Raw genomic sequence first — 111457 nt, 5'->3', positions numbered from 1 at the left:
GACAGTTGGTGAGCGAGGGGATGTTGCGTATGAAAGGCCTTGTTCTGGCGCTGGCGGCCATGGCCGCGATTAGCGGCTGTCAGTCGCCACCCAAGCCTGAGGATATGGCCCGCACCAGCCTGCAGACGGCGCCGGCCGACCTGCAGTTGCTCTGCGCCCATGCCGCGGCCGGCGCAGCGATGGTCGACAGCGCCAAAGTGCTGCCGACCAGTTCGCGGGCACTCGACGCGACTTCCTATAGCGTCGATCTCGACGCCGGCGGCCGCAAGTATAGTTGCGTCGTCGATACCACCGGCAGCGTGAAATCGGTGACGCCGGTCTAACCGAGCCGGCTTCAGGGTGCGCCGTTCCCACTACAGGGTGACCTCGATCGCCAGCCCGCTATGCGGGCTGGTGTTGCTTCTTCGTGTCCGAGGCCTTGTGCTAGCGCTCAGCACCTGGAGGTTGCGGCACGCTTGAGAAGCGGGAGATTTATTGTTTGTGCGTCGCGGCAATAGATGCTGCATTGCAAGAATAACTTCCTAGAGCGACGTTGCTATCTGAAGTATATTTCGTGTCCGGCTTTCATTTCCAGCAAATCTGTGCTCTCATAGGTTTAGTTGGAAGGAGGAAATGCCATGCTCTCATTCTTTGAGCACTTCGCACTTTTCGACGCCTTGATCGTTGCTGCGATCTGCACGCTTCTGATCCTGAGTTACTTCAGCCGCGAGGCTTGAGGACGCGGGGAAGAAGAGCAAATCAAAGTATTGCAGCGACCTTTGCGCATATGATGAGACGCGCGGCGCTGCAGGGGCTGAGCCTTCTCAGGCTGCGCGCCTTGCCGAGACATGCAGCCAGCGGGTCGGTTCGCCGTCATACCCGCCGCCGTCGGCGTCGCTGATATCAACCTCGGGCCAGCCTGCGTGTTTGAAGCAAGCCCCCAGCCAATCGGCTGAGGGGTAGTTGAAGTAGCGGCCGAAGCGGTCGTGGCCTTCCGTCTCGCCTGCCTTGAAACTCGCCTGCAGAAAACCGCCCGGCTTCAGCGTCCGGCGAATGCGCGTGAGCACGTCGGCAAGCTCCGTGCGCGGCACATGCAAGAGCGAGGCCTCGGCCCAGATGCCGTCGAACCGTTCTTCCCAAACGATCTCCTGAAACCTTGTCACTTCGACCTTGCGGCCGATGCGCAGTTCGGCTTCCCGCGCGAGATCCGCCGAGCCGTCGCAGGCGGTGACGTCGAACCCGTGCTCCAGAAAAATGAGACTATCGTGGCCGCCGCCGCAGCCGAGGTCGAGTACGGCAGCGCCCGGCGACAGTCGACGCATGAAGGCCTCAAGGCGAGCGGTCGGCGGCTTGCGTTCGCGCGCCGCATAGGTGGCGGCATTGTCGCGGTAGAAGGCGAGGGTGTCGTTCGTTTCGGATTTTGTCATGGGTGCTTTTGGGATGTCGATGCTGCAGGAGACGGGGAGGAAAGGCTGGGGAAGGGTGGGCGTCCCGCCTTCCATTGCGGGATCTGCAGACGTCGAGGTTTTCCGCTCACCATTCCTTCCCGCCGAAGTCCTCTGCCGGCGACGTTTTCGCACAGACTAGACGAAGATGGCGGCAGGCGAAGAAAAAAGTCGGCCCGCCGTCACCGCGCGGCTGATCGACAGGCCGGAAGCTTCCGGCTAAGCGTGTGAATGCTGACCCGAACCGGAATCTCCGATGGCCGATCTTCCCATTCTCCTGACCTTCGTTGCCGCACTATTCGTTCTCGAAATCACGCCCGGTCCGGACATGATGCTGGTTCTCGCACGCGGGATCGGGCAGGGCCGCCGCGTGGCGCTGCTGACGGTCGTCGGCATGGTGTTCGTTGCGGGCGTGGTGCAGGTGAGCCTGCTGGTTCTGGGGGTCGCCTCGCTGCTGAAGGCCTATCCCGCCGGTCTCCTGTTGCTGCAATGGGTGGGCGCTGCCTACATGCTCTATCTCGGTGCACGGATGGTCTCGTCGAGTTTCGGCAAGGCTGCCACCAAGAAGCGGCTGGCAGCGGCCGACGTCTCCGATTGGCGCGCGGTTCGCGAGGGAACGATCAACAGCCTGACGAACCCGAAGTCGCTGCTCTTCATGTTCGCTTTCCTGCCGCAGTTCGTCGACCCGGCTGCCGGCCCGGTGTGGCTGCAGCTTGCCGTGCTCGGCACCGTGCAGAAGCTTGCCGGCATCCTTTCGCTCGGTTCGGTCGCGCTCGCTTCGGGTACGGTCGGGCAGGCGCTCTACCGTTTTCCGACGCTGCTCGTCTGGCAGCAGCGCTTCACCGGTGCGGTCATGCTCGGGCTCGGTTTCCGGCTTCTGTTCACAGGCAACGCCAGCGCACCTGCGGTCAGAACGTGACGCGGCGCCTGCCCCCGCTGATGGCGGGGACAGCGCATTGGGCGATCTGGCGGCAACAGGTCGAATGCCCGGCGGAATGCCGTGCTCTCAATCGTCGTGTTGGTCGTGGCCGGTTGCTGCGAGACCGATCCTTCCTACGGCCTCACTTGGCCGCCTGGGTGGTGCCGAGGACGTAGTCTCCGTCCCAGTGCCAGATCTGCTTGTCGTCGACCGTGACCTTGACGATCGCCTGGAAGCCCGCGAGCGTGCCGCTGCCGGCATGGAACGCGCAGGTGCCGAGCGGCGGCTTGGCCGTATCGTAGACGACGCAATATCCGAGCGCCGAGTCACCGTTTCCAACCGAGATGACGGCGGTGCTGCTGGAGAAGAGGGGATTGGCGACCACCGGTCCATAATAGAGGATCTTGGTGCCAGCCGGGATCGCTTCGAGGTTCGACTCCGTGATGGTGCAGAAGCTCGGGGTGTCGCCGGTGAACTGGCTGCACTCCTTGGCGATCTTGAGGGGGTGCGTTTCCGGTGCTGCGGGTGCGGCGGACGCCGCTTGCGCCAGCGCGAGGATCGCGCCAGCTGACAGGATAAACAGTCTGCTCATAGCCTAGTCCCTCCGGTCGAATTGAGGGCCGGAATTTTACTCCTCAGCTAAACTGCCGGCAATTTGCCCCTTTGGATCATAGGCTGGCGAACCGATCCGATGGGCCCCAGCAGGACGTCATCCGCAAGCGCCGTTCTGCGAGGTTGAAGGGGCAGGGGTATCGTGCGCTTGCTGCCGCCAAGCCGGTGTCCGTCCCGAAGGACGCACGGACATGAAGGACGATCACGGGGCACGTGATTGTGCGCCCAGCTTGGGGCGAGCGGCAGGGATCTCCCCTGTCAGGCTCTGCTTGCATTGCGGCGGAGTGCGTGGCATTCCGGTTGAACTGACGTAACGTCAGGTCCTGGACGCAACGTTCGAAGTGGCCAAAAGCCCGAAAAAAGCACGGAATTAGGTCAATAATATTGACATAAATTAACCGTCGTGGTCCTGTCGCATCACCGTCCAGAGCATCCTGCTTTCAAGGGGGATCGCTCGAAGCGGAAAGATGCTCTAACAAAAAACCAGAGCGTCCTTTGTGCGTTCACACGAACGCACGGCGCTCTAGAATGACGCGGGAGGAAGCGGAGAACCGCTTTCCGCACTATAATCTCTGAGGAAACGACCCATGCTGGATTGGGAACATATCTTCGCGACGCGCTCGAGCCGGATGCGCGCCTCGGAAATCCGCGAACTCTTGAAGCTGCTCGACCGCCCCGACATCATCTCGTTTGCCGGTGGCATTCCCGATCCGGCGCTGTTCCCGGATGCGGAATTCAAGGACGCCTATGCGGAAATCTTTGCCGGCCCGACCGTAGGCGCGGCGCTGCAGTACTCGGTCAGCGAAGGCTACAAGCCGCTGCGCGAATGGCTCGCCAAGCAGATGGCGGCGCTCGGTATTCCCGCTGGCGTCGACAACATCTTCATCACTTCGGGCTCGCAGCAGGGCCTAGACTATCTCGGCAAGCTGTTCCTGTCGCCGAACGACACGGCGCTCGTCACCTGGCCGACCTATCTCGGCGCGCTGCAGGCCTTCAATGCCTATGAGCCGACCTACGACCAGCTGAACCCGAACGGCAACCGCACGCCGGAGGCCTACCGCCAGGCGGCAGGCGAAGCCGGCGGCCGCGTCAAGTTTGCCTATCTTTCTGCCGATTTCGCCAACCCGACCGGCGAGACCGTGGACCGGGCTGGCCGCGAGCGCGTGCTGGCACTGGCCGAAGAGCTCGACATTGCCGTCATCGAAGATGCGGCCTACCAGTCGCTGCGCTACGACGGCGAGCCGATCCCGCCGATCCTGGCGCTCGAAATCGCCAAGAAGGGCGACATCAACAACACCCGCACGATCTATTGCGGCTCGTTCTCCAAGACGCTCGCTCCCGGCCTTCGCGTCGGCTGGGTCGTCGCCTCGGACAAGGTGATCCGCAAGCTCGTCTTGATGAAGCAGGCCGCCGATCTGCACTCGTCGACGATCAACCAGATGGCGATCTGCACCGTTGCCGAGCGCGGCTTCGACCAGCAGGTGGCCAAGATCCACCGGGTCTACAAGCAACGCCGCAACGCGATGCTCGCAGCGCTTGCAAAGTACATGCCCGAAGGCGTTTCCTGGACGAAGCCGGAAGGCGGCATGTTTGTCTGGGTCACGCTGCCGAAGGGCATGGATGGCGCAGCACTGCTGGCGAAATCGATCGAGACCGCCAAGGTCGCCTTCGTTCCCGGCCGCGCCTTCTTTGCCGACGGCTCGGGCGAGAACACGCTGCGCGTTTCCTTCTCCTGCGCCAACGAGCAGATGATCGACGAAGGCATCCGCCGTCTCGGTGACCTCGTGCGCGGCGAAGTCGCGGCTCTGGCCGCCTAAGGCCTCGAACGCTCCTGTTTTGAGAAACGCGTCCGCTCCGGCGGGCGCGTTTTCTTTTGTCTGGTAAAACCTTCCTGTTTTAGTCAAGATGACGCATTGATCGAAGCGGGGCCTTCCGATAGTTAGAACGTGACATGACCGGGCCACTCCCGGCCACGTAAGCGTTAACGTCACTCAACGCGTATGATCGAACGGCCAGAAGCGGCTTCGATCTGCGCGACTGTGTCCTGCGGATCGAGCTTTCAAGGCCCTCCAAAGGATGCAAATGGACAATTCTCCCACCTATTCCGATCTCCCTCAGCCGCGCATCGAGCGTGTTCGCCATGAGCTGAAGCGCCGCTCGCTCGTCGTTTCCGGCATTGAACGGGTGACGCCGGGCATGCTCCGGATCACGCTTTCCGGCGAGGATCTCGCCGACTTCGTCAGCCTCGGGGCGGATGACCACATCAAGGTCTTCGTGCCGGGCGCCGATGGCACCGAAGAACGCCGGGGCTATACGCCACGGCGCTACGACAACGACGCACGCATGCTGGCGCTTGATTTCGCGCTGCACGAGGCGGGCCCTGTGACCGCCTGGGCGATGGCGGCCTCCGTAGGGGACAAGCTCGAAATCGGCGGGCCGCGCGGTTCGGCGGTCGTGTCTGGAGATTTCAGGCGCTGGCTGCTGATCGGCGACGAGACGGCACTACCGGCGATCGGGCGGCGGATCGAGGAGACGCCGGCCGGCCATCAGGTCACCAGCATCGCGGCTGTCACCGGGCTGGACGAGCGGCAGAAATTCCGCACCGAGGCGGCGCTCACCACCCATTGGGCCTATCGCCCGCTCGTTGAAGCGCACGATCCCGGAGCGCTGCTTGCGGTCGTGCGTCAGGTTCCGCTCGAGCCCGGCACCTTCGTCTGGGTCGCGGCAGAAGCGACGGTGACGCGGGCGATCCGCGCCCATTTCGTCGAGGAGCGCGGCCTGCCGCTTTCCTGGCTCAAGGCCTCCGGCTACTGGGTGAAGGGCAAGGCGGACAGTACCGAGAAGTTCGAATAGCCGCTGGACGTGGGGTCGATCGCCGAGGACAGCCTGGCGATCGACCACGTTCGCTTGCCGGGCGCTCCGCTGTAGCAGGGCCGCAGCCGGCGTCGGGCTTACTCAGCCGCGGCGATTGATCAGCTGCGCAAGCAACGTCAGCACGGCGAGTGCGAGGATGACGACAACGCCGGGATAGAGCATTGCAAGCTCGGTGCCGGGCGTGATCGCAGCGGTGACGACGGCAAGGCCGCAGGCGCCGCCGACCTGCAGCGCGCTGTTGAGCAGACCGGCGGCAAGCCCCTGTTCCTCATCGGCGACGCCGTTGGTGCCGGTGACCATCAGCGCCGAGATGCTGAGTGCAAAGCCGATGCCCCAGAGGAGCGAAGCCGGCAGGAGCACGGTCCACAGATCGGGCGTCGGGCCGATGCGCAGCATCATGAGATAGCAGGGCACGAAGGCCACAAGGCCGACCATCAGCACGCGGTTGACGCCGAAGCGGTTCATCAGCGCGCCGAGCTTCGGCCCGAGGATGACGACCATGAGGCCGGCCGGCAGCAGCACCAGCGCCATGTGCAGCGGTTTCCAGCCGTGCAGGTTCTGCAGGTAGAGCGCCGTCAGGAACTGAAAGCCCATGGCACCGCCATAGAGCAGGGCGGCGCTGACATTGGCTGCAACCAGGCTTTTGTTGCGGAAGATCCCGAGCCGGATCAGTGGCTCGGCGACACGGCGCTCGATCAGCACGAAGGCGGGGAGGAGCAGGGCGGAGAGCGCAAGGCCACCGATCGTGCGCAGCGAGTTCCAGCCGGCATCGGCCGTCGCGGCGACGGTGAAGACGAAGAGCAGCATGCCGGCGACGAGGGTGACGGCGCCGGCGATATCGGGCCGCAGGCGTGCGGTGCGCGGCGGGTCCGGCGGAAGAAATCGCAGGGCGGCGATCATCAGGAGCACGGCGATCGGCGCCGGCAATACGAATATGTACCGCCAATCGAGCCCGGCGAGCAGGCCGCCGACGATAAGGCCGGAAGAGTAGCCCGAGGCTTCGAAAAGATTGAAGATGCCGAAGGCCTTGTTGCGGTGCGGACCTTCGGGGAAGGTCGTAGTCAGCAGCGACATGGCGGCCGGCCCGGTAAAGCCCGCCGTCATGCCCTTGATGAAGCGTGAAACGATCAACAGAAACGGATCGTTGGTGACCGTGCCGAACAGCGACACCACGGCAAAGACGCCGAGCCCGGCCACCAGCACGCGCCGGCGGCCGAAAAGGTCCGCGCAGCGCCCGCCGAGCAGCAGGAAGCCGCCAAAGGCGAGGATATAGGCGCTGACCAGCCATTGGGCGGTGGCGGCGCTGATGCCGAACTCCGCCTGGATTTCGGGGATTGCCACGGCAATCATCGAGATATCGAGCCCATCGAGCAGGATCACCCCGCTGAAGATGAAGAGCGCCACCCAAAGGCGGGGCGGCCACTTGAGCGCATCGCTCCGGCCGACCGGCGGGTCGCCGACGGCCCGCTCGTCGCTCGGGGTCAAGCCAACTGACATATATTCTCTCCACGGAAATGGGGCGTCGGCACGCGGACATACGCGGTCCCGATCACCCGGATCATCAATGCGTCAGATCTTCCCCGATTGATCAAACTATGAAAAACAAGTAGTTCTCGATTGATCGTTAAACTAGGCTTGAAGATCTCCATGAGCCGAATGCTGCCAGGGACGCGCGCGCTGAGGACATTCGAGGCGGCCGGCCGCCATCTGAACTTCACCCGCGCGGCCGACGAGGTGGGGCTGACGCCGGCGGCCGTCAGCTACCAGATCAAGGAAATCGAGGATCAGCTTGGCCTCGTGCTGTTCACGCGCACCAGCCGCAGCATCCAGTTGACACCGGCTGGCGCGGTCGTGTTCGAAGCGGCCGTCCAGGCGCTCGAGACCTTGCAGGGGGCAGTCGGCCGCGCCCGCAGGATGGCGCGTGGCGCCCGGCAGCTGCGCCTGTCGCTCAGCCCACGTTTTGCCACCAACTGGCTGCTGCCGCGGCTGTCGCAGTTCCGCGCCGCCCACCCGGCGATCGAGCTGACTTTCGACATCAACGACGAGGTGAGGGACCTTGAAACCGAAGATGTCGACATCGCCATCCGCTTCGGTTCCGGCCGCTATGCGCAGATGCGGGCGGAGCGGCTGTTCGAGGCGGTGATTGCGCCGGTTTGCAGCCCAAAGCTGATTTCCGCCGGCAGCGAACCGAAGAACCCGCGCGATCTCTTCGGCCATACGCTCTCGCACGTCGAGTGCTACACCGAAGGCATGCTCTGGCCGAACTGGCGCATGTGGATGGCGGCAGCCGGCATCGACGATTTCGACGACAGCCGATGCGTCGCCTTTTCCGACACGAGCCATGTGGTGGAGGCGGTGATCGACGGCGGTGCCGTCGGGCTCGTCGACCTGGCGATGATCAAGAACGAACTGGCGGAGGGCCGTCTGGTGCGGCTGTTCGACATCGGCGTCAGCCTTGGCGGGGACTATGCCTATCACCTGGTCTATCCCGAAAGCGCGAGCCAGGATCCGCGGATCATGGCCTTCAGCGACTGGCTGCTTTCGGAAGTGGGGCGGGCAAAGGCGGCGCCGGCCTCGGAAATGGCCGGCTGACGTTGCTGCCGCGGCTCGCGGCCGAAACAATCCGGGAAAAGTGGGGCACGGGCCCTCCCGCGCAATTGCCTTGCTTCAGGGAGTCAGGTCATTTCTCCCCTTCAATGCGACCTTCCTTGATTGGGCGAGGGACGAGACGGATTTGGACCTGGAAGACGAGACGGATCAATCGGATCAGCCGACGCCGCGCATGTATGCCTGGGCGCGCAATTCCGCTGCCTATCGCCTTCATCGCCAGATGCTGACGGAGAAGCAGCTGTTCGACGCGATCGCCCGCAAGGCGCGGGAGAAGTTCGAGGATATCAGCGTCACCCAGGTGGAGCTGCTCGCCGCTGCCGCCGTGACCTTCGGCTATGACAACGGAGCGCTCAACGATGCCGCCTATGCCGAGGTCAAGACCCGGTCGGGCATGCGGGGCGGAAAATCCAAGCGCGCGATCGCGCAGAAACTATCGCAGAAGGGCGTAGCCAAGGGCGATGTCGCCGCCGCGATCGCAGAGGCCGACGATCTCTACGCCGCCGTGGTGCTTGCAAGAAAGCGCGCCTTCGGTCCGTTCCGCAAGGTCGATCTCGACGAGAAGCGCTCGGCAAAGGAGCTCTCCGCCTTTGCGCGAGGCGGCTTCAGTTTCGAACTGGGCAAGCGGGTCTTTTCGATGTCGTTCGACGAGGCCGAGGAAATCCTGATCGAGGGCCGCTCGCTCTGAAGGCCCGCGGCCCTTACGCTGGCGCTTCACCCGCGTTTCAGCGCGGGGTCGTCGAGCGCGGGATTGTAGAAGAGGGACAGTGTCAGGCTGCGGGCGATGCGCTCGGCCGTGGCCATGAACCAGGCCTTTGCCTCCTGATTGGGGGCGATGTCGTCGAGCGTCGTTGAGAAAAGCGCCAGCCATTTCGGAAAGAGATCGGGCGTCATGTTGGCAACGCCGACATGAGCCTGAACCGGCTTGCCGCCATAGGCGCCGTTGCGGAAGGCGACGGCCGACCAGAAGCTCTTCATCTTTTCCATGTGCTCGGGCCAGCGCCCGGAAAGGCGCGCGTCGAAGACCGGGCCGAGCTCCGGATGGGCGAGCACCCGACCGTAGAACGTATCGACCAGATGGCTGATGAAGGCGTCATCGACGCCGATCGCCTTCATTTCGGCTTCCGCCCGATCGCGGATCGCCGCGACATGGGCGGCGCGGCCCTGCAATTCGTCGTTCATCTCTTTACCCCGGCATGGGTTCCTGGTTTGGGCCACTCGGCTTTGCCGGCCTCATATAAGCGCTGGTGCCGCCGCAGCCAAAGGCCGAGCCGCCGATTGCGGCAATCTGTCTTCAATGCGCATGGAGCAAGACGCGACACCGCGCCAGCACTCAGCGCGGCGTGAACTCGACCAGCAGCGATTTCAGCTCGATCTCGCGCACGCGACGCGCCGCCTCGTCGGGGCTGACCCAGGCGAGAATGCGCTCGCCGCGCTCCTTGAAGTCGTCGCTGATTTCGTTGACTTCGATCTGGAAGATATCGACCACGCAGGGCACCACGTCGCCATCGTCGAGCGCTTTCAGATAGGTGTAGCTGCCGACCGGCTTCTTCCTGACCTTGCCGCGTACGCCCGCTTCCTGCCAGGCCTCGATCGCTGCGGCCTCGAACGGTTTCTTTCGTTTCATCGGCCAGCCCTTGGGAATGACCCAGCGGCCGCTCTCGCGCGACGTGACTACCAGGATCTCAATGTCACGGCTCTCTTTGACGCGGCGGAAACACAGGGCTGCATATTGCTGGCGAAATGACCCCGAAAACAGCTTTTCGGGCGATCTAGCCAGTTGCTGCAAGATCGTTCCGGCCTTGGCGGGCTTGGGTGGGCTGTCTTTCTTGGTCGATTTCATGCGGCCCTTTTTTGTCGCTCCCCGTTTTCAAAGCGCTGGCAGTTCGCCGCGATACTAATGGCAACCGCCTGATACGTGGAAGCGATTGTGGATGGCAACCGCCTGATCGCTCCCGCTTCATCCACGGAATACTTGCGCCGGCGAAGCAGGCAGAGCCGCACGCCAGGCGTCCCGTTTCGTAACTGTTACGTACTTGCCCCGTCATCGTTGAGGCGCATCATCCCGTTCAACCGGAAATCGCAGTGCATTTCACCCCATCGACTTGAGCCAAGGAGAAAGCGATGAGCGCGCATGACGGTAAGGCCAGTTCCGCGACGGCCGACAATGGTTGCGGGGTAACGGATGTCAGTCGCCGAGACCTGCTCTTGAGCGGCACCATCTTCGCAGCCGCCTCGCTGGTTGCCTCCGGCGCTTCGGTCAGCCCGGCCAGGGCACAGCAATCTTCCTCCTCCAGCGGCAAGCCGCCGAACATCCTCGTCATCTTCGGCGACGATATCGGCATTCCCCAGATCAGCGCCTATACGATGGGGCTGATGGGCTACCGCACGCCCAATATCGACCGGATCGCCAAGGAAGGCGCGATCTTCACCGACAGCTACGGCCAGAACAGCTGCACGGCGGGGCGGGCGTCGTTCATCCTGGGCCAGGAGCCGTTCCGTACCGGCCTGCTCACCATCGGCATGCCGGGTGACCCGCATGGCATCCAGGACTGGATGCCGACGATTGCCGACGTGCTCAAGACCAAGGGCTATTCGACCGGCCAGTTCGGCAAGAACCACCTGGGCGACCGTGACGAGCACCTGCCGACCGCCCACGGCTTCGACGAGTTCTTCGGCAACCTCTACCACCTGAACGCCGAGGAAGAGCCGGAAGGCTACTTCTATCCGAAGGATCCGGAGTTCAAGAAGAAGTTCGGTCCGCGTGGTGTCATCAAGTCCAGCGCCGACGGCAAGATCGAGGATACCGGCGCGCTCAACACCAAGCGCATGGAAACGATCGACGAGGAGTTCCTGACAGCCGCCAAGGACTACATCGACCGGCAGGTGAAGGCCGACAAGCCGTTCTTCTGCTGGTTCAACTCGACCCGCATGCACGTCTTCACCCACTTGAAGCCGGACTCGCTTGGCAAGACCGGCAAGGGCATCCATGCCGACGGCATGGTGGAGCATGACGGCCATGTCGGCCAACTCCTGCAGCAGCTCGACGAACTCGGCATCGCCGACAACACCATCGTGCTCTACACCACCGACAACGGTGCCGAACTGGCGCTGTGGCCGGACGGCGCGCAGACGATGTTCCATGGCGAAAAGGGCACGACCTGGGAAGGCGGCTTCCGCATTCCGATGATGGTGCGCTGGCCGGGCGTGGTGAAGCCGGGCACGCAGATCAACGACCCTGTTACGCTGATGGACTGGCTGCCGACTTTCGCGACGGCTGCCGGTATCGGAGACGTCAAGGAAGAGATGAAGAAGGGCTTCAAGGGCACCTCGAAGACCTTCAAGGTGCATCTCGACGGCTACGACCTGACGGGGCTGTTGAAGGGCGAGGCGAAGGAGCCGCCGCGTGACTCGGTCTACTACTTCGACCAGGGCGGCAACCTCAACGCTATCCGCTGGAACGACTGGAAGCTGAGCTTTGCCCAGGCGAGCCACGGCAACATCGCCACCGCCACCCGTGAGGTGCCGAGCTGGGCCGTCATCGCCAACCTGCGCATGGACCCCTACGAGCGCGGCATGGAAGACGGCGGCGGGGCGATCGAGTTCCTCGCCCGCAACATGTGGCTGCTGGTGCCGATCCAGGGCAAGATCAAGGAGTTCTTCGCGGACTTCAACGACTATCCGTACCAGTCCGGCAGCACGCTGAATGCCAGCGGCATCAACTACGGCTGGCTGCAGCAACAGGCGGCGCTGAAGAAGCTCAACGAACTGGAGAGCCTGGCTCCGCGCTGATGAGAAAACCCCGCCGCCGGCTTGCGCTGGCGGCGGGGATTGACTGTACGCAGTGGTTGCACAGCGCCGCTTGCCGGACTAGTTTCCCGCGAAATTTGCGGGAGCTGACCATGCGCATTCGACCTGCGGTCAAGGACGACCATCCGGCGCTCTGCGCGATCGACACCGTTGCAGCGGGCGATCCGAGGCGATCGGCCGACATCGCCGGCTGGATCGGGCAGGGCTGCTGCCATCTGGTCGAGATCGATGGCGAAGTGGCGGCCTATGGCGTGCTGGCCCACCACTTTTTTGGTCATGCCTTCATCGAGATGCTGATGGTCGGTGCGTCCTGGCGCCGGCGTGGCCTCAGTGCGGCGCTGATCGCGCATTTCCAGGCGATGTCCTCGGGGGCGAAGCTCTTCAGCTCGACCAACATGTCGAACCGCCCGATGCAGGACCTCTTGGTCAAGGCCGGATTCCGGCCCAGCGGCTATATCGACAATCTTGACGAGAACGATCCGGAGATCGTGTTCTACAGCCCCCTCGAGCCGAACGCGACTTGAGGGGGCCGATTTGGCATTGGCGGCTCAAGCGGCTTCGCCGAGCTGCGTCAGGTGGCCGGCAAAGTCGGTGCCCTTGCCGCCGGCGTTGATGGTGTCGAAATATTCGTGCCAGCCGGATTGGGCGATGCCGGCGACGAGGGCTTCGAGCGCCGATGCATCCGGGCAGCGCCAGACGGCGAAGAAGGTCTGCGAGGCCGCATGCAGCTTCGATTGGTCGACCTTGCCGAAGGTGATGAGCTCGACGCCGAGTGCCGAGAGAGCCGGCATGGCGGAGCCGATCGCGGTCAGGAACTGCTGGCGTCCCTGGTGGGGAAGGGCGAGCCACGCCGGCTTGGCGCTGTAAAGTTCGGTCAGGTAGTGAGGCATGGTCTGCTTTCTTCTTGTCAGTCTGAGGGTATGCAATTCCGGGCGCCCTCAAGCGTTTCCGGAACTGGATTTCGTGGCGATGGATCGAAGCGCGCGGCGGCAGATGCGCGTCGTCGCCGGTCCCGAGCTTTCAGCGGACCAGCGCGCGCAGAGCGCTTGGACCCACTCGGGCCGATCCTTGGCCGCATCGTTCAGCCAGTTGCCGACCGAATCCTGCACATAAGGGGAGAGATCGGCGCGCAACGGCTCCAGTACGCAAAACGCGCGTTCGGGCTCCTTCCTGAGCGCTGCGATATGGGCGCACCAGACGCCGCGCGGGCGGATTGATTCCGAGGCGAAACGGCGGATGCGCTCGGATGGATCGGATGTCCAGCCGGCCGCCAGCAGGGCGATCGCTTGATCCAGATTTGCGGCGAGATGCGGGCGGACGGCGATCCAGGCCCATTCGCGCACACCGAAATGGCTGTCGTCGGCGAGAGGTCGGATCGCGGTCAGCCGCTCGGCGAGGGACATGTCATCCACGGCCGCGACCATGAAACAGGCCCAGCCCCGCGCCGTGTCCGAGGAATGATGCGCGAGCTCTTGCAGCGCAGAAGGACCGAGGCTTTCCGCGATCAGCTTTGCGGCGAGCGGCATGCGCCGGGAAATGCCGGTCGAGGCGGCCGCTCTCATCTCGGCAAGGGCATCGTCGCCGATGCCGGGCAGGATGCTGGCCATGAGTGCTGCAAAATCGACGGCGAGGCATTCGGTCAGGGTCGCAGCTTCAGCGCCGGCGTTCAGTTGCGCCAGGCGCTCGGCGCCAATGCTGGCGACGCCGCGTGCTTTGGTCTGGTTCTCGGTCACGGCTGCGTTTCCGATGTGGCCTGCGACGCCGTGGTCTCGAGATTATTCCAGATGCGCTGCAGCAGCCTGTGGAACGTCTGGTGCTCTTCGACGCTGAAGCCGGCGAAGAGCGAGGCGATCCAGGTGCTGTGTTCACCGAGCAGGTTGCCTGCGGTCTTGCGGCCGGTTTCGGTCAGTACGACCGCGATCTTGCGCCGGTCATCAAGGCCGGAGCGGCGCTCGACGAAGCCGTCGCGCTCCAGACCGTCGATGAGCCCGGTGATGGTGGCGCGCGTCACGCCGGCCCGGTCGGCAAGCTCGTGCGGAGACAGGCCCGCGGGTTGATCGTTGAGCAGGAAGAGGATAACGAACTTGCCTTCCGAAAGCCGGTGGGGTGCCAGTCTTGCGGCGCAGTCCCGATCGATCGCGCCGGTAAGCGCCAGCAGTTCGAAGCAGGCGCGCATGTTGCCGGTCTCGGCGACCGCCCGACGCTCGGCTTCCTGCAGCAGGGCCCGGTGTTTCTGTTCCAGCATTGTCATAAGGCGACAGATAATAAGGCGCCTAACTAGAGTCAAGCAATTGCGCGTTCCTGGCTGTGGATGGGGCGGTGTGCCGGTCTAACGTCCGATCATGCGCTCCTGCATCTCCTCGCCGATGAAGCAATTGTAGTCCTTGCCGTATTGGGCCGGCCGCACTGGCGCCGTATCCAGGCGGCTCACTTCCTGGCCGGAGATCTCCGTGACGAGTTTGCGCAGGATCGCCTTGGCGAACTCGCTGCTGTCCGTCACCTTCACGAGAAAGGCGCCGTCGCCGCCGATCACACATTCGCGGTAGTAGGCGTCGAGGTCCGGGATCGAGGCGCTATCGGGTTGCTGCGTCTTCAGCATGATCGGCAAGCCATCGATGGTGATGCCACGGGCGACGGTGGAATTGCGGGCGACGGGGGCGGGCACACCGGAATTGTTGGGGCCGTCGCCGGAGATATCGATGACCCGGCGGCTGCCTTCGAAGGGGCTGAGATCGAACAGCCGTCGGGTGAAGGCAAGCGTGTTGGAAATCGAGGTGAAGGCGATCCGCCGGATCGGTTGCCGGCTGAGAAGCTCGGAATATTGCGCTGCCGTGCCGCGACCATCGATCAGCGTCCAGGGCGTGACCTGTACCGCTGCGCCGCCCCATTCGACGTAGGTGACGGCGATGCGCCCGAGCGGGCCGTTCGCGACGGCCTCGATCAGCGCGGGCTCCAGAAAGGCGGCGACATAGCCCTGCCGCTGGATCCGCTGCTCCTCAAGCTCCATGGAGTAGGAGACGTCGACGGCGAGTACCAGTTCGAGGTCGACCCTGAGCGGCTCGGCGGAGGCTCTTCCGCAAAGAAAAAAGGCGCAGGCAATAAGGACCGATCTGAGTACCATCGCAGCCGTGACCCAAGCGCAAGCGGGAGGATCATGCTACGCCCAAACCGCCTTTGCGCAATGCGGCGCGGCTTTAGCGTCAGCGGCCAAGCTTCTTGAGAAGCGGTTCCAGCGCATCGATCAGCGGTTCGGGCGAAACCGGGTCACCGCCCTCGGACCAGGCGTTCTGGAACTCGGCGATCTCCAGCCCGACGACCTTGCTCCTGGCAAGGACACCGCAAGCCGCGCGTAGCTCATCGAGCGACAGTCCGTTTTCATGCTGGTAGTCGGTGGGGACGATGCCGGGGGTGAGCACGTCGCAGTCGAGGTGGATATAGACCGGCCGGCCGGCGACAGCCTGCGCCAGCCTTTGTGGAAGGTCGGCGCCGGGGCGGATATACGGAATGCGCTTCGTCTCGATGAGTTCGGCCTCGAAGGGATCGAGGTCGCGCTGGCCGACGAGCACGACATTTTCGAGGGGGAGCCCGTCACCGAGGCCGGACTGCCACAGGCCACAGGGCCCAGAGAGCGCCAGCCCGCCGAGATAGCCGGTGCTGCTGGCCTTGGGCGTATTGAGGTCGCCATGGGCGTCGAACCAGACGACGACCGCATCCGCGTGGTGCCTGGCGACGGCTGGCAGCGTTGCCAGCGAGACGGCGCAACGGCTGGTCGCGGCAAGCGAAAACGAGCCTTCGGCGTAAACCGTGTCGAAGCGATCTTGCATGCGCCTGAGCGCCGGCATCGCGGCTTCGAGCTCCACCGTCCAGTGGCCGTTCATCGCCGGTTCCGGTTCACCGATCGTGACGGCTTCGAGGCCGAGTTTTCGGGCGAGATGGGCGGCAACGGACTTCGCGCCGGGAATGCCGAGGTCATTGTGATCGCCGGCGCGACCCTGAAAGCAGGTAAGGGCAAGGGGCATCGATGCGGACTCCAAACTCAGGTTTGAAGCGAACGAAGCACGGGGGGCGCCGATTTGACAAGGCCGGGAGCCGAACGGCGCAAAGCGAGTGCGTCCGTTCGGTCTTCCTTTTTGTCTTCACAGGGGGCGCCCGCAATGCGGGTGCGCGTTTATCCGAACACCAGCGAGCGGTGCAGTTGCGCGCCCGCCCAGGCGCCGTCGCCGACCGCGAGCGAGACGGAGTGGGGAACGCGCCCGACGTCGCCGCAGGCATAGGCGCCGGGAATGGTGGTTTCCTTCGCGGCCGTAGCCCGGATCTGCAAGCCCATCGGCGTCTCCTCGATCTCGCAGCCGAAGCGTTCGGCAATGTCGCTTGCGGGCGCGGTGCGGGTGGCGACGAAGAGGCCTGCGAACGGCAGGCGGCGGCCGTCCGTGAGCACCACGTCGGCATGGCCCTCAAGGCGCGCGACCGGCGTCTCGTCGATGGTGACGCCACGCTTGACGAGATCGGCACGGCCTTCGGCATCGAGCGTAATCGCACCATTGGTGAAGAAGGTCACCTTGCCCCATTCGGGAATGAGCTGGGCCTGATGGATCGACATCGGGCTTGCGGCAATGACGGCGATCTCGCCCTGGTGCAGCTCGTAGCCGTGGCAATAGGGGCAATGGAAGGCGCTCTTGCCCCAGCGTTCCGCCAGCCCCTCGATCTCCGGCAGGCCGTCCTTGACGCCTGTTGCGAAGAGCAGGCGCCGGCCCTCGAAGGATGCGCCATCGGCTGTGGTGACGACGAAGGCATCCTGCTTGCCGCTCGCCGTCACGGCGCGACGGTCGATCCAGGTGAGCGTGGGGTAGGCGAGCAATTGTTTGCGGGCGCTCGCGGCGATCTCGCCGGGGGCGATGCCGTCCTGGCCGAGGAAGCCATGGGAATGGCTGGCGAAGCGGTTGCGGCGAATGCCCTCGTCGATGATCGTCACGCGCCGGCGGGCGCGCAAAAGCTGGAGGGCGGCGGCCATGCCGGCATAGCTGCCGCCGATGATGATGACGTCCTGTTGCATGGGTCTTCCTTTCGGTTGGGCGCAGGCCAGCCCACCGGTTTCTTGAACCAGTGTTTCTACCCGGGCTTTGGGCAATAGGGTTCCGGCCGGAAAACCGCGATCTAAGCGGTCCCGGGATAACCGGATGTGTCGGGATCGATCACGTCAGGACGGATCGATCGGCTGCTGTCAGTGCGATCGGAGCCGGTGCCGCCGGGCAAAGTCCTCGGCGAGGTCGGCAAGGGTCACGTGGGCGAAACGGTCGAGCAGCAGCGCCTCGGCCTCGGCAAAGGCGGTGTCGAGGGCGGCATTGACCGCCTGCTCGACGAGACATTCCGGCATTTCCTGCCGGTTGCCGATGGCAAAGATCGCGGGCTCGCCGAGTGTTTCGTGCAATTGCCGAAGCGTCACGGTCTTGAGATCGGCGGTGATCGCCCAGCCGCCCGCATGGCCGCGGGCGGAGGAAACGATGCCGGCATCGCGCAGGAAGCCCATGGTGCGACGAACGACGACCGGATTGGTGCGCATGCACATGGCAAGCTCGTCCGAGGTCAAGGGTTCGCCGCGCTCGGCCATGTGCAGGAGCGCGTGCAGGACGGAGGAAAGGCGACTGTCTTTCTTCATGTAACTTCAATTATTACGAATCGAGGTGCGATGCAAGGGGGCGTGACGGGCGGTGGGGCAGGCGGGTTTTGAAACCCGGCTTGTTGGCCTCGTGCCAAACCGCTGGGGAGGCGATGGATGATACAGACGCCAACAAGGCCTCCCTCATTCCTGTGCCTGTCACAGGAATCCAGCCAGCCCAAGCCCTTGGGCTCGATCTCGAAGCCCGGCGCGAAATCGTCTATCGCCGACTGGATCACCTCGCAAAGCTTGGAGAAGGGGCGTTCACCGCCGAGCAGGCAGAGCACGTGACGTGGTTTGATTTCGGAAAAGCTCATGACCGATGCCCCCAGTGGTTTCAGCGAAGCTGTCGCTGACACCACTGCAAGATGCAATCCGTAACTGGGTGGCTTTCCTAAGCGTGCGCCGGCTGTTTTTGTTCCCGGGCCGGTTCCCGTGCTCTCGCGACGAGGACGATGCCGACGAGCGAGACGGTGAGGCCGGCGGCCATGGCCCAGGAGAGGGGCTCGCCGAACATCACGAAAGCCCAGATCATCGTCACCGGCGGGCTGAGATACAGGATGGCGGTCACGCGGGCGGGCGAGGATTTCTTCAGCGCAAGGTAATAGAGGCTCCAGGCGCCGAAGGTGGCGACGAAGACCAGCCAGAGGATACCGCCGACAAAACCGGGATCGAGGACCGGCAGCACGCTGCCCTCGTGCCAGGCAAAGAGCGCGAAGATCGCTGCCGCCGAAAGGCACTGGATGCAGAGGCTCTGGTGCACAGGCATGGTACCCGCCGGGCTGCGCTTCTGCAGGAGCGTGGCCAGCGCCAGCGACAGGGTGCCGAGAACGGGCAGGCCATAGGCCCAGAGCGGCACGTCGCCGATATCGAGCGACCAGCCGGAGGCGATCAGGACACCGGTCAGCCCGATGAAGGAGCCGAGCCACTGGCGGGCGGTGAGCGCCTGGCCGAGGACCGGCCAGGAGAGAATGGCGACGGCAAGCGGCAGCATGTCGGTGATCAGCGCCACGAGGCCGGTGGGCACGCCATAGGAGATCGCCAGCGCGAAACCGGCGAGATAGCCGGACATGGCGAGCGCGCCGAAGAGCATCTGCGGCACGGCATCCTTCATGCGGATCTTCGGTCCGATCGTCAGCGCGAAAGGCAGTAGCACCAGGCCGGAGATGAGGCTGCGCCAGAGGAGGATCAGGAACAGCGGCGCGTGGTCGATGGCAAAGCGGATACCGACGAAACCGGCGCTCCAGGAGACCACCAGCGCTGCCTCGAGCAGGACCAGGATGAGGATTGCCCACACTCGGTTTGACCCGCGGGAAGGCAGCGCGGCAACGTCGCTCATATCAAGGGTTCCGGTGTCAGCGGGTGGGGAGGGCCGTGTCGATCACGGCGGCGGATGGCCGGGACCTGGTTCGGCGGCGGCCGCCCGGTATCGGCAGGGTGAGGATGAAGAGCGAGCCGACGATGAGCCCGATGCCCGCCCAGCCCTCGGCCGGCAGCCGCTCGCCGACGATGACGACGGCAAGCACGGCGGCAATGACAGGTTCGAGCAGCGACAGCGTTGTGGCCATGGTGGCCGACACGCGGGCGAGGCCATAGGCGAAGAGCACATAGGCGATAAGCACCGGCACCAGCGCCATGTAGATGCCGACGGCGACGTTGGTCCACGACGCTAAAAGCGGCGCGCCGGTGACGGCGAGCACCGGCAGGAGCAGGGTGCCGCCGACGCCGAAGATCGAGCCCATGGCGGCGCGTGGCGGGATGCCCGCCTGCATCAGCCGCCGCGCCACCCAGGAATAGAGCGCATAGAGCAGGCCGGAGACGAGGCCGAGCAGGATGCCGTAGAGCACGGTCGGCGCGTCGGCAGCACCTGCGCCGCCGTGGCCTTCCGACAGGACGAGAAGCACAGCGCCCGAGAGGCCAGCGGCAGCGCCGAGCAGCCAGCGGGTCGTCAGCTTGTGTCCGTCGAAGATCCGCTCGATCACGGAGGCTGCAAGCGGCGCCGAGCCGATGGAGATGACGGTGCCGATGGCGACACCGGCCAGGTGCATGGAGGAGTAGAAGGCGAGCGGATAGATCGCGACCGACAGCGAGCCGAGGACGAGCATCGGCCATTGCGCCGCAATCTTTGCCCGGCCTTTCACGATCGAGTGCAGCGCCGTCAGCGCCAAGAGCAGGCCGCCAAGGCCCATGGCGACGGCGCCGATGCCGAGCGGGCTGACACCTCTGGCAAAGGTGGCGGTGGTGCCGGTGGTGCCCCAAAGGGCGGAAGCGGTCAGCACGCAGGCGAAGCCGACGAAAGAAGCGGAAGTCCTGGAGGTCATAGCTGGTCCATGATCGAGATGGCGATCCTGCGCGCGGTCTTCAGCCGGGCGTCATGACCGTCGAGCCCGGCGCGCGACATGGCGCCTTCGAGCAAAAAGGAGAGATGCTCCGCAGTCTCGTCGATGGCGGTGCCCGCCTCGGGCCGTATTTCCCGGAGATATTGTTTGAACAGCATTTCCACCTCGTCCTTCTGCGAGGCGACGATCTCGCGGGCGGGATCGCCGACGGAAAGCTCGGCTGCGGCATTCAAGAGCCCGCAGCCGCGAAAGCCCCAGGAGTAGGCCATTTCGGCGTGGTCGACATAGCTGTCGAAGATCGCCAGAACCCGCTCGCGCGGCGTTGCCGCATGGGCCAGGCGCTCGCGGTAAAGGTCCTGCCATTCCCGGTGGCGTGCCTCGATATAGGCGTTCACCAGATCGGTCTTGGACGAGAAGTTGTTGTAGAGGCTCATCTTGGCGACGCCCGCATGGGCGGTGATCGCATCGATACCCGTCGCGCCGACCCCATCCCGATAGAACAGTTCGGCTGCGGCCTTCAGCAGACGCTCGCGTGCCGGCGCTTTCTCGCTCATCGCTTTCTCCAGTCTTCTAGGTAGACCGATCTACCTAATTTTTTCCGATGTCAAGCCCCGGGACTGAAAGGCGTGGACGTGATGGCGTTGCGGTGGCGGATTCGCCGCGGCGGTAACTGTTACGTACTTCCCCTCGCGCCGGAGGGCTCTACTTGGTGACAGCAGATCTTGTCGGAGCGGGGCCACGCGCTTCACGGCTTGGTGCCCAGGCTTTCAAACGTCGAAAGTGAGGATCCACATGCTTCGGGTTGCCTTTACAGCGCTTGCGCTCCTTGCCGGGACGGTCAGCGTATCGGCACAGGACCTATTACCTGAAGACCTCCAGCGCCGCGCCATCGAACGCCGGGCGACGGACGCCGTTATCTGGGGCATGCCGGCGGTCAACGCCGACCTGATGCTGCAGGAGATGCTTTCGAAGACGAAGGCCAAGGCCAACGAGATCATCTACTGGTCGCGCCCGGTGAACTGGAAGAACCAGACGCTGACCCCCAATCCGGATTCGATCTATTTCATGTCCTTCTGGAATGTGACGGACGGACCCATCATCATCGAGATCCCGCCGGCCGAAGGCGGATCGATCGCCGGCAACATCGTCAACGCCTGGCAGATGCCGCTGGAGGACGCCGGGCCGGAAGGGGCGGACAAGGGCAAGGGCGGCAAGTACCTGATCCTGCCGCCGGACTATATGGGCGAGGTGCCGGAAGGCTTCATCCCGCTCCGCTCGGACACCTTCACCGGCTTTGCGCTTTTGCGCTCCAATCTCAAGAGCCATGCCGACGCCGATATCGAAAAGTCGGTCGCCTATGGCAAGACGGTCAAGATCTACCGGATGTCCGAGGCTTCCAAGCCGCCGGCGACGACCTTCACCGACGCCTATGACGTGCTGTTCGACAGCACCATCCGCTTCGACGCAAGCTTCTTCGAAAACCTCGACCGCGTCGTTCAGACCGAGCCATGGCTCACCCGTGACCGGATCATGATCGATCATTTGAAGTCGCTCGGGATCGAGAAGGGCAAGCCCTACAAGCCAAGCGCCGAGACGAAGGGGCTGCTCGACGCCGCGGCGGCCGAAGCCAAGGCCGAGCTTTCCGCGCGCTATGACGCCGGCTTCCCCGTGATCAACGAGGGCATTCGCTGGTTTCCGGCCGGCCTGCCGGACATGGTCGCCGCCGCATCGGACGCCTATTCGGACCAGAACAGCTATCCGGTCGATGCCCGCGGCGTGACCTACACGCTCGGCTTCACCGGCATCAAACACATCGGCACGGCGCAATTCTATCTGATGACCAACAGGGACAAGGACGGCAACCCTTTCGATGGCGCCGCCAGCTACAAGCTCGTGGTGCCGAAGGATGCGCCGGTCAAGCAATATTGGTCGGTGACGGCCTATGACCGCGAGACGCATGCGCTGATCCGCAACATGGCGAAGGCCAGCGTCGCCTCGATCGGAAAGGGCGTAGAGAAGAACGCCGACGGCTCGGTGGATGTCTATTTCGGCGCCAAGGCGCCTGATGGCAAGGAGGCGAACTGGGTGCCGGTCGATCCCGCCCGCAAGTTCGAACTGCTCTTCCGGCTCTACGGGCCGGAAAAGCCGCTCTTTGAAAAGACCTGGAAACTGCCTGATGTCGTGAAGCTGCCGTGATCCCGAAGGGGGTGGCGACCGCCGCCGCCCCAACCTCTTTCCTGCCTGGAAGCATTCCCAAGCCGAAGTAATTCTTGGAGACAAGCCTGATGTATTGCAGACCCAAGAGCCTGTTGTTCCTTGCCGCTATGGCCTCGGTGAGCCTGACCCACACGCTGCCGGCGACGGCGAACGGCACCTCCGGCTACAGCTTCGTGCAGGGTTATCCGACGGCGGAAACCAGCGCCAAGGCCTATGACGACGCCGACCTGCAGCGCGCGATCACCGCCTATCGCTTCTGGTATCCCACCGTTTCGGTCGAGGGTATCTTCAACGGCAACCGCTCTGTCGGGATCAACGACAACGAGGCAATGGGGGCGGCGGCGGGCCCCGCCAGGTGGGCTTCACGCTGAATTCGGACACGCCCTACGGCTCGGCGACGATCGACGTTTCCAAGGGGCCAATGGTGATCGAGCTGCCGCCGGGCGCCTATATCGGCCTCGTCAACGACCATAACCAGGGCTGGGTGCAGGACATGGGCATTCCCGGCCCTGACGCCGGCAAAGGCGGCAAGCACCTGATCGTCGGGCCTGACTACAAGGATGTGATCCCCGAGGGCTATCTCGTCGGCCATACGCCGAGCTACAAGAACCTGCTTGCCGTGCGCGCCCTGCCCGTCGGGGGCGACCAGGCCAAGGCGCTCGACGCGCTGAAGGCGATCAAGATCTATCCGCTCGCGGAGGCAGCCAACCCGAAGCCGCTGAAGGTGGTCGACACGACCGAGATGGTGCTCGACAGCACCTCGCTCAAATGGGAGGACAACATCCAGTTCTGGCAGAAGCTGAACGAGATCGTCCAACAGGAACCGGTCGTCGAGAAATACCTGCCGATGTATGGGCTGTTGCAGTCGCTCGGCATCGAGAAGGGCAAGGAATTCAAGCCGGACGAACGCATGACGGCGATCCTCGAAAAGGCGGCCCGCGACGGGCGCGACCAGTTGCTCGTCTCCGCCTTCGACAGCGATCGGCCGGACCGGCTCGCATGGCCGGACCGCAAGTGGGAATGGGTGGGGCTGGTGCCCGGCAGCGCCCAGTTCGAAACGCCTGCCGGTGTCGATCTCGAAGCGCGCGACCGCTGGTTTGCCCAGGCGATCGTGACCTCGCCGGCAATGTTCCGCCGCACGGCCGGCGCCGGCTCGCTCTATTGGCTGGCGGCGCGCGACGGCACCGGCGCCTATCTCGACGGCGGCAATACGTACAAGCTCTCGATCCCGCAGCCGGTGCCGGGCAAGCTCTTCTGGTCGGTCACCGTCTATGACGCCCAGACCCGCTCGGAGGTGCAGACCGACCAGGACAAGGCGGCGCTGCGCTCGCTGTTCGAGCTGAAGGACGTGAAGGGGACCGAGCCGGTCGATCTCTATTTCGGTCCTCAGGCGCCCAAGGACGCCGAGAACCGCTGGGTCAAGACCGTGCCCGGTCGCGGCTGGTTTGCCTATATCCGAATCTATGGACCGGATGGCCCTGCCTTCGACGGCAGCTGGAAGCCGGCGGATTTCGAAGAGGTGAAGTAACGCCGAGAACAGAAGCCCGCTTCCTCCTGCGAGGCGGGCTCCCTATCTGTCGGAGCCACCGCGGGCGCTGGCCGATCCGGTGCCGCCGGGCCTTTCGTTGCCGCAACTTCTGCCCACATTTGTCCACGATCTGCAATCATGGATACCCTTGTTCTCCGTCATGTCGCGGGGGCGTTCAAGGGAGATTTCCGTGATTTCAATTCGTGCTGCGGTTCTCGTCGCCGCCCCGGTTTTCGTCATGCTGATGGCGCCTGAAGCGTCCGCCTGCACTTGCGGGCACAGAGAGCTTGGAAAGCCGGAAAAAACCGCTGCCGAAAAGTTCCAGCAGGCGGATCTGGTCATCAAGGGCCGAATGAGGACGGTGACCTACGGCGTCGAATTTGCAAATCCCGACGAGCCGGATCAGCCGTTTCGCATGACGCGTGGCGAGATCGATATCAAGGCGGTGCTGAAAGGCACGTTCGAGGGAAAGACCATTGCGGTCTATACCGGAGCCGGCAACGGCGATTGTGGCCGGCTGTCGGAGTTCATCGGACAGGCGGTTTACTACAACCACGAGAAATTCGGCGAGTTCGAGATTGGCCTCACCAAGGGGGAAGTCGACGGCCAGACGATCTACTCGACGTCGATCTGCGACTACGCCAAGGGGCCGGAGGAGGGCGAAGAGCAGCCGTAAGCCTCCCCCTTGGTTTCATATGATCGCGAGAATTGCGGCATGTTTACTCGCAAATCGGGTAGTATCTGCGAAAATCTGCATGTTGCGGGAGCGGCGATCATGTGCGGACGCGTCTATCTGAAGACCAATCTTGAGGGGCTGCTGCGCGCCTTTGGCTTTGCCGAGCGTGGCAGCGTCGAAGCGATTGCCAACCAGTTTCCGCGCTATAACGGTGCGCCGACGCTGATCTATCCGATCATCATCCGCGACGTGATCCGCGATCCCGATCTCTTCGGCCCGGTCTTCGTTTCGGCGCGCTGGGGGTTGATCCCGAGCTGGACCAAGGACCCGAAGGCGGGGCGGCCGCTCGTCAATGTGCGCTCCGACACGATCGCCAGCAAGTTCCGATCGAGCTATCAGCGTCGGCGCTGCCTGGTGCCGATCGACGGCTTCTTCGAGTGGAAGGACATTCACGGCACCGGCAAGGATAAGCAGCCCTACGCGATCGCCATGAAGACGGGCGAACCCTTCTGCCTGGCCGGCATCTGGGAGAGCTGGCGCAACCCCGATACCGACGAGGACATCCGCACCTTCGCGATCGTCACCACCGACGCCAACGCCATGATGGCCGATATCCACGACCGCATGCCCGTGATCCTCAATCCCGACGATTACGAGCGCTGGCTTTCGCCCGAGCCGGAAGCGCCTGACCTGATGAAGCCGTTTCCGCCCGAGCTGATGACCATGTGGAAGATCGGGAGCAAGGTCGGTTCGTCGAAGAACGATATGCCGGATATTTTGGATCCGGTGGATTGAGGGGGGAGCGTGTCGTTTCGTCCAATGAGAGACCAGAGCAATGGAGGTACGATCGCAAGCGCCGCGGCCATCTGGAAGGCAATGTACGCGATGAAGGCGATATCGTGAGCGATTGTCTTTGCAACTCGTACCATCGCCTTGCTGAAGCCGGCCTGTCTCAAATCGGTGCCTTGACGTCGTCGCCGTAGCTATAGCTCAGCTTGCGCTCGGAGAGGTCGTCCAGGGGCAACGTCCTGAAGTGGGATTTTAGCGGCAGCCCGGTTTCCTTGGAAACCCACATTTCGATGCGCGCCTTGTAGTCCTGTTCGATCTGCCTTTCGTATTGGTAGACCGTGGCAGCGATCCCCCCAACGTCTTCGTGGCGCAGAAGCGCGCAGTTCGTCGCCGATTCCGGCGGGGCTATCTTGCGCGGCACCACAGTCCACGAGCCGCTTTCGTGGCGACTGTATTGTTTAGAACCGATGACAATGATGTCCTGGATCCCCGACCACCCTTCGCCCGCGCTAGGTCCTGTGAACCGCACTTTGGGGACAGCATTGAATTTGGCGATCATTGAGTGAACAGGTGCACAGGTGTCCTCTTCAGCGGAGGCCGCCATGGGCACGGTGGAACTTAGGCCAAGCACGAGTATCGGCGCTACCGCCCACATGTATTTTTGCGACACCTGTGCCTCCCTTGATTGCAGGAATCTATTGAGCACAATCTTCTCTCAAGCGCGAGAGGGCGAGCGCGCGAGCCGAGAGCTCGACAATTTCGTGGTGGCCTGATAGTGGCGCCATCTGTCGGGCGGCATCACATGACCATCAGCCCAGCACAGGCGGACAACACCCATGATCTATCTCCTCCGTCACGGCGAAACCGTCTGGAACACACTCGGCCGCTTCCAGGGGCAGCAGGATTCGCCGCTGACGGCGCGTGGCGTCGAGCAGGCGGATTTCGTCGCCAATCTCCTTCGTGCGGAAATCGAAGGCGAGACTCAAACTTTCGAAATGCATGTCAGCCCGCTCGGACGGACCCGCGAAACTGCCGAAAGGGTGCGGCGGGTGTTGCCGCTTGCAAGCCGCGAGGATGCGCGGTTGATGGAGGTCTCGGTCGGCTGCTGGGACGGCATGACGGCGTTCGAGATCGGCATGGAGTATCCGGGCAAACTCGATGGCTCCGATATCTTCGACTGGTACTTCCGCTCGCCGGACGGAGAGAGTTTCGATGCCGCCTGCGCCCGCGCGAAAAGCTGGCTTGCGGATATCCGTCGGCCGACGGTCGCGATTTCCCACGGGCTGTTCGGTCGGCTGCTGCGCGGCGTCTATGCCGGCCTCTCCAGGCGGGAAATGCTGGAGCTGCCGGTTCCTCAGGATGGCTTCTATCAGCTTTGCGGCGGGGCGTTCAGCCTCGTCACCGGCGCATCGACCGGCCGGCAACTGGCATCCGCTTCCGAGTGAAGGGCCGGCACGCTAACTTCGTGCCGGCTCCCGGGCTCTTCCCCTTGGCTCCGGCCTGAGCGCCAAGCCCTGATGCGGCGGGGCGCCTGAATCTCGGCCGTGCCCGAGAATACACGGCGTTACGGTTACGTACTTCCGCCGCGCGATTTCCGGCTGCATTGTGGGTTCCATGGCCAAAGCCATGTTCGCTTTGCAGGCGAGGTGCGCGCATGTCGACAGCAATTGCCATTCTCGGCGGCGTCGGGTTGTTCCTGCTCGGCATGACCGTCATGACCGACGGCCTGAAGGCGCTGGCGGGATCGGCGCTGCGCACTGTGCTCGGCAAGGCAGCGGCGACGCCGCTTTCGGGTGCGCTCTGGGGCGCGGTGGTGACGCTGCTGGTGCAATCGTCGAGCGCGGTGACGATGACGACGATCGGGCTCGTCAGTGCCGGCCTGCTGACCTTTCCGCAGGGGCTCGGCCTCGTCTTTGGCGCCAATGTCGGCACGACCGGAACGGGCTGGCTGGTGGCGTTGATCGGAGTACGGGTTTCGCTGTCGAGCTATGCGCTGCCGCTGATTTTCCTCGGCGCGCTGATGAGGCTGCTCGGCGGCGGGCGGATTGCGGCGGCCGGCGGCGCGCTCGCCGGGTTCGCGCTGGTGCTCTACGGATTGACGACGCTGCAGCAGGGCATGGGCGGCCTTGCCGAAAGCCTCAACCCCTCCGATCTGCCCGCCGTGCTCGGCATGCCCGATGTCGGCTGGGCGGCAGGTTCATTCGGCCTGCTGACACTGATCGTCGTCGGCCTTGCGATGACCGCGGTCATGCAGTCCTCGACGGCTGCCATCGCCGTCACCATTTCGGCCTTCTACGCCGGTGCCGTCGGGCTGGAGCAGGGGGCCGCGCTGATCATCGGCCAGAACATCGGCACCGCGACGAGCTCGGCGCTGGCGGCGATCGGTGCCAGCACGACGGCCAAGCGCCTGGCGCTTGCCTATGTGCTCTTCAAGCTGATTGCGGCACTGATCGCGATCGCCGCCTTCCCGTTTACCGTAGCGCTGATGAAAACATTCTCGGCTTCTGTCGACGGCATGACGCTGCTTGCCGCCTATCATACGGCCTATAACGTTGTGGGCGTTGCCGTGCTGCTGCCGGCAACGCGATGGTTCACGCGGGCGGTCGAGTGGCTGCTGCCTTCCCGGCAGACGGCGCTCGAGCGCGCGCTCGATCCGAGCACGTTGGCAAACCCCGTGGTTGCGGTCGAGACCGCCCGGCGGGTCGTCGCCGCCGTTCTGAAGACGGTGGCCGGCGACGTCTCCGCGGCGGTTTCCGGGGGCGAGCGCTTGAAGCCCGAGAGCGCGCAGGCTGCCGCCGTAGCGCTCGAAAAGATCAGGGACTTTCTCTCGGAGCTAACGGAGCCGCCGGAGACGGAGGCCGAGCGTCACCGCCTGACGAGCACGCTGCACGCACTCGACCACGCTTCCCGCCTGGTGGAAACCCTGGCAGATCATGGGGCTGCGGCCGAGCCGAATGGCACGTCGGCGGACCGGAGCGTGGCCGAACTTTGCTTCAATGCCATGCGGGCGGCGGAGGCGATCGGCGGCTCGATCACCGCGGAATCGGCGCTGAGCGACCGGGCAGCCCCGATCGCCTGGACCGTTTCGCCCGATATCGCAGCCGCACTCGCCGAGGCGCAGCGTGCGGCGACGGCGCTCGACGCGTTGCAGCGGGAACACCGCGCCATGACACTCGCATCCGTCACGCCGGGAAATCTCACCGCTGCCGATGCCTTTACCGAGATCGATGCCGTGCGCCGGCTCGACCGGATGGCGCACCACGCCTGGCGCTCGGCAGCGCATCTGCTCGGGCGCGGCGAGGGCGGTGATCTGGCGGCATAAAAGCGGCCTGCTTCCGGCCTGCGCCTGCCTCACAGATCCCGTGCAAACGTCTGGCCGGTGAGGTCCTTGCCGAAGCTGTAATGCTGTTCTTCCTCGACCAGCGCGAAACCGGCCTTCTCGTAGATGTGGCGGGCGGCGTCGAGGCCGGCATTGGTCCAGAGAACCATGCGTGTATAGCCCAGAAGGCGGGCGTGGCGCATGCATTCCTCGACCAGGCGGCGGCCGATGCCGAGGCCGCGGGCGCTCGGCTCGACATAGAGAAGCCGGAGCTTTGCCGTTGTTTCGTCGTGCCGGACGAGAAACACCGAGCCGACGACCTTGCCGTCCTTTTCCGCGATCCAGCACCGGTCCGATGCCGGGTCGTATTCGCGCATGTATTTGACCACGATCTCGGCGACCAGCGCCTCGAACTCGGTGCTCCAGCCGTATTCCTCGGCATAGAGCGCACCCTGGCGGTGGATCACCCAGCCCATGTCGCCCGGCTGCGGATCACGCAGGACAAAGCCCGGTGTCCGCTCGTCGGCAAGCAGGCTCTCGATCTCGACCATCGCGCCGACCAATTGCCGCTGTTCCGGCACGGAAAGCTTTTCCAGCATGGCGATCACTTCGCGCTGCGACGCATCCTCCAGGGGCTGAAGCGTTTCGCGCCCCGCTTCCGTCAGTTCAAGCTGGACAACCCGGCCATCGGCCGGCGAGCGGGTCTTGGCGACCAGCCCTTTCTTCTCGAAGCCGGCGATGACGCGGCTGAGATAGCCGGCGTCAAGCCCGAGTTCACGGCAGAGATCTGTCGCCGTCAACGCCGGCCGGTGCGCCAGTTCATAGAGAATACGGACCTCCGTCAGCGAGAAGGCGCTGGCAAGCAGGTGCTCGTGAAGCAGGCCGATCTGGCGGGTATAGAAGCGGTTGAAGCGCCGCACCGTCAGGGCGCGGTCGTCGATTTGCTGCGGAGGCATGGTGACGCCTTTATGAATTTGCCTTTGGCACATAAATAGTTGCCTTAGGCAAATAATGTCAAGCGCGGGCTGACGAAATTCGAGGTCGTGATTCAAGTTTGCGCCGGCGGACGCATGACGTGCCGCAACAATTCCACGGTTTCAGGCACCGTTGGCCCTTCGGCGAGAGGCGGATCCGGCCGCTCGCAGAATTCGCGCCAGACAAACAGCGTCAGTTCGGCGCCATCCGTCGATGCTTCCCGGGTGTCGGCGAAATTCTGAAGCAAGCGATATCGGGAATCCCCCCAGAATAACGCCTCGACCCAATGATAGATGGGGATCACGTGAAAATGGATTGGATAGCCGCGCATGTGGCCATACCGGCCTATGTAGACGCGGTGAGCATGAAGTTTCTTCAGTGCGGTTTGGGCGGTTGCCAGCAACGGACCGAGTTCGCTTAGCGCGCTCGCCGGCAAGTCAGACAGGTCATTGGTGTCTGTCTTCGAACTGATCATGAGGTAGCCGGGCAAGGCCGAGTCGATACGGTGGTTCACGAGCCATCCGTCTGTTTCCGTAATGTGCAGGTGCCGCGGTATCTCCAATGCCGTACTCCCATGTCGTGCTTGCACGACCCCAGATCAGGTGAGGCTCACTGAGGGGCCCCGCACGACAAGAGATTAGGCACTTTCGCACTGGCTACAACGAAAGATTGCGGTGCCCGCTTGGTGCCAGCTTGCCATGGCCAAGGTGCGCTTGCGATCGGGCCTTCGATGCGCTGCGGAGCCGTGCCGATAGAGGGGCAGAACTCGCTAATTTAGATAGGCGAATGTCCGACCGTGCGATAGTATTGCATCGGGAACCTCCTTGGTCCGGAAGTCCGGAACGGGCCGCTTTTCAACGTTTTTGGCAAGCCCATGGAGCAAAGACTCGCCGCAGTGCTGGCGGCCGATATGGCCGGCTACTCCAGGCTGATGGAGGCCGACGAAGCGGGCACACTTGCGCGGCTTCGAACCCACCGCATCGAGCTCATCGATCCCGCGATCGCCAAGAACAAGGGCCGGCTGATCAAGACCACGGGCGACGGCCTGCTGGTGGAATTCCAGAGCGTGACCGACGCGGTCAAATGCGCCGTCGAGATCCAGCAGCGCATGAAGCGGCGAAACTCCGACGTGCCGGAGGACCGGCGGATCGAGTTCCGCATCGGCATCAATCTCGGCGACATCATCTTCGAGGACGACGACATCTTCGGTGACGGCGTCAACATCGCGGCGCGCGCCGAGCAACTGGCCGAGGTCGGCGGCATCTGCGTGACCGCGGCGGTAGCAACGCAGGTGGCCGACCGGCTGGAATTGCCGATCGAAGATCTCGGAGAAAAGACGCTGAAGAACATCAGCCGGTCGGTGCGCCTCTACCGCATCGCTCTCGAGGGCCTGGACCTTCCGGCCGCGACGGGGGCGAGCGACGCGAAAAAGGGCGTCTGCAAGCCGACTATCGTCGTGCTGCCCTTCGACAACATGAGCGGCGATCCGGACCAGGAGTTTTTCGCCGACGGCCTGACCGAAGACATCATCACCGAGCTTTCGCGCCGGCACGAGCTCTTCGTCATCTCGCGCAATTCCTCCTTCGTCTACAAGAACCAGTCGGTAAACGCGCGCGAGGTGGCGGCGAGCCTCGGGGCGCAATATCTGGTCGAAGGCAGCGTGCGCAAGATCGGCGAGCGGGTGCGGGTCACCGTGCAGCTGATCGATGCGGTCAATGACGCCCATATCTGGGCCGACAAGTACGACCGGCAGCTCGACGACATCTTTGCCATTCAGGACGAGGTGACGGCGGCGATCGCCGCAACCGTGCCCGGGCGCCTGGAGGCCGCGCAGCGCGACCAGCTCTCGCGCACCAAGCCGGCAAACATGGCGGCTTACGAATGTGCGCTGGCCGCCAAGGTGCTGCACCATCGCAGCACCGTTGCCGACAACGCCCGGGCGCAGTCGCTGATCGACCGGGCAGTTTCGCTCGACCCCGGCTACGCCCATGCCCATGCCTGGCGGGCCTGCATTCTCGGCCAGGCCTGGGTCTATGGCTGGTGCGAAGACAAGGAGGCGACGTGGCTCGAGGTCAATGCCGAGCTCGAGCAGGCGCTTTCACTCGACGACAACGATGCCGACGTGCACCGCATCCTTGCCGCCGTCAACGTCAACAACAATGCGCTGACCACGGCGCGCTATCACCAGGAGCGGGCGCTCTTCCTCAACCCCAATTACGATCTGGTGGTGGTGCAGCAGGGCGAGCTTCTGACCTGGCTCGGCCGGCCGGAGGAGGGGGTGGAGTGGATCCGCAAGGCCATGCGCCTCAATCCGCACCACCCGGAACGCTTCTGGAGCCACCTCGGCAAGGCCTATTTCGCTGCCCGTCAATATGGCGAGGCGATCGAGGCCTTCATGCACCTTTCGAGCATGGACGAAACCCAGCACGCCTTCATCGCCGCCTGCTACGGCTGGCTCGGCGACGCGATCGCCGCAGGCGCGCACATGGAGAAGGTGCGGGCGCTGGCGCCGGAGTTCGAGATAAAGAGGTTTCTGGGCACGCTGCATTATGCGCAGGAAAGCGATGCGCAGCATCTGCGCGAGGGGCTCACCAGGGCGGGGGCGGGGTGAAAAACCCCTTGGAGGCTGCGGAAAACCGCAGAATTGCGCAATCGAGCCGTTGCCAGTGTCTGTGCAACGATGCAACCGTAGACTGGTGAATTGCTCGCTACTCGGACTTGCATCGTGACCTATGTTCATCGGACACTTGTTGCGTCAAAGGGCGCAAGGGAAGAACGGTCGATAACCGAACTTGAAGTAATTTCCCTTTCGAAAGTGGTGGTGCTGCTGGGCGAACCAGGTATTGGCAAAACCGAGTTGACCAAATATCTCGAAGCTTCATTTGGGGCTACGAGAGTTGCCGCTGGGACGTTTTGGCGATCGGCGAATCCGGCAGCATTTCAGATTGGCGGAGGGGATACGCCACTTATTATTGATGGGCTGGACGAAATCTCAGCGCCCGGTGCCGAGTCCCCGATTGATCGCATTCTTCAGTCGCTAAGCAAACTCAATAATCCGAGCGTTATCATTTCATGCCGGTCCGCGGATTGGCTGGGTTCTGTTAGTCGGCACAAACTTTCGCAAGACTACGGCGTCGAGCCGATTCTTGTGCACATCATTCCTTTTAGTGATGAGCAAGTCAGAGATTTTCTTGGGGGATACAATCCGTCTATCGACTGCAGCGATTTTCTAGCTGCGATTAAATCACGCGGTCTCGACGACCTCGCCGGCAACCCACTCACTTTAAAACTGCTGGCGGAAGTTTGGATTCAGGATGCTGGGTTGCCTACCAGCAAAACCGACCTGCTAGAGCGTGCGACACATGTTTTGGTGGAAGAGGAGAACCAAGCGCACGATCAATCACCACACGCACAAATTTCAAGGGAGGCACTATTAGATGCGGCTGGCGCTATATTTGCACATTTGATCCTTTCGGGAAGTGTTGGTATCGCGACTGGGAGCCGTAAATCGTCCCCGGTTGGATTTGTTCCATTTGCCGAACTCGGTGGGATGGGGCATGGTGAGGAAGTCCAAGCCGTACTCAAAACAAGGCTTTTCAAATCGGAAGCTGAGGGACAACTGGTCCCAGTTCACAGGGTAATTGCGGAATATCATGCCGCACGCTGGCTGAGCAAAAGACTTGATACCAAGCTCTCACAGCGACGGCTCTTTCGATTGATCGAGTTTGCCGGTGGGGTGCCTTCGGCACTCCGCGGACTACACGCTTGGATCGGATACTTTTTCCCTCAGGTATTTTCTCGCTGCGCCGACGCCGACCCGTACGGATTTCTGCGGTATGGGGATATAAGCCGCCTTTCTGCGGCAAATGCACGCCACCTGCTAAGGGCGCTATCAAAGTTGGCGGAGGAGGATCCCTATTTCCGTAGCGAAGATTGGGGAGTTCGCGCCGTTGCTGGACTAGGGCGTTCGGAACTCAAGCAAGACATCGTCGAACTCATCACAAGCCCACAAAGGCACATGCAGCTATCAGCCCTCATTCTTGGGTCGCTAGCTGGTTCCGCTCTAACAAGTGAACTTGTGCCTGAATTGCTCGCGCTGATCGAAGATAAATCCGCGCCTTACGTAGAACGAATCCACGCTGCGGAAGCGCTCGCCAAATCTGGGGTTTCGGTTGATTGGCTCTGGATGATGGAGATGTTGCTTGGCCAAAGGCGCCTCGATAGCAATCGATTGGTTGTAGAGTTGATTGCGATAGTCGGGCCAAGCAACTTCGGCCCTGCAATCATCGCTGACGCTCTAGTAGCCTTGAACGGAATGAATGAATCCGAGCGGCGTGAGTCTCGTATCTTCGGCTCCGACTATCGTCTATTCGAGCTAACACCTCCCGACCTAGCCCGACAGGTTCTGGATTGTATTGCCAAACGAGTAATAGAAAAGCAGAGGCCCCGTCACTGGCATCCGGGCCGTTCAATGACTTCAGCGATCCAGCGACTGCTGTTGTCCGCTATCGATGGTGCTGAGATTGATCCTAGACGATTCTGGTCATGGGTCGAGTATCTCGAAGGGCGTACTGGCTACCATGAAGACGCGACCGCCACAATCAAGGTGTATCTGCAGGCGCGCGACGATTTTCGTCGAGGTGTTCAGCGGATCGTACTCTACGACACCACGATAGACGGCGCCCCTTGGATGGCAATCGTTCATGAACTGCCGCGCAGCGTGTCAGGGCTTATGCTTTCAACCGATGATGCTGCTTCCTTTCTTCTCGAAATTGCCGACGAAGCGACGCCAACGCCGTACCAAATCGAACTATGGGGGGACCTGGTCCGAGCGATGGGAAGGCCGGATAGACATGAGCAGAGCTTGAAGGACGCGATTTCGGTGGGCGTTCGTCGGCATCGATGTTTAGCTGCTATCTACGAAGAAATTGCGCGTCCGCCAGCCCGCGATTACGAGTCCGAACAGAGGCGACGTCAGGTCAGTTACAATAAGTCTCGGCTCGCAAAGTTCCGACGGCATCGAGAGTCTTTCTCTAAAGTTGTCGAGGCGATTGCGGCTGGCCAGAATATGGGCGCTCTGGTCTCGTTGGCCGACGGCTATCTTGGTCGATATTCTGACCTTGTCCATCCCACGGATCCTGTCGCGCGCCTGACCGAATGGGTTGGTGAAAATGTTGCGGCAGCCGCGACTAAGGGATTTATGGTTGCGCTTCACCGGGATGATTTGCCGAATTTTGAGAGCATTTGTTCGATACGCTTAGAAAACAAACGCTGGCGAGCCGAATCTGTGATGTTGGCTGGCGTTGCTGAAATTGTCCGGTCGGGCGGTTCACTCAGGGATGTCTCGCAAGACGTGATAACGGCGGTTCTGGCAATTTGGTGGGGTATGCCGGAGTTTAACTCTAGCAAGCTGGGCGAGGATATTGAGGTCAGCCTTGAAGGCATGACTTTCAGTGATGAGCAAAGGGCTGAGACGTTTATTTCGGTGATTATCGAAACTCAGCTTGCTGCAGGAAAGTCGCCCATCTCGGGCATTTACAGGTTTGTTCGCGAAAAACGATTTCTCAACTTTTCCCCTCGACTCGCTCTCAAATGGCTAGCTAACTATTTAGACGCTCCCTACGACACTCAAGAAGAATTGGTGCGGTTTGCCATCCATTCGGTCGAGTATTCAGAGCTTTTGCGGCTGGTCCACAACCGCTTAAGCACCTTAAACGATCGTGATAAAAGCGTTCAATTTCTCTGGGCGGCTGTCGCATTTTGCATCGGCCCGCCAGTTCTGCATCGTCAAGTCGCTGCGACTGTATCCAAAGAACTCATCTGGCCAATAATTGACTTGGTTTTACCGGACGCTGAAGGGGCCGAGCGTCTAGAGCTTCGGGTCGAACGGTACGAGGCGATCATTAATGCATTCGCCGTGGAATGGCCGCATGTGGCACATCCCACAGGCGGTTGGAGTGGCCGCCAGAATCCTTGGGACGCCAGCGATTTCATTAAATATTGCGTGCGGTCGATCGGCAACAACGCAACGAGCGACGCCACTGAGGCGCTTGATCGCCTTCAGGTGTTTTTAGGGGAGAGTAGCTACTCTGAGTATTTGCAACACATTGCATTCGTACAACTTCGAACTCGAAGAGATCAGAGCTATGTACCTCCCTCGTTCCGTGACCTGAAGGATATTCTTGGGAACGCGAAGCCGACGAGTGTACAGGATCTACAGGCGGTTATCCTCGATCACTTGGATGACCTTCAGCTGTACGTGAGGAACTCTGACACAGGCGGATGGGAAGCTTTCTGGGACCGCGAAATTCCGAAGGTTGAAAACACATGTCGCGATCGCCTCCTAGATCTGCTCCGGCCACGTCTTTCGAGTGCGGTTGAACTGTTCCCAGAGCTTCCAATGCCCGATCAAAACCGCGTCGACATCTATGCGACCATTCTTGGCCAAGGGCTGCCAATCGAGATCAAAGGCCAATGGCACCCACAAGTTTGGAACGCATCTAGCATTCAGTTGAGTGAAAAATACACGCGTGATTGGCGCACTGACGGGAGGGGAATCTACCTTGTGTTGTGGTTTGGTCAGGTCGCCGGGAAAAACCTGCCCGGCCGACAAGACGACATCCCACTTCCCTCAAATGCCGCTGAGCTACAAAAAATGTTGATCGACGGATTGGACCAGGATGAAAAGCTGAGGATTGACGTCTTTGTCCTCGACGTTTCGAAGTCGCCAACCGCGCATGCGCGGTTGGCGAGGAAGAGGGGAGGATCAAATAGATCGGCTTGAAGCCATTTTTTGCCTATCCAACCCTGTCGGCTTCAAGCTCGTGGTCGTGCCCGCCGATGATGCCGGTCGAAACGAGGGCTTCGAAAAACCCCACTTTCAGATCGAAGGATAGGAGAAGGTCTGCGCGCAGGGTTTGACGACGGCGTCATTTGCAGACGCCATGTCTTTCCAAGGGCTGATGATCACCAGCTCGTTCTGGTTTCCTTTTACCTTGCGCGCCGGCGTCGCGCCGAGGTGCCCCGGCAGTTCGGCCATCTCGACGAATGTGGTGGGGGCGCCTCAGGTCTGGTGGTTGTTGCTACCGAATGCTTCGCCTGGCCGGCGGGCCCGGGTACGACCCCCCGTCCATCCGTGGCGGATCGCCTCAAGCGCAGCAAGCGCCGGGCGAAGCTTTGGGCGCGCAACATGCCGTCGGGCGGCTGGTTTCGGCAAGCCAGCGATCTCGCGGCTTGCAGCTGGCAGGCCTCGGCACCAGGTGAACGTGAATGCTGCCATCCTTCACGACAGGAGCATCGGCGCAATAGAGCTGCATCGGACGCACGCCGTCGCTGACCTCGAAGGTAAGGCGGGCCGTGGCATTAAGGCGAACGTGTTCGGAAACCTTGCGGACGATGGCCGAGAATTTTCCGGCGGAAAGGTGCGTTCGACGGGCTTCCTCAACATCCCATAGCTGCACGAAGATCTCGGACCAGGCCTCCGGATTGGCGCCGCAATCGAGGGCCGAGAACTGGCCAGCCTTAACCTCTGTCACATGGTAGCCGGATTTCACCTGACGCCCATCGTAGTGAAATACGAGCGGCAAATCCCCGGCGATCCGGAGCGCGCTGAGCAAGTCGGAGAGGTTGAGGTCGTGGTCGCTGATTTTGGGCTTGTCGAGAACATTCATTTGGGTTAATCCTCATTTCAACGATTCAAGGATTATTGAAATATGGATGAGCGTCAAGCCCTCGCTGCCTTCGGAGCGCTTTCGCAGGAGACTCGCCTACAGATCGTCCGTCTGCTGGTCATCGCCGGCGCGGACGGTATGGCAGCGGGTGCTCTGGCGGAAAGGGCGGAGGTGTCGCCTTCGAACATTTCCTTTCATCTCAAGGAATTGGAGCGGGCAGGCCTGATCACGCAACAACGGGAATCCCGTTCAATCATATATCGCGCAGACTACGATGCGCTCGGCGGTCTGGTCCGTTTCCTCATGGAAGACTGCTGCGGCGGGCATCCCGAGATTTGCGCGCCTGCGGTCGCCGCGGCGCCATGTTGTGCGCCTTCAGGAGCCAAAGGATGATAGAGCTCGACTTGCACCCCATTCCCGGAAGCGACCCCGGGCTGCGGACCGCATTGATGGCGGCAAACCTTCCAGTTGATGATCTTGAAGAGGAGGGACGTCAGTTCTTTGCCTTCAATTCGCACGGCAAGGTCGTCGGATACGGCGGTATGGAACAGAGTGGCCAGCATACGTTGCTGCGTTCCCTCGTCGTCCTGCCGGAATACCAAGGGCGCGGTATCGGAAGCCGATTGCCACCTCTCATGTTCGGGCACGGCTATCGGTTCGCGATGAGATCGGTGTTTCTGCTCACGGAAACGGCGGTGCCGTTCTTCGAGCGTCTCGGCTTCAGATGCATCGAGCGTTCGGAGGCCCCGGCGGAAATTCTCAATACCCGGCAGGCGTCCTCGCTCTGCCCGTCGTCAGCAACCTTGATGAAGCTCGTTCTCCCCGAGCACTCCACCTAAAGGGACACCCATGTCTGATCGTGTTTACAACGTGCTCTTCCTTTGCACGGGCAATTCCGCGCGTTCCATTCTTGGCGAAGCCATCCTCAACAAGGAGGGAAAGGACCGGTTCCGCGCCTTTTCGGCCGGTAGCCAGCCGAAGGGGCAGGTCAATCCGCACGCCATCCTTGAACTCGACGCTCTAGGCTATCCGACGGGCGGGCTGCACTCGAAGAGTTGGGACGTGTTTTCCGGCGCTGATGCTCCACGGATGGATTTCATCTTTACGGTTTGCGACAGCGCGGCCGGCGAGGCTTGCCCGGTCTGGATCGGCCATCCGATGACCGCCCATTGGGGTATCGAGGACCCGGCCGAGGTCAAAGGAACCGAGGCCGAAATTCAACAGGCTTTTGCGAAGGCCGCAAAATTCCTGAAGAACCGGATTGCGGCTTTCATCAACCTGCCGATGGCTTCGATCGATCGCATGGCGCTGGAGCGCCAGCTTCGCGAGATCGGTGGCATGGAAGGCTCGACCGGCCGGAGTACTTCGTGATGTCGGCCTTCGAGCGCTATCTGACCCTGTGGGTTGCCGTCTGCATCGTCGTTGGCATCGCGCTTGGCCATCTCCTGCCCGGCGTGTTTCATGCCATCGGCGCGGCAGAGATCGCGAAGGTCAACATCCCGGTCGCGATCCTCATCTGGCTCATGATCATCCCGATGTTGGTGAAGATCGACTTCCAGTCGCTTTCAGGGGTGGGGCGCCACTGGCGCGGCATCGGCGTGACGCTCTTCATCAATTGGGCGATCAAGCCGTTTTCGATGGCGCTGCTAGGCTGGTTGTTCGTCGGCTGGCTGTTCCGTCCGCTGTTGCCTGCGGATCAGATCGACTCCTACATCGCCGGACTGATCATCCTTGCGGCTGCACCGTGTACGGCGATGGTTTTCGTGTGGTCGAACCTGACGCGCGGCGACCCGCTGTTCACCCTGTCCCAGGTGGCGCTCAACGATGCGATCATGATCGTCGGCTTCGCGCCGATCGTCGGACTTCTGCTCGGGCTCTCTGCGATTACCGTCCCATGGGCGACCTTGACCCTGTCCGTCGTGCTCTACATCGTCGTTCCTGTGATCGTCGCGCAGATGCTTCGCAAGTACCTCAAGGTAGGTGAATCGTCGTCAGGTCTCGATCGGTTCCTCGCGAAGGTTCAGCCGATATCGCTGGTCGCCCTGCTTGCGACACTGGTGCTGCTGTTCGGCTTTCAGGGCGAACAGATCATCGCACAGCCGACCATCATTGCTCTTTTGGCAGTGCCGATCCTCATACAGGTCTATTTCAACGCCGGGCTGGCCTATCTGCTCAATCGCCTGTCAGGCGAGAAGCATTGCGTGGCCGGCCCCTCGGCCCTCATCGGAGCATCGAATTTCTTCGAGCTCGCCGTTGCCGCTGCCATCAGCCTCTTTGGCTTCCAGTCGGGCGCGGCGCTTGCCACCGTCGTCGGGGTGCTCATCGAGGTGCCGGTAATGCTGTCGGTCGTCTGGATCGTGAACAGGTCGAAGGGCTGGTACGAGGCGGCACCGGCAGTCGCCAAGGGGTCCCTTTCGAAAAGCGCATGAGCGCCTCAGGTGCCGCTGTCCGCGAGGCTTAGGCCTCAGCCTCGTGGCAGACGGCCTCGATATTGTGCCCATCCGGATCGAGGACGAAGGCGGCGTAATAATTGGCGTGGTAGCGCGGGCGCAGGCCGGGGGCGCCGTTGTCCTTGCCGCCGGCCGCAAGGGCTGCTTGGTAGAAGGCGTCGACCTGCTGCCGGGTCGCGGCCATGAAGGCGAGGTGAAGGTGCGCCGGCGTTTCTTCGGTCTGGTAGAGGCACAGCGACGACTTGCCGTCCGTGCTCATTTCCACGCCGTGGGCGCCATGATCGACCACGGAGACGCCGAGCGGTTCGAGCGCCTTCAGGTAGAAGTCGAGGCTTGCCGCATAGTCGCGGACACCGAATTTGACGTGGTCGAACATCGCGTTCTCCTGTGCGGGTTTGACGGGCGGTGGCGAGACGGCGCTTCGCGGCTGGGATTGGGCTGATACCCCGATGGCCTGTCATAGGCAACAGCGGCCTCCATAGCCCTGCAGGTCTCCGGCGCGGCTGTCAGTCCACGGGCCTGGCATTCTTCGCCGGACGTAACCGGGACCTTACGTGGTGCACACCTCCCGCACGCACGCCCGTAACCACCGGTGCGCCGGATCCGCATCCAGGCGCGGGTGCCAGAGCAGCGAGATGGTGATTTCGGGGAGCGCGACGGGGAGCGGGAAGGTGACGAGGTCTTGGCGCAGCGTTCCGGTGTAGCGTTCGGGGACGCTGGCGACGAGATCCGTGGCGCGGGCGAGCGCTAACGCCTCGGAGAAGCTGCCGACGGAGGCTGCGATCTGACGGCTGAGACCGACCGCGTGAAGGGCGGTGTCGATCGGGCCGGTGTCGTTGCCACGGCGCGAGATCTGGACGTGGCGGGCTTTAGCGTAGCGGGCGGTTGTGATTTCGCCTGATGCCAGCGGATGGCCGGGGCGGATCACCCCGACGAAACGGTCGTGGAAAAGCGCCTGGGCGCGAAGCTCCGGGCCGGTCATGTCGCCGACAACGCCGGTTTCGAGGTCGACAGTACCTTCGCGCAAGGGGCTGCTGTCCCGGTCGAGCTTCTGCACGAAGCGGAGGCGCACGCCGGGGGCTTCGGCGCCGACGCGGGCAATCAGATCAGGACCGAAATTTTCGACGAAACCTTCGCGGTTCCTGAGCGTGAAGGTGCGGGTGAGCGTCTTCAGGTCGAGGTTCTCGGCGGGGCGGAGGCAGGCTTCGGCCGCTTCCACCAGTGGGCCGACGCGACCGCGAAGCTCCAGCGCGCGCGGTGTGGGGACGAGGCCGCGGCCGGCGCGCACCAGGAGCGGATCGCCGGTCGCCTCGCGCAGCCTTGCCAGCGCCCGGCTCATGGCCGAGGGGCTGAGCTGCAGGCGCCGGGCGGCGCGGGCGACGCTGCCTTCCGAAAGCAGCACATCGAGGGTCACGAGCAGGTTGAGATCCGGTCTGGTCATCGTCCTTCATAACACGAGTTCATGTCAGATGTGGCGTTGAACGCACGAATGAATTGCAAATGCTGCGCCTTCCGCCATGTGAGGTCGGGGCCTATTTTTTCGGAGAACCGAATTGGAGGGTTTTCCGATGATCCCATACCTGCTTACGCATGCGGCCCCATCCCCGATTTCCCGGTCTGACCGGAAGCGCTTGCCGCATATTTTGATTCATGACGGCGCTGTATCTCTTTGTTTTAAAGCCATTTCTTGCGCTAGGAACGGGCGTCGCGAAGCCTCGCGCGTGGGAGGTGGCCGATGAGCGTCACGAAGACTGCCATCGCTCCCGCCGCCGCACCGGTTCGCTGGGTGCTCGCCAGCCTGTCGCTGTCGATGCTGCTCTCTTCGCTTGGCACCAGCAGCGCCAATGTGGCGCTTCCGGCGCTGGCGGATGCCTTCGGCGCGTCGTTTCAGGCGGTGCAATGGGTGGTGCTCGCCTATCTGCTTGCCATCACCACGCTGATCGTCAGCGTCGGGCGGCTCGGCGATATCGTCGGCCGGCGGCGGCTGCTTCTTGCCGGCATCGCGCTCTTTACCGCAGCCTCGGTCCTTTGCGGCCTGACGCCGAGCCTTGCGCTGCTGATCGCGGCACGGGCGGTGCAGGGGATCGGCGCGGCGATCATGATGGCGCTGACCATGGCCTTTGTCGGCGAGGCCGTGGCGAAGGAGAAGACCGGCAGCGCCATGGGCCTGCTCGGCACCATGTCGGCCATCGGCACCGCGCTCGGGCCGTCGCTCGGCGGCGCGCTGATTGCCGGCCCCGGCTGGCGGACGATCTTCCTCGTCAACGTGCCGCTGGGGCTCCTGGCGCTCGTGCTTGCCCATCGGTATCTGCCCGCAGACCGAAGCCTCAAGGGCAGGGAGCGCCCGCGCTTCGATCTGGCCGGCACGCTGCTGCTTGCGCTTTCGCTCGGCGCCTATGCGCTGGCGATGACGGCGGGGCGCGGCAGCTTCGGCGTGCTGAATGTCGCGCTGCTCCTGGCGGCTGCCATCGGCCTTGGGCTGTTCCTGCTGGTCGAGACGAAGGTAGGCTCGCCGCTCATCCGGCTGGCGATGTTTCGTGATCCGACGCTGAGCCTGGGGATTTCGACCAATGCGCTGGTCTCGACCGTGATGATGGCGACGCTGGTGGTCGGGCCGTTTTATCTGTCGCGCGGGCTGGGGCTCGATGCGGCGATGGTCGGGCTCGTCATGTCGGTCGGTCCCGTCATCTCGGCCTTCGGCGGGGTGGTCGCCGGTCGCATCGTCGATCGCCTGGGTGCACGCTCCGTGGTCTCGGTCGGTCTGGTGGCGATGGTCGCGGGCAGCATTTCGCTCGCCGTTCTGCCCGGTCTGGCCGGTGTTGCCGGCTATATCGCGGCGATCGCGCTGCTGACGCCCGGCTATCAGTTGTTCCAGGCGGCCAACAACACGGCCGTCATGGCTGAGGTGGCGGCGGACCGGCGCGGTGTCGTCTCCGGCCTGCTCAACCTCTCGCGCAATCTCGGCCTCGTTACCGGCGCGTCGGTGATGGGGGCGGTCTTCGCCTCGGCGGTTGCGGCAAGCGATATCGCCAAGGCCGCGCCGGAGGCGGTGGCCTGGGGCATGCAGGTGACCTTCGCTGTCGCAGGGCTGCTGACGGCGATCGCGCTTTTGATCGCGGCCGGGAGCAGGGCGCTCGGCAAGCGCCTTGCGCCGCGGGGAAGCGTCGGCCTAGCGGGCGGGGCGGGGGGCTGCCGCCGGGCGCGGTTGACGCCCGGCGAATGCCTGTGGCAGCCTTGGTGCCACACCCTTTCCCCATCTCTCCCGGCGGCTTCCTCCCGATGCATCCTCGCCTTCTTACGACATTCCTTGCCGTCTCCCGTCATCGCAACATCACGCGGGCGGCGGCGGAGGTGCATCTGGCGCAATCGAGCGTCAGCGATCAGATCCAGTCGCTCGAGGCCGAGCTCGGCGCTACGCTGCTGGTTCGCGCCAAGGCCGGGCTGGAGCTGACGGCGGCCGGCGAAGCGCTGCGTCTTTATGCCGAGGAGATGCTTGCCCTGGCCGACGAGGCGCGGGCGGCAGTGGCGGCCGCGGCCGGGCAGCAGGCGGGCGCGCTGACGATCGGCGCGCTGGAGACGATCGCCTCGGCGCAGCTTGCGCCCTTCCTGTCGCGGTTTCGCGCCGCCCATGGCGATATAGATCTGCGGCTGACGGTTGCCGGCAGCGGCGACCTGCTGCGCAGGCTCGAAACGGGTGAGATCGACGTCGCCTTTTCGTTTGGCGAGGGCACGGCCGACGAGCGGCTGGCGCGGCGGGTGATCGCCGCCGAGCCGATCGTGCTGATCGTGCCGCCGGGGCATGTGGCGCTGGCGAGGGCGCCGACGATGACGGGGCTTGCGGCAGCGGATTTTCTCACCACCGAGCGCGGCTGCGTCTACCGGGCGATCGTCGACAGGGCCTTTGCCGAGGCCGGGGTCTCGCCACGGCGCGCGGCCGAAGTGGGCAGCCTTGCCGCGATCGCAAGACTGGTGGCGACGGGCGCAGGCATTGCCCTGGTGCCGCGCCTTGCCGTTGCCGATGCGCTGGCGCGCGATGAAATCGGCGCGGTCGCCTGGCCGGGGCCGACACGCACCGTGCCGCTTTCCATGATCTGGCGCCGCCGCCGCGTGCAGCCGCCGGCGCTCCGGCGCCTGCTTGCCGCGGCGAGCGAGGCTTTTGCGCCGGCTGTGACCTAGACCCGGTTCAGATCAGCCGGTGCCCGCCCTCGACATGCAGCACCGTACCCGTTGTGAAGCCGTTGCCGATGAGAAATCCTATGGCATCGGCGATGTCGTCGGCCTTGCCGACGCGCCCGACCGGCAGGCGCTCGGCCATTGCGCGCAGCGTCTCGTCCTTCCTGTCGCCGGCAACGAAGGTCCAGATCGGCGTATCGACCCAGCCGGGCGAAACCGCGTTGACCCGGATCGGCGCCAGCTCGACGGCAAGCGCCCGCACCAGCCCCTCGAGAGCCGCATTGACCGCGGCGACGACGGCGCCGCGGGCGGCGGGGCGGTAGGCGGCAATGCCCGAGGTGAAGGTGAGGGAGCCTGCGGGCGAAAGCACCGGCGCGCCATATTTCGCCAGGAGCAGCGGGCCGAAGACCTTCGTCTCCACTACCTTCTGCGCTGCGGCAAGATCGATCGAAGGCAGGAGTTCATAAGCGCCTTCGATATCGGCGGCGGTGCTGACGATATGATCGATACGGCCGAGCTGGCGGAAAAGCGCGGCGACCTCGTTTTCGCGGGCGATATCGGCGGCGATCGTCGTCAGCGAAGAGTGGTCGAGGTCATGGCGCAGGCGATGCAGCCGCTCTTCGTTGCGTCCGACGACGATGACCTCGGCGCCCTCGGCGAGCGCCCGTTTCGTTAGCGCCAGGCCCATGCCGGAAGCGCCGCCGGCAATCAGGATCCTCGTATTGGCGATTGCGTTCATTGTCCGTTGTTCCTTTCGGTGGTGACCGGAAGGAGACTTGGCAGAGCGGCGGCACCAGCGGAAACGGAGAAAACCGATAGCGCCATCGGCTTTTCCGATGATGGCAAGGGATGCCGGTCCGTGGGCAGTCAGGCGGCCGCGACGCCTTCCAGCTTCACGCGGAGCGCCTCGAAATCCGGCACGAACCAGATGGCATTGCCCTTGTTGGTCTCGCGCACGAAATCGGTCAGCGCCTTGCTGGCCTCTAGCCTCGGGCCGATATCGCCGACGATGGCGAGCCGCATGCGGTAGTTGACGAACTTCTGGAACACTTCGCCGGCGATACGCGTCGAAAGGTCGAGGAAATCGGCCCCGAGCCGTTCCACCGGGATCGCCACCACGGTCGCCTCATGCGCCCAGGCGTCGCCGAGAAAATCGTTGGCGTCGCCGGCCGCCTTGAGCAGCGTTCCTTCGCTTGCGCATTTCAGCACGCGCACGGTTCCGATTTCGATGAGCTGTGTCATGCGACGAGGAATAGAAGGTGAAGCCCTGGGTTGCAAGGGCGATCTGGACAGCCGTTGCCGCCTTGAAGATGCGGCATTCGCCGTCCGTGAGATTCGCCCTGTGCTTGCATTGGTTCACCGCCTTGGCGAAAGTGTCGGAAGCGATGTATTCGTGTAAATATAACGGATTTCGGAAAGTTGATTGATCTCCGCGTGTTATTTCGGCGCGCGATCGGAGAATTGCCGTCGATTTTTGCGTCGGACTTCGGGTGTTTTGACACAGATCAATGACCGGCTCTGTTTGGCCTCTACTGTGCGGCAGGATGCGGAAGTGTCATCCTTAGGTCATGGGATTGATTTTTATTTCGGTTGGCGCATCTTACCGTAGATTGTGTTGGGGGACGCAGGAATGCCAGAGCTCGTTCAGCAACAGCCGATTGAAAACCGCCCGCGGTCGCGGCGTGCGGAGCTCATTACCTTCTTCGTGCTCGCCTTCGGCATCTGGCCGATTGTCGCCGTCGGTATTGTCGGCGGCTATGGTTTCCTCGTCTGGATGCTGCAGATCATTTTCGGCCCGCCGGGCCCGCCCGGGCATTGAGGTGAGCCATGGGCACTGAGCCTCTCTCACGCCGTGAACTCTTCACCGGCCGCGCTGCGGCAAAGCCCGTTCGCATTCGTCCGCCGGGTGTTTCGGAGCCGAGCCTTGCCGCCTGCACCGGCTGCGGCGCCTGTGCGGAGCGATGTCCCACCGGCATAATCCGTCTTGAAGGCGGTCGGCCCTTCGTCGACTTTTCCGGCGGCGAATGCACCTTCTGCGGCGCCTGCGCGGAAGCCTGTGCCGAGCCCGTGTTCGAGGCGAAGGATGTGCGGCGTTTTCCGCATGTCGCAAGCATTGCCGACACGTGCCTCGCGCGCCGCTACGTCGCCTGCCAGTCCTGCGGCGAAAGCTGTCCGGAGCAGGCGATCCGTTTTCGCCCACGCATCGGCGGGCCGTTCCTGCCCGAACTCGACGAAGCCAAATGCACCGGCTGCGGCGCCTGCCTTGGCGGCTGCCCGGTGAGCGCCATCGTGGTCAAGGCATTGGAAGCGGAGGTGGCTCATGTCTGAGGCCGCAATGGCAAAGGCGGGCACGCCCTATCACATTTCGAGCGCCGTGGTCGCCACGATGCCGCAGAGCACGGAAGCGGTGCTAGCGACGCTCGCAGGAATGGAAAACGTCGAAATCCACGGCCATGGCGGCGGCAAGATCGTCATCGTCATCGAAGGCAGAAGTACGGGCGCGCTCGGCGAATGCCTGACGCAGATCTCGCTGCTCGACGGGGTGATCTCGGCCAACATGGTTTTCGAGCATGTCGAAATGGAAGAGGAAGGGCAGGAGCCATGAGCGGAGAACTGACGCGGCGTGACATACTGAAGGCCCATGCGGCCGGCATCGCCGCCGCCACGGCCGGCATTGCGCTGCCTGCGGCCGCACAGCCGGTGCCGGGCGGTGTCAACGCGCTGGAGATCAAATGGTCCAAGGCGCCATGCCGCTTCTGCGGCACGGGCTGCGGCGTGATGGTGGGCGTGAAGGAAGGCCAGGTGGTCGCCACCCATGGCGACATGCAGGCCGAGGTCAACCGCGGCCTCAACTGCATCAAGGGCTATTTCCTGTCCAAGATCATGTACGGCAACGACCGGCTGACGACGCCGCTCTTAAGGAAGCGTGGCGGCGTCTACGCCAAGGACGGCGAGTTCGAGCCGGTGAGCTGGGACGAGGCCTTCAACGTGATGGCCGAGCAGGCGAAGAAGGTCCTGAAGGAGAAGGGCCCAACGGCGCTCGGCATGTTCGGCTCCGGGCAATGGACGATCTTCGAGGGCTATGCGGCGACCAAGCTGATGCGGGCGGGCTTCCGCTCCAACAACCTCGACCCCAATGCCCGCCACTGCATGGCGTCCGCCGCCGTCGCCTTCATGCGCACCTTCGGCATGGACGAGCCGATGGGCTGCTATGACGATTTCGAGAACGCCGATGCCTTCGTGCTCTGGGGCTCGAACATGGCGGAGATGCACCCGATTCTGTGGACCCGCGTCGCCGACCGGCGTCTCGGCCAGCCGCATGTGCGGGTCGCGGTGCTTTCGACCTTCACCCATCGCAGCATGGATCTCGCCGATATCCCGATCGTCTTCAAGCCGGGATCGGATCTGGCGATCCTCAACTATATCGCCAACCACATCATCGAGAGCGGCAAGGTCAACGAGGACTTCGTCAAGAAGCACACGAAATTTGCCCGCGGCGTGACCGATATCGGCTACGGTCTGCGGCCCGACAACCCGATCGAGGTCAATGCCGCCAACTCCAAGGACCCGGGCAAGACCGAGCCGATGGATTTCGAGGCGTTCAAGGAATTCGTTTCCGAATACACGCTGGAAAAGACCGTCGAGCTGACCGGGGTCGAACCGGAGTTCCTGAAACAGCTGGCCGAGCTTTATGCGGACCCGAGCCGCAAGGTCATGTCGCTCTGGACCATGGGCTTCAACCAGCATGTGCGCGGCGTCTGGGCCAACCAGATGGTCTACAACCTGCACCTTTTGACCGGAAAGATCTCCGAGCCCGGCAACAGCCCGTTCTCGCTGACCGGCCAGCCGTCTGCCTGCGGCACCGCGCGTGAGGTGGGCACCTTCGCGCACCGCCTGCCGGCCGACATGGTTGTGACCAATCCCGAGCATCGCAAGCATGCGGAGGAGATCTGGCGCATTCCGCACGGCATCATCCCGGAAAAGCCCGGCTACCACGCCGTGCAGCAGGACCGGATGCTGAAGGACGGCAAGCTCAATTTCTACTGGGTGCAGGTCAACAACAACGTCCAGGCGGGGCCCAATACCGCCAACGAGACCTGGCAGGGCTATCGCAACCCGGACAACTTCATCGTCGTTTCCGATGCCTATCCGACGATCACCGCGATGAGCGCCGACCTGATCCTGCCCGCCGCCATGTGGGTGGAGAAGGAAGGGGCCTACGGCAATGCCGAGCGGCGAACCCACGTCTGGCACCAGCTCGTGCAGGCGCGCGGCGAAGCGCGTTCGGATCTCTGGCAGCTGGTGGAGTTCTCCAAGCGCTTCACCACCGACGAGGTTTGGCCGAAGGAAATCCTCGACGCCAACCCCAACTATCGCGGCAAGACGTTGTTTGAGGTTCTGTTCAAGAACGGCGAGGTCGACCGCTTCCCGCTGTCGGAGGTAAGCGCCGAATACGACAACAACGAAGCGAAGGACTTCGGCTTCTACATCCAGAAGGGCCTGTTCGAGGAATATGCCACCTTCGGCCGCGGCCATGGCCATGACCTGGCACCCTATGACACCTATCACGAGGTGCGCGGCCTGCGCTGGCCCGTCGTGAACGGCCAGGAGACGAAGTGGCGCTACCGCGAAGGCTTTGACCCCTATGTGAAGGCGGGCGAGGGCGTGAAGTTCTACGGCAACAAGGACGGCAAGGCCGTCATTCTCGCCGTGCCTTACGAGCCGCCGGCCGAATCCCCCGACGAGGAATACGACACCTGGCTGGTAACCGGCCGCGTGCTGGAACACTGGCATTCGGGCTCGATGACCATGCGGGTGCCGGAACTCTACAAGGCGTTTCCGGGCGCGCGTGTCTTCATGAACGCGGAGGATGCCCGCAAGCGTGGCATCAACCAGGGCATGGAAGTGCGCATCGTCTCGCGGCGCGGCGAAATCCGCTCGCGCGTCGATATCCGCGGCCGCAACCGCATGCCGCCCGGCGTCATCTTCGTTCCCTGGTTCGACGCCAGCCAGCTGATCAACAAGGTTACCCTCGACGCCACCGATCCCATCTCCAAACAGACGGATTTCAAAAAATGCGCGGTCAAGATCGTTCCCGTAACCCTCTAGGGTTTTCTCGGCTGAAGCGGATTGCTGGAAACGTCCTGTCTCTTTGTTTCGGGGCAGTTCCTCAGGCTCAACCGCTTCGCACCTTTGCCGGCCCGAAGCGGCCTGTCTGGATGGCAATCGCCGCCGGCGTGATGGTGTTCGTCACCACCGCCGCCGTCGCCCAGGTTGCGGAAAAGCTGGTGCCGCAGCTCGAGGGTCCGACGCCGCAGATGGCGACCGAGGCGGCGGCACCGCTGCCGAAATGGGTGGTCGACGACAAGCGCCGGATGCGCGCCTATCCCGACCAGCCGCCGGTCATCCCGCATTCGATCGAGGGCTACGAGCTTTCGGTCAATGCCAACCGGTGCCTTTCCTGCCATAAGCGCGAGTTCACCCAGGATTCCGGCGCGCCGATGATCAGCGTCACCCACTACATGACGCGCGACGGGCAGATGATCGCCGACGTTTCGCCGCGGCGCTACTTCTGCACGGCCTGCCATGTGCCGCAGGCGGACACCAATCCTCTGGTGCCGAGCAACTTCAAGGACATGAGCGAGTTGGGTTTCAAGCCGGCCGGAAGCGAGTGACGACATGATCGCATGGATCAGGAAAATCATCCTCTGGGCCTGGGGGATCATGAAGACACCGGCCGGCACGCTCGGCTTGGGCTTCCTCACGCTCGGCGGCTTCATCGGCGGCGTCATGTTCTGGGGCGCCTTCAACACGGCGCTGGAACTCACCAACACTGAAAAGTTCTGCACCTCCTGTCACGAGATGCACGACAACGTCTACCAGGAGCTGACGCGCACGATCCACTTCTCCAACCGCTCGGGCGTGCGCGCCACCTGTCCGGATTGCCACGTGCCGCACCAGTGGACCGACAAGATCGCCCGCAAGATGCAGGCCTCCAAGGAGGTCTGGGGCAAGATCTTCGGCACGATCAACACCCGGTCGAAGTTCCTCGAAAAGCGGCTGGAACTGGCGCAGCACGAATGGGCGCGCATGAAGGCCAACGACAGCCTTGAATGCCGCAACTGTCATTCCTCGGTCGCCATGGACCTGCAGAAGCAGACCCAGCGCGCCGCCGAGATCCACACCCGCTACCTGCTATCCGGCAAGGCCACCTGCATCGACTGCCACAAGGGCATCGCGCACGAGCTGCCCAACATGGAAGGCATCGATCCCGGCTGGAAGATGCCGCCGGAACTGGAAGGCAAGAAGATGGCGGGCCAGACGCCGATCGACGATCTGCGGCAGGCGCTGGCGGACCTGCACACGCAGGTGCAATAGGCGCTTGGCTGCCGCGGCATTCGGCAGGAGCAACAGCGATGACGGAGGGCCATGCCGGCGCGGCGTGGCCCTTTTTTTGAGGTCTTGTGCCGTGTAACGCCAAGCCGCCCTCATTCCTGTGCTTGTCACAGGAACCCAGCCGCGTCGCGTCGGCGGCGCGAGAAACCTGGTGGCACAAAGGTGGTACGCCAGGACCGCATTTCCCGCCGTGCCGACGCACGGCTGCTGGATCTCTGTGACAAGCACAGAGATGAGGGGGTGGCGCTGGCCTCCTGCCAAATTGCCAGATGAGGTTGGACGGGGAGGCTGTCCCTGAGCCAACGGCGCACATTTGGATCGGCAGCGATGGTCTCGTCGCGCAGCGCTTTTTCTCCTCGTTTCTCCGCGCCAATCTTTTTTCGGAAAATTTTCGACGCCCCTGTCGGCACCGTCATTTCCCGTTCGTCATTTAGTCAGGGAGGCCAATCCGGCTTCCTCCACCGGAGCGGGATAGGAAAAAAATCCGCGCGGGTCTTTCGCCCGTAACCTGCTCTACCTATCTGGGTTTCACCATGCCGGCACCCCTTGAGGTCACGAGGACCGGGACCGGCGTGACAGAGGAGAATGGACAATGCGCGTAGTGGTTTTTGTAAAGGCGACCGAAGACAGCGAAGCGGGCAACATGCCCTCGACAGAGCTGCTGGCCGCCATGGGCAAGTATAACGAGGAACTGGTCAATGCCGGCATCATGCAGGCGGGCGAGGGGCTGCAGCCCTCGTCGCGCGGCGCCCGCGTCGCCTTCGACGGGGCGGACCGCATGGTTATCGACGGCCCGTTTGCCGAGACCAAGGAACTCGTCGCCGGCTTCTGGATCTGGACGGTGAAGGACATGGCCGAGGCGATCGCCTGGGTGAAGCGCTGCCCGAACTCGATGCCGGGTCCGAGCGAAATCGAAATCCGCCCGGTGTTCGAGATGGAAGATTTCGGCGACCTGGTGACGCCCGAGATCGCCGCCCAGGATGAGCGGCTGCGCGAGAAGATCGCCAACCAGTAAGGACGCCTTCAGCGCAAGGGCGAGTTTGGCCTCACCTCGGGTTTAACCCGAGAGCCAAGCCTGCTTGCCCCTCACCCTCTTCCCGCCAAGCGGGGAGAGGGGACGAGCTCAGATCGCTGGCATTTTCGGACGCGGCCGCGGTCAGCGTCAAAGCTGGTTTCGTCTCGGGCCAAGCAATTGGCAGGCCGGATGAGGGACGAGCCCTCACCGGGCGGATGAGGGGCCGGTCCTTACCGCGGGATGAGGGGCTATCGCCCTCACCGCGGGATGAGGGACAGCCGCTGGTGTCGTGCGGCGACAATGTGTTGCGCGGCGCGGCGAGGGGGGACGAAGGTCGCCCGCGGGATGAACGGCTGCCACAGTGTCCGGATCGTGTAGACTTTGGCATGGTGTCTGATCTGTTTCCCGTAGAGATTGTATTAACCGTGTTCGTTTACCTTATCTGCGGGGTTTGAACCGGAGTGGGGCAATGGTCAGGGCGAGCAGTTTCGTCATTTTTCTTCTTTCAAGTGTTTCGATCGCGGCGGCGGCCGATATCGATGGTCCGCTGGTGGGGCCGCAGGATGCCTATGAAGTGCCGGTGGAGCAGGCGTCCGGCGGTATCGTCGGCTACGTCGAGACGTCTTACGGCGCTGCCGTGGACTCGCCCGGCGATATCGACGCGGATGCATGGGATCTGCGGGGTGCTGTGAACTTCGATGCCGGCGCCGGCTTCAACCTGCAGCTCGATCTCGGCTACACGCGCGCCTCTTTTGAGGACCTCGACACCAACAGCTATGACGGCGCGCTGCACGGCTACTATCGCAACGATCTCTTTGCGGCAGGTGTCTTCGTGCAAGGCGCACGCCTCGACCCCGGCATCGGCGTCGACCTCAACGATTACATGGGTGGCTTCGAGGCGGCCTATTTCCTCGATACCTGGACGCTGCATGGCTCGGTCGGCTATGGCCAGGCGAGCATCGAAGACTTCGACGACATCGACGCCAACCACTATATGGGTTCGCTCGGCGCACGCGTTTACGCGACCGACAACCTGCGCTTCGACGTCGATGGCTCGCTCCATCGCATCAGCGAAGACGACATCGATTACGATCTGCGCAGCCTGAAGCTGACGGCGAACTACCGGCTGGACGCTTTCCCCGTCACGCTCTTTGCCGGCTACAAATACACCAACGAGGAGCTTTCAGGCCTGAGCGCTTCGGTCTCCGGCGACACCAGCACCATCTTCGGTGGTCTGCGCTTCTCCTACGGTTCGGCGACGCTCAAGGAAGAAGAGCGCCTCGGCCCGGTCTGGTCCAGCAACCGCCTGTCGTTCTGATCGGCTGCTCCGCAGCCGAATGCATCTTGCGCTGCCCCGCCATCCGGGGCAGCCGTTGCCGACCCACTCCGGGTTGCGTTGCGAATTTGCCGGCAGAGACGGGTCTCAGGAGGGCCCGGCGGCGCGATCGGGCAGTTGTCGCGATCTGGCGCGAAATCCGGGCCGATACAATGCCTAGTAGTGTTATTTAGTGTGTGCTAACTTTCTTGCCGCCATGAAGGCAAGAGGGAGGCGAACATGGATATGACACGTCGTGCCGTCGCTTTGGGCGGTGCCGGTCTGCTGGCAACGGTATCATTTTCACATGCGAATGCTCTGGAATCTCCGCTGATCGATCCCATCGAGGCGGCTGACGATTTCTGGTTGGCCGTCGAAGCCTATATCTACGGCTATCCGCTGGTGACCACCGAAATGACCCGCCGGGTCGTCACCAATGTCGAACAGCCCGAAGGAACCAAGGGCCCGATGGGCCACATCATCAAGCTGCGCGAATATCCGAACGCATCCTTCAAGGACGTCACGGCACCAAACGCCGATACGCTCTATACGACCGCCTTCGTCGATGTGGGCAAGGAGCCCTGGGTTCTGTCGATCCCCGACATGAAGGATCGCTACTTCCTGTTTCCGATGCTCGACGGCTGGACGACGGTGTTCCAGGTGCCTGGAAAACGGACGAGTGGCGATGGCGCGCAGTCCTACGCAATCACCGGGCCCGGCTGGCAGGGCACCGTCCCTGATGGCGTCACCGAATACAAGTCGCCGACGAGCATCGTCTGGATCCTCGGCCGTATCTATTGCGACGGCTCGCCCGAAGACTACAAGGCGGTTCACGCGCTGCAGGACGAATGCAAGCTGGTGCCGCTCAGCGCCTACGGCAAGGATTGGACTCCGCCACCGGGCAAGGTCGATCCGCACATCGACATGAAGACGGCGGTGCGCGAGCAGGTCAACCGCATGGATGCGGTTGAGTACTTCACGCTGCTTTGCGAGTTGATGAAGACCAATCCGCCGACGGCCGCGGACGGAGAAGCGATCGCCAAGTTTGCCCAGATCGGCATCGTGCCCGGCAAGGATTTCGACAAGAGCAAGCTGGACGCCGCCTTCGTCTCGCGCATTCCGGTAACCGCATTCCATCGCATCATGCTGCATTTCAAGTTCAGCGATGGCGATATTCAGGAGATCAACGGCTGGGGCTTTACCACCAAGACCGGCATCTACGGGAACGGCTATCTGCAGCGCGCACTGATCACGGCAATCGGGCTGGGCGCCAATCGCCCGCAGGATGCGATCTATCCGACGTCGCTGAAATCCAAGGACGGGCTTTTCTCCCGGGCCTATAACGGCGCCAACAAATACGTCGTCACTTTTCCGAAGGGGCAGTTGCCGCCGGTGCGCGGCTTCTGGTCGATCACCATGTATGACCAGAACTATTTCTTCGTCGACAATCCGCTCAACCGCTATTCGATCAGCGCCCGCGTGAGCCCCAAGACCAATGCCGACGGATCGACCGAGATCTATATCCAGAATGAATCACCCGGCAAGGACAAGGAGGCCAACTGGCTGCCGGCGCCGAAGGGCAAGTTCATCCTGATGATGCGGCTCTACTGGCCGGATGACAGCCCGCCCTCCATTCTCGACGGTTCCTGGGTCATCCCGCCGGTCAAGAAGGCTTGAAGACGGACCGGTTCGAAAACGTCGGCATCGGCGACGCTAGAGATAGGGCGGGACCTTCACCTTCAGGAGTTGGATGAGGGCCGGCTCCATGAACGCATAGTCGTCGGGAATGTGCAGGCAGATGAGCCGCTTGTTCTTGAGAGCGGCTCGATATTTTGCCTGCACCTTCGTGCGGTGGGCGCGCTCCATCACGAAGATAATGTCGGCCCATTCGATCTGCTCCGCCGACAGCGGATTTCCGGCGTCGTTGTTGGTGCCGGCCGATGAGACCTCGATATCCGGCCAGTCGGCGAAAACCTGCTCGGCGGTGGGGCTGCGAAGCTTGTTCTGGCTGCAGACGAAGAGAACGTTTTTCATCGGGGTGACGGGCCTTGCCTGAAGCGGAAGGTGACGGCGATACCACCTGTGCGCGCAGGCGTCCATGCGATGGGGCGGCGGCGCGTCGAGAGAGGGGAAGGCTGCGCGGCCAAGTGCGTGTATCGATGGCCGGCTTTCGCTGACCTCAGGTTTTTCCAGCCGTTGCTAAAACTTGCCAAATGGCAGAAGCTTCTTTCACGCCCCTCGGGCCCAGTGAGCCGGAGCAGATGCAGACCATGACAGAAGCTTCTACTACCCAGCCGACCCAACGCGGCGACGCCCGCATCTGCCGGGGATGCTGGGATCAGATGCATGTGCCGATCCCCATTCGCGGGCCCCTGGCGCTGCCGTTTCGTGCCTTCGGCATCACCCGCAGCAAGATGAACCCGAACATCTGCACGATTTGCGAACGCTCCTTCCGTTATGTGAAGAAGCAGAGTCACGTTGCGGCAAGCGCGACCATTCTCTTTGCCGATATCCGCGGTTTCACCCATCTTTCGGAGAGGATCGAGCGCATCCGCCTGAGCGAGATCGTCAGCCTGTTTCAGGACCGCTGTGCGCAGGCGATCTGGGCGCATGACGGCATCGTCAACAAGCAGATGGGCGACGGCCTGATGGCGATCTTCAACTTCCCGATTATCCGGAAAGACCACGCCGAGGCGGCGATCCTGGCGGCCCGCGAGATCCAGCGGCTCTGCGCGGCCGCCCTTGGCAGCCTGCAGCTCGGCGATCTCAAGGGAGAGACGCTCGGCGTCGGGGTCGGCATTCACACCGGCGATGTCGAGATCGGCGAATTCTCGACCTTCCGCAGCGATTTCACCGCGATCGGCGGCACGGTCAACCTGGCGTCCCGGCTCGAATCTCAGGCCGAGGCGGGCGAAATCCTCGTCTCGCCCGAAACCGCGGCCGAGGCCCAGGCGCTGACGGTCGGCGCCGGAACGCGGTTGCTCGTGCTGAAGGGCATCAACCAGCCGGTTGAGGCGCGGGTGCTGGCGACGCACTGACGGGACCGGGGGGAGCGACAGCGTCGCACCGCCGGTGTGCGGCAAGCGGTGCCGGCCTTGCCGGTCAATGCAGGGTGGCGCTTGCTGCCTGCCGTTCCTCCTTGTCGTGCAACGCAAAGCGATCGACCATGTCGGCGCTCGCCTCGTTGAAGCCCAGCACCTCGACCTCGACGCCGAGGCGGCGGAACTTGATCACGACCTTGTCGAGCGCGCCGACGGCGGTGATGTCCCAGAGATGGGCCGTATTCAGATCGATCACCACCTTCCGGGCCACGTCCGCGAAGTCGAATGACTGCACGAAGCTTTCGGCCGAGGCGAAGAAGATCTGGCCCGACACGCGGTAGGTCGTGGTGCCGGCGGTTTCCCCGCTCCTGGTCACGCTGAAGAGTTTTGCGACCTTGCCGGCGAAGAAGATGCCGGAGAGAAGCACGCCTGTGATGACGCCCTTGGCGAGATCGTGCGTCGCGACGACCGTTGCGACCGTTGCCAGCATGACGACGGATGAGGGCAGCGGATTGCGCCCGAGATCGAGGATCGAGCGCCAGGAGAAGGTGCCGATCGAGACCATGATCATGACTGCGACCAGGGCCGCCATCGGAATGATGCGCACGAGATCGTTGAGAACGACGATCAGGAACAAAAGGAACGCTCCGGCCACGAAGGTCGACAGCCGGCCGCGGCCGCCTGACGTCACGTTGATGACGGACTGGCCGATCATGGCGCAGCCGCCCATGCCGCCGATCAGTGCGGAGGCGATGTTTCCGGCACCCTGGCCGATGCATTCCTGGCTCTTGTTGCTCGGCGTGTCCGTCATGTCGTCGACGATCTGAGCGGTCAGCAGCGATTCCAGCAGGCCGACGGCCGCGAGCGTCACCGAATAGGGCAGGATGATCTGAAGGGTTTCAAAGGTGAGCGGCACCTGTGGCAGCATGAAGAAGGGCAGCGACGAGGGAAGCTCGCCAAGATCGCCGACCGTGCGCAGGTCCATGCCCGTCCACCAGGCGATGAGCGTGAGCACGGCGATAGAGACCAGCGGCGAGGGCACGGTCCGGGTGACGAAGGGAAAGAGATAGATGATTGCCAGCCCGGCGCCGATCATGAAGTAGGTCTCGACCGGGACGCCGATCAGCTCCGGCAGCTGCGCCATGAAGATGAGGATCGCCAGCGCATTGACGAAGCCGGTGATGACCGAACGCGATACGAAGCGCATCACCCGGCCGAGCTTCAGGAAGCCGGCTGCGATCTGGATGATGCCCATCAGGATCGTGGCGGCAAAGAGATACTGGAGCCCGTGCTGCCTGACGAGCGTGACCATCACGACTGCGGTTGCGGCGGTCGCCGCCGAAATCATGCCCGGACGGCCGCCGGTGATGGCGGCGACGCAGGCGATGGCAAAGGAGGCGTAGAGCCCGACCTTGGGGTCGACCCCGGCGATCACCGAGAAGCCGATCGCTTCCGGGATGAGGGCGAGAGCGACGACGATGCCGGAGAGGATGTCGCCACGGATGTTGGAGAACCACTCCTGACGGTAGTTTGAAAAAGCGCGCATGGGAAAAATTTCACAGTTGAATGCAACGGGCCGAGGGGGCTCGGTCCTGTGGGTACAGAAGTTGCGTTGCTGTGTTGTCTGGCGGATCGGCGGCCAGAAGAGCCACCCGGAGTTTCACCGGGTCCTTGTGGATGGCCCTTCGTAGCGAAGAAACCGAGCCCGCGCAACAATCGCTGCCGGTAAAGGCAAGTGCGTTGGCGAAAGCCTACTCAGTGGAAGCTCGCCTGATAGCTGGTCGCTATCAGGGAGATATGAACGTCAAGAGGCGGGCGCAGTTCGAAGGCTCGCGGATGGCGCGAGAAATCATAGAGACGGAGGAGACACCATTCCTGGCGTCGCATCTCGGCCACCTCAAGTTCGTTGCGGGAAATATGGAAAGGTGTTCGTTCCCAACCGTTGGTGGTCTTTACCTCAATCAAACGCACTCGCCCATCCGGGGTAAAGCTTGCGATGTCATAACCCGCGCCATCGCCATCTTCCTGGGCCACCCATCGAACCTGGCGGGCCAGATCCTGGCGGCCGCTCTGTTGTAGCTGCAGGCGTTCATGATGGAGTACGCGCTCTTCCCCAGCGCGGCCAAGGGCGCGATTGCGTTCGTCTCTCCCGGCCACATCGAAACGCCGTGCAACCGTCTGCATCTGCGTCAATTCAGCGGGTGGTGGGGCATTGTGCAAAGTGGGCGCGACGCCGATGAAAAGCGCAGGTGGCTCCGCAACACCGGGCACAAGCTCGGGGCCAAGGGCGCTATCCCATTGCGGATGTCGGGCCAACCATCGGGATATCGCCTCTGCCAGCGACATCTGAAAATTGAAACGCGGCTGGTAACCGCTGAGGATAGGAAGGCCAAAGCCCTTTGCAGCTGCCGAAATGTTGCAATGTTTGAATTCTATCGAGCCGCGACTTTTTGCGAGCTCTCCCTGGAGAACCCGGTTTTGCAGGGCCTTGTTGTAAGGGCGACCGGAAAGCTCGTCGCTCAGCATGGAAAAATAGGCCGCGACGATCGCGTCATTTTCCTCATCTGTCCAATCCCCTGCGCCCATGCTCGCCAGGCTACGCAGCGCACTGGTATCTGTCATCCGAAGAAAATGCGCTGCGGCCTGCTTCTATGTCTTCATCCCCCGAAATTGAGTGCCTCAACCCATGGCTGAGGCGTGGGACCAGGGCGCGAGGACCTTAGACGTTGCCCAAGCATCATCGAGAGGGTTTGATCACATGCGCCGGCCGCTGTGAGGCGATGTGTCGACGACAGCCACGCGTTACGCCCAAAGATCGCGCACGCATTTTCCCCGGGACGGCAGGTCCTTGAAGGTGTCGAAGCCGTCAAAATGGTCGATGGGGAGATCGGCGACTTGCTCCAGTTCCGCCAGCCTCAGATTGACGGCCATGCGCCGGCGTCCGTGTTCGTCGAGATGCAGGCTCCGCCAGGCGACGACGCCGGCGCAGGTCGGGCAGAACAGGATCTCGAGCGAGGGGGTCTTCTCGTCGGCGCGGGTGTAGGAGGTGGTTTTCCCGGTCACGCCGATCCGCTCGCCTTCGTAGTCATAGGCCCAGAGCGTGCCATAGCGGCGGCAGAGCGTGCAGTTGCAGGCGGTGATCGATCCGGGGTCGCCTTCGAGTGACCACTTCGCGTTGCCGCAATGGCATGAGCCTTTCAGCATGGTGCATCGATCCCGTTGTTGAGGTGGAGGGATACTGCGCCGGTTGGCCGGTGGCTGCAATGCTGGCCTGTGACGAGCAGACACTGCCGAGCCTGACGTCGCCGCTGCGACGTCAAGCGGAACGAACTGCCGGTCTCGGCCGTTTTCGGCCAAGGGCGGGCCGAAATGGTATATAGAGAGGGAAGCGCAGAGGCGCCCGAATGGCGCTTTGACGACCCCGGCGGTCCTTCGTCCGGACTTGCCGCAAGCGTCTCTGCCACGATTGCCGCTCCGCCCTCGGGCCCAGGTCGAAAAGGGAGCGCCTCGATTATGAACGACGACGCAAGCCTGTCTCTTGCGGCTCATGAAGAGTTCGAGCGCAGCAGTGCCTGGTTGACCGGGCAGATGGAGGCGTTCCAGGCCGCCGTCAACGGCGCTCCGCTTTCGGCGTCGCTCGATATCCTGATCGCGCTGGCGCTTCGTCAGGTGGCCGGGATCGCGCACTGCGCCTTCTATATCGCCAATACCGACGGCACCGAGCTCAACTATGTCACGGGCATGCCCGATGCCTTTGCGGGCGGGGTCAACGGCTTCAAGCTCGGGCCGAGCGCGCTCGCCCACGGCCTTCCCATCGATTTCGGCAAGCCTCTCATTACGCCCGACGTGGAAAACGAGCCCAGGTGGAAGCCCTGGCTGTGGCTTGCGCGGGAATCCGGCTATCGCGGCTGCTGGTCATTTCCGGTCGAGACGGCTGCGTCCAAGGTCGTTGGTACCTTCGCCATGTTTTTCGCAGAGCCGCGGCAGGCGACCGCGGACGATCTGGCCGTTGCCGAAAACCTGACGCACACCGCCTCGATGATCATCGCGCATCATCAAAGCCGGCAGCAGATCAGTGCCGAGCTGGAAGACAGCGAGCGGCTGCAGGCCATCAGCCTGGAACTGATCAAGGACGGACGGCCGGAGGCCGTCTACGAGACCATATTGGACGGCGCCGTCGGCATCATGCGGTCGCAATTCGCCAGCCTGCAGATGTTGCATGCCGACCGGGGACCGGGCGGCGCGTTGAACCTGCTTTCCCATCGCGGCTTCAGCGACGAGGCAGCGCAGTTCTGGCAATGGGTTCGCCTGGGCTCCGGATGCACGTGCGCGCGTGCGCTTCACACTGGAAAGCGCGTGATCGTGTCCGACGTCGAGGCTGCGGAATTCATGCGGGGAACCGCGGACCTGGTGGCCTATCGGCAGGCGGGTATCCGCGCCATTCAGACGACCCCGCTCTATTCCCGTGGTGGCGCGATCATCGGCATGCTGTCGACGCATTGGGAGCAGGTTCACGAGCCGACGGAGCGGGAGCTGCGCCTGCTGGACGTGGTGGCGCGCCAAGCGGCCGACCTGATCGAGCGCGAAAAGGCGGAGATGGCGCTTCGGGCGAGTGAGGAGCGGCTGCGAACGGCGGTGGAGGTAGGCGGCCTCGGCCTCTGGGACTGGAATGTCCTGACTGGAGACGTGCATTGGAGCAGCGAGCACTTTCGCATGCTGGGCTATGGCGTGGACGAGGTGACGCCGAGCTATGAAAACTGGTCCGCGCGCATTCACCCGGACGACCGGGCGGAGACCGAAGCCCTGCTGGAGCGGGCGCAGGCGATGCGCAGCGAGTTCGTCACGGAGTTTCGCACGAAGCACCCGGATGGCGCCGTTCGCTGGCTGCAGGGGCGCGGCCGCTTCTTCTACGATCAGACTGGGCAGGCGGTGCGCATGGTGGGCGCCATGACCGACACCACCGAGCGGCGGGAATGGGAAAACCGCCAGAAGGTGCTCGTCGCCGAGCTCCAGCACCGCACGCGAAACCTCATGGCGGTCGTCAGGGCCATTGCCGAGACCACCGCGCGCAGAGCCAGGGACCTGCCGGATTTCTACGCCCATTTCCACAGTCGCCTTTCGGCGCTGGCCAGGGTTCAGGGCCTGTTGTCGCGCCTGACCGACCAGCAGCGTGTGGCTTTCGATGAGCTTATCCGGGCGGAACTGGCGGCGGTGGATGCGGATATGGGCCGCGTGCGGCTTGAAGGCCCCGCCGGCGTGAAGCTGCGTTCATCGACGGCGCAAACGCTGGCGATGGCGCTGCATGAACTGGCGACCAACGCCGTCAGGTATGGCGCCCTGGGACAGGCCGGCGCCACGCTATCCGTTCGCTGGCGCATCGACGCCGGGCAGGACCAAAAGCTCTGGCTTCACTTCGACTGGCACGAATACGGCGTGCGCATGCCGCCTGCAGCCGAAGCCGGCGCGGGCACGGGACACGGGCGCGAACTGATCGAGCGGGCGCTGCCCTATCAACTTCAGGCAAGATCGAGCTTCACCCTCGCGCCCGATGGCCTGCGCTGCACCATCTCCATGCCGGTCTCCGAACTGAACATGGCTCGGTGAGGAACGCTTCCAGGCGTTGTCTGCCGGCTCGTGCGGCAATATTGTGGGGCTTGCCGCGTTCCGCCATCCGGTGTTAAGTGCCTGCCATCGCGAAAAGCGACTGCCTCCCTTGATCCGCTCAGTGGCGGAGTAAACAGGTGGACGAATTCCCGTCCAGGCGGTCAAGCACACGCCATCCCTGCTTTTGAGCACGGATCGGCCAGCGTTTCCCAAAACCCATCGCCTGCATCGTCAGGTCACCCAATCGCAAGGCATCGGCGCCTGTTGGCGTGCGCGTGCTTGCGTCGATCGGAACGCATCATGAAGAAACCTCTCATCGTCATTTTTACGGCCATCGTGCTCGATGCCGTGGGCATCGGCCTTATCTTTCCCATCCTGCCTTCGCTGCTGAAGGAGGTCACAGGGGCCGAAAACGTCGCGCCCTATATCGGCACCATGACCGCGCTCTACGCCGTCATGCAATTCATCTTCGCGCCGGTTCTGGGCGCGCTCAGCGACCGGCTGGGCCGCCGGCCGGTGCTTTTGATCTCGCTTGCCGGTGCGGCCATCAACTACCTGTTCCTGGCCTTTGCGCCCAATCTCTCAATGCTCTTCCTCGGCCGTGCGATCGCCGGGCTGACAAGCGCCAACATGTCGGTTGCGACCGCCTATATCACCGACATCACGCCCGAGGATAAGCGCGCCCAACGCTTCGGCCTGTTCAACGCCATGTTCGGCATCGGCTTCATCGTCGGACCGGTTCTCGGCGGCGTCGCCGGCGATCACTGGCTGCGTCTGCCGTTCATCGCCGCGGCGGTGCTGAATGGCTGCAATCTGGCTCTGGCCTATTTCGTGCTGCCGGAGTCGCGCACACCGAGCCGGGAGAGGATCGACCTCGATGCGCTCAGCCCGCTCAAGCCGCTGCGCTGGGTGTTCTCGGTCAAGAGCGTGCTGCCGATCGTCTTCCTCTTCCTGGTCTTCAGCGCCACGGGCGAGGCCTATGGCACCTGCTGGGCGCTCTGGGGCAGCGAGACGTTTCAGTGGAACGGCTTCTGGATCGGCCTGTCGCTCGGCGCCTTCGGCGTCTGCCAGACGCTCGCCCAGACGTTTCTACCCGGGCCGGCGGTGAAGCTCTTCGGCGAGCGCGGCGCCATTCTGGCGGGTATCGCCGGCGTATGCCTTGCGCTCACCGTCATGGCCTTTGCGACCGAGGGCTGGATGATCTTTGCGATCATGCCGGTCTTTGCGCTCGGCGGCATCGGCGTGCCGGCGCTGCAGTCGCTGGCAACCCGGCAGGTCGACGAGAGCCAGCAGGGCCAGTTCCAGGGTGTGTTGGCCTCGGCCGTGAGCCTCGCCTCGATCATCAGCCCGCTCGCCTTTTCGAGCATCTACTTTGCCGTTCGCGAACAATGGCCGGGCGCCGTCTGGCTGTCCGTCGTCTTCGTCTATGCGCTGGGCGGCTTGCTGGTGCTCGGCCTGCGCCTGACGAAGCCGGTGGCGGCCCCGGTCGCGTCGTAGCGCGCCGAGGGCAGGGTTATGGTACGCGGATGGGACCGGATTGATCCGATCCGCGCCGAGCGGGACGCAGCCCCGTGGTCTACTTCGACGTGCGATTCAGCCACATGACCTTTTCCTCGCCGAGCATCATGCCGGTCTCGCGGAAGCCGAACCGATGATAGAGGGCGTAGGCGCGGGCGTTGTCCGGGTAGACGCCGAGATAGATGTCGCCGCATTCGGGGATCGTGGCCATGTGGTCGAGCAGGGCTGCCAGCGCCTTGGCGCCATAGCCCTTGCCCTGATGGCGGGCGTCGATCATCAGCCGGTAGATCCAGTGATTGCCGTCATCCGGATCGAGCGCATACATGGCAAAGCCGACGGGGGCGCCCTCGGCAATGACGGCAAAACCCACGCATTCCGGGCGCTCGGCGAGTTCTTCGAGAGACTCCTCATTGCTGGCGATGAAATTCATCTGGTTTTCGTGAACGTCGAGCTTTCGGATGACGTCGGCATCGACGGCATCGACGGGCAAAAGTGTAATCGTCATTCGTTCCTCATGGTCGACGCTTTGCTTCCCGGCCGCCCTGCCGGCGCCTTCTCATCACGGGTGGGGAGAAGGGACGATGCGGCGCTCGCAGCGGCCACATCCCAAGCCTGGAGAACGCGCCGGTCGCGTCGCAGCCTACGCGAAACGGGCGGTCGTCAAGTGGAACGTGGTGCAGCCGTTTTCCTCTCCTGGCAGCCTAAGAGAGAGTGAGGCCTGGCTTCCAGGCGCCGGCGCATATCCAGCGGGGCAAAGGCGTCAATAACAATTTGATTTATAAGTGGTTTCTATTCAGGCCGAATCCGGCCGCGGCAAGTGTAGCGCGGGAAACCGGAAAGGCGAGCCCTTGTCGAGGATGCGCATTGCGGGAACATTGCGGACCGCTTGGCGGCTCTGCGGTCACGCCGGTTCGCCGCTCAATTCTCGTCCAGAATGCGCGGCTCGGGCGTGCCCGACCATTGAAAGGTGATGGTGCGGCCCTGGCGGACGTTCTGGATGACCGAGGGGCGGAAGACGGCGAGGCACTCGCCTTGCTGATCGCGGGCGGAGGGATAGATCAGGCCGTTGCCGCCTTCGGCAAGAATGGTGGCGGCGAGCGCCTGGCCGGCGGGGTAGGCGACAGCCGTATCTGGGGAGAGATAGGCGGCATCCTTTTCGCCGCGCACATCATGGAAGCGGCAGGTGAAGCCGGCGATCAGTTCGCGGTAGCGGCCGATATCGTGGAAGCTGCCGGCTTCGCGGAGCGCCCGGGCGCGGTGGTAGACGATCTCCGTCTGGCAGGTCTGAAGCGCGCGCGGGCCGAAGGCGCAGTACCAGGCGCCACGTTCCTCGCCGTTGAAGCGGTTGCCCGGCGGGCGGGCATGGCAGAAGGCGGCATTGATCAGCGACCAGCCATAGCCGAAGGTCTCGTTCAGAAGCTCGGCCGGATCGACGCCGGCGGGCAGGGCAAGCGGGCTCAGCCGCGCCGAGGTCATCGCCTCCAGCCGGTTGAGGATCTCGACCTCGTCGTCATCGTCCGCCAGCGGCTTGACGGCGGGCTCGGTAATGTAGGCGGTCGAGATCAGGCGGACGGTCGCCGGCTCGTTGAAATCGATCTCCGGGATCATCAGTTCACAGGCCGCCGCGCAGGCCATCGAGGTAGCGCCGCACCTTCAGCATCATCGGAATGCCGCCCTCGATCATCAGCTCGACCGGTGAATGGCCGGCAAACAGCGGCCCGGTGTTGACCGCCTTCGGCCACTGGTAGGTGAGCGGTCCGTTGAAGAAGAGGCGCAACCCCTTGAAGATGCCGACGATCAGGCTCGCGCGCATGCGCTTGTCCTGGTCGAGCTTGCCCTTGAAGTCCCCCGCCTTCATCCGGTTCCAGGTGGCGATCGGCACATCGAAGAGCTGGGCGGCCTCCCTGTTGGTGAGATGCCAGAGGTCACAGGCCTTGACCACGGCCTTGACGATGACGGCCTCTTCCTGGCGGGCCGCTTGCCTGTCGGGGGCGAAAGCCGGTTGAGTGCTGGCCATGGTCGTCTCCTATGCGGTGACTGCGTGTATCATATGATATGAAATGGCGATCTTGGGCGGGAAGTCAAGGGGCAATGGCGATGTTTGCTGTGCAGGGTGCTGCCGAAGGGATATCGGTGGTGAGGCTCGGCTTTGTCCGGCATTCGGTCGAGGTCAATCCAACTCGTCAATTCAGGCCGGCACGGGCTAGTCCCTCGATCAGGCGCGCCCGATCCTCGGCGCGCACGAAAGACGATGTTGCTCCGACAGCGTCGCGTGAGATGTCGGGAACGATCGATTTCAGCCGTCCGAGCAGGTCCTTGGCAGCCTCCTGGTTGTCCAGAAGCCCGGCACAGGCCGTGCCGATGATCAGCGGAACCGCGTGGCCGGATCGCAAGCGATGCGCCTCTCGCGCGTAACTCAACCCAAGCTCGTAATTCGCGCCCTGGAAATGGGCCATGGCGTAGTAAAACTGAAAGTCGCCGAGAAAAGCCTCGCGCGGGCTCAGCCTGAGGGCGTAGTCGATGCAAGGAATGGCATCCGCTGCGCGGCCCCCGTTGGCATGCGCAAGTCCCAACTGGCCGTGTGCAAACGCGGAGTTGGGATTGATCGCGACAGCCTGGCTGATTGCCGCCATTGCCAGAACATTGTCACGCGTGGCAAAGGCGATCATCGCCTGCGCAAGGTAGGTCCACGGTTCCTTGTCGTCCGCGGCAATGGCTTGCTGGACGAAATCCCTGCCAACGGCCAGGGCGTACCCCATGTCCTCCCACCCCTGGAACGCGCGCCACATGGTAATCCAGCCTTTCATGGCGAGCGCCTGGGCATAACCGGGAGCCAGTCCGATTGCCCGATCGAGCAGGGGGAGCATCTTTTCGCTGCTCTCCTCAGACAATTGCGAACATAGGAACACTGCCCGCACGACACATTCCCAGGCATCAAGGCCGTGATGCGGCTTGGGACTTTCGCGGGCATGCTCTGCCGCGAGCAGTTCCGGCCCGATGCGGCCGACGACGCTTGCGGTGATTTCGTCCTGAATGGCAAAGATGTCGCCGAGGTCGCCGTCGTACCTCTCGGCCCAGAGATGGACTTCGGAGGCCGCATCGATGAGCTGCGCGCTCACTCTCATCCGGTTGCCGGCCTTGCGGACACTCCCCTCCAGAATATAGCGGACCCCGAGTTCGCGCCCGATGGCGCGCACATCCACGGGCTTTCCCTTGTAGGTGAACATCGTGTTGCGGGCGATCACGAAGAAGCCCTTGAGCTTGGACAGCGCGGTCGTGATGTCCTCGGTGAGCCCATCGCTGAAGAAGTCCTGCTCCGGGTCGGCGCTCATGGTGTTGAACGGCAGCACGGCAATGGATGGTCGGTCCGGAAGTGCGGGCCTCGGTGATGCCGTTTGTGCGGTCGTCCTTTCCAGAACGGGGCGGTACAGCCGCACCGGCCGGTCCATGTTCTTGAGCGCGCGTTCGCCGAGATACTCGTAGTCGCAGTCAAGCTTGCCCTGGAGGTGATCGTAAGCCGTGCCGGAGATGCAGATGCCGCCTGGATCCGCCACGGTCTGGAGGCGGGCGGCGATGTTGACGCCATCGCCGTAGAGATCCCCATCAACCTCATGGATCACATCCGCGAGATTGACGCCGATCCGAAAGATGATGCGTCGCTCCCGCGCGATATCGGCCTGGTTCTCGGTTACCCCCTTCTGGATGGCGACCGCGCACGCCACGGCATCGACGACCGAGCCGAACTCCACGAGCGCACCGTCGCCCATCAGCTTGACGATCCGGCCCTGATGCTCGGCGAGCAGCGGATCGATCACCACCCGGCGCAGATCCTTGAGAGCCAACAACGTCCCAGCCTCGTCATGTTCGACGAGGCGGGAATAGCCGACGACGTCAGCGGCCAGGATCGCGGCCAGCCGCCGCTCTGCTCTTGCAGTTGCCATGGCTGTCTCCCCCTCAGGAGATCCGCCGAATGAACCCCAGGCGATTGACGCGACATGCACAATCCGGCTGCCCGACACCGCGACCGCGCCGGTTGATGATACCACCGCGGCGGTCATCTGGCGACGCTACAGGAGTGCCGCCTTCAATGGCACTTGCTCCATAGTGCCGAAGGAGCGTTGGCGGGCCGGATAGGGAACCGCCCTCTACAGATGCGGCCCCAGCAGCGACAGATCGGCCTCGCCGAGACGGTCCTTCGCGGTCCAGAGCTGGTGCCAATAGGGGTAGATCACCGGCGGCAGGCTGACGGCGTCGAGCAGTTCGCGTTCCTCGTCGGAGAGCTTCAGGTTGGCGGCGGCGAGGTTGTCCGAGAACTGCGCATCCGTGCGGCCGCCGATGATGACCGAGGTGACGCCCTTGCGGCCGATCAGCCAGGCAAGCGCCACTTGCGCCGGCGACACGCCGCGCTCGCCGGCGATGGCAACGAGCATGTCGACGATCTTCCACAGCCGCTCTTCGTCGCGGATCGGCGGCTCCTTCCAGCCGGCGAGCTGGCGGGTGCCCTCGGGCGTTTCGTTTCGGCGGTGCTTGCCGGAGAGCAGGCCGCCGGCAAGCGGGCTCCAGACGAGCACGCCGAGCCCCTGGTCGATCGAGATCGGCATCAGCTCGTATTCGGCCTCGCGCGCCTCCAGCGTGTAGTGGATCTGCTGGCTGACGAAGCGCTGCCGGCTTTCGAGCGCACTGATGCCGAGCGCCTTCATGATGTGCCAGCCGGAAAAATTGGAGCAGCCGATGTAGCGAACCTTGCCGCTTCGAACGAGGCTGTCGAGCGCCTCCATCGTCTCTTCAAGCGGTGTGAGGCCGTCCCATTCATGCACCTGGTAGAGATCGATGACGTCGGTCTTCAGCCGCTTCAGGCTCGCCTCGCAGGCGGCGATCAAGTGCTGGCGCGAGAGGCCGCCGTCGTTGGGTCCAGGCCCCATGGAGAAACGCGCTTTGGTTGCAACCAGCACGCCGTTCTTGCGCTTGCCGCCGAGCACGTCGCCGATGATCTCCTCGCAGGCGCCGGTCGAGTAGATGTCGGCCGTGTCTATCAGATTGACGCCGGCATCGAGGCAAAGATCGACGTAACGGCTCGCCTCCTTGAGGCCGACGTTGCCGACCTCTGCGAACTTGCCGAGCCCGCCGATGGTCATCGTGCCCATGGTGATCGTGGAGATTTTCAGGCCGGAGCGGCCGAGCAGCCGGTATTCCATGGTCGCGGGTCCTTTGCTGGTGCAGGCAGAACGGAACGGGGACGCAAGCCACCGTTGTGGATCAAGCCGAGCGTGATACTGGCCGTAAGGTAAGCAGCGTGTTCCGGCCGGGCAAGGTGTATACGCCTGCAACACCTTGCAAACGGATGTTCACGCTTGGTGAGGCTCCTGTTTCTTAGGGCTGGCTTGCACACGGTGAAATGGTATCGTCCCGGCCGAGAGATGAGGGGAATCACTCGATGAACGTTGCGAAGCGTCTGCTGTCCGCGTCGGCAATCGTTGCCAGTCTGTCTTGCGTTGGTGCGCCTTTGACGGCGAATGCGGCTGAAAACGGCGCCGGCTTCTATCTGCTTGGTGCGCGTGGCCCGATGGCCGGCCTGCTGGCACCGCCCGGGCACTACATCCAGAACGATACCTATTTCTATTTCGGCGAGCTCAAGGGCAACAAGCAGCTTCCGCTTGGCGGCGAGATTGTCGGCGAAGTCGATGCGAAGCTCTTTGGCGACTTCGTCACCGGTCTCTGGGTCCTGCCCGAGGAGGTGATGGGCGGCAATCTCGGCTTCACGGCGATCGTGCCTTTCGGCGGCCCCAACGTCGAGGCCACGCTTTCCGCCCCCAGGGCCGGCCGCTCGGCCTCTGTCAGCGACTCGATCTTCACGATCGGCGATCCCGTGTTCGGTGCCGTCCTCGGTTGGCACGAGGGCGATTTTCACTGGACGGCGAACGCCACCGTCAACGTGCCGATCGGCGATTACCAGAAGGGTCAGCTCGCCAACCTGTCGTTCAATCGCTGGGCGGGTGACTTCACGCTCGCCGGCACCTGGTTCAATCCGGAAACCGGCCTCGACCTTTCGGGTGCGGCGGGCTTCACCTTCAACGGTGAGAACCCGGCGACCGATTATCGCACGGGTACGGAATTCCACGCGGAATGGGCGGTCACCCAGCACTTCAATCCGGAATTTTCCGCCGGTGTCGCGGGCTATTTCTACCAGCAGGTGACTGGCGACAGCGGCGCCGGCGCAAGGCTCGGCCCCTTCAAGGGCCGTATCGCCGCGATTGGCGGCACCCTGGGCTACAATTTCAAGATGGCCGAGACGCCGGTGTCGCTGACGCTGAAGGTCTTCCAGGAATTCGGCGCCAAGAACCGGCCGGAAGGTACCGCCGGTTTCGTCACCGTTGCCTTCCCGATCGGCACGCCGCCGGCGCAGGTGAAGTAAGCTTCGTCAGCATCTGCGCCGGCTCTTTCGGCCTCGGGCGCAGCCGGAGTTGCTTTGTCGCCGGATCGGCGCATACTCTCGTTATCGCTGGGCTGTGCTAAGGGCCCCGGCGGCTGGAAGATCACTCGCGCTTTCGCCCCAGTACAGGAGGTCGAGCGTTGTCTTCCGCGAAGATGCTTCTCCCCCACGAAATGAACGAGATCGATCAGATCTTCGGTGACATTCTGCGTGAGCGCTGCCTGTCGCGAGATTGCGAGGCCGCGTCCACAATCGCAAAACGCATCTTCAATTGTTACCAGCGGGGAATCCGCAAGGCGACAGCCCTGAAACATACGATCGGTTTCGAGTTGAGATCGGTGTCTCGGGAAAACGCTGACAAGCTTGTCCACGGGAGCCGGGAGGGCTTGATACACGAGATCGCAGGCGAAGTGGACGGCCAGATCAGCCCGGACGAACTCGACATGCTTCAACGCACCTTCGATCGGGTGTGCATCTGGTGCAACATCCCACGTTATGGAAAGCGCGCCGATCGGCTGGCGCGCCAACTCACGGGCCAGTTCCGCAGCGGCATTTCCGACGAGACGGCTTTGTTCGAGAGCGCCATGTGGCTGGAGCAGCACTTCGGCGCCACATGGCGCCGCTCGGATGCCTGACTTCAACGCGATACGGCGACCTTTGCGCGTCTGACGCGGGCTGTAGGGTGAATTGCGCGCCTACATATCGACAAAGCGCGGCGGCATCAGGTTCCTGTATGGGAACATGTGGAAATAGGGCCGCGCTTCGGCGAGCACGCGGCGCACGGAGGCGCGCTCCAGCAGGCGTTCGAAATAGGCGGCGAGGTGCGGGTATTTCTCATCGAAGGGCTCGACGATGCCGCCATAGAAAAGCGCGGGCGTCGCGGCGCAATCGGCAAGGCTGAAGGCATCACCGGCGGCGTATGTGTTGTCAGCGAAGTGCTTGTTGGCCATRCCATAGGCAAGGCCAAGCGCCGCGCGGGCGTCGCTGACGCCGCGGTGGTCGTTTTCGCCGGATGCGCGCAGCGTGTCCGTGACGATCTTCTGCATGGGCACATGGATGTAGAGATCGAAGAAGCGATCCCAAAGCCGCGCCTTCAGCGCGGTGTCCTGATCATCGGGGATCAGCCGCTGGCGGCCGGGATAATGGCGATCGAGATATTCGATGATGATCGACGTTTCCGGCATCACGACGTCACGGGCGCTATCGGTGAGAACCGGCATCTTGCCGACCGGCCAGAGTGCGGCGAAGCGCGCTGCCTCCTCCGGATCCAGCAGATCGACAAGGCTGCTCTTGAAGTGCGTCTCGTTCTCATAAAGCGCAATCAGCACCTTATGGCAGAAGGATGCGAGCGGATGCTGGTAGAGTGTGAGGGACATGCGGAGGGTCTCCGGTTCGGACGGGTCCAATGGGCCGATGGCGTTGCGATAGAACTAGCGCCACGCTTTCGATTGTCGATCTCGATAAATGATATAATTTCACAACCGGTTTGAATAAACAATCGGATTTGACGCCGAACGAAGCCGATAAATGCGGCGGCGGGCGCCGGATCTGTGCCGATTTTGCGCACAGCCATTGAAAGCGCAAAAGCTGCCCTAGAATTAATAGAGGGAAGGGTGTCGTAACGCTCGGCGCCTCTACGGCACCGCGTCTTCATCAGGCGCGCAAAGGTCGCCGTAGTCCTTTGATCTGCTGCATGTCAATCGCGACAGGGGAGGATCGCCGATGCGCTGCTTCACGGTACTTGGGCCCTCACAGACCGGAAAGACCACGCTGGTAGAAAAGCTGGCCGGTTTGGAGGGGGCCTCCAGAAAAGCTGTTTCACCCTATGGACTGAACCTCACGGAATTCGAGTTTGGCGGCGAACCCTGGTGCGCGCTGGATGCGCCCGGCGGAACCGAGGCGCTGGGCCATGCGCAGCATGCGCTGATCGCCAGCGACGCCTGTGTGCTCTGTGTCTCGCCGACGCCGGAGGAGGCGGTGCTGGCGGCCCCCTACCTCAAGGTCATCGAGGCTTCGGGCACGCCCTGCATTCTCTTCATCAACCGCATGGACGAGCCGCGGGCGCGGCTGCGCGACGTGATCGCGGCGCTGCAGGACTATTCCGGCCACATGCTGCTGTTGCGCCAGGTGCCGATCCGCGAAGGCGACAAGATCGTCGGCACCTGCGACCTGATCTCCGAGCGTGCCTGGCGCTACCGTGAAGGGCAGACTTCGGCGCTGGTCGAGATACCCGATACGGTGATGGAGCGGGAGAAGGAGGCGCGCGCCGAGCTTCTCGAACATTTCTCCGAATTCGACGACTGGCTGCTCGAAGAACTGATCGAGGATCGGGCGCCGGCGAGCGACACGATCTATGCGATCTCCACGCGGCTCTTGAAGGAAAACCGGATCATTCCGGTGCTCGTCGGCTCTGCGAGCCACGCCAATGGCATCCTGCGGCTGATGAAGGCGCTGCGCCACGAGGCGCCTGATGTCGAGGCGCTGCGAAAAAGACTGGCGGCGGCCGGCCCGATGGCCGAGGCAGCGCTTTCCGCCGTGAGCTTCCACGCTTACCACCGCGCCAATGTCGGCAAGACCGTGCTGGTGAGGGCGCTGACATCGGGGATCAAGCAGGGCTCGACGCTCGGCGGCGGCAGCCTCGGCTCGCTGCAGGACCCGGCAACCGGAAAGCCGCTGCCGAACGCAACGCCAGAGGCGGGCGCGATCATCGCGGCGGTGAAATCCGAGCACCTGCCGGTGCCGGCGCTGCTTGCCGCCAATGCGACCGCCGAGGCGCCGGACTGGACGGTGCCGCCGACGCCGATGCTGGAGCGCATATTGGTGCCCGACAGCGAGCGCGACGAGACCAAGCTTTCCGGCACGCTCGCCAAGCTCGCCGAGACGGACCGCGGGCTTGCGGTCATGCAGGAGGAGGGAACGGGCGCGCAGCTCGTCTGCGTGCAGGGTCCGATGCATCTGCGCGATCTCTGCAAGACGCTCGCCGACGTCTTCCATGTCGGCGTCACCGACAAGTCGCCGAGCCCGACCTATCGCGAGACGGTGCTGAAACCTTCCGACGTGCACTATCGACACCGCAAGCAGACGGGCGGCGTCGGGCAGTTCGCCGACGTCAAGCTCAGCGTGCACCCGAACGAGCGCGGGGCCGGCTTCTCCTTTGCCGAGACGGTGAAAGGCGGGGCGGTGCCGCGCAACTTCATCCCGGCGATCGAGGCCGGCGCCCGCGAGGCGATGGAGAAGGGCCCGCTCGGCTTTCAGGTGATCGATGTCGGCGTGACCTTGACCGACGGCCAGCACCATTCGGTCGACAGCAACGACTTCGCCTTCCGCGCGGCCGCCAAGATGGGCGTGCGCCAGGCGCTGTCGCAGGCTTCAGCCGTGCTGATGCAACCGGTCATCCGCATCGAGATCCACATCCCCTCGATCTATTCCGGCAGCCTGGTGCCGATCGTCTCCACCTACAAGGGCCAGGTGCTCGGCTTCGACCGCGACGAGACCGCCAAGGGCTGGGACATCTTTCGCGCCCTGGTGCCGGGATCGGCGCTCGACGATCTCGCCCGGGCGCTAAGGGCGGCCACACAAGGGATCGGCTACTTCTCCAAGAGCTTCGACCATTTCGAGGAGCTCTACGGCAAGGAGGCGGATGCGGTGATCCATGCGCATGGCGCGCAGCATGCGGGGTGAGGTTCTCACCATCGTCGCTGCCGGCGCGCCACCGGCAGCGGATGTCAGATGATGCCGTGCTCTTTCAGCAGTGCCTGCTCGTTGCCGGAAATCCAGCCGAAGACCTTGGCTTCTCCGCTAAGCACCTGCACGAGATAGTGGACCTCGAACTCTATCGCCGTGTCCGGTTAATCCTTGCGGGCATAGGTGGCGGTCCAGGCGGCGTGGGCGAGGCAATGGCAATCGTCGATCGGCGAAAGGCGGAGACCGCGAAGCTTCATCGCCTTGGTTCCAATCGCCCGGTAGTGCGCGTAGCCCTTGGCCATGACGTCAAGCAGGCGATCGTCGTTCTTGCCCGAATTTACGCCTGCCGGGGAGGCGGCAATGAAATCCGAGGCGTAGAGGTTTGCGACCTCCTCGAGCTCTATCTCGCCCGCGAGTGCGCGTTTGAATGACTTTTCGTAGCGTGCGAACAGGGACCTTACGGCTGCTTCCATCGGATTGTTCTCCCGGGTCAGGTTTTGTTTTCCGCTCAAACGGTTGGAACGTCCCAATGGTTCAACGGCTCCGGTAAGGGTGCGTCAGGCCACCTTGTCGTCGCTGATCTGCCGCTCGCGCTCCTCGATCTCCGCGATCAGCCAGTTGAGAAAACTTTTCGTCACCGGTTTGGTGCGCAACAGTTCCTCCTGGCAGACAAACTGGTAGGTTTCGGCCGGTTCGTAGAAGTGGTCGTGCACCAGGCAGATCTGGCCGGTCTTCAACTCGTATTCCACCATGGTGCGGTCGATCAGCGCCACGCCCTGGCCCTCCTTCACCGCCTCCAGAATGATGTGCTGGTCGTCGAAGATCAGGTCCTGGTGGCTGCGCGGCAGCGCCAGACCCGAGGAGGTGATCCAGCTTTGCCATTCCGACAATGCGCGGTAGTGCAGCCGGTTGCCGGAAAGCAGCGCCCGCTTGTCCTGCTGCCTCTGCCAGAGTTCGCGGCCGCAGACGGGTACCAGACGTTCGCGCAACAGCTTGCGGGCGAAGCGGCCGGGCGGCGGCTGCAGGCAGTAGTTGATGATCACGTCGGCCGGGCCGGTGCCGGCGGTGATGGTTTCGAGGTGGGAAAGGTGGATCTGCACCCCGGGATTGGCGGCGAGGAACTCCGAGATGCGCGGCGCGATCACCTTCATCGAGAAAAACGGCCCGACCCGCACCCGCAGGATCTTGTCGCTCGTGCGTGGGCGGATGTGCTGGACGACGCCTTCGAGATCGTCGAAGGCGCGCTGGCAGGAGGCGTAGAGCAGCCCGCCCTCCGGCGTCAGTTCGACGCCGTGCTGCTTTCTGACGAAGACCCGAAGGCCGAGGTTGAGCTCCAGGTTGCGGATCTGGTGGCTGATCGCGCCCTGGCCGATGCAGAGTTCGTCGGCGGCCGCCGTCAGGCTGCCATTGCGCGCGGCCGCCTCGAAGGCGCGCAGGGATTTGAGGCTCGGCAGATCACGCATCCGCTTCTCCGGGTTCTGGATCGCCGGCAGCCTAGCATGAATTTTTTCGATGTCTGGAATGATTTCTTTCACATTGCGAAGGACGGCCGTCTTGCGCATTGTCGAAGCATAATAAAGCAAAACGAAAACTGAAATCGGCCGAAAATCCAGGCAGTTTCGCGCAGATGGGCATGTCGGGTGCGACCCGAATGTCATTGCGGTTGAGGCTTCCTGTCCGGCCGAAAGGAACGACAGAGGGAACGAGATGATAAAGAAGTTCATGGCCGCATCGGTCATTGCCACGCTGTTTATGGTCGGCACCGCCAGCGCCGAAACGCTGGCGATCGGCACCGAGGGCGATTACGCGCCGTTCAACTATGTGACTGCGGCCGGCGAGATCAAAGGTTTCGACTACGATATCGGCCAGGCGGTCTGCGCCGAAATCAAGGTGGACTGCGTCTGGAGCACCAACGAGTGGGCGGGAATCATCCCTGCGCTTCAGGCCAAGAAGTTCGACGTGATGATCGCCTCGATGGCGATCAATCCGGATCGCAAGACGCAGGTCGACTTCACCAACCCCTATTACTTCAACGCCATGCGGTTCGTCGCCCGCAAGGATCTCGGCCTCAAGGACATCTCGCCTGAGGCGCTGAAGGGCAAGGTGATCGGCACGCAGTCCGGCTCGGTCGCGGTCGAGGCGCTGCAGCAGTTCTTTCCGGATAGCGAAGTGAAGCTCTATCCGACGATGAGCGAAGTGTTTCTCGACATGGAGAACGGCCGGCTGGACCTGATCCTCGAAGGGCAGATGGCCTTTACCGAGTGGCTCGCCAAGGAAGAAAGCGGCTGCTGCGCCTTTGTCGGCGAGAGCTTCGTGCTCGACACGGCCGAGGGTAACGCCATGGCGGTGCGCAAGGGCGACGCGGCGCTTCTCGCCAAGCTCAATGCCGGCCTGAAGACGATCATGGAAAACGGCACCTACGACAGGATCCGCAAGCAGTATTTCGACTTCGACATCATGGCGAAGCCGAAGACTACGAGCGAGTATTTCCGCTGAGCTTTGCGGCCCTGCCTGCCGAAGTTTGAGGTTCTGCCCCTCATCCGGCCTGCCGGCCACCTTCTCCCGGATTGGCGGGAGAAGGGACAGTGTGGCATCCGCTCGCTCCACTCTCGGCGGTCTTGCTGTGCCTCCGTCGGGAGGCATGCCCCAGGTGAAGGGGAAGGCCGCTGAACTCGTTCCCACTGCCCGCCTGCGGGGAGTGGGTTAGTCCTCGGGTTCAACCCGAGGAGAGGGGCAACCTCCTCGAAAGATGCGTGAGGGGCGTCTCTTCCAAGGTGCCGTGAGTGGCCACCGCGGATCCAAGTCCAACTCCACCCAGAATTCGCCGGTCGCGCTATGCGTTCGACGCATCGTGCGGCCGGTGGACAGGCGCGGCGCCGGGGTTTCGCGTTTTCCCCGGCGCCCGTCTCCTTCTCCAATCCGAAAATGAAAGTGCATGCGATGAGCTTCAGGGTCGCCATTCTCGAATTCAACCAGGAAACCAATACGTTTTCGAAGCTCAAAACCGGGTTTCGCGATTTCGAGGCGTGCCACTATTTCGTCGGCGCCGAGATCGAAAGCCATTGCCGCGGCACCAATTCGGAGATCGGCGGTTTCATCGACTGCTGCGAGCGCTATGGCTGGCAGCCGGTCTATACCGTGGCGGCGCGGGCCGAGCCCGGCGGCAGGATAGAGGAGGCGATGCGACAGCGCTTCGTCGCCGATCTCCAAAGCGCGCTTGAAGGCGAAAAGCTCGACGGCGTCTTCATCGTCTTCCACGGCGCCATGTGCACGGAGACGGCTGATGATGCGCAGATCCAGTTGCTGGAGGTGGTGCGCGGTATCGTCGGGCCGGATCTGCCGATCGCCGCGACCTTCGACCTGCATGCCAATTCGGCGCCGGAGATGGCCGGCCTGCTCGATATCGCCGTCTCCTTCCGCACCTATCCGCATGTCGACATGGCCGAATGCGCCCACAAGGCCGGCGCGCTCTTGAACCGCGCCATGCGCGGCGAAATCCGCCCGGCGCTCGCCATCCGCCAGCCGCCGATGCTGAACGGCTGCAACGACGGGCGCACGACCCATGCCTGCGCCATGACCGAGATTCTCGACATCGCCGACGGGATCGCGGCACGCGACGGCATGCTCGCGACCTCGATCAATGCCGGCTTCTACGATGCCGATATCTTCAACACCGGCCCCTCGGCCGTCATCTGCTACGACCGTAATCGAGTGGCGGCCGAAGACGCGGAAGCCGAGGCCGAGCGTCTCTGCCGCGAGATCTGGGACCGGCGCGAGCACCAGGATGTGCAACTGCCACTTGACGCGCTGCCCGGCATCGTCGAGGCACATTCAGCGAAAGATCGCGCCGGGCCGCTGGTGATCGCCGATTTTTCCGACAATCCCGGCTGCGGCGCCTATAGCGATTCCACCTGCATGCTCGCGCGGCTGCTGGAGATCGGCGTCCGAAGCGCCGCCTTCGGCGCGCTCTGCGACCCGGAGGTCGTGGGCGAGCTGATCGCCGCTGGCACCGGTGCGACGCGCGAAGTGACGCTCGGCTGCAAGATCGACCCCGCCGTCGGCGGCGGGCCGATTAGGGTCCGGGGCAGGGTGGAGGCGATCTCGGACGGCAGGATCGTGTTCGAGGGTCCGATGTTTCAGGGTCTGCCGGCGACGATGGGGCCGAGCGTGCGCTTTCATGTCGAAGGCATCGACATCCTCATCTGCAGCGAACGCCAGCAGATGCTCGACCGCAACCTCTTCCGCGCCGTCGGCATCGAGCCTTCCGATTACCAGATCGTCGTCGTCAAATCGCAGCAGCATTTCCGCGCCGCCTTCGGCCCGATCGCGTCCGAGGTCGTCGAGATCGACGGCGATGGCCTGAGCAGCGCCAATATCGGCGCGCGGACATACAAGCGCGTGCGACGTCCGGTCTATCCGCTGGATGGTGGTGAACTCGGCTGAGGCGCGCTGTCGTTCACTGGCCCATGCGGCGCGGATGGTAACCGTTACGTACTTCCGTGCGCGAGGTCTCCAGAGCTAGCCTTCCTCTTAAGAAGGGGAGCGAAACGTCATGAGCTTCATCGATCTTTTCGCCTGGATCGTGCTGATCGTGCTCGTGGCGAGCACGGTCGCGGTCCTCGTGTTTCTCGCCATGCTGCCGGGGTCGATCGCGAGGCGTCGCAATCACCCATGGGCCGAGGCTGTGAATGTCGCCGGCTGGGTGACGCTGTTCCTCGGTTTCGCACTGTGGCCGATCGCGCTCGTCTGGGCCTATGTGGATGTGCCGCGCGCGCATGAGGCGCATACAAATGGGGGCCTATCGAGCGAGGCGGGCCAGCCATGATCGTTGTCCTGCTCAATGTCTATCTGGCCATCCTCTTCTGCCTGGTGAAATTCAGGATCGTGCCTTTCAACCTCTTCTGGAAGGTCTCGCCGGCGATCGTGTTCCTGCTGCTCCTCATCGGCCTTTTCATCCCGATGAACTGGGGCGCGCCGCAGGGCAAGGCGCTGGTGGTGCGCAATTCCGTGGCGATCGTGCCCGATGTCGCCGGCGAGGTGCTGGAGGTGCCGGTCGCTTCCAACAGTCCGCTGAAGGCCGGCGACGTGCTCTTCCGCATCGATCCCGTGCCCTACAAGGCGAAGGTGGATGCGCTGCAGGCCCAGCTGTCGCTGCAGGAGCTCCGGCTTTCGCAGATGACGAAGCTGCAATCGCGCGACGCCGCGACCGAATTCGACGTGCAGCAGCGCCAGGCGGATGTCGACAATCTGAAGGCGCAGATTACCAATGCCGAATGGGAGCTCGGCAAGACGACGGTCCGCGCGCCCGCCGATGGCTATGTGACCAATCTTGCGCTCCGCAAGGGCGCGCGGGTCGCAACCCTGCCGCTGTCACCGGCGATGGCCTTCATCGATACGTCCGAGACGATCATCGGGGTGGAGATCAACCAGATCGACGCGCGCTACATCGAGCCCGGCCAGAGGGTGGAGGCGACGTTCAAGTTCGCGCCCGGCGAGACCTATACCGGCCAGGTCGAAGGCGTGCTGCAGGCAATCGCCTCCGGGCAGGCGCGCGTCTCCGGCACGGCGGTAACGCCGGAGGCGGTCGCGGCCGCACCCTTCGTCGTGCGGGTGAAGCTCGACGACCAGGCCTTCGCCGCACGGCTGCCCGCCGGTGCTGCGGGAGATGCGGCGATCTTTACCGACCGGGTGAAGGCGGCGCATGTGATCCGCCGGGTTCTCCTGCGCCAGATCGCGATCGCCAACTACATCAATCCGTTCTGATCCTTTGTCATACGCAGCCTCGTGCCAGTGGTTGTTAAGCGACCGTTTGGGACATAGCATGGCGTCCGCACACCCGGATCAGAGCCGCGACAGATCATGACACTTTCCGCAATCCAGACGCCGCAAGTGCTGTTGACCAGCGCCGGCAGAGCGTGGCGCGGGCTTGCCGCGGATTTCATCCATATTCCCCGCGGGCGGGTCGATGTGCCCGGCGGCGAAATGCATCGGCTGGGCATGCATTTCGGCCCGCCGGTCAACGCCGATTGTCGCTATGGCGGGCGTCGCATGCGCCGGGTGCAGAAGCCGGGGGATATCGACATCGTGCCGGCGGGCGTCGACGGGTCCTGGGAGGATGATGCGGACTGCCGGATCCTCAGGCTGAGTTTCTCGCGTTCGCTGCTCGATGGCGTGGCGGCGGATCTCGGGCGGGGGAGCGTCGAGCTGCTGCCGCAGATGCAGGTGCGCGATATCAGGCTCGAGGCGATCGGCTGGGCGATCAAGGCGGACCTCGAAGCAGAGACGCCGTCCGATCCGCTCTATGTCGACCTTCTCGCCAATGCGCTGGCCGTGCGGCTGATCGAGACCGCGACCGGCGGCGCGCGGGCGGAAGGGCGCAGTGAACCCAAGCTCTCGGCGCGGCAATTGCGGGTGCTGACCGAGTACATCGAGACCCATCTGGACCAGCGGCTGCATCTCGCCGATGTCGCGGCGGTCGCGGGCTTGAGCGCCACGCGGCTGAAGGTCCTGTTTCGCAACAGCACCGGCCTGCCGGTGCATCAATATGTGATCCGCCGCCGTGTGGAATTTGCTCGTGCGCTGATGACCACGACGACGATGCCGGCAAGCGAGATCGCGGTCGCCGCGGGCTTTTCTCATCAAAGCCATATGGCCTCGACCATGCGCCGACTTCTCGGCGAGACGCCGGGTGCAATCATGCGGCGCGCCAGCGAAATCTGACCGAAGCTGCAAAATCCTGGCTGAATCTGTGCGACCGGGGTCCGCCTGATCCCTAGTCCTTGCCCGTCTTCAGCAAGGAAAAGAGATCATGTTCGTCATTCTCGGAGCGGCCGGAAAGGTCGGGGCATCAACGGCGTCGGCACTGCGCGCGGCGAAGCTGCCGGTGCGGGCGGTGCTGCGCGACGCGGCAAAGGCCGGGCCATTGCAGGCGATCGGCTGCGATATCGCCTTTGCCGATCTGCGCGACACGGCAGCGCTCGGCGCGGCGATCGCGGAGGCCGAGGCCGTGCAGATCATCCTGCCGCCGCCACTCAAGGCCAGGGATGCCCGAGCAGAAATGCGTGCGCTCACGGAGAGCATGGCCGAAGCGCTGGCGCAGGCGCGGCCGAAACGCGTGCTGGCGATCTCCGACTATGGCGCCCATGTGCCCGGGGATATCGGCATGCCCACCGTGTTTCGTCTGTTCGAGGAGCGGCTTCGCCGGCTCGACATGCCCAAGATCTTCCTGCGGTCGGCCGAACACATGGAGGGGTGGGTGCGCGGCATCCCGGCGGCGATCGCAACCGGTGCTCTGCCGAGCCTGCATCACCCGGTCGAGCGGACCTTTGCCGCCGTTTCGACCGGAGATGTGGGGCGCATGGCTGCGGCGCTTCTCCGCCGTCCGGGCGCGGATACGGCAGAGCAGATTGTGCATGTCGAGGGACCGCGTCGCTATAGCGCCAGCGACGTGGCCGTGGCCCTGAGCCAGTTGCTCGGGCGCACGATCACCGCGAAGGCGGTGCCGCGCGGCGGGTGGCAGGAAGCGCTGGAACGGGCCTTGAGCGCCAGCACCGCCCGGCTTCTGGTCGATCTTTACGACGCCCACAACAAGGGCGGTCTGATCGACGTCGAGCCGGGCGGCGAGGTTCGTTACGGAACGACGGGATTGGTCGAGGCTCTGCGGCCCTTCGTGCCGGCCTGATGGAAGGGGCATCGCGGCGTGACGCATCGCGCGTCGTCAGCCGCGAGATGCCGATCCCTTCCAGCCCGCAACCTCACTTTTGACGGCGAATACGCCAAAGCCCCGCGGTCGGATCACCGCGGGGCTTCAAGGCTTGGTGGCAGGAGGCGCCTGATTTTCGCTCGTGCGGGCCAGGCGACAGAGGTGTGCGGGTGGGGCCCGGCGGGTTGGGGACAGGACCGCCGGGACCATGTGGGCCCTACTGCCGAGCCTCCTTCGACAGCAGGGTGAGGCCGAAGAAAACGAGGCCGGCAGCGGTGAGGGCAAAGCCCGCCCAGACGGCCGAGAGCAGGCCATGACCGGCCGCGATCGCGGCACCTCCGGCCTCGGCACCGACGGCATTGGCGACGTTGAGGGCGGCAAGGTTCATGGCGCCCATCAGGCTCGGGGCTTCGGGAGCAAAGCGGGTGAGGCGCACCTGGATCGTCGGGATCGGAGCCATGGTTGCGGCACCCACGCCGAAGAGGGCGGGGAAGAGCAGCCACGGGTTTGCCGCGCCGACTGCAAGCACTGCCAGCGTGGCGAGAGCGGCTGCAAAGCCGAGCACGATACCGCGGGCCGGATAGAGGTCGGCAAGCTTGCCGCCGACGAGGTTGCCGGCCGTCATGCCCATGCCGAACAGCGCGAGCGCCACCGGGATCATGGCGGGCGAAAGGACAGCGACATCGGTGACGATGGGGGCGATGAAGGTGTAGACAGCGAAGATGCTGGCGATGCCGACGGCTGCCACCAGCATCACGCCCCACACGCTTGGCTTGCGCAGCGACGAGAGCTCCTGCACGACCGGAACCCCATCAAGCGCCTTGGTGCGCGGTACCCAGGCCCAGATCGCGACGAAGGCGAGGACGGCAAAGGCGGCGATCGCCAGATAGGTTTCGCGCCATCCGAGTGTCTGGCCGAGGAAGGTTGCGAGCGGCGAGCCGATGATGGTCGCGACCGTCAGCCCGGTCATCACGATGGCAAAGGCCTTGCCGGCCTGGCCGGGGCCGACGACATAGGATGCGACCACGGCGCCGGCGCCGAAATAGGCGCCCTGCGGCAGGCCACTGATGAAGCGGGCGACCATCAGCATGCCCATGTTTGCGGCAATCGCCGAAAGCACGTTGCCGAGGATGAACAGCCCCATCAGCGCCAGAAGCAGCGTGCGCCGGTTCATTTTCGCGGCCGCCAGCGTCATCAGCGGCGCGCCGATGACGACGCCGAAGGCGTAAGCGGTGATGGCGCTGGTGGCTTCCGGCACGCCGATGTTCATGGCTTCAGAAAAGAGCTGGATAATGCCCATGCTGGCAAATTCCGAGGTGCCGATGGCAAAGCTGCCGAGCGCCAGCGCAAGCAGCGTCAGGCGGTTGTTCTGCGGGGTCGGGGCCTCGACGACCGGCGGTGCTGCGCGCCTCCGGGTTGCGATCTGCGCACCACTGACCCGCTGGCGCAGGCTCGCGAAATCGAATGCGGCGGTCGGCGGGGCAAGGCTGGCTTCGACGGTGTGGGACATCTCGGTGATCCTTTTCCTGTTGTGCTGGACCGTCGCTTCTGGACGGTTCGCTTGAGACAACAGATCTCACGACAGGCGGCGAAGCAGTAGACGGTGAGGGTTCCCAGGATCTGATAGGGAAATTCACAGATGCAGCGGCGGGGGCCTGCAACGCCGCGACACAGTGGGTTTTCAGCGCTAATCTGGCGGCAGATCTATGAATTCAAATCGGGGGGCGTCATGGATAACCGGGCAGGCGAGATGATGGTGTTCGTCCAGGTGGTCGAGGCCGGCAGTTTTTCGGAGGCCGCGCGGCAATTGCTGATGACGCCGTCGACCGTGTCCAAGCTCATCCAGCGGCTGGAGGCGCGTCTTGGCATCCGCCTGGTCGAGCGCTCGACCCGGCGGCTGCTTCTGACCCGGGAAGGCGAGTTTTACTATGAGCGGAGCCAGCGGCTGCTTGCCGATCTCGACGAGACCGAACAGCAGATTGCCCACGGAGGTGCCGAGCCCGAAGGGCTGATCCGGGTGAACTCGTCCGTCAGCTTCGGTGCCGCGGCGCTGGAGCCGATCCTGCCCGCCTTCTGGGAAGCCTATCCGAAGATCGTCATCGACCTTTCGCTGTCGGATGAAGTCGTCGATCTCTATCTGGAGCGGACGGATGTGGCGATCCGGGTCGGGCGGCTGCCGGATTCCAATCTGGTGGCGCGCAAGATCGGCGAGACCAAGAGGCGGATTGTCGCGTCACCCGCCTATCTCGCCAGGCGAGGCGTGCCGGAAGCGCCGGAAGACCTGCTTCATCACAATTGCATCGGCTTCAACTTTCGCCGGGCCAATCCGGTGTGGCCGATGCGCGAAGGTGGGCGGATCGTCGAGCGGATGCTGAGCGGCTCGCTTCTGACCAACAACGGCGAAACCATCCGCCGCATGGCGATGGCAGGCGTCGGCATCGGGCGGATTGCCGACTATCACGTGCGCGGTCCGATCGCCCGTGGCGAACTGGTGGAGGTGCTGGCCGACAGCGCGATTGCCGAGGCCGACGATATCCATGCGCTGTTTCGTGGCGCCCAGCTTCTGCCGGCGCGTGTGCGCGCCTTCCTCGATTTTGCCGTGCCCCGCCTGCAGCGCTTTCTGGCMGAGGAGCCGGCAGAGCTTTCCCCGCCCGTGGGATGACGGGCGGAGATGGTGGTTTCAGGGGTATCGAGTTGTCGCAATTCCGACCGGAAAACCGTTTCACGCTTCTCCTGGAATTGGTTTAGCCGGCGATCGGCAGCGGAGCGGCCGGGTTGACGAGGCCGGCTGACTTGAGTTCCCGCCAGAAGTCGGCCGGTACGACCTCGTTGAGGGCGGCGCGGTCTTCGGCGATGCGGCTCGGCTGGCTGGCGCCGGGGATGACGGCTGCGACCGCTGGGTTGGCAAGCGCGAATTGCAGGCCTGCCGCCTTCATCGAGATGCCGTGACGGTCGGCGATCGCCTTGATATTTGCCACCTTCTGCAGGATTGCGGGCGTCACCGGGGCATATTCGAAGTTCGGTCCGCCAACCAGCGCGCCCGAGCTGTAGGGGCCGCCGACGATGATGCCGAGGCCGCGTTCGGCGACCGCAGGCATGACGCGCTGGAGGGCGCGGTCATGGTCAAGCAGCGTGTAGCGCCCGGCAAGCAGGAAGCCGTCCGGCCGGGGACCTTCGAGCGCCAGCAGCAGTTCGATCGGCTCGACCCGGTTGACGCCGAGGCCCCAAGACTTGATCACGCCCTCGTCGCGTAACTTGTCGAGCGCCTTGAAGGCGCCGTTGCGCGCGGTTTCGAAGACACTCAGCCATTCGTCGCCGTAGAAATCCTGGGCAACGTCGTGGACGAAGGCGATCTCGATGCGGTCGGTCTTCAGGCGCTTGAGGCTGTCTTCGATCGAGCGCAGCGTCGCGTCGTAGGTATAGTCGTTGACGATCTTGTTGGGGCGGCCATAGCGGAAGACGTCGCCCTTTTCGCCGAGATCGCGGGCGCTGACATCCTCGATCTCGTCGAGGATGACCCGGCCGACCTTGGTGCTGATGACATATTCGTCGCGCGGGCGCTCTGCGAGCGCTTCGCCCATGCGGATTTCCGCAAGGCCGGCGCCGTAGAACGGGGCGTTGTCGAAGTAGCGAATGCCGTCGTTCCAGGCGGCCTCGACGGTGCCAAGCGCTTCCTGTTCCGGAATTTCACGGAACATGTTGCCGAGCGGTGCTGCGCCGAAGCCGAGCTTGCCGGGAAGAATATCCTTGAGTGCCATTGCCTTGTCCTTTGATCAAGAGGCAGGCGGTGCCTGCGTCGTTGAAGTCTACGTTGGTGGATCCGGGACGAAGCTTCGGTGAAGTGCATCGCCGTTGGGTAGAGAGATAGGTCAGGCGGCGGATGGCCGGTAGCCGGGCGGGTTTCGCAACATCTGGGAAGCGAATTCACAGATGCGAGACGGTCAATCTTTCGGGTGTGGCATGGCGCTCGCAATCTCGCGGCGCTGGGCTCGACGCCGAATGGGACCGCCCGGCCAACGCTCCGGGTGCGCAGAGGCGATCGATCTGTCGGCGCGGGGTGCGGGCCGCCATTGCGGGCTCGCTCGTCTGGCAGCGCTAGGAGACGAACGGGTTACGCGGCCGGGCAAAGGCCGGGGGGGCAATGGGACAAGACGGTGCTTGGAAAGTTCACCGGGGAGTGGCCGAGGCCTCGATAGGGAGCACGGGTCTTCACGCGGTCACGGTGTTCGCAGAGCGCCAGTATCGTCCTTGGACGCGCTGATGATCTTCACCGCGCCGGCCGGACAGTCGTTCCCAGCTGGAGACGCTCAAGGTAGGCCCGTCCACCGGGGTGGGGGCGAAGATCGCCCCAACCGTCGACGTCAAGCCGCAGATGCATTTTACCAGTTGTTGTAGCCGCGAACCGGGCAGCTGGGCTGAAGGCCGAAGATGATCGTGCGGCGGTGCGATCCTCTGATTTCGATCCACTGATTGGTGGTTCGACCGACTCTGGCGTTCTGCAGGCCCTCGGCCCGTGCTATCGCCAAAGCGCGCTGCGGGGTACAAATGCGGCCGGCGCGGCGATCACGATAATTGCGGTCGCGATAGTAGCGGTCGCGATAGTTGCGGTCGCGATAATAATCGTCGCCATAGTCCTCGTCGTAGTAGCGTCGGCCATCGTCATATCTTGGCCCACCGCCATCGATATAGAGCTCTACGCCCTGAGCATGGGCAGCGCCCGGCATCAGGGCTGCGCCGGGTATCAACGACGCGAGCATCAGGCTGATTGAAATGATCTTTCTCATGGATATACCTCCGAATCGGTAGCCTATCTAACGCTTCTGTTTATGAACGCAGCCCGAACGGAATTGTTCGCGCAGCGAAAGACGCGGGTCTGGGCGACCCGGACAGACCGTCTGCGGCGCATTGGTCGGAGATGACTGGGGCTCGAAAAGACCGGTCGTAAAACAAACGCGCGTCAGGTTGTTCTACCTTTCCCGTGCGCGGTGATTTGCGTATATTAGGTCACCCTAATTCGGAGAGGGTTCAACGATCTGCAACAGAGGTGTTCGCCATGACCATTGGCCAGAGCATGCTTGCGGGTGCAGCTTTCTTCGCGCTTGGTTTTACGCCCGCATGGGCACAGCAGGTTTCAGGGACGCTCGGCGCACCCGGAGCGACCACGACAATCACGGGTAAGCAGTTGCCGTCGCCAAGTCCGGCTTTTGGCGGCGTGATCAAGGAAAAGGCCTCGGAATCGACGCCCTGGTGGACGCCGCGCGTCGTGCCTCCGAAAGGCGCCCCCAATGTGCTGCTCATCATGACGGACGACCAGGGCTTCGGTGCACCGAGCACCTTTGGCGGGGTCATTCCGACACCGGCGATGGACCGTATCGCCAATGAGGGGTTGCGCTTTACCAACTTCCACTCGACATCGCTTTGCTCGCCGTCTCGCGCGGCTCTGATCACCGGGCGCAATCACCATTCCGTCGGTTTCGGCGTGGTCGGCGAAATCGCTACCGGCTACCCCGGTTACGATTCGATCATTCCCATCGAAAAAGGAACGATCGGCACGATCCTCAAGGAGAATGGCTATGCCACCGCGTGGTTCGGCAAGAACCACAACACGCCGTCCTACCAATCGAGCCAGGCGGGGCCGTTCAACCAATGGCCGACAGGCATGGGCTTCGATTATTTCTACGGCTTCGTCGGCGGCGATGCCAGCCAGTGGCAGCCGAACCTGTTCCGCAACACGACCGCCATCTATCCGTTTGAGGGCAACCCCAAATGGAACCTGGAAACAGCCATGGCCGACGAGGCGATCCAGCACATCAAGCAGTTGAGCGAGATCGCCCCCGGCAAGCCCTGGCTTGTCTATTACGTACCCGGTGCCACCCATGCGCCGCACCACCCGACGCCCGAATGGATCAAGAGGATCAGCGACATGCACCTCTTCGACGAGGGCTGGAACAAGGTTCGCGAGACGATCTTCGCCAATCAGAAGCGGCTCGGCATCATGCCTGAGAGCGCGAAGCTCACGCCATGGCCGGAAGGGCTGCCGCAATGGGATTCCCTCAGTATCGAGGAGAAGAAATTGTTTATCAGGCAGGCCGATGTGTACGGCGCCTACCTTGCCTATGCCGACAACGAGATCGGGCGCGTCATCCAGGCGGTGGAAGACCTCGGAGAGCTCGACAACACCCTGATCATCTACATCGGCGGCGACAACGGAGCGAGCGCCGAAGGCATGGTCAACGGCACACCGAACGAGTTCACCACGTTCAACGGTGTCGAGGTACCGGTCAAGGACCAGTTTCTCTGGTATCCGTTCTGGGGTTCGGAGCGGACATTCCCGCATTTCGCGGCCGGTTGGGCCTGGGCGATGGATACCCCCTTCAAGTGGGTCAAGCAGGTGCCTTCGCACTTCGGCGGGACGGCGCAGGGCATGGTCATGTCCTGGCCGGGCCACATCAATGACGCCGGCAGCATCCGCCGGCAGTTCCACCACTTTATCGACATCGTGCCGACGATCCTGGAAGCGGCCGGCATATCGCAACCGGAGACGATCAACGGCATCACGCAGGAGCCGATCGAAGGCGTCAGCATGGCCTATACATGGGACAAGGCGAATGCCACGGCCCCGACGCAACACCAGACGCAGTACTTCGAGATGCTGGGAAACCGCGCGATCTACCACGACGGATGGATCGCCGCGACGACGCCCGCGACACTGCCGTGGGAACTCAGCACCAAGACGCCTCCCGACGTGATCACCGGCTACAACTGGGAACTCTACAACGTCGACGAAGATCCGACGCAGTTCTCCGATCTTGCCGCCAAGATGCCCGACAAGCTGAAGGAATTGCAGGGCCTCTTCTATGCCGAAGCGAAGAAGTACAACGTGCTGCCGCTCGACAATTCGACGCTCGCACGCTGGAACGCTCCTCGACCCAACCTGACGGCCGGACGGACGGAATTCACCTATCGGGGAGAATTGAGCGGTGTACCGGCCAGTGCCGCGCCCAGCACCTTGAACAGGTCCTATACGATTACCGCCGAGGTCGAGATACCCGACGGCGGTGCCCAAGGCATGATCGTCACCGAAGGCGGCCGCTTTGGCGGTTACGGCCTCTTCCTCAGCAAGGGAGACTTCGGTGTCGGTAGCGGGAAGGTCGTGTTCCTCTACAATCTCCTCGACCTCAAGCGTACCATGTGGGAGGGACCGGAGCTCGAACCCGGCAGGCACACGATCGTCTTCGACTTCAAGTCGGATGGAAAGGGACTTGGCGCCGGCGGCACGGGCGTTCTGTCGGTGGACGGCAAGGAGGTCGCCAGGAACAGCATAGACCATGGCATCCCGGTTACCTTCCCCGAGGATGAGACCTTTGACGTCGGTCTCGACACACGCACCGGCGTCGCCTTGCTGGAATATCGCTATGACACGCCGTTCCGCTTCACGGGCAAGATCGACAAGCTGACTTTCGAATTGAAGCCAAACGCAACGCCCTAGAGCGACTTTTCCGCTTTCAGGGGTCCACTGAAAGCGGGATGCTCTAGAGCGCCGTGCGTTCAAGCGAACGCAYTAAGGACGCTCTAGCTCTTTGAATCTAGAGCATCTTTCCGCTCCCAGTGGTTCCACTTGAGGGCGGGAAGCTCTAGCGCCGGTGGATCGCAAGGCTTGGACTTAAACGGCTGGCGGAGGTGCGTTCCTATGATACGCGTGCTTGATCTCGCCGCCTTCGGGGAGATGGCAACAGGGCTCGCGCTGGTGGTGGTGCCTTCGTTTGTGGGGCAGGTATTGCTTGGCGAAGTACTGACCGGCCCTGCTATCCCGACGGCCCGGGTGGCAGGAATTGCCCTGATCGCACTCGGGCTTGCCTGCTGGAAGAACTCAGGTCTTCTCGGCATGCTGATCTACAGCGCGGCAGTCACGTTCTACCTGGCTTTCCTCGGACTGACGGACGGTTCCGTGGGCGTCCTGCTGTGGCCAGCCGTCGCAGTTCATGCGGTTCTGTCGGTCCTGCTTTGGCGCAGTCCTGACAAATCCAACACCAGCTAGAGTGCGGTGCCTTCAACCGAACGTACCAAGGACGCCCTGGAACTCTCATTCCAGAGCATCTTTCGCCTCCGGTGCTTCCACTTGAGAGCGGGATGCTCCTGTTCACCCGTCGGCAACCATATTTAGGCGGATGACTGTTCTTTCAAGCCGAAGCGGCGCTCGATTATTCTCTCGCGCCTGTCGGCGAGCGGCGCCTTCGTTCGTCTTCATAGCGTGTATGCAGGGAGAGAGACCGCATGAAGCTCTATTTCAGCCGTAACCCCAATCCTCGACTGGCGGTCGCCGCCGCCCGCTTCCTGAGGGCCGAGGTCGCGTTCGAATTTGCCGAGCCGCTGGCGCCGGGTAAGGCGGAGCGCTATCGGCCGCTCAACCCCAACCTGCTGCTGCCGATCCTGGAACGGCCGGGCCGCTCGCTCTGGGAGGCGGATGCGATCGCCTGCTTTCTTTCGCGCAGGACAGGCTCCAACTTCTGGCGAGCGGATGACGACGAGCCCGAGATGATCCGCTGGATCAGCTGGGGCAAGGAGAACTTCATCAGGGCCTGCGACATGGTGCATTGGGAGCGCGGCACCAAGCTGCGCTACGGTATCGGCTCCTGTGACGAGGCCATGGTGGAGGAGGGGCTGAAGGCCTTTCACAAGGCCGCCCGGCTGCTTGAGGCCGAGCTCTCCGGCCGCGCCTGGCTGGTTGGCGATACCGTCTCCTTCGCCGATTTTCGCATGGCGACGTTCCTGCCTTACAACGATGCGGCGCGGCTGCCGGTCGAGGACTATCCGGCGCTCAGGCGCTGGTCTCGCCAACTCGAGGAGATCGACGCCTGGCGTGATCCTTTCCGCGGCCTCACTGCGCCGGAAATGCCGCCGCTTCCTGCCTGAGCGGAAGGCGCAAGGGCGTATCGAAAGGCCGCTGCCGCCGGGTCTGCTGCCGCTGGATTTCGTCTGCATTCCCAGTATGATGGGGGTCCAGCCCTCCTTCCGCTTGGCCGCCATCCGCGCGGTTGAGCGTGCCGAAAACTCCCATCATGTCGTTATCCGTCGTTTCCGCCGCGGCGCTATCGCCGCCTTATTCTGCCGAAGATCTGGTCCGGATGGATCGCTTTCGCGAGGGGCTCGATTCCGCTGCGCGCGAACTGCTGGAAACCCATCTCGCCCTGCCGCGCGAGGTGCACTACGTGGCCGATCTGCGGCGCTGGATGCTCAGCCAGATGACGATGGCCATGCATTTCGAGCATAGGCAGGACCGCACATGCCTGCCGATTTCGCCGGGCATTCTCGCCCGCACCATGAGTGTGATCGCCAGCCGCAACACCGCGCATGCATTCCTTTTTGAAATGCGGAGATACGGATTTGTCGCGCCGCTCGAGAGCGCGGACGGCCGGCAGCGCGCGGTTCGCGCAACCGAGATGAGCGAGCAGCTCATCCGACGATATTTCGATATTCATCTCCGGGCGCTGGACATCATCGATGGCGGCGGGCGCTTCGCGCTGTCGCGGCAGCAGCCGGACCTCCTGCACCGGGCGCAGCCCCGGTTTGCGCGCCTGCTCTTGGCGCGGCGCGATTGGCACAAGCCACCACCAAGCATTGCCAAATTCGTCCGCTCCGATTCCGGAAGCAGCGTCCTGCACGACCTGATCAAGAATGTGCCGTCGCTGCCTACCGATAGCGCGGCGCCGGTCTGGATCGGAAAGGTTTCTCCCAACGCCCTGTCGAGCCGATACCGTATTTCCAGAACGCATACGGCGCGGCTCTTTGGCCTGGCGCGGGAGGCGGGGCTGATCGGCTGGGCAAAGAAGAGCAATCGCGGCGCGTGCTGGATTTCGTCGGCGCTGGTGCACGATTACCGCTACTGGCAGGCCATCAAGCTTTCGGCCGTTGCGACCGCCTTTGCCGAAGCCTGTCTCACAAGCGGTGCATTGAAAGCCGCCTGAAGATGCATGCGGCGGGGGGGCCGCTGAGGCTCCCCGCCGGGCGTTCATTACTCGTGGATCGTATAGGAACCCATTTCGCAGAGGTCCTGCGTATCCGTCGTCGTGTCGAGATCCTCGCCCTGGAATTCGAAGCGCATGTCATACCGGCAGACGCTGCGGCCATCGGCGATGGTGATTTCCATCTCTTCGCCGGGGCCAAGAGCCTGGCGGCCGAAGATGTCGTCTTCCCAGCTGTCGACGCCGGTCGGCGAAGCGTAGAAGTTGTTCAGAACCGAGTTCGTGCCGTTCTTCAGCGTGAAGACGAGATCCTCGGCATGGGCTGCGGTCGATGCACACAGCACGGCCGCCGACGCCAAAAAGGCGAAGCGAAATTTTTTCATGTTTTCAACCTGTTGGAATATGTTATTGCGAAGTACTGCGGAAGTTCTTTAGCCGAACTCGAAACCGATCTAAAGGTCGCTGTCGTACCATCTTTGGGTTTATCGGGATCTATTTGACCGGGCCGGCAGGTGAGGGCGAAATCGCCCCAAGGTTGGCGTTGAACGCCGTTGCCGATGGGCCCGCACGGACGCCGGAGCGGCTCCCACGCATTCCCGTTCGAATCCCGAAAGGTGTTTCGCGTTTTTTAGGAAGGCGCGATTTGCCGCCCTTCCGTTACCTTTTGGTTGTCCCGCTGGAGACGGGGCAATCGCAAAGGTATGGAGGAGATACCCTTGGCAAGTATTGCAGAGGAAAACGCACTACCAGAGAATCCCGAAGACGAACGGCTGAGCATCGGCGCCAATCTGGCCTATGGTCTGCAGCATGTCTTGACCATGTATGGCGGCATCGTTGCCGTCCCGTTGATCCTTGGCCAGGCGGCGGGCCTGAATTCCGCCGATGTCGGCCTGCTCGTCACCGCCTCGCTCTTTGCCGGCGGTCTTGCGACCATCCTGCAGACGATCGGCGTGCCTTACTTCGGCAGCCGGCTGCCGCTGGTGCAGGGGGTTTCGTTCTCGGGCGTCGCGACGATGATCGCGATTTCGGGCAACGGCGGCATCCCGGCGATCCTGGGCGCGGTCATCGCGGCCTCGCTGATCGGCCTTTTGATCACGCCGGTATTTTCGCGCATCACCCGCTTCTTCCCGCCGCTGGTCACCGGCATCGTCATCACCACCATCGGCCTGACGCTGATGCCGGTGGCGGCATTCTGGGCCATGGGCGGAAACAAGGCGGCGCCGGACTTCGGCAGCACCGCCAATATCCAGCTTGCGGCCGTGACGCTGATCATCGTGCTGCTCTTGAGCAAGCTCGGCGACGCGTCGATTTCCCGCCTTTCGATCCTGCTTTCGATCGTCATCGGCACGGGCATCGCCTATGTGGCCGGCATGACCGATTTTTCGCAAGTGGCCAACGGCCCGGTCTTCGCGCTGCCGAAGATTTTCCACTTCGGCTATCCGACCTTCGAGCTCGCCGCGATCATCTCGATGCTGATCGTCATCATGGTGACGCTGGTCGAAACCTCGGCCGATATTCTCGCCGTCGGTGAGATCGTCGAGACCAAGGTGGATTCGCGCCGGCTCGGCGACGGGCTTCGCGCCGACATGCTGTCGAGCATTCTCGCGCCGATCGTCGGTTCCTTCACCCAGAGCGCCTTTGCCCAGAATGTCGGGCTCGTTGCGGTCACCGGCGTCAAGAGCCGCTATGTGGTGGCAACCGGCGGCCTGTTCCTGGTGACGCTCGGCCTGTTGCCGATCATGGGGCGCATCGTTGCCTCCGTTCCGACCTCGGTTCTCGGCGGCGCCGGCATCGTGCTCTTCGGCACGGTTGCGGCGAGCGGTATCCGCACGCTGTCCAAGGTCGAGTACAACAACAATATGAACCTGGTCATCGTTGCGACATCCATCGGCTTCGGCATGATCCCGATCGCAGCTCCCGGTTTCTACGAGCACTTCCCGGCCTGGGTCGCGACGATCTTCCATTCGGGCATCTCGTCGGCGGCAGTCATGGCGATCCTGCTCAACCTGTTGTTCAACCACTTCACCGCGGGCAATTCCGATCAGCAGTCGGTGTTCGTGGCGGCGACGGAGCGCACGATCCGCTACCAGGATATTGCGCGGCTTCATGACGGCGACTATTTCCTCAACGGCAAGCTCTACGACGCCAAGGGCGTCGAGGTGCCATTGATCGTGGCGGAGGCGCACTGAGCCGACCATCGCCTCGTACATGCAATCCCGGGTGACGCCCTCTTGAGACGTCTTGCGGAATTGCCTTGAAATGCACAATCCGAAGGCCGCTTCGGATTGTTTTGAGAGCCCGCCATTCCGGGCAGGAACCGCTTCCTGTTTTTCCTGGCGTTGATTGAAAGACCCAACAAAAGGACATTGGGAATGACAACGGAGACCGACACCTACCAACTGCTGGATGCGCTGCTTGGCACCATGGAGCACGGCATCATTCCGGCGACGGAAAAAGGCGTTGCAGCCGGAAACAAGATCTTCGGTGCCGCGCTGATGCGCAAATCCGATCTTTCGACGGTGCTCGTCGAAACCAACAACGAGACGGAAAATCCGCTCTGGCATGGCGAAGTGCACACGCTGAAGCGCTTCTACGAGATCGAAGGAACCGAGCGGCCGGACAGCCGCGATCTCATTTTCCTTTCGACGCATGAACCCTGCTCGATGTGCCTTTCGGCGATAACCTGGGCAGGATTCGACAATTTCTTCTATTTCTTCAGCCACGAGGATTCGCGTGACTCGTTCTCCATCCCCCATGATCTCAAGATCCTGAAGGAGGTCTTCACGCTGGAGCCGGGCGGCTACAACCGGACGAACGCGTTCTGGAAAGGCCAGTCGATCCATAAGCTGATCGACAGTTTGCCCGAGCCGAAGCGCAACGAGTTGAAGTCCCGCGCCGATGCCATCCGCGCCAAGTACGACGATCTTTCCGCCGTCTACCAGGCGAGCAAGGACGACAACGCGATCCCGCTGAACTGAGGCTCGAAAAAGCCTTTGCCTGCACCGGGCCATTTCATTGTCTCATCGATTCAATGAAATGGCCTATTTGTTTGAAAGATTGCGCATTCCTGCCAATGCGGCCAGGTGCTAGGCTCGCCTCCGTACGGTCGCGTTTCGGGGTAATTGCGTGAACTGGTCCAAGCCTCTCAGAGTGCATCTCAGCGTGCTCGTCGTCGCGCTCCTGCTTCTAACGGCGACGCCGATCATCTGGATGGCGTTCAGCCAGGGACGGCAGGCGGCGATCCTTGCCGGCGAGAAGCATATGCGGGAGATGAGCCTGCGGCTGATCGAGGGATACCGAAACGCGCTGGAGGGCGGCCATGAGGCGGTCGCGCTTGCCTCCACCGTGCCGCAGCTGGCCGTCGCGCCGCCGGGGGACCTGGAGCCGAAGGAACAGTTCTTCCTGGAGGTGCTCAGAAGCGTTTCCAACGCGACGAGCGTCTATGCCGGCTATCCTGACGGTTCTTACCTGCAGGTCATCAATACGGAACGGGACTATGTTCGCCAGAGCCTCGCGGCACCGGTGGGCACGGCCTTTGCCGTACGGCTGCTCGCGCATGGGCAGGACACGGGAACCGTTTCGACCCTTCGGTTCCTCGACGGCCAAGCCAGGCAGATCGGGGAGCGCCCGTTCGAGCGGACGAATTTCGACCCGCGGCAGAGCCCCTGGTATCAGGCCGCCACCAAAAGCGGCGGCGCGGTGTCCGTCGGGCCCTATGTCACCGGAACGCTCAAGGTGCCGACCCTGGCGCTGGCGGCGCCGCTGAAGGGCCGAAACGGCATCGTGGTCGGCACGAACATTCACCTGCAGACCGTCAGCCGCCTGCTCGATGCGCGGGAGATATCGCCGCGAGCGCGATCCTATGTCATCGGCAGCGACAACAACCTCGTCGCCCATTCTGATCCCGCGGTCATGAGCACGATCCTTGGCGCATGGTCGGGCGGCCACGGGGCCGACATGCACAGCCTGGACCCGAGCCTCGACGTCGTCGCGCGGCTGCGCAAGGACCCGGCCTATGCGGGCGGCGGCCTTGCCGAAGCCGATTTCGCCGGCGAACGCTATCTGGTCCAGATGGCGCCGGTCAGCGTTTCCGGCCTGTTCAAGGGCAGCTCGGTCGCAATCGTCGTGCCGCTGCAGGATCTCGTGGCGCAGGCAAACCGGCTGCTGTTGCGCAATCTCCTGATTGCCGGGGGCCTGCTGGTGGCGGGCGTCGTCGGCTCGCTCATGCTGTCACGCGTGGTCAGCCGCAAGCTCTATCATCTTGCCGACGAGGCGCGGCGGATCGGCGACCTGAACTTTGCCGGCAAGGACGTACCGCATTCCTGGATCACCGAGATCAACACGCTCGGGGGCGCACTTTCCGCCAGCCGTCGCGCCATCGTCCAGTTTGCCCTCTATGTTCCGCGAGAGGTGGTGCGGCGGATCATCGATCCCGAGGGCGGCGCGACCGTCAGAGGCAGGCGGCAAAACGTGACCGCGCTCTTCACCGACGTGCGCGACTTCACGACCATCTCCGAGCAGCATTCTCCCGAGGAGGTCGTCGATATCCTCTCGGCCTATTTCGAGATGCTGAACACGGTGGCGGAGCAATACCACGGGACGGTGATCCAGTATCTCGGCGACAGCATTTTCGTCATCTGGAACGCGCCGGTAGAGGATCCGCAGCACATCGAGCATGGTTGTCACTGCGCGCTGGCGATGAAGGCGGCGGTCGATCGCCTGAACGAGACCAACCGCAAGAACGGCCGTCCCGAACTGTTCACGCGGTTTGGCGTGCATACGGGCCCGGCGGTCGTGGGCAGCTTCGGCGCGATCGCGCGCCAGCAATACACGGCGATGGGCGACACGATCAATGTCGCCTCGCGGCTCGAAGGGCTGAACAAGGAGTACAACACCTCGATCCTGGTGAGCGGGGCGGTGCATGCCGCCGTTGCCGATCAATTCGACTTCCGCGCGATGGGCATGGTGCACGTCAAGGGGCGCTCCGGAGGGGTCGATCTCTGGGAGCTGGTTAGCGGGAAGGCCGGCTAGCCTTCGCCGCTGCGCCGCCTCGAACAGGTGCGCCTCAGCGACCCGCCAGCAGGCCGGTTGCCATGGCGCGGAAGGCGTCGATCGCTTTCGGCAGAACCGTCTTCGGCTCATCGCTGGCGGCGACCCAGAGGGCGGCGTTGAGTGCAGCACCGCTGAGCAGCCTGGCTGCCGCTTCGGGATCCACCGGCTTCAGGATGCCCTTGTCCAGCAGTTGCTCCACCGACCGCTTCGTCGCCACCAGGCAGCTGTTCTGGCTCGGCCATTTCGAGGGATCGCCGAGCACGGCCGGGCCATCGAGCAGCACGATGCGCTGGACCTCGGGATCAAGCGCCATCTCGATATAGGCGGCCCCTTCGGCAAGCATCGCCTGCCAGGCGTCTTCGCTGGCGCTGCCGATCTCCTTGGCGCGCGCGGCCATGTCGCCGTCGATCTGGTTGACGACGGCCGCAAGCAGCCCGCGCTTGTCGCCGAAATTATGGTAGAGCGCGCCGCGCGTCAGCCCGACATCGGCCGTCAGTTCATCCATCGAGGCGGCGGCATAACCCTTTTCCGCAAAAGCCTTTCGGCCCGCCGCGATCAGCTTCGCGCGGTTTTCCTCCATCGTTTCCTGGCGGCTTCTGGCCATCATCGTCCTCAATTTCAGATACGGTGCGTATATGGATTTGACATACGCGTCGTATTTGGTTAGTTCATATACGTGGCGTATATCAAATGAAGCGGCTTTTGTGAAGTTCTGCCTGATCGGGCAGCGCGCGCCCGTTTCTGCGCCCTGGATTTAGCTCGAATTTCAGAAAGGCCAGAGAAATGACACGTGATGCAATCTTTCCCGCCAACCGCCACGCACTCTACGAGGCGCACCGCTATTCCGCCGCCATCCGCTCCGGCGATCTGCTGTTTGTTTCCGGCCAGGTGGGCAGCCGCGACGACGGCACGCCGGAGCCGGATTTCGCCCGCCAGGTCGAACGCGCCTTCGACAATCTCGAAGCGACGCTGAAAGCCGCCGGCGCCACCTTTGACGATATTGTCGACGTGACAAGCTTCCATACCGATCCGGAGAACCAGTTCGAAACGATCCTGGCGGTCAAGGACCGCGTCTTTTCCGAAAAGCCCTATCCGAACTGGACCGCCATCGGCGTCAACTGGCTCGCCGGCTTCGATTTCGAGATCAAGGTGATCGCGCGGATTCCGGAGAAGAGTGGCGCCGAGCAAGAGCGGGCGGCTTAGTTCGCGCAGGACTGTTGGCAGGCTGCGGAGCCGAAGATGCCTTATCGCGAGCGGGTGTCCCAATCTCCCTCATCCTCGCCCGTGTGGCCGGGATCCAGCGACCCGACGTCCGTCGGGTCAAAGGGCTCCTTTCAGCCCAAGGACTCGGGCTGGTTCCGCAGTTCAAGCTGAACTGCTCGAGATTCCTGTGACGAGCACAGGAATGACGGAGACCTTGGCGGGTGCACCAGGTTCTCTCGAAAACCCGCAAACGGTGTTTGCCTGTCTATCGCCGGCTAATGCAGATGCGTGAGCTTGTCCGGGTTGCGCACCACATAGATTGCCACCACCTTGCCGTCCGCGATCTCCAGCGCGGTCGATTGCAGCTCGCCGTCGGCCTCTCGGGTCACAAAGCCCGGCAGGCCGTTGATGAAGCCGGCGCGTACCAGGGTCGAGCCGTTTTTGGCAAAGAGGACGGCCAGCTGCGCGTGCACCTTCATCACAGCATCGAAGCCGAGGATCGGCTGTAGAGCGGCCGGGCGTTTGCCGCCACCGTCGGAATGGACGCTGACGTCGGCTGCAAGCATGGCGCCGAGCGTCTTCATGTCGCCGCCGCGCGAGGCGGCGTAGAAGGCGTTGGCAAGTTCGAGGCCGCGCTGCTGCTCGATCTGGAAGCGGGGGCGTTCCTCGCGCACATGGGTGCGGGCACGGGCCGCCAGCTGGCGGCAGGCGGCGGCATCGCGCTCGATCGTCACGGCCACCTCGTCGAAGCTCTGGCCGAAGACGTCGTGCAGCAGGAAGGCGGCGCGTTCCAGTGGCGAGAGCCGTTCGAGTGCCAGCATCAGGGGCAGGGTGACGTCGTCCTCCGGCTCCGCCTCGACGACGGGATCAGGCAGCCAGGGGCCGACATAGGTCTCGCGCTTCAGCCGCGCGGATTTCAGCTGGTCGAGGCAGAGCCGTGTGACGGTGCGGCGCAGAAACGCTTCGGGCTCGCGAACGGACGTGCGGTCGGCCCCCATCCAGCGGATGAAGGCCTCCTGCACCATGTCCTCCGCATCGGCGACGGAGCCGAGCATGCGGTAGGCGACACGGATCAGCTTGGGACGCAGCGGGTCGAAAGCCGCCGCTGCGTCCTGGTTGCCGGTGGTCGCCATCAGGCAGCGGCCTCAGCGACGGCCTTGGCGGCAGCCGGCTCGATCCACAGGCCGAAGCCGACGGCGAGACGGTTCCAGCCGTTGATGACGTTGATCATCAGTGTGAGCTTCACCTGTTCCTCCTCGGTGAACTGCTGCTTCAGCACCTGATAGGCCGCTTCGTGAGTGTGGCCTTCAGACAGACGCGTCAGCGCTTCGGTCCAGCCAAGTGCGGCGCGCTCGCGATCGGAATAGCACGGCGCCTCGCGCCAGGCGGAAAGCAGGTAGATGCGCTGTTCCGTTTCGCCCTTGGCGCGGGCTTCCTGCGTGTGCATGTTGATGCAGTTGGCGCAGCCGTTGATCTGCGAGGCGCGGATCTTCACGAGTTCGATGATGGTCGCGTCCAGGCTCGCGGCGACGGCCATCGAGACACTGGTCCAGCTCTTCATCAGTTGCGGGGCAGCGGCGAAAAGGTCGATCTTGGCAGTCATGGTTCCGTTTCCTTTCGTTGGTTCCGATACCATGACGAGACAGGAACGGCCGGTGTGACATCGCCGGCGAATTTTTCGCATTTTTTGAATAGGCCGCCGCGGCCGGCCTGTCACACCCCTGTAAAATCACGGCTCTATCCCTCGGCGCCATCTTGCAACCGAGGATATCTCCCATGAAATCGTTCGTTTCCGTCCTTGCCGGCGCGCTGGTAGCAGGCCTGCTTTCGACCGCGGCTTACGCCGAAAACCTGGTGCTCTACACCAGCCAGCCGAACGAGGATGCGCAGGCGACCGTCGATGCCTTCCGGGCGGCCAATCCTGGCATCGAGGTCGAATGGGTGCGCGAGGGCACGACCAAGATCATGGCCAAGCTGATGGCCGAGATCGAGGCGGGCAATCCGGTCGCCGACGTGCTGCTCATCGCCGACACCGTGACGATGCAGCGGCTGAAGGAAGCGGGCCATCTTGCCGACTACAAGTCGCCGGAAGCGGCAAACTACGACGCTTCGCTCTATGATGCCGGCGGCGCCTATTACTCCACCAAGATGATCACGACCGGCATCGTCTACAACTCATCTGCCGCGATGAAGCCCGCGGGCTGGCAGGACCTGGCGAAGTCTGAGGCCAAAGGCCTTGTTACCATGCCGAGCCCGCTGACCTCGGGTGCTGCCCTCATCCACGCGCAGACGCTGACCGGCATCGACGGCCTCGGCTGGGATTATTACAAGGCGCTTGCTGCAAACGGTGCTACGGCTGCCGGCGGCAATGGCGGCGTCCTGAAGGCGGTTGCGACCGGCGAGAAGGCCTATGGCATGCTCGTCGATTTCATGGCGATCCGCGAGAAGGCCAAGGGCGCCCCGGTGGAATTCGTCTTCCCGGCCGAGGGCGTTTCGGCCGTGACCGAGCCGGTCGGCATCCTGAAGACCGCCAAGAACGTCGAGGCTGCAAAGAAGTTCGTCGACTTCCTCTTGTCCGAGGATGGCCAGAAGACGGCGGTGAAGATGGGCTATATCCCGGCCCGCAACGGCGTGGCGCTGCCTGAGGGCTATCCGGCGCGCGAGACGATCAAGGTTCTGCCGGTCAATGCGGCCGAGGCCGTGAAGAATTCCGATGCGGATCTCAAAACCTTCTCCGGCATCTTCGGCACGAACTGATTGCCGGAATGCTGGAACGTAGTGATGCGCGCAGCCGGTCCCGCTGGCTGCGCTTTCCCTTTCAGGGCCGGACGATCGGCGTGTCCAAGGTGCGGGCAGGGGCGAGCCCTGCTGCGGAGCCGCGCTGGCTGGTGCCCTTCGTTTTCGCCTGCCTGCTTCTCCTCTGCCTGCTACCGCTCTTCAGCCTGGCGAAGGCCGGCTTCGCAGGCCTCGTCTCTGGCCGGTCGATCGGCGTGCTGACGGAGCCCGCGACCTTTGCAGCGATCCGCAACACGCTGATAACGGCGACCGGCGGCACGGTCGTCTCCGTCGTCATCGGCGCGCTCTTTGCCTTCGCCGTGGCGCTGACGGATGTGCGCGGCAAGCTTACGCTCAGCTTCGCCTTCATGCTGCCGATGATGATCCCGCCGCAGGTGACGGCGCTTGCCTGGGTGGAGATGACGGGGCCGGCGAGCCCGCTGTTAAAGACGCTCGGGATCGCGCCGCCGCTCGGCAGCCCGCAGCCGCTCTATTCGCTGGCTGGCATCTCGCTGCTTCTCGGCGTCCAGCATGCGCCACTCGTCTTTCTGGCGCTGAAAGCCGGGCTTTCCGCCGCGCCGCGCGACGGGGTGGAGGCGGCACGGCTTGCCGGGGCCACGCCATTTCGCGTCTTTCGCGACATCGTCGCGCCGCTGTCGCTGCCGGGGCTGATTGCAGGTGCGGCGATCGCCTTCGTTTCCGGAGTCGGCAATTTCGGCATTCCGGCGATCCTCGGCATTCCCGCGGGAATCGCGGTGCTGCCGACGCTCATCTATACGCGCCTTGCAAGCTTCGGCGCCGGCACCTTCGGTGAGATCGCGCTTCTCTCCAGTCTGATCGCCATGATCGCAGCCGCCGGGCTGATCCTGCAGCAGCGGGCACTGTCAGGCCGGGATTACCGCATCATCGGGATTTCCGGCGCTAATGCCGCCTTTTCGCTCAGGCATTTCCGCGTGGTCGTCGAACTGGCCCTCGTGGCAATCCTGTTTCTCGTGCTGGTGGCGCCGCTGTCAGCCCTTGTCGCAAGCTCGCTGGTGCCGGCCTATGGCGTGCCGCTCAACCTTCAGACCGTGTCGCTCAGCGCTTACGAAGAAATCCTCTTTCGCCAGGCGATGACGCTGAAGGCGCTTGGCAATTCGATGTTCCTTGCGACCGGCGCAGCACTCGGCCTGCTCGCGGTCTCCGTGCCGGCTGCCTATCTCATGACCCGGCGCAAGGGGTGGCTGGCGGATACGCTCGGCATCCTCATCGAAATTCCCTATGCGCTGCCGGGCATCGTGCTGGCGGTCGCCTTCATCCTCACCTTTGCAGCACCGCTGCCTCTGCTCAACGTTTCGCTCTACGGCACGATCTGGATCATCCTCATCGCCTATTTCTCCTCGTTCCTCGCCGTCAGCCTCAAGCCTGTCATGAGCGCCTTCCTGCAGATGGATCCGTCGCTGGAGGAGGCCGCGCGTCTCTCGGGCGCAGGGTTCTTCCGGCGCATGCGCGACGTGATCCTGCCGCTGGTGGCACCGGCTGCCGGGGTTGCGATCATCCTCGTCTTTCTGATTGCCGCCAACGAGCTGACGGTTTCGGCGCTGCTCTGGTCTGCCGGCACCCAGACGCTCGGCGTTGCCATCTTCAACCTCGACGACAGCGGCTCGTCAGACCTTGCGGCCGCGCTCTCGGTGCTTGTCGTGGTGATGGTCGTCGCCCTGATGGCCGCACTCGAGGCGCTCGCAAACTATCTTCCCGAGGGGGTGCTGCCGTGGCGCAACTGATCCTCAACCACCTCACCAAGCATTTCGGCGGCGGCCGGCCGGCGGTGTCGGATGTGTCGCTGACGGTGCGGGAAGGTGGCTTCCTGGCGCTGCTCGGGCCGTCCGGCTGCGGCAAGACGACGGTGCTCAGGATGATCGCCGGCTTCGAGCAGCCGAGCGATGGCTCGATCGATTTCGGTGAAAGGCGGCTTTCGGATGCCGCACGGGCGCTGCCGCCGGAACGGCGCAACATGGCGATGGTGTTCCAGTCCTATGCGCTCTGGCCGCATATGACGGTGGCCGAAAATGTCGGCTATCCGCTGAAGGTGCGGGGCATTTCGGGCACGGCGTGGCAAAGAAGCGTCGGTGACGCGCTGGCGCTGGTGAAGCTTACGGACTACGCCGATCGCCGGCCGGCAGCGCTTTCCGGCGGCCAGCGCCAGCGCGTGGCGCTCGCCCGCTGCCTGGTGACCTCGCCCGATGTGGTGCTGCTCGACGAGCCGCTCGCCAATCTCGACCAGCATCTGCGCAAATCGATGGAGGAGACCTTCCGCATCTTCCATGAACGCTCGGGCGCGACGATGATCTATGTGACACATGACCAGGCCGAGGCGATGGCGCTTGCGACCGATGTCGCCGTGATGTCCGAGGGGCGGCTGATGCAGATGGCGCCACCCGCCGAGATCTACGCCAGACCCGAAGGCGCCGTCGTTGGCGGCCTCATCGGCCGCGGCTCGGTCCTCAAGCTGGCGGTGCCGGATGGCACGCCGCGGGCGCTGGAATGGCCGACGCTGCGGTCAGCACTTGCCGGTAGCGGCGAGGCGGGCACGGGGAACGCAGCCGTTCGTGACGTCCTCGTTCGGCCGGAGCATGTACGCCACGACGGCGAGGGCATGGCGTTTCGCGTCATCTCCTGCGTGTTCGAAGGCGAACGCTTCGCCCTGACACTGGCGCTGCCCGATGGCCAGGCGCTGAAGGCCTTTGGCGACAGGGCGATCATGCCGGGGGAAACGGCGCGCTTCGTGGTGCGCCAGGGGTGGCGGCTCTAGCGGCGGCCTCAATCGCAATCGGGCTTGTCGAGCTGGACTTCGAATTGGCGCGGGCCAACCACCCCGGGTTTCGACGGCAGGCCGACGATCCGCGCGATGACGGTGCATTTGCCGGCGACGACCGCATAGCGGTCGCGACCCTGGCTGATGATCTTGTCGATCGGATATTTGGGAACGGCGACGGCGACCGCGTTGATGACGGCGTTGAGTTCGCGGGCGCGCTGATAGTTCGGCGCAACGGCTGCCGCCGCCTGGCTGGCGGCAAGGAGGAGGGCGAGGCAAAGGACGGCAGACCGGGTGAACATGGCAGGGCTCCTGTTTCAAAGGAGGCAAGCATGATGGCCGACGATATTCAAGCGGCGGCTCCGCTTCCGATTTATCCCAGGCAATGGGACACTGGCGGACAATTCAAGAATTTCGGTGGAGATGAAATAAACCGTTGAGTTAAATGAAACCGGTTGCTATAAGCAACCGGTATTCCGCGCTATGCGGTTGAGGAGGAACGAGGCGAGCCGCCTCATCGACAGGAGGATAAGATGAAGCTTTATCAGGGCATGGGCCCGAATTCGTATCGCGTTCGCATCTTCATGGCGGAGAAGGGGATTTCGCTGCCGATGGTGGACGTCGATTTCGGCAAGGGCGAGCACAAGGCGCCGGAGTTCCTGGCAGTCAATTCGCTCGGCCAGATCCCGGTGCTCGAGCTCGACGATGGCACGATCATCACCGAAAGCGTCGCGATCTGCCGCTATCTCGAGGAGACCAACCCTGAGCACCCGCTCTTCGGTCACGATGCCGTCAGCCGCGCCAAGGTGGAGATGTGGAACCGGCGCGCCGAACTCGTCATCCTCGGCACCGTCGGCAACGTGGCGCTGCATTCGGATGCCTTCTTCGCCGAGCGGCTGACGCAGTTTCCGGCCTTTGCCGAGACCGAGCGGGTGGCGGTGCCGAAGAAATGGGGCTGGCTCGACGACGAGCTTTCCGACGGGCGGCCGTATCTCGCCGGCGAGGAATTTTCGATCGCCGACATCACCGCCGGCGTTACCGCCTGGCTCTGCGACGTCTTCGGCATGGAAATCCCGGCATCGGCGAAAAACGTCCAGCGCTGGCTGGAGCGGGTGCGCTCGCGGCCGAGTTTTGAGGCTTAGCGCATCTTTTGAGGGAAGGGCGCCTCTCGCGTTGCCTCTAGACGTCGAGATCGGCGCTCACCCGGCCTGCCGGCCACCTTCTCCCGGTCGTCACGGGGAGAAGGAGACTCGCGGCAACTGCTCGCTGTGCATCAGGCATTCCCAAGCGCTGCGTGGTTCTACGGCAGTTCCACTCGGCGAGGTGGCCAACGTCGGCGTCCCCTCTCCCCACCTGCGGGGAGAGGGTTAGGGTGGGGGCGAAGTCACCTAAAGTGTTGATTGCATGGCCAAACACATTCCCGACCAGAGCGCTGCTAAAGCCGGCTCTCCCGCCTTTGCGGCCCCGCGAAAATACTTATGTGGATAGGCTGTCGGTGCTTTTTTCTTGCCTTCTCCATGGCTTTTTTCAATTCCTAAAATAACAGCTGCCCGATTCGCCGCTGCCGGTGCCGCGCGAGGCGCCGGCTCTAGGAGACAAGCCATGAACGATTTCAAGAAGCCCACGATCACCGAAATGCGCCCGAAGATCACTGTCATCGGGGTCGGCGGCGGTGGCGGCAACGCCATCAACAACATGATCAACGAAGGGCTTCAGGGCGTCGAATTCGTGGTGGCAAACACAGACGCGCAGGCGCTTGCGATGTCGAAGTCGTCGCGCATCATCCAGCTCGGCGCGGCCGTGACCGAAGGTCTCGGCGCCGGCTCGCTGCCGGATGTCGGCCGGGCGGCGGCGGAAGAATCGATCGACGAAATCATGGACCACCTTGGCGGCACGCACATGTGCTTCGTCACCGCCGGCATGGGCGGCGGCACGGGCACGGGCGCAGCACCCGTGATTGCGGCAGCGGCGCGCAAGGCCGGCATCCTGACGGTCGGCGTCGTCACCAAGCCGTTCAGCTTCGAGGGCAAACGCCGCATGGAAACCGCGGAGCTCGGAATAGAGCGCCTGCGTGAGGCGGCCGATACCGTGATCGTCATCCCCAACCAGAACCTGTTCCGCATCGCCGATGCCAAGACCACCTTTGCCGATGCCTTCGTGATCGCCGACCGGGTGCTCTATTCCGGCGTCGGCTGCATCACCGACCTGATCGTCAAGGAAGGCCTGATCAACCTCGACTTCGCCGACGTGAAGTCGGTCATGAAGGGCATGGGCCGGGCGATGATGGGCACCGGCGAGGCGACCGGCGAGGGCCGCGCGCTGAAGGCGGCTGAAGCGGCAATCGCCAACCCGCTGCTCGACGAAGTATCGATGCGCGGCGCCAAGGGTGTCTTGATCTCCATCTCCGGCGGCATGGACATGACGCTGTTCGAGGTGGACGAGGCCGCGACCCGCATCCGCGAAGAAGTCTATGACGAAGCCGACATCGTCGTCGGTTCGATCTTTGACCGCACGCTCGACGGCACCTTCCGCGTCTCCGTCGTCGCGACCGGCCTCGATTCCGGCCGATCGGCCAACAATGCCGCGGGCGCTGCCGCCGGCCAGCCGGCACCGGCACCGGTCCGCACGCTGCAATAGCTTCACGCGTCCATCGCTTCCTTCAAGGATCCTCCCGATGTGAACGCCATATCGGGAGGATCCTTGCGTTTGGGGGCTCGAATGTGCAGCAGGACTGACGACCGCGTGGCGGAGGCGCTGGCTGCGGCCGAAGCGGTGCTCGCCGAGCGGTTCCCGAGGGCAAGCTTTGCCATTGTTGCGGGTTCGATCCTGCGTGGCGAACACGGCCTCCTCCGATATCGACCTGGTGGTCCTGCACGAGACCCTGCCCGCCGCCTGGCGTGAGAGTTTTCATTCCCATGGGTTCCCGGTGGAAGCCTTCGTGCACGATGCCGAGACGCTCAACTGGTTCGCCGATCAGGATGTCGCAGGTGGCCGGCCGGTGCTTCTGGATATGCTGGCGGGCGGTGTCGCGGTCGGCCGCGAGCTGGCACGCGCTGAAGCACTTCAGGCCGCTGCGCGACGGCGTCTCGGGATGGGGCCGCCACCGCTGACACCGGAGCAGCGCGACGCGCTTCGCTATCAGATCACCGACCTTATCGACGACCTTCGCGATCCACGCCCGGCGGCCGAGAGACGCACCATCGCCGCCGAGCTGATGACGCCGCTTGCTGACCTGATGCTTCGTGGGCGCGGGCACTGGTCCGGTCGCGGCAAGTGGCTGCCGCGGCTGGTTTCTCGCCTGGACGAGGGCCTTGCCGAGCGCTTCGATGCCGCCTTCCGGCAGGCGGGCGAAGGGCAGGTGGCGGAATTGATCCGGCTTGCCGAAGAGGAACTGCAGCCCCATGGCGGGCCGTTGTTCGACGGTGACCGGCGGGTGGCGCCACCGAGCGCCCGGCGCGCCGGAGACCTGTTCGGGTGAGGCGACCGGCATCGGCCCCGACGATGTTGCCCGTCCTGTTTGGCGGCCAATGTCGCAACCGTGTCCTTGCCCTCAAACCGGGGCCGATACAGGCCTGACATGCAGGCTGCAGGCTGCAGGCGGCAGGCGCTCAAGGGGTGGCGTCGGGCAGGACCGGCTGGCCGTCAGGAGCTGATGCGAGCATGCGCGCTGAGCGCGTACGACCAGCCTTGCCGCGGTTTCCCGGCGGCGTCAGCCGATAGATCAGCATCGTGTCGTCGTCGACGACGCGCTCGGCTGTTTTGTCGAGATGGGCAATCAGGCCCTTGTTGTATTCGAGGAAGCGGCGTCGTTGCATGTCGCGGGCGTTCTTGGTGATGCCGAACCAGCTGGCGTTTCTGGCGCGCAGTTCTTCCAGCGCCTCGATCGCGTCGTCGTCTTCCAGCAGCATCGACCATTCGGTTTCGCCGCCGCCGGGCGGGAAGACCCAGCCGCGGCGGCGGCTGTAATAGATCGCCACGGGATCGCCGATCGTCGGCGTTGCGGTGATGACGAGATCGCCCGGCTGGCTGAGTTCGCTGAGCCTGGTGCCGAGCTTTTCGCCGTGATCGGCATAGGGCGTCTTCATCAGCGACAGGCCGGGGATGCTGCCGCCGATGACAACGACGGCGGCGATGGCCGCAAGCCGCAGCGCGCGGGTGTGCAACCCCTGTTCGCGGCCGATGCCGACGAGCAGGATGAGGCCGCGCCCGGCAAGAGCCGCCATCGGCACATTGAAGATATGGAAGTTCCAGGGGTTGGTCTTGATCTCGCGCGCGGCGAAGACATAGACGAGTGCGGCCCCCAGAAACCAGAGGTGGAAGAACCAGCGCGCGCTGGAGGCGGATGCATCGTCCGGCGCCCCTTCGTTTGCCGCCGGCGGCGCGGTCAGGAGAGCGATGCCCGTGAGGATCACTACCGGCAGGGTGAAGAGCCAGCTGCTGGCGATCTTCCAGGTGGCGGGAATGTAGAACGCCTCTTCGAAGAACCTGGCAAAGCCATCGCTCCAGAGATAGCCGCTGCCGGCCACATGATAGGGTGGGTAATTGGTGCCGAGATAGTGCGCCCAGCGATAGTAGCCGAGGATCAGCGCGCCGGCGACGAGCGCCACAGGGGGGATCACGAGCAGGCGGCCGAGGCTGAGCCTGTCGCGCTGGTGCAGGATGACAAAGGTCGCGTAGGCCATCGGCACGACCACGGCGATGCCCGGGAGCTTGGCGAGTACGCCGATCGTGGTCAGCAGGCCGGCGGCGATGAGCACGGGCAGGCGATCGTTCTCAAGATAGGCGACATAAGCCCAGGCGCCCGTCGTCACCAGCGCCAGCATGGCCGGATCCGGCAGGAACGAGCGGTCGATCATGACAGCGCCCGGCATGATCGCCAAAAGGAAGGCGCCGGCATGGGCGTGGGCCTCATCCCAGAGCCGCGCAATCAGCCGATGCAGCGCGAAGACGCCCCATACGCCGAAGGCGATGGCGACGAGCCGGCCCCAGGTGTCGTCCCAGCCGAAGACGGCATAGAGAAGAGCGGTGATATAGGAGATGACCTGCAGCTCGCGGCCCTGATAGGAGGGGTCCGGTCCGGTCCAGCTCACCTCCGGAAAGAAGATGTTCCAGCTGCGCAGGAAGAAATTGTCGGCCATCATCGCCGTGCTGGCCTCCCGCCAGCTGAAGGCATCGACCAGCGGCTGCTGAACGTCATGCAGGCGGAAGAGGGCGGCGAGCACCAGGATCGCGGTAAGCACCGCGCCATTCATGTGCTTGTGATCGAACCCCGACATATGCCTCCCCAGGCGCGCCGAACGACCCTGACGACGCCCGCGAACGGGACGGCCTCCCCATCGAGGGGGGGCGCCGTGCGCTGGCCTCTGCGGCCGCCAGTCTAGGTTACTATAATTAAGTAATCGCTGATTGTCTTGGTGTGAAAAGTCGGAAAGCGGCCCTGTTTGCCGGCCGAGATGCATCGTCAAGACTAATCCCTGGCGTGTGCTGTAGCCCAAAGGGACAGCTTGTCCAGAAATGCGCCCGGTCCTATAACATTAATACAAGCAAACTGTTGAGCACGACGCTCGCAGTCGCGCGTTGCTTTCGACTTTGACCACGGATGTACTGGCACGGTTTTGAGAGCGCAAGAAAAGGAAGGCCGGAGTCGCGCGCTCCGGCCTTTTTGTCGGCGCTGGGGCTCGATGGCCGATGTGGTGCGCCAGCAGGGCTACCTGCGAAGGTCCTGTCATCAAGGGAAGCGCGGTTCCCGCCGTTCGGCTTCCTCGAGCACGGAGAGCGGAAGGGAGGGGCGGTTGATTTCCGCAAGTGTCAGCCTGCCATCGATGGCGACCGCGAAATAGCGCCGGTAGAGGTCCAGCGCCATCTCGGCCCGGCTGGAATAGGACGTTCCCTCGAGGTCCTTATCCTTGAACTCGGTCTCCGCTTCCTGTGCGCACGTCGTCACGAACTCCTGCGCGGCACCCGGATGTTTGCGCAGTGCCGCAATCCCCCGTTCGTACCTGGCATAGCCGATGAGCGGATCGGGCCGGGGCGCGAACAGTACGATCGCGGTTGCGCACAGAAGCGCGACGCATATGCCGGCGGCGACGAAGCGGAGGTTCATGGTGACTGTCGTATAAATTGTCTCGTTTGAACTTCTATCGCAACTTTACCGTTTGGCAAGGTGCCTGAAGACTTCCCGACAATTCGGGCGAGGCGGCGCGAACTTGGTATGGCCGACGGACGAGTCTCGTTTGGTTCCCTTTCACGAATTGTTCCTCACCCAATTGGGGGAAGCGCGTGTGATGAAACCGCTTTCGTGCTCGGAGCGTTCTCTCATCGTTCGTCGCGTATTAGCCCTTGCGCAATTGGGCGCGACCAATTTGCGGTGTGGCGGGACGATGGCTCGGCCAGCAGATCGGGCAGGCGGGGCCGCCAGAGGTCGGTCGTCCGCGGCGCGGCCGAGCGGCGTGGTTTAGAGGCTCAGCAGCCAGAAGAACGTGCCGAACACCAGGATGAAGGCAACGACGGCGCCGATGAACCGCAGCATGCCGGTGTTGGTGTCGCCTGTGCCGACAAGACAGTACCAGAGATTGTCATTCCTCATGATGCAGCACTCCGTAATGCGTGTTGCGTTCTTACCAGAACCACCCGGGGATGAAAGCGCAAACCCGCGTTTTGCCCCTATGCCGCCGGACCCTTCGTGAAATTTCGCAGGTCCAGGCCGAACTGGCGGCAGGCTTCATCGAGTATCATCGGCGCATCAGTGTCCGGCGCATTCCGGTCAAGCCCGAAGGGATCCGAGAGCTTGTTCCTCAGTCCCAGCGTTTTGACCAGTTCATAGCGGGCGGCGTCACGATCCTCATCCTGAAGGTCGCAGAAGATCGCGACAAGCCTGGCTTCGATCACGCTGTCACGCCGCCGCTTCAGGTAGTCGTGGCTCAGTTGGATTCCGGCGAGCCTGCTTCCCAGAAAATCGGTGTCACCATCGGAGAAAATGTACTTCACGATCCGGTCTCGATACCACTCAGCGAGGCCGAGATAGCGGCACAGCGCCTTGAAGGCGACGTCGCCGTGGACATCCTTCTCGTCATTGGAGAGGTAGGCCTCGATCAGCGGTGCATCCGTCGGATTGCCGCAATAGCCGACGACATAGAGAGCCGAGCCGATATCGCCGGCTTCTGCCCGGAGGATCTCCCGGGCGAATTCGACCTCTTCATCGGATACCGGGCCGTCCGCAACCCCCTGGGCGCGATTTCGAACGTCGCTGATATCCATTTGATGCCCCGAATGCCCGCGCATCTCGGTTGATCCTTGCTCTGTTGCATCGCTGCGCCGCGCAGCGATCCTTTCTATCCAAGGATCCGTGCTCGTGCGAACTGAAACTCGAATTTGACCTTGGCGGCCAGGATGGCTTCACGGAAGTTGAGATGAGGGTTGGACGTGTTGGACTTCCGATGGTGCCTGGGCGTGCGCGCGGTGCGGTCCGGATGCGTGCCGATGACGGCCGGGTGTGGCCGTCATCGGCGCTCGCGGCTATCCGGTGCGCGCCGCCTTCAGCTTCGGCAATGCGCAGAGGATGGCCACCGAAGCGAGGTGGATCGCGCTGACGACCAGGGCCAAGGCCGGCAGGCCGCTGGTGATAACAGGCGCTGCCGCCATCGTGCCCAACGTCGTCGTCATGAAGACGAAGAAGACGATGAGCGCTGCGCCGCGAGCATCATTGCTGCCGGACGCGACGATGCCGCGGTAGAAGCCGATGGGACCGCGCAAGCCCAGGCCGATGCCCATGGGCAGGAAGAGGACGGGCACGAGCAGCGGGTTGGTTCCGCCTGAGAGGCCATAGGCGAGGAGGGCAAGCGCGCTTGCGGCCGCCATCGCACTGCCGGCCAGTATGACCTCTTCGGTGCCGAAACGTTCGGCGATCTTCGCGGTCAGGTTGGCGGCGACGATAAAGCCCGCGACGCTGACGATCTGCACGATGATGAAGTCAGTGAGCGTGCCGCCCATCGTCTCGACGATGACCATGGGAATGCCGAACACGAACGTCAAAAGCCCGCCGAGCGTCATCGCCTGGCTCAGCGCATAGCGCATGAAGACGGGATCGGTCAGCAGGTGCCGATAGGTGCCTTGCGCGCCGCCCGTTCGTTGCCCGCGGGGAAGACCGACCGAGAGCATCAGCACGAAGACGATGGCCCCGGCGGTACCGAGAAGCTCGAACGAGGATTGCCAGCCGAAATGCGCGAGAAGCGCCACGCCGGCAATTGGCACCAGGGCCGGAACGAGCGACTCGACGCTTCCGAGAAAGCCGACGGCACGCACGGCCGTCTTCTCGCTGAACAATTGCCGGATGACACCCGGCGCAAACACGGGCGCTGCGCTGGCAGCAACGCCTTGCAGGAACCGAAGGCCGATGAGCACGTAGATATCCGGCGCGAAGGCCCCGGCGAACGAGGTGGCGGCAAAGGCCGCAAGGGCTGCGACCATCAGCGTCTTGCGACTGAAGTGATCGGCAAGGCGGCCGAAGAGCAGGAGGCCGAAGGCACTGCCGCCGACATAGGCGGCAAGCACCATCTGCGCTGTCGCCTCGCTGGTGGAAAACACGCCCGGCAGAACCGGCACGGCGGGCAGGATCAGATCCGTGCCGGCAAGGGAAAGCGCGGTGCAGATGATGAGCAGGATGAAGGTAAAGGAAGCGCTGGATGATCGGGTCATAGCCGAACCACCAGGCTGCGGGTGAGCGCATGTCGCATCGTGAACGTCTCGATATCAGTTGGGAGGGTCGGCCTGATCTCCCGCCCCTAGGGTCCGGACTCAATTGCACCAGTATGTGAGCGTGGCAGCGATTAGAGCTGCTGCGAGGAAATTTCTTGCCAGTTTGTCATACCGGGTGGCAATGCGCCGCCAATCCTTGAGCCTGCACCAGAGGCGCTCGACGAGGTTTCGGGG

The 111457-nt window shown here is 63.4% G+C and carries 107 protein-coding genes, 3 pseudogenes and 1 other annotated feature; of the genes and pseudogenes, 60 read left to right on the top strand and 50 right to left on the bottom strand.

All coding sequences use genetic code 11. The annotated features are described in order from the left end of the window. Positions 1-20: 20 nt before the first annotated feature. On the top strand, positions 21-323 hold the full coding sequence (locus AB4Z53_RS06240) for a hypothetical protein (RefSeq protein WP_441595300.1): 303 nt from the start codon (positions 21-23) through the stop codon (positions 321-323). A 480-nt stretch (positions 324-803) separates the two neighbouring features. Here the strand turns inward: AB4Z53_RS06240 and AB4Z53_RS06235 are convergent, their stop codons facing one another. Next, entirely contained in the window at positions 804-1406 is a 603-nt protein-coding gene (locus AB4Z53_RS06235; RefSeq protein ID WP_441595299.1) for a class I SAM-dependent methyltransferase, read from the bottom strand. Positions 1407-1680: 274 nt separating this feature from the next. Here AB4Z53_RS06235 and AB4Z53_RS06230 point away from each other — a divergent pair, with 274 nt between their 5' ends. Continuing rightward, positions 1681-2343: a LysE family translocator gene (locus AB4Z53_RS06230; RefSeq protein ID WP_441595298.1), complete on the top strand. Its 663-nt coding sequence runs from the start codon at positions 1681-1683 to the stop codon at positions 2341-2343. 142 nt (positions 2344-2485) lie between these two features. Here AB4Z53_RS06230 and AB4Z53_RS06225 read toward each other — a convergent pair whose 3' ends face one another. Beyond that, positions 2486-2935 (bottom strand): hypothetical protein, encoded by a 450-nt coding sequence (locus AB4Z53_RS06225; protein WP_441595297.1) that lies wholly within the window; start codon positions 2933-2935, stop codon positions 2486-2488. Between the two features lie 607 nt (positions 2936-3542). Here AB4Z53_RS06225 and AB4Z53_RS06220 point away from each other — a divergent pair. Both AB4Z53_RS06220 and AB4Z53_RS06215 read left to right on the top strand, forming a co-directional pair. Then, the gene (locus AB4Z53_RS06220) at positions 3543-4772 is read left to right on the top strand and encodes an aminotransferase-like domain-containing protein (RefSeq protein WP_291164593.1); all 1230 of its coding nucleotides are present in this window, start codon (positions 3543-3545) and stop codon (positions 4770-4772) included. A 265-nt stretch (positions 4773-5037) separates the two neighbouring features. Continuing rightward, the gene (locus tag AB4Z53_RS06215) at positions 5038-5808 is read left to right on the top strand and encodes a siderophore-interacting protein (RefSeq protein WP_441595296.1); all 771 of its coding nucleotides are present in this window, start codon (positions 5038-5040) and stop codon (positions 5806-5808) included. Between the two features lie 102 nt (positions 5809-5910). On the opposite strand, the gene AB4Z53_RS06210 is transcribed toward AB4Z53_RS06215, so the two are convergent. Next, positions 5911-7326 (bottom strand): MFS transporter, encoded by a 1416-nt coding sequence (locus tag AB4Z53_RS06210; RefSeq protein WP_441595295.1) that lies wholly within the window; start codon positions 7324-7326, stop codon positions 5911-5913. Positions 7327-7476: 150 nt separating this feature from the next. Here AB4Z53_RS06210 and gcvA point away from each other — a divergent pair, with 150 nt between their 5' ends. Further along, positions 7477-8421 carry a transcriptional regulator GcvA gene (gcvA, locus tag AB4Z53_RS06205; protein ID WP_291150441.1) on the top strand — a complete coding sequence of 315 codons (945 nt, stop codon included), beginning with the start codon at positions 7477-7479 and terminating at the stop codon, positions 8419-8421. A 148-nt stretch (positions 8422-8569) separates the two neighbouring features. Next, positions 8570-9124 (top strand): recombination regulator RecX, encoded by a 555-nt coding sequence (recX, locus tag AB4Z53_RS06200; RefSeq protein ID WP_223727804.1) that lies wholly within the window; start codon positions 8570-8572, stop codon positions 9122-9124. A 26-nt stretch (positions 9125-9150) separates the two neighbouring features. Here recX and AB4Z53_RS06195 read toward each other — a convergent pair whose 3' ends face one another. Together AB4Z53_RS06195 and AB4Z53_RS06190 are read right to left on the bottom strand one after the other, a co-directional pair. Continuing rightward, a complete protein-coding gene (locus AB4Z53_RS06195; RefSeq protein WP_291150444.1) occupies positions 9151-9618 on the bottom strand; it encodes a group III truncated hemoglobin in 468 nt (155 codons plus the stop codon). A gap of 151 nt (positions 9619-9769) precedes the next feature. Beyond that, the gene (locus AB4Z53_RS06190) at positions 9770-10279 is read right to left on the bottom strand and encodes an NUDIX hydrolase (protein WP_113538965.1); all 510 of its coding nucleotides are present in this window, start codon (positions 10277-10279) and stop codon (positions 9770-9772) included. Positions 10280-10560: 281 nt separating this feature from the next. On the opposite strand from AB4Z53_RS06190, the gene AB4Z53_RS06185 reads away from it, so the two are divergent. Both AB4Z53_RS06185 and AB4Z53_RS06180 read left to right on the top strand, forming a co-directional pair. Continuing rightward, positions 10561-12228: an arylsulfatase gene (locus AB4Z53_RS06185; RefSeq protein ID WP_291150453.1), complete on the top strand. Its 1668-nt coding sequence runs from the start codon at positions 10561-10563 to the stop codon at positions 12226-12228. Positions 12229-12338: 110 nt separating this feature from the next. Then, on the top strand, positions 12339-12770 hold the full coding sequence (locus AB4Z53_RS06180) for a GNAT family N-acetyltransferase (protein ID WP_441595294.1): 432 nt from the start codon (positions 12339-12341) through the stop codon (positions 12768-12770). A 24-nt stretch (positions 12771-12794) separates the two neighbouring features. Here AB4Z53_RS06180 and AB4Z53_RS06175 read toward each other — a convergent pair whose 3' ends face one another. From AB4Z53_RS06175 to AB4Z53_RS06145, 7 genes are all read right to left on the bottom strand, one after another. Then, entirely contained in the window at positions 12795-13136 is a 342-nt protein-coding gene (locus tag AB4Z53_RS06175) for a DUF6616 family protein (RefSeq protein WP_113538971.1), read from the bottom strand. A 48-nt stretch (positions 13137-13184) separates the two neighbouring features. Then, a complete protein-coding gene (locus tag AB4Z53_RS06170; protein ID WP_291150459.1) occupies positions 13185-13979 on the bottom strand; it encodes a HEAT repeat domain-containing protein in 795 nt (264 codons plus the stop codon). Next, positions 13976-14497 (bottom strand): MarR family winged helix-turn-helix transcriptional regulator, encoded by a 522-nt coding sequence (locus AB4Z53_RS06165; RefSeq protein WP_113538973.1) that lies wholly within the window; start codon positions 14495-14497, stop codon positions 13976-13978. Before AB4Z53_RS06165 ends, AB4Z53_RS06170 begins: the two co-directional genes overlap by 4 nt. Positions 14498-14575: 78 nt before the next feature. Then, a complete protein-coding gene (locus tag AB4Z53_RS06160) occupies positions 14576-15367 on the bottom strand; it encodes a DUF1194 domain-containing protein (protein WP_441595293.1) in 792 nt (263 codons plus the stop codon). A 79-nt stretch (positions 15368-15446) separates the two neighbouring features. Beyond that, the gene (locus AB4Z53_RS06155) at positions 15447-16265 is read right to left on the bottom strand and encodes an arginase family protein (RefSeq protein ID WP_441595292.1); all 819 of its coding nucleotides are present in this window, start codon (positions 16263-16265) and stop codon (positions 15447-15449) included. Between the two features lie 149 nt (positions 16266-16414). Further along, entirely contained in the window at positions 16415-17299 is an 885-nt protein-coding gene (locus AB4Z53_RS06150) for an NAD(P)/FAD-dependent oxidoreductase (protein ID WP_441595291.1), read from the bottom strand. Between the two features lie 168 nt (positions 17300-17467). Further along, a complete protein-coding gene (locus AB4Z53_RS06145; RefSeq protein WP_034793085.1) occupies positions 17468-17902 on the bottom strand; it encodes an RrF2 family transcriptional regulator in 435 nt (144 codons plus the stop codon). A 113-nt stretch (positions 17903-18015) separates the two neighbouring features. Between AB4Z53_RS06145 and AB4Z53_RS06140 the strand changes: the two genes are divergently transcribed. Next, positions 18016-18258 carry a hypothetical protein gene (locus AB4Z53_RS06140; protein ID WP_441595290.1) on the top strand — a complete coding sequence of 81 codons (243 nt, stop codon included), beginning with the start codon at positions 18016-18018 and terminating at the stop codon, positions 18256-18258. Positions 18259-18296: 38 nt separating this feature from the next. Here AB4Z53_RS06140 and AB4Z53_RS06135 read toward each other — a convergent pair whose 3' ends face one another. Genes AB4Z53_RS06135 through AB4Z53_RS06125 form a run of 3 tightly spaced genes read right to left on the bottom strand, consistent with a single transcriptional unit; the run spans position 18297 to position 20795 of the window. Continuing rightward, positions 18297-19241 (bottom strand): DMT family transporter, encoded by a 945-nt coding sequence (locus tag AB4Z53_RS06135; RefSeq protein ID WP_113538978.1) that lies wholly within the window; start codon positions 19239-19241, stop codon positions 18297-18299. Between the two features lie 16 nt (positions 19242-19257). Further along, positions 19258-20223 carry a DMT family transporter gene (locus AB4Z53_RS06130; protein WP_441595289.1) on the bottom strand — a complete coding sequence of 322 codons (966 nt, stop codon included), beginning with the start codon at positions 20221-20223 and terminating at the stop codon, positions 19258-19260. Then, a complete protein-coding gene (locus AB4Z53_RS06125; protein WP_291150495.1) occupies positions 20220-20795 on the bottom strand; it encodes a TetR/AcrR family transcriptional regulator in 576 nt (191 codons plus the stop codon). Before AB4Z53_RS06125 ends, AB4Z53_RS06130 begins: the two co-directional genes overlap by 4 nt. Positions 20796-21033: 238 nt before the next feature. Here AB4Z53_RS06125 and AB4Z53_RS06120 point away from each other — a divergent pair, with 238 nt between their 5' ends. From AB4Z53_RS06120 to AB4Z53_RS06100, 5 genes are all read left to right on the top strand, one after another. After that, a complete protein-coding gene (locus AB4Z53_RS06120; RefSeq protein WP_441595288.1) occupies positions 21034-22437 on the top strand; it encodes a DUF1254 domain-containing protein in 1404 nt (467 codons plus the stop codon). Positions 22438-22526: 89 nt separating this feature from the next. After that, positions 22527-22829: a hypothetical protein gene (locus tag AB4Z53_RS06115; protein ID WP_441595287.1), complete on the top strand. Its 303-nt coding sequence runs from the start codon at positions 22527-22529 to the stop codon at positions 22827-22829. Next, positions 22814-23986, top strand: coding sequence for a DUF1254 domain-containing protein (locus AB4Z53_RS06110; RefSeq protein ID WP_441595286.1), 1173 nt, complete (start codon positions 22814-22816; stop codon positions 23984-23986). Before AB4Z53_RS06115 ends, AB4Z53_RS06110 begins: the two co-directional genes overlap by 16 nt. Before the next feature lie 190 nt (positions 23987-24176). Then, entirely contained in the window at positions 24177-24662 is a 486-nt protein-coding gene (locus AB4Z53_RS06105; protein WP_291150506.1) for a hypothetical protein, read from the top strand. Positions 24663-24761: 99 nt separating this feature from the next. Continuing rightward, positions 24762-25457, top strand: a complete 696-nt coding sequence (locus AB4Z53_RS06100; protein WP_441595285.1) for an SOS response-associated peptidase — start codon at positions 24762-24764, stop codon at positions 25455-25457. Between the two features lie 157 nt (positions 25458-25614). Here the strand turns inward: AB4Z53_RS06100 and AB4Z53_RS06095 are convergent, their stop codons facing one another. After that, a complete protein-coding gene (locus AB4Z53_RS06095; protein WP_441595284.1) occupies positions 25615-26121 on the bottom strand; it encodes a hypothetical protein in 507 nt (168 codons plus the stop codon). Positions 26122-26287: 166 nt separating this feature from the next. On the opposite strand from AB4Z53_RS06095, the gene AB4Z53_RS06090 reads away from it, so the two are divergent. Together AB4Z53_RS06090 and AB4Z53_RS06085 are read left to right on the top strand one after the other, a co-directional pair. Further along, the gene (locus tag AB4Z53_RS06090; RefSeq protein WP_441595283.1) at positions 26288-26896 is read left to right on the top strand and encodes a histidine phosphatase family protein; all 609 of its coding nucleotides are present in this window, start codon (positions 26288-26290) and stop codon (positions 26894-26896) included. 209 nt (positions 26897-27105) lie between these two features. Next, the gene (locus AB4Z53_RS06085; protein WP_441595282.1) at positions 27106-28773 is read left to right on the top strand and encodes a Na/Pi cotransporter family protein; all 1668 of its coding nucleotides are present in this window, start codon (positions 27106-27108) and stop codon (positions 28771-28773) included. A 29-nt stretch (positions 28774-28802) separates the two neighbouring features. On the opposite strand, the gene AB4Z53_RS06080 is transcribed toward AB4Z53_RS06085, so the two are convergent. Continuing rightward, on the bottom strand, positions 28803-29726 hold the full coding sequence (locus AB4Z53_RS06080) for a bifunctional helix-turn-helix transcriptional regulator/GNAT family N-acetyltransferase (RefSeq protein WP_441595281.1): 924 nt from the start codon (positions 29724-29726) through the stop codon (positions 28803-28805). A 92-nt stretch (positions 29727-29818) separates the two neighbouring features. After that, entirely contained in the window at positions 29819-30307 is a 489-nt protein-coding gene (locus AB4Z53_RS06075) for an HIT family protein (RefSeq protein WP_223724780.1), read from the bottom strand. Positions 30308-30619: 312 nt separating this feature from the next. Between AB4Z53_RS06075 and AB4Z53_RS06070 the strand changes: the two genes are divergently transcribed. Further along, entirely contained in the window at positions 30620-32356 is a 1737-nt protein-coding gene (locus AB4Z53_RS06070) for an adenylate/guanylate cyclase domain-containing protein (protein WP_441595280.1), read from the top strand. Positions 32357-32470: 114 nt separating this feature from the next. Continuing rightward, positions 32471-36529, top strand: coding sequence for an NACHT domain-containing protein (locus tag AB4Z53_RS06065; protein ID WP_441595279.1), 4059 nt, complete (start codon positions 32471-32473; stop codon positions 36527-36529). A 96-nt stretch (positions 36530-36625) separates the two neighbouring features. On the opposite strand, the gene AB4Z53_RS06060 is transcribed toward AB4Z53_RS06065, so the two are convergent. Together AB4Z53_RS06060 and AB4Z53_RS06055 are read right to left on the bottom strand one after the other, a co-directional pair. Next, positions 36626-36784, bottom strand: a complete 159-nt coding sequence (locus AB4Z53_RS06060) for a hypothetical protein (protein WP_441595278.1) — start codon at positions 36782-36784, stop codon at positions 36626-36628. Between the two features lie 109 nt (positions 36785-36893). Next, complete coding sequence (locus AB4Z53_RS06055; RefSeq protein WP_291150530.1) at positions 36894-37415, bottom strand: DUF6428 family protein; 522 nt, start codon at positions 37413-37415, stop codon at positions 36894-36896. Positions 37416-37457: 42 nt separating this feature from the next. Between AB4Z53_RS06055 and AB4Z53_RS06050 the strand changes: the two genes are divergently transcribed. The 4 genes from AB4Z53_RS06050 to arsB are packed head-to-tail and all read left to right on the top strand — an operon-like array spanning position 37458 to position 39844. After that, positions 37458-37808 (top strand): ArsR/SmtB family transcription factor, encoded by a 351-nt coding sequence (locus AB4Z53_RS06050; protein WP_441595277.1) that lies wholly within the window; start codon positions 37458-37460, stop codon positions 37806-37808. Continuing rightward, positions 37805-38254 (top strand): arsenic resistance N-acetyltransferase ArsN2, encoded by a 450-nt coding sequence (arsN2, locus tag AB4Z53_RS06045; RefSeq protein WP_441595276.1) that lies wholly within the window; start codon positions 37805-37807, stop codon positions 38252-38254. Before AB4Z53_RS06050 ends, arsN2 begins: the two co-directional genes overlap by 4 nt. 10 nt (positions 38255-38264) lie before the next feature. Then, entirely contained in the window at positions 38265-38786 is a 522-nt protein-coding gene (locus AB4Z53_RS06040) for an arsenate reductase ArsC (protein ID WP_441595275.1), read from the top strand. Then, positions 38786-39844 carry an ACR3 family arsenite efflux transporter gene (gene arsB, locus AB4Z53_RS06035; protein WP_441595494.1) on the top strand — a complete coding sequence of 353 codons (1059 nt, stop codon included), beginning with the start codon at positions 38786-38788 and terminating at the stop codon, positions 39842-39844. The genes AB4Z53_RS06040 and arsB overlap by 1 nt, the downstream gene beginning before the upstream one ends. A 28-nt stretch (positions 39845-39872) precedes the next feature. Here the strand turns inward: arsB and AB4Z53_RS06030 are convergent, their stop codons facing one another. Further along, positions 39873-40241: a VOC family protein gene (locus AB4Z53_RS06030; protein ID WP_223724772.1), complete on the bottom strand. Its 369-nt coding sequence runs from the start codon at positions 40239-40241 to the stop codon at positions 39873-39875. A gap of 174 nt (positions 40242-40415) precedes the next feature. Further along, positions 40416-41306 (bottom strand): LysR family transcriptional regulator, encoded by an 891-nt coding sequence (locus tag AB4Z53_RS06025; RefSeq protein ID WP_441595274.1) that lies wholly within the window; start codon positions 41304-41306, stop codon positions 40416-40418. A 294-nt stretch (positions 41307-41600) separates the two neighbouring features. Here AB4Z53_RS06025 and AB4Z53_RS06020 point away from each other — a divergent pair, with 294 nt between their 5' ends. After that, positions 41601-43316 (top strand): MFS transporter, encoded by a 1716-nt coding sequence (locus AB4Z53_RS06020; protein WP_441595273.1) that lies wholly within the window; start codon positions 41601-41603, stop codon positions 43314-43316. Further along, positions 43214-44041: pseudogene (locus AB4Z53_RS06015) on the top strand (LysR substrate-binding domain-containing protein); the annotation flags it as partial. The gene AB4Z53_RS06020 and the pseudogene AB4Z53_RS06015, both read left to right, overlap by 103 nt. A 7-nt stretch (positions 44042-44048) precedes the next feature. Here AB4Z53_RS06015 and AB4Z53_RS06010 read toward each other — a convergent pair. Next, positions 44049-44777, bottom strand: a complete 729-nt coding sequence (locus AB4Z53_RS06010; protein WP_441595272.1) for an SDR family oxidoreductase — start codon at positions 44775-44777, stop codon at positions 44049-44051. 128 nt (positions 44778-44905) lie between these two features. Continuing rightward, positions 44906-45280, bottom strand: a complete 375-nt coding sequence (locus tag AB4Z53_RS06005) for a DUF4180 domain-containing protein (RefSeq protein ID WP_441595271.1) — start codon at positions 45278-45280, stop codon at positions 44906-44908. Positions 45281-45668: 388 nt separating this feature from the next. On the opposite strand from AB4Z53_RS06005, the gene napE reads away from it, so the two are divergent. From napE to AB4Z53_RS05960, 9 genes are all read left to right on the top strand, one after another. Continuing rightward, positions 45669-45857, top strand: a complete 189-nt coding sequence (gene napE / locus AB4Z53_RS06000) for a periplasmic nitrate reductase, NapE protein (RefSeq protein ID WP_291150557.1) — start codon at positions 45669-45671, stop codon at positions 45855-45857. Between the two features lie 8 nt (positions 45858-45865). After that, positions 45866-46366 carry a ferredoxin-type protein NapF gene (gene napF, locus AB4Z53_RS05995; RefSeq protein WP_441595270.1) on the top strand — a complete coding sequence of 167 codons (501 nt, stop codon included), beginning with the start codon at positions 45866-45868 and terminating at the stop codon, positions 46364-46366. After that, on the top strand, positions 46359-46643 hold the full coding sequence (locus tag AB4Z53_RS05990; protein ID WP_419195765.1) for a chaperone NapD: 285 nt from the start codon (positions 46359-46361) through the stop codon (positions 46641-46643). The genes napF and AB4Z53_RS05990 overlap by 8 nt, the downstream gene beginning before the upstream one ends. Continuing rightward, complete coding sequence (gene napA, locus AB4Z53_RS05985; protein ID WP_441595269.1) at positions 46640-49147, top strand: periplasmic nitrate reductase subunit alpha; 2508 nt, start codon at positions 46640-46642, stop codon at positions 49145-49147. Before AB4Z53_RS05990 ends, napA begins: the two co-directional genes overlap by 4 nt. 110 nt (positions 49148-49257) lie before the next feature. Next, positions 49258-49713, top strand: a complete 456-nt coding sequence (locus AB4Z53_RS05980) for a nitrate reductase cytochrome c-type subunit (RefSeq protein ID WP_113539002.1) — start codon at positions 49258-49260, stop codon at positions 49711-49713. A 4-nt stretch (positions 49714-49717) separates the two neighbouring features. After that, positions 49718-50416, top strand: coding sequence for a NapC/NirT family cytochrome c (locus AB4Z53_RS05975; RefSeq protein ID WP_113539003.1), 699 nt, complete (start codon positions 49718-49720; stop codon positions 50414-50416). A 610-nt stretch (positions 50417-51026) separates the two neighbouring features. Beyond that, positions 51027-51449, top strand: coding sequence for a YciI family protein (locus tag AB4Z53_RS05970; protein WP_441595268.1), 423 nt, complete (start codon positions 51027-51029; stop codon positions 51447-51449). A gap of 469 nt (positions 51450-51918) precedes the next feature. Beyond that, positions 51919-52767: a hypothetical protein gene (locus AB4Z53_RS05965; RefSeq protein ID WP_441595267.1), complete on the top strand. Its 849-nt coding sequence runs from the start codon at positions 51919-51921 to the stop codon at positions 52765-52767. Between the two features lie 237 nt (positions 52768-53004). Next, entirely contained in the window at positions 53005-54441 is a 1437-nt protein-coding gene (locus AB4Z53_RS05960) for a DUF1254 domain-containing protein (protein WP_113539006.1), read from the top strand. Between the two features lie 36 nt (positions 54442-54477). Here AB4Z53_RS05960 and AB4Z53_RS05955 read toward each other — a convergent pair whose 3' ends face one another. Then, positions 54478-54798 carry a low molecular weight protein tyrosine phosphatase family protein gene (locus AB4Z53_RS05955; protein WP_291150571.1) on the bottom strand — a complete coding sequence of 107 codons (321 nt, stop codon included), beginning with the start codon at positions 54796-54798 and terminating at the stop codon, positions 54478-54480. A 236-nt stretch (positions 54799-55034) separates the two neighbouring features. Between AB4Z53_RS05955 and AB4Z53_RS05950 the strand changes: the two genes are divergently transcribed. Then, positions 55035-55802: an adenylate/guanylate cyclase domain-containing protein gene (locus tag AB4Z53_RS05950; protein WP_441595266.1), complete on the top strand. Its 768-nt coding sequence runs from the start codon at positions 55035-55037 to the stop codon at positions 55800-55802. 64 nt (positions 55803-55866) lie between these two features. Here the strand turns inward: AB4Z53_RS05950 and AB4Z53_RS05945 are convergent, their stop codons facing one another. From AB4Z53_RS05945 to AB4Z53_RS05935, 3 genes are all read right to left on the bottom strand, one after another. Continuing rightward, positions 55867-57351, bottom strand: coding sequence for a SulP family inorganic anion transporter (locus tag AB4Z53_RS05945; RefSeq protein ID WP_441595265.1), 1485 nt, complete (start codon positions 57349-57351; stop codon positions 55867-55869). 72 nt (positions 57352-57423) lie between these two features. Beyond that, positions 57424-57479 (bottom strand) — a sequence feature (sul1 is cis-regulatory element that is thought to sense ions involved in sulfur or methionine metabolism; They are found in Alphaproteobacteria). 81 nt (positions 57480-57560) lie between these two features. Next, positions 57561-58427: a DUF3883 domain-containing protein gene (locus AB4Z53_RS05940; protein ID WP_291150578.1), complete on the bottom strand. Its 867-nt coding sequence runs from the start codon at positions 58425-58427 to the stop codon at positions 57561-57563. Positions 58428-58607: 180 nt separating this feature from the next. Continuing rightward, positions 58608-59009 (bottom strand): GFA family protein, encoded by a 402-nt coding sequence (locus tag AB4Z53_RS05935; RefSeq protein ID WP_291150579.1) that lies wholly within the window; start codon positions 59007-59009, stop codon positions 58608-58610. A gap of 309 nt (positions 59010-59318) precedes the next feature. Between AB4Z53_RS05935 and AB4Z53_RS05930 the strand changes: the two genes are divergently transcribed. Both AB4Z53_RS05930 and AB4Z53_RS05925 read left to right on the top strand, forming a co-directional pair. Further along, positions 59319-61409: a GAF domain-containing protein gene (locus AB4Z53_RS05930; RefSeq protein WP_441595264.1), complete on the top strand. Its 2091-nt coding sequence runs from the start codon at positions 59319-59321 to the stop codon at positions 61407-61409. Positions 61410-61709: 300 nt separating this feature from the next. Next, a complete protein-coding gene (locus tag AB4Z53_RS05925; RefSeq protein WP_441595263.1) occupies positions 61710-62906 on the top strand; it encodes a TCR/Tet family MFS transporter in 1197 nt (398 codons plus the stop codon). 79 nt (positions 62907-62985) lie between these two features. Here AB4Z53_RS05925 and AB4Z53_RS05920 read toward each other — a convergent pair whose 3' ends face one another. The 5 genes from AB4Z53_RS05920 to AB4Z53_RS05900 form a co-directional block, all read right to left on the bottom strand. Further along, a complete protein-coding gene (locus tag AB4Z53_RS05920; protein WP_441595262.1) occupies positions 62986-63432 on the bottom strand; it encodes a GNAT family N-acetyltransferase in 447 nt (148 codons plus the stop codon). Between the two features lie 413 nt (positions 63433-63845). Then, positions 63846-64562, bottom strand: a complete 717-nt coding sequence (locus AB4Z53_RS05915) for an RES family NAD+ phosphorylase (RefSeq protein ID WP_441595261.1) — start codon at positions 64560-64562, stop codon at positions 63846-63848. After that, positions 64540-64944: an antitoxin Xre-like helix-turn-helix domain-containing protein gene (locus AB4Z53_RS05910; RefSeq protein WP_291150591.1), complete on the bottom strand. Its 405-nt coding sequence runs from the start codon at positions 64942-64944 to the stop codon at positions 64540-64542. The genes AB4Z53_RS05915 and AB4Z53_RS05910 overlap by 23 nt, the downstream gene beginning before the upstream one ends. Positions 64945-65110: 166 nt before the next feature. Further along, entirely contained in the window at positions 65111-66985 is a 1875-nt protein-coding gene (locus AB4Z53_RS05905) for an adenylate/guanylate cyclase domain-containing protein (RefSeq protein WP_441595260.1), read from the bottom strand. Between the two features lie 87 nt (positions 66986-67072). Continuing rightward, positions 67073-68122 carry an aldo/keto reductase gene (locus AB4Z53_RS05900; RefSeq protein WP_441595259.1) on the bottom strand — a complete coding sequence of 350 codons (1050 nt, stop codon included), beginning with the start codon at positions 68120-68122 and terminating at the stop codon, positions 67073-67075. 239 nt (positions 68123-68361) lie between these two features. Between AB4Z53_RS05900 and AB4Z53_RS05895 the strand changes: the two genes are divergently transcribed. Further along, on the top strand, positions 68362-69339 hold the full coding sequence (locus AB4Z53_RS05895; RefSeq protein WP_441595258.1) for a SphA family protein: 978 nt from the start codon (positions 68362-68364) through the stop codon (positions 69337-69339). Positions 69340-69497: 158 nt separating this feature from the next. Beyond that, entirely contained in the window at positions 69498-69992 is a 495-nt protein-coding gene (locus tag AB4Z53_RS05890) for a hypothetical protein (RefSeq protein ID WP_441595257.1), read from the top strand. A 60-nt stretch (positions 69993-70052) separates the two neighbouring features. On the opposite strand, the gene AB4Z53_RS05885 is transcribed toward AB4Z53_RS05890, so the two are convergent. Continuing rightward, positions 70053-70733, bottom strand: coding sequence for a glutathione S-transferase family protein (locus tag AB4Z53_RS05885; protein ID WP_441595256.1), 681 nt, complete (start codon positions 70731-70733; stop codon positions 70053-70055). 346 nt (positions 70734-71079) lie between these two features. Between AB4Z53_RS05885 and AB4Z53_RS05880 the strand changes: the two genes are divergently transcribed. Then, the gene (locus tag AB4Z53_RS05880; RefSeq protein WP_441595255.1) at positions 71080-73038 is read left to right on the top strand and encodes an elongation factor G; all 1959 of its coding nucleotides are present in this window, start codon (positions 71080-71082) and stop codon (positions 73036-73038) included. 44 nt (positions 73039-73082) lie between these two features. Here the strand turns inward: AB4Z53_RS05880 and AB4Z53_RS05875 are convergent. Continuing rightward, positions 73083-73514: pseudogene (locus AB4Z53_RS05875) on the bottom strand (nuclear transport factor 2 family protein). Positions 73515-73598: 84 nt separating this feature from the next. Next, on the bottom strand, positions 73599-74504 hold the full coding sequence (locus AB4Z53_RS05870; protein ID WP_441595254.1) for a LysR family transcriptional regulator: 906 nt from the start codon (positions 74502-74504) through the stop codon (positions 73599-73601). 244 nt (positions 74505-74748) lie between these two features. Between AB4Z53_RS05870 and AB4Z53_RS05865 the strand changes: the two genes are divergently transcribed. The 6 genes from AB4Z53_RS05865 (at position 74749) to AB4Z53_RS05840 (ending at position 80722) form a co-directional block, all read left to right on the top strand. Beyond that, positions 74749-75537 (top strand): transporter substrate-binding domain-containing protein, encoded by a 789-nt coding sequence (locus AB4Z53_RS05865; protein ID WP_441595253.1) that lies wholly within the window; start codon positions 74749-74751, stop codon positions 75535-75537. Between the two features lie 444 nt (positions 75538-75981). Continuing rightward, on the top strand, positions 75982-77484 hold the full coding sequence (locus AB4Z53_RS05860; protein WP_291150615.1) for a M81 family metallopeptidase: 1503 nt from the start codon (positions 75982-75984) through the stop codon (positions 77482-77484). Positions 77485-77593: 109 nt separating this feature from the next. Next, positions 77594-77866 carry a DUF3302 domain-containing protein gene (locus AB4Z53_RS05855; protein WP_113539024.1) on the top strand — a complete coding sequence of 91 codons (273 nt, stop codon included), beginning with the start codon at positions 77594-77596 and terminating at the stop codon, positions 77864-77866. Next, positions 77863-78804: an HlyD family secretion protein gene (locus AB4Z53_RS05850; RefSeq protein ID WP_291150619.1), complete on the top strand. Its 942-nt coding sequence runs from the start codon at positions 77863-77865 to the stop codon at positions 78802-78804. Before AB4Z53_RS05855 ends, AB4Z53_RS05850 begins: the two co-directional genes overlap by 4 nt. A 96-nt stretch (positions 78805-78900) precedes the next feature. Next, positions 78901-79761 (top strand): helix-turn-helix transcriptional regulator, encoded by an 861-nt coding sequence (locus tag AB4Z53_RS05845; protein WP_441595252.1) that lies wholly within the window; start codon positions 78901-78903, stop codon positions 79759-79761. Positions 79762-79849: 88 nt separating this feature from the next. Then, positions 79850-80722 (top strand): NAD(P)H-binding protein, encoded by an 873-nt coding sequence (locus tag AB4Z53_RS05840; RefSeq protein WP_441595251.1) that lies wholly within the window; start codon positions 79850-79852, stop codon positions 80720-80722. Positions 80723-80960: 238 nt separating this feature from the next. On the opposite strand, the gene AB4Z53_RS05835 is transcribed toward AB4Z53_RS05840, so the two are convergent. Next, positions 80961-82253: an MFS transporter gene (locus AB4Z53_RS05835; RefSeq protein ID WP_441595250.1), complete on the bottom strand. Its 1293-nt coding sequence runs from the start codon at positions 82251-82253 to the stop codon at positions 80961-80963. Positions 82254-82472: 219 nt separating this feature from the next. On the opposite strand from AB4Z53_RS05835, the gene AB4Z53_RS05830 reads away from it, so the two are divergent. Further along, positions 82473-83405 (top strand): LysR family transcriptional regulator, encoded by a 933-nt coding sequence (locus tag AB4Z53_RS05830; RefSeq protein WP_441595249.1) that lies wholly within the window; start codon positions 82473-82475, stop codon positions 83403-83405. An 82-nt stretch (positions 83406-83487) separates the two neighbouring features. Here the strand turns inward: AB4Z53_RS05830 and AB4Z53_RS05825 are convergent, their stop codons facing one another. Both AB4Z53_RS05825 and AB4Z53_RS05820 read right to left on the bottom strand, forming a co-directional pair. After that, positions 83488-84501: an aldo/keto reductase gene (locus tag AB4Z53_RS05825; RefSeq protein WP_441595248.1), complete on the bottom strand. Its 1014-nt coding sequence runs from the start codon at positions 84499-84501 to the stop codon at positions 83488-83490. 621 nt (positions 84502-85122) lie between these two features. After that, a complete protein-coding gene (locus AB4Z53_RS05820; protein WP_113540467.1) occupies positions 85123-85527 on the bottom strand; it encodes a hypothetical protein in 405 nt (134 codons plus the stop codon). 269 nt (positions 85528-85796) lie between these two features. Here AB4Z53_RS05820 and AB4Z53_RS05815 point away from each other — a divergent pair, with 269 nt between their 5' ends. From AB4Z53_RS05815 to AB4Z53_RS05800, 4 genes are all read left to right on the top strand, one after another. Beyond that, entirely contained in the window at positions 85797-88232 is a 2436-nt protein-coding gene (locus AB4Z53_RS05815) for an arylsulfatase (RefSeq protein WP_441595247.1), read from the top strand. Between the two features lie 201 nt (positions 88233-88433). Continuing rightward, positions 88434-88781 (top strand): hypothetical protein, encoded by a 348-nt coding sequence (locus AB4Z53_RS05810; RefSeq protein WP_441595246.1) that lies wholly within the window; start codon positions 88434-88436, stop codon positions 88779-88781. A gap of 236 nt (positions 88782-89017) precedes the next feature. Continuing rightward, on the top strand, positions 89018-89656 hold the full coding sequence (locus AB4Z53_RS05805) for a glutathione S-transferase family protein (protein WP_223724734.1): 639 nt from the start codon (positions 89018-89020) through the stop codon (positions 89654-89656). Positions 89657-89778: 122 nt separating this feature from the next. Further along, entirely contained in the window at positions 89779-90708 is a 930-nt protein-coding gene (locus AB4Z53_RS05800) for a hypothetical protein (protein WP_441595245.1), read from the top strand. 47 nt (positions 90709-90755) lie between these two features. Here the strand turns inward: AB4Z53_RS05800 and AB4Z53_RS05795 are convergent, their stop codons facing one another. Beyond that, positions 90756-91088 carry a hypothetical protein gene (locus AB4Z53_RS05795; protein WP_113540472.1) on the bottom strand — a complete coding sequence of 111 codons (333 nt, stop codon included), beginning with the start codon at positions 91086-91088 and terminating at the stop codon, positions 90756-90758. A gap of 333 nt (positions 91089-91421) precedes the next feature. Here AB4Z53_RS05795 and AB4Z53_RS05790 point away from each other — a divergent pair, with 333 nt between their 5' ends. From AB4Z53_RS05790 to AB4Z53_RS05780, 3 genes are all read left to right on the top strand, one after another. Next, on the top strand, positions 91422-92894 hold the full coding sequence (locus AB4Z53_RS05790; protein ID WP_441595244.1) for a nucleobase:cation symporter-2 family protein: 1473 nt from the start codon (positions 91422-91424) through the stop codon (positions 92892-92894). Between the two features lie 183 nt (positions 92895-93077). After that, positions 93078-93683, top strand: a complete 606-nt coding sequence (locus tag AB4Z53_RS05785; RefSeq protein ID WP_441595243.1) for a deaminase — start codon at positions 93078-93080, stop codon at positions 93681-93683. Positions 93684-93831: 148 nt separating this feature from the next. Further along, positions 93832-95736 (top strand): adenylate/guanylate cyclase domain-containing protein, encoded by a 1905-nt coding sequence (locus AB4Z53_RS05780; protein WP_441595242.1) that lies wholly within the window; start codon positions 93832-93834, stop codon positions 95734-95736. A 34-nt stretch (positions 95737-95770) separates the two neighbouring features. Here AB4Z53_RS05780 and AB4Z53_RS05775 read toward each other — a convergent pair whose 3' ends face one another. Beyond that, complete coding sequence (locus tag AB4Z53_RS05775) at positions 95771-96361, bottom strand: TetR/AcrR family transcriptional regulator (RefSeq protein ID WP_441595241.1); 591 nt, start codon at positions 96359-96361, stop codon at positions 95771-95773. Positions 96362-96540: 179 nt separating this feature from the next. Here AB4Z53_RS05775 and AB4Z53_RS05770 point away from each other — a divergent pair, with 179 nt between their 5' ends. After that, complete coding sequence (locus AB4Z53_RS05770; RefSeq protein WP_441595240.1) at positions 96541-96960, top strand: RidA family protein; 420 nt, start codon at positions 96541-96543, stop codon at positions 96958-96960. A 275-nt stretch (positions 96961-97235) separates the two neighbouring features. Here the strand turns inward: AB4Z53_RS05770 and AB4Z53_RS05765 are convergent, their stop codons facing one another. Both AB4Z53_RS05765 and AB4Z53_RS05760 read right to left on the bottom strand, forming a co-directional pair. Next, positions 97236-98093, bottom strand: coding sequence for a sigma-70 family RNA polymerase sigma factor (locus AB4Z53_RS05765; protein WP_291159768.1), 858 nt, complete (start codon positions 98091-98093; stop codon positions 97236-97238). Further along, complete coding sequence (locus AB4Z53_RS05760; RefSeq protein ID WP_441595239.1) at positions 98093-98563, bottom strand: carboxymuconolactone decarboxylase family protein; 471 nt, start codon at positions 98561-98563, stop codon at positions 98093-98095. The genes AB4Z53_RS05765 and AB4Z53_RS05760 overlap by 1 nt, the downstream gene beginning before the upstream one ends. A gap of 173 nt (positions 98564-98736) precedes the next feature. Between AB4Z53_RS05760 and AB4Z53_RS05755 the strand changes: the two genes are divergently transcribed. From AB4Z53_RS05755 to AB4Z53_RS05745, 3 genes are read left to right on the top strand one after another with little or no spacing between them, the layout of a single operon-like run. Beyond that, positions 98737-99717 carry an ABC transporter substrate-binding protein gene (locus AB4Z53_RS05755; protein WP_113540479.1) on the top strand — a complete coding sequence of 327 codons (981 nt, stop codon included), beginning with the start codon at positions 98737-98739 and terminating at the stop codon, positions 99715-99717. Positions 99718-99725: 8 nt separating this feature from the next. Further along, positions 99726-101498 (top strand): ABC transporter permease, encoded by a 1773-nt coding sequence (locus AB4Z53_RS05750; protein ID WP_441595238.1) that lies wholly within the window; start codon positions 99726-99728, stop codon positions 101496-101498. Beyond that, positions 101486-102526, top strand: coding sequence for an ABC transporter ATP-binding protein (locus AB4Z53_RS05745; RefSeq protein ID WP_113540481.1), 1041 nt, complete (start codon positions 101486-101488; stop codon positions 102524-102526). Before AB4Z53_RS05750 ends, AB4Z53_RS05745 begins: the two co-directional genes overlap by 13 nt. 8 nt (positions 102527-102534) lie before the next feature. Here the strand turns inward: AB4Z53_RS05745 and AB4Z53_RS05740 are convergent, their stop codons facing one another. After that, on the bottom strand, positions 102535-102831 hold the full coding sequence (locus AB4Z53_RS05740; protein WP_291159780.1) for a hypothetical protein: 297 nt from the start codon (positions 102829-102831) through the stop codon (positions 102535-102537). Between the two features lie 231 nt (positions 102832-103062). On the opposite strand from AB4Z53_RS05740, the gene AB4Z53_RS05735 reads away from it, so the two are divergent. The 3 genes from AB4Z53_RS05735 to AB4Z53_RS05725 all read left to right on the top strand — a co-directional run bounded on the left by AB4Z53_RS05735 (position 103063) and on the right by AB4Z53_RS05725 (position 106007). Continuing rightward, positions 103063-103671 carry a glutathione S-transferase family protein gene (locus AB4Z53_RS05735; protein WP_113540483.1) on the top strand — a complete coding sequence of 203 codons (609 nt, stop codon included), beginning with the start codon at positions 103063-103065 and terminating at the stop codon, positions 103669-103671. 460 nt (positions 103672-104131) lie between these two features. Then, positions 104132-105166, top strand: coding sequence for a cell division protein FtsZ (gene ftsZ / locus AB4Z53_RS05730; protein ID WP_223724718.1), 1035 nt, complete (start codon positions 104132-104134; stop codon positions 105164-105166). Between the two features lie 193 nt (positions 105167-105359). Continuing rightward, a complete protein-coding gene (locus AB4Z53_RS05725; protein ID WP_441595237.1) occupies positions 105360-106007 on the top strand; it encodes a nucleotidyltransferase domain-containing protein in 648 nt (215 codons plus the stop codon). A 130-nt stretch (positions 106008-106137) separates the two neighbouring features. Here the strand turns inward: AB4Z53_RS05725 and AB4Z53_RS05720 are convergent, their stop codons facing one another. From AB4Z53_RS05720 to AB4Z53_RS05695, 6 genes and pseudogenes are all read right to left on the bottom strand, one after another. Further along, positions 106138-107805 carry an ArnT family glycosyltransferase gene (locus AB4Z53_RS05720; RefSeq protein ID WP_441595236.1) on the bottom strand — a complete coding sequence of 556 codons (1668 nt, stop codon included), beginning with the start codon at positions 107803-107805 and terminating at the stop codon, positions 106138-106140. A gap of 452 nt (positions 107806-108257) precedes the next feature. After that, positions 108258-108632 (bottom strand): hypothetical protein, encoded by a 375-nt coding sequence (locus AB4Z53_RS05715; protein WP_441595235.1) that lies wholly within the window; start codon positions 108630-108632, stop codon positions 108258-108260. Between the two features lie 351 nt (positions 108633-108983). Continuing rightward, positions 108984-109115, bottom strand: coding sequence for a hypothetical protein (locus tag AB4Z53_RS05710; protein ID WP_441595234.1), 132 nt, complete (start codon positions 109113-109115; stop codon positions 108984-108986). Between the two features lie 77 nt (positions 109116-109192). Beyond that, positions 109193-109786: a hypothetical protein gene (locus AB4Z53_RS05705; protein ID WP_441595233.1), complete on the bottom strand. Its 594-nt coding sequence runs from the start codon at positions 109784-109786 to the stop codon at positions 109193-109195. Between the two features lie 258 nt (positions 109787-110044). Continuing rightward, positions 110045-111223, bottom strand: coding sequence for an MFS transporter (locus AB4Z53_RS05700; RefSeq protein WP_441595232.1), 1179 nt, complete (start codon positions 111221-111223; stop codon positions 110045-110047). Positions 111224-111322: 99 nt separating this feature from the next. After that, positions 111323-111457: pseudogene (locus AB4Z53_RS05695) on the bottom strand (IS5/IS1182 family transposase); the annotation flags it as partial.

The organism is Ensifer sp. 2TAB8, from assembly GCF_052115125.1.
Classification (GTDB): Bacteria; Pseudomonadota; Alphaproteobacteria; order Rhizobiales; family Rhizobiaceae; genus Ensifer.
The sequence above is the reverse complement of the archived record's forward strand: the minus strand, read 5'-3'. Positions and strand labels throughout refer to the sequence as shown.

Excerpts from the sequence above, each read along its gene's own strand:
- AB4Z53_RS05765 (WP_291159768.1), bottom strand. The coding sequence starts at position 98,093 with ATGGCGACCACCGGCAACCAGGACGCAGCGGCGGCTTTCGACCCGCTG.
- AB4Z53_RS05820 (WP_113540467.1), bottom strand. The coding sequence starts at position 85,527 with ATGAGAAAGATCATTTCAATCAGCCTGATGCTCGCGTCGTTGATACCC.
- AB4Z53_RS06135 (WP_113538978.1), bottom strand. The coding sequence starts at position 19,241 with ATGAGCGACGTTGCCGCGCTGCCTTCCCGCGGGTCAAACCGAGTGTGG.
- AB4Z53_RS05910 (WP_291150591.1), bottom strand. The coding sequence starts at position 64,944 with ATGGCCAGCACTCAACCGGCTTTCGCCCCCGACAGGCAAGCGGCCCGC.
- AB4Z53_RS05945 (WP_441595265.1), bottom strand. The coding sequence starts at position 57,351 with ATGCGCGCTTTTTCAAACTACCGTCAGGAGTGGTTCTCCAACATCCGT.
- AB4Z53_RS05950 (WP_441595266.1), top strand. The coding sequence starts at position 55,035 with ATGACAGAAGCTTCTACTACCCAGCCGACCCAACGCGGCGACGCCCGC.
- AB4Z53_RS05835 (WP_441595250.1), bottom strand. The coding sequence starts at position 82,253 with ATGTCCCACACCGTCGAAGCCAGCCTTGCCCCGCCGACCGCCGCATTC.
- gcvA (WP_291150441.1), top strand. The coding sequence starts at position 7,477 with ATGAGCCGAATGCTGCCAGGGACGCGCGCGCTGAGGACATTCGAGGCG.
- AB4Z53_RS06220 (WP_291164593.1), top strand. The coding sequence starts at position 3,543 with ATGCTGGATTGGGAACATATCTTCGCGACGCGCTCGAGCCGGATGCGC.
- AB4Z53_RS06215 (WP_441595296.1), top strand. The coding sequence starts at position 5,038 with ATGGACAATTCTCCCACCTATTCCGATCTCCCTCAGCCGCGCATCGAG.
- AB4Z53_RS06140 (WP_441595290.1), top strand. The coding sequence starts at position 18,016 with ATGGATGATACAGACGCCAACAAGGCCTCCCTCATTCCTGTGCCTGTC.
- AB4Z53_RS06005 (WP_441595271.1), bottom strand. The coding sequence starts at position 45,280 with ATGACACAGCTCATCGAAATCGGAACCGTGCGCGTGCTGAAATGCGCA.
- AB4Z53_RS06130 (WP_441595289.1), bottom strand. The coding sequence starts at position 20,223 with ATGACCTCCAGGACTTCCGCTTCTTTCGTCGGCTTCGCCTGCGTGCTG.
- AB4Z53_RS05785 (WP_441595243.1), top strand. The coding sequence starts at position 93,078 with ATGACAACGGAGACCGACACCTACCAACTGCTGGATGCGCTGCTTGGC.
- AB4Z53_RS05980 (WP_113539002.1), top strand. The coding sequence starts at position 49,258 with ATGGCAATCGCCGCCGGCGTGATGGTGTTCGTCACCACCGCCGCCGTC.
- AB4Z53_RS05880 (WP_441595255.1), top strand. The coding sequence starts at position 71,080 with ATGCGCTGCTTCACGGTACTTGGGCCCTCACAGACCGGAAAGACCACG.
- AB4Z53_RS05770 (WP_441595240.1), top strand. The coding sequence starts at position 96,541 with ATGACACGTGATGCAATCTTTCCCGCCAACCGCCACGCACTCTACGAG.
- AB4Z53_RS05720 (WP_441595236.1), bottom strand. The coding sequence starts at position 107,805 with ATGTCGGGGTTCGATCACAAGCACATGAATGGCGCGGTGCTTACCGCG.
- AB4Z53_RS06165 (WP_113538973.1), bottom strand. The coding sequence starts at position 14,497 with ATGACAATGCTGGAACAGAAACACCGGGCCCTGCTGCAGGAAGCCGAG.
- AB4Z53_RS05855 (WP_113539024.1), top strand. The coding sequence starts at position 77,594 with ATGAGCTTCATCGATCTTTTCGCCTGGATCGTGCTGATCGTGCTCGTG.
- AB4Z53_RS05850 (WP_291150619.1), top strand. The coding sequence starts at position 77,863 with ATGATCGTTGTCCTGCTCAATGTCTATCTGGCCATCCTCTTCTGCCTG.
- AB4Z53_RS06180 (WP_441595294.1), top strand. The coding sequence starts at position 12,339 with ATGCGCATTCGACCTGCGGTCAAGGACGACCATCCGGCGCTCTGCGCG.
- AB4Z53_RS05810 (WP_441595246.1), top strand. The coding sequence starts at position 88,434 with ATGATACGCGTGCTTGATCTCGCCGCCTTCGGGGAGATGGCAACAGGG.
- AB4Z53_RS05915 (WP_441595261.1), bottom strand. The coding sequence starts at position 64,562 with ATGGCCTGCGCGGCGGCCTGTGAACTGATGATCCCGGAGATCGATTTC.
- AB4Z53_RS06225 (WP_441595297.1), bottom strand. The coding sequence starts at position 2,935 with ATGAGCAGACTGTTTATCCTGTCAGCTGGCGCGATCCTCGCGCTGGCG.
- AB4Z53_RS06050 (WP_441595277.1), top strand. The coding sequence starts at position 37,458 with ATGGATGAGCGTCAAGCCCTCGCTGCCTTCGGAGCGCTTTCGCAGGAG.
- AB4Z53_RS06155 (WP_441595292.1), bottom strand. The coding sequence starts at position 16,265 with ATGCCCCTTGCCCTTACCTGCTTTCAGGGTCGCGCCGGCGATCACAAT.
- AB4Z53_RS06195 (WP_291150444.1), bottom strand. The coding sequence starts at position 9,618 with ATGAACGACGAATTGCAGGGCCGCGCCGCCCATGTCGCGGCGATCCGC.
- AB4Z53_RS05815 (WP_441595247.1), top strand. The coding sequence starts at position 85,797 with ATGACCATTGGCCAGAGCATGCTTGCGGGTGCAGCTTTCTTCGCGCTT.
- AB4Z53_RS06230 (WP_441595298.1), top strand. The coding sequence starts at position 1,681 with ATGGCCGATCTTCCCATTCTCCTGACCTTCGTTGCCGCACTATTCGTT.
- AB4Z53_RS05930 (WP_441595264.1), top strand. The coding sequence starts at position 59,319 with ATGAACGACGACGCAAGCCTGTCTCTTGCGGCTCATGAAGAGTTCGAG.
- AB4Z53_RS06240 (WP_441595300.1), top strand. The coding sequence starts at position 21 with ATGTTGCGTATGAAAGGCCTTGTTCTGGCGCTGGCGGCCATGGCCGCG.
- AB4Z53_RS05935 (WP_291150579.1), bottom strand. The coding sequence starts at position 59,009 with ATGCTGAAAGGCTCATGCCATTGCGGCAACGCGAAGTGGTCACTCGAA.
- AB4Z53_RS05975 (WP_113539003.1), top strand. The coding sequence starts at position 49,718 with ATGATCGCATGGATCAGGAAAATCATCCTCTGGGCCTGGGGGATCATG.
- AB4Z53_RS05700 (WP_441595232.1), bottom strand. The coding sequence starts at position 111,223 with ATGACCCGATCATCCAGCGCTTCCTTTACCTTCATCCTGCTCATCATC.
- AB4Z53_RS06185 (WP_291150453.1), top strand. The coding sequence starts at position 10,561 with ATGAGCGCGCATGACGGTAAGGCCAGTTCCGCGACGGCCGACAATGGT.
- AB4Z53_RS05955 (WP_291150571.1), bottom strand. The coding sequence starts at position 54,798 with ATGAAAAACGTTCTCTTCGTCTGCAGCCAGAACAAGCTTCGCAGCCCC.
- AB4Z53_RS05715 (WP_441595235.1), bottom strand. The coding sequence starts at position 108,632 with ATGAACCTCCGCTTCGTCGCCGCCGGCATATGCGTCGCGCTTCTGTGC.
- AB4Z53_RS06210 (WP_441595295.1), bottom strand. The coding sequence starts at position 7,326 with ATGTCAGTTGGCTTGACCCCGAGCGACGAGCGGGCCGTCGGCGACCCG.
- AB4Z53_RS05900 (WP_441595259.1), bottom strand. The coding sequence starts at position 68,122 with ATGGAATACCGGCTGCTCGGCCGCTCCGGCCTGAAAATCTCCACGATC.
- AB4Z53_RS05710 (WP_441595234.1), bottom strand. The coding sequence starts at position 109,115 with ATGAGGAATGACAATCTCTGGTACTGTCTTGTCGGCACAGGCGACACC.
- AB4Z53_RS06025 (WP_441595274.1), bottom strand. The coding sequence starts at position 41,306 with ATGACCAGACCGGATCTCAACCTGCTCGTGACCCTCGATGTGCTGCTT.
- AB4Z53_RS06020 (WP_441595273.1), top strand. The coding sequence starts at position 41,601 with ATGAGCGTCACGAAGACTGCCATCGCTCCCGCCGCCGCACCGGTTCGC.
- AB4Z53_RS06100 (WP_441595285.1), top strand. The coding sequence starts at position 24,762 with ATGTGCGGACGCGTCTATCTGAAGACCAATCTTGAGGGGCTGCTGCGC.
- AB4Z53_RS05755 (WP_113540479.1), top strand. The coding sequence starts at position 98,737 with ATGAAATCGTTCGTTTCCGTCCTTGCCGGCGCGCTGGTAGCAGGCCTG.
- AB4Z53_RS06085 (WP_441595282.1), top strand. The coding sequence starts at position 27,106 with ATGTCGACAGCAATTGCCATTCTCGGCGGCGTCGGGTTGTTCCTGCTC.
- AB4Z53_RS06090 (WP_441595283.1), top strand. The coding sequence starts at position 26,288 with ATGATCTATCTCCTCCGTCACGGCGAAACCGTCTGGAACACACTCGGC.
- AB4Z53_RS05905 (WP_441595260.1), bottom strand. The coding sequence starts at position 66,985 with ATGACCGCCGCGGTGGTATCATCAACCGGCGCGGTCGCGGTGTCGGGC.
- AB4Z53_RS05895 (WP_441595258.1), top strand. The coding sequence starts at position 68,362 with ATGAACGTTGCGAAGCGTCTGCTGTCCGCGTCGGCAATCGTTGCCAGT.
- AB4Z53_RS05865 (WP_441595253.1), top strand. The coding sequence starts at position 74,749 with ATGATAAAGAAGTTCATGGCCGCATCGGTCATTGCCACGCTGTTTATG.
- AB4Z53_RS05825 (WP_441595248.1), bottom strand. The coding sequence starts at position 84,501 with ATGGCACTCAAGGATATTCTTCCCGGCAAGCTCGGCTTCGGCGCAGCA.
- AB4Z53_RS05920 (WP_441595262.1), bottom strand. The coding sequence starts at position 63,432 with ATGACGATTACACTTTTGCCCGTCGATGCCGTCGATGCCGACGTCATC.
- AB4Z53_RS06175 (WP_113538971.1), bottom strand. The coding sequence starts at position 13,136 with ATGCCTCACTACCTGACCGAACTTTACAGCGCCAAGCCGGCGTGGCTC.
- arsN2 (WP_441595276.1), top strand. The coding sequence starts at position 37,805 with ATGATAGAGCTCGACTTGCACCCCATTCCCGGAAGCGACCCCGGGCTG.
- AB4Z53_RS06115 (WP_441595287.1), top strand. The coding sequence starts at position 22,527 with ATGTATTGCAGACCCAAGAGCCTGTTGTTCCTTGCCGCTATGGCCTCG.
- AB4Z53_RS06070 (WP_441595280.1), top strand. The coding sequence starts at position 30,620 with ATGGAGCAAAGACTCGCCGCAGTGCTGGCGGCCGATATGGCCGGCTAC.
- AB4Z53_RS05840 (WP_441595251.1), top strand. The coding sequence starts at position 79,850 with ATGTTCGTCATTCTCGGAGCGGCCGGAAAGGTCGGGGCATCAACGGCG.
- AB4Z53_RS06160 (WP_441595293.1), bottom strand. The coding sequence starts at position 15,367 with ATGGTACTCAGATCGGTCCTTATTGCCTGCGCCTTTTTTCTTTGCGGA.
- AB4Z53_RS05795 (WP_113540472.1), bottom strand. The coding sequence starts at position 91,088 with ATGAAAAAATTTCGCTTCGCCTTTTTGGCGTCGGCGGCCGTGCTGTGT.
- AB4Z53_RS05805 (WP_223724734.1), top strand. The coding sequence starts at position 89,018 with ATGAAGCTCTATTTCAGCCGTAACCCCAATCCTCGACTGGCGGTCGCC.
- AB4Z53_RS06190 (WP_113538965.1), bottom strand. The coding sequence starts at position 10,279 with ATGAAATCGACCAAGAAAGACAGCCCACCCAAGCCCGCCAAGGCCGGA.
- AB4Z53_RS05940 (WP_291150578.1), bottom strand. The coding sequence starts at position 58,427 with ATGACAGATACCAGTGCGCTGCGTAGCCTGGCGAGCATGGGCGCAGGG.
- AB4Z53_RS06055 (WP_291150530.1), bottom strand. The coding sequence starts at position 37,415 with ATGAATGTTCTCGACAAGCCCAAAATCAGCGACCACGACCTCAACCTC.
- AB4Z53_RS05970 (WP_441595268.1), top strand. The coding sequence starts at position 51,027 with ATGCGCGTAGTGGTTTTTGTAAAGGCGACCGAAGACAGCGAAGCGGGC.
- AB4Z53_RS06080 (WP_441595281.1), bottom strand. The coding sequence starts at position 29,726 with ATGCCTCCGCAGCAAATCGACGACCGCGCCCTGACGGTGCGGCGCTTC.
- AB4Z53_RS05760 (WP_441595239.1), bottom strand. The coding sequence starts at position 98,563 with ATGACTGCCAAGATCGACCTTTTCGCCGCTGCCCCGCAACTGATGAAG.
- AB4Z53_RS05775 (WP_441595241.1), bottom strand. The coding sequence starts at position 96,361 with ATGGCCAGAAGCCGCCAGGAAACGATGGAGGAAAACCGCGCGAAGCTG.
- AB4Z53_RS06150 (WP_441595291.1), bottom strand. The coding sequence starts at position 17,299 with ATGCAACAGGACGTCATCATCATCGGCGGCAGCTATGCCGGCATGGCC.
- napA (WP_441595269.1), top strand. The coding sequence starts at position 46,640 with ATGAGCGGAGAACTGACGCGGCGTGACATACTGAAGGCCCATGCGGCC.
- AB4Z53_RS06125 (WP_291150495.1), bottom strand. The coding sequence starts at position 20,795 with ATGAGCGAGAAAGCGCCGGCACGCGAGCGTCTGCTGAAGGCCGCAGCC.
- AB4Z53_RS06040 (WP_441595275.1), top strand. The coding sequence starts at position 38,265 with ATGTCTGATCGTGTTTACAACGTGCTCTTCCTTTGCACGGGCAATTCC.
- AB4Z53_RS05960 (WP_113539006.1), top strand. The coding sequence starts at position 53,005 with ATGGATATGACACGTCGTGCCGTCGCTTTGGGCGGTGCCGGTCTGCTG.
- AB4Z53_RS05740 (WP_291159780.1), bottom strand. The coding sequence starts at position 102,831 with ATGTTCACCCGGTCTGCCGTCCTTTGCCTCGCCCTCCTCCTTGCCGCC.
- AB4Z53_RS06060 (WP_441595278.1), bottom strand. The coding sequence starts at position 36,784 with ATGGCCGAACTGCCGGGGCACCTCGGCGCGACGCCGGCGCGCAAGGTA.
- AB4Z53_RS06145 (WP_034793085.1), bottom strand. The coding sequence starts at position 17,902 with ATGAAGAAAGACAGTCGCCTTTCCTCCGTCCTGCACGCGCTCCTGCAC.
- AB4Z53_RS05860 (WP_291150615.1), top strand. The coding sequence starts at position 75,982 with ATGAGCTTCAGGGTCGCCATTCTCGAATTCAACCAGGAAACCAATACG.
- AB4Z53_RS05870 (WP_441595254.1), bottom strand. The coding sequence starts at position 74,504 with ATGCGTGATCTGCCGAGCCTCAAATCCCTGCGCGCCTTCGAGGCGGCC.
- AB4Z53_RS06010 (WP_441595272.1), bottom strand. The coding sequence starts at position 44,777 with ATGAACGCAATCGCCAATACGAGGATCCTGATTGCCGGCGGCGCTTCC.
- AB4Z53_RS05990 (WP_419195765.1), top strand. The coding sequence starts at position 46,359 with ATGTCTGAGGCCGCAATGGCAAAGGCGGGCACGCCCTATCACATTTCG.
- AB4Z53_RS05705 (WP_441595233.1), bottom strand. The coding sequence starts at position 109,786 with ATGGATATCAGCGACGTTCGAAATCGCGCCCAGGGGGTTGCGGACGGC.
- AB4Z53_RS06030 (WP_223724772.1), bottom strand. The coding sequence starts at position 40,241 with ATGTTCGACCACGTCAAATTCGGTGTCCGCGACTATGCGGCAAGCCTC.
- AB4Z53_RS05750 (WP_441595238.1), top strand. The coding sequence starts at position 99,726 with ATGCTGGAACGTAGTGATGCGCGCAGCCGGTCCCGCTGGCTGCGCTTT.
- AB4Z53_RS06235 (WP_441595299.1), bottom strand. The coding sequence starts at position 1,406 with ATGACAAAATCCGAAACGAACGACACCCTCGCCTTCTACCGCGACAAT.
- AB4Z53_RS05925 (WP_441595263.1), top strand. The coding sequence starts at position 61,710 with ATGAAGAAACCTCTCATCGTCATTTTTACGGCCATCGTGCTCGATGCC.
- AB4Z53_RS05845 (WP_441595252.1), top strand. The coding sequence starts at position 78,901 with ATGACACTTTCCGCAATCCAGACGCCGCAAGTGCTGTTGACCAGCGCC.
- AB4Z53_RS05735 (WP_113540483.1), top strand. The coding sequence starts at position 103,063 with ATGAAGCTTTATCAGGGCATGGGCCCGAATTCGTATCGCGTTCGCATC.
- arsB (WP_441595494.1), top strand. The coding sequence starts at position 38,786 with ATGTCGGCCTTCGAGCGCTATCTGACCCTGTGGGTTGCCGTCTGCATC.
- napF (WP_441595270.1), top strand. The coding sequence starts at position 45,866 with ATGGGCACTGAGCCTCTCTCACGCCGTGAACTCTTCACCGGCCGCGCT.
- napE (WP_291150557.1), top strand. The coding sequence starts at position 45,669 with ATGCCAGAGCTCGTTCAGCAACAGCCGATTGAAAACCGCCCGCGGTCG.
- AB4Z53_RS05965 (WP_441595267.1), top strand. The coding sequence starts at position 51,919 with ATGGTCAGGGCGAGCAGTTTCGTCATTTTTCTTCTTTCAAGTGTTTCG.
- ftsZ (WP_223724718.1), top strand. The coding sequence starts at position 104,132 with ATGAACGATTTCAAGAAGCCCACGATCACCGAAATGCGCCCGAAGATC.
- AB4Z53_RS06120 (WP_441595288.1), top strand. The coding sequence starts at position 21,034 with ATGCTTCGGGTTGCCTTTACAGCGCTTGCGCTCCTTGCCGGGACGGTC.